Source organism: Pseudomonas sp. LABIM340 (assembly GCF_040017195.2).
GTDB lineage: Bacteria > Pseudomonadota > Gammaproteobacteria > Pseudomonadales > Pseudomonadaceae > Pseudomonas.
Genome location: NZ_CM200227.1, coordinates 4738782 through 4851331 on the forward strand (window position 1 = coordinate 4738782; position 112550 = coordinate 4851331).

Below are 112550 nucleotides of genomic sequence, written 5' to 3' on the forward strand. Positions count from 1 at the left end.
TGTTCTCCAGCATGCTGCCTTCGCTCATCCAGCGCGGCGGCAAGCTCAAGTACGAAGTGGAAACCCGCCTGGTCCCCCTGCTCCAGCGCAGCTTCCCCGACGTCGAACTGATCCAGCGCAGCCGCGTTCCGGTACAGGAGGACGGCCGCGAGGTCATCAAGCTCGGCTGGCCGGCGACCGATTTCCAGATCCCCATGGGCAGCCTGGGCCTGCAGCTGCGCCCGTCCATCGCGCACTTCCCCGACCAGCTCAGTTTCCTGCGGGCCGACCCGCAACGCAGCGAGCAGCTGCGCGCGGAATATCAACGACTGTTCCCCGGCAAGCGCCTGGTTGGCGTTTCCTGGCGCGGCGGCAACAGCATCGGCAACCAGAAACAGAACCGGCGTATCCGCATGACTGAACTGGCGGTGCTGAAGGACCTGACTGGCATTCAGCTGATCAACCTGCAATATGGCGATACCGCCAGAGACCGCGAGGAGGCCGCTTCGCTCGGCCTGCACATCCATGACGATGCCAGCATCGACCCGCTGATCGATCTCGACGCCCAGGCGGCGCAGATCGCCGCGATGGACCTGGTGATCAGCGTCGACAACACCACTGTCCACCTGGCCGGCGCACTGGGCACGCCCACCGTCGTCCTGCTGCAGATTAACCCGAACTGGCGCTGGGGTCTGAATGAAGGACCCAGCTACTGGTATCCCAGTGTCCACCTGATTCGCAACCGTGAAGTCGGCCAGTGGAGCGGCGCCCTCGAACGCGCCATACAACACCTGCAGACCAACGGCATGGTCTGAGCGACCGCCCCTCACTCTTTCTCGAACTGCCCGATACCGCGCCTGCGGAGGAACTCATGTCCACTAGCTACGAACAACGCTTTGCCCATGCCCAGCAACTGCAGAGCAGCGGGCAAGCCGCGGCCAGCATCGATGCCTACCGCGACCTGCTCCAGGAGCACCCCGACGAGCTGCCACTGCGCCTGACCCTGGCTGTGGCTCTGACTGAGCAGCGCGGCAGCGGTGACGAAGCCGCCGAGCACTTGCGCCTGGTGCTGCAGGCGGTTCCGGACAATGCTGCGGTGAACAGCCTGCTGGGCCGCCTGCTGGTACGCGACGGCAAGCACGACGAGGCCCATGAGTTCCTGCTCCAGGCCATCCAGCTGCAGCCGGAGGATCATGACGTACGCAATACCCTGGCGACGCTGGCGCTCTACCAGGGCCACCTCGAAGAGGCCTACCACTGGCTGGCCAGCCTTTCCACCTACCAGGCCAACGCCGATACCGCCGACCTGCTCACGCAGCTCGAGCTGCTGCAGGGCAAGCGCGCGCCGCAGTCCACCAGCCTGTTCGGCCGGGCTCGTGTTTTCGCCCGTTCCAGCCGCTCGGCAGACGGCCCGCCCGGCGCCAAGGCGATCATGGAGCAGAACCCGAGCCAGCGCGAAAGCCTGCTCAACGTCACCGGCTGGCAGACCATCGAGGCCGGCACCCTGAACCTGCAGGCGCTGTTCAACCCGCTGGAGATGGTGCGCAAGGTCGCTCCGCTGTTCTTCGAGTCGGGCAGCGGCATCGTCTACGCCCCGCCCTATCAGCAGGTGCCCTACATCCGCATGGGTTACTGGTACTACCAGGGCTACCTGCAGTATCAGGGTCGCCACGCACCAGTGCTGATTCGGCGTGCGGCCGTGCCGTCGCAAGCGGACGTACTCGAAGTCTTCGCCGAGCAGAACCTGCGCCAGCAACTGCAACTGGAAGATGGCGCCGAAGTACTGTGCTACCTGCGCAGCCCCGGCAGCGAAGCGGAAGATGACACCTGGCGCGACTGCAAGCTGGGGGTCTATGAAGACTTCTTCTCGCAGTCGCAGGTCTTTGGCGCCAACAAGGAACTGTACCAGGGCCATGAAGGCTGGGACCTGCCGGGCGTACGCCCTACCCTCCTGCGCATGGAGCGCTACGCGCTGGAAAAATGGCTCTCGCCCACCGACCGCGTGCTGGATATCGGCTGCAACATCGGCTGCTTCGGCATCGAGGTGGCGCAGCAGGTCGACAGCTATCTGGGCTTCGACAACAACGACTCGCTGATCCGTATCGCCGACCGCCTGGCGCAACATCACAAGGTGGAGAACTGCGAGTTCCGCACCTGCACCTATGAGGACCTGCGCGCCAGCGAGCCAGGTCTGTTCAATGTGATCTTCTCCTTCGCCGTGCATGTGTGGATCGGCAAGCCGATGCCCGACTACGTTGCCGACCTCAAGAACCTTCTGACCCCGGGCGGCATCGTGGTCATCGAAAGCAACGACATGCGGATGAACGACACTCGTTTCTTCGCCAACATGCGCCACTTCTACGAGCAGGGGTTCTTCCTGCTGTACCAGGGCCAGCTGATCGACGACGGCATTCACCAGCGCGGCTTCTGCGTATTCAAGCGCCTGGACTGACAGATCGCGGCAACGAAAAAAGCCCGGCGTTTGCCGGGCTTTTTCTTGGGCTCTTCGCAGGAGCGAGCTCATTCGCAGCTACGCCAATCTGCAGGAGCGCGCCATGCGCGCGATCGCGGGCATGGCCCGCTCCTACAGGGAAAGCGCTTCGGCTGGCTGGGCAGCTCTGCTCCTGCCCATTGCGCACGAACAAAAAAGCCTCCACTCGGGAGGCTTTTCGGTCGACTGTGCGAGCGGCTCAGTTGGCGATGACGAAGGTCTCGCTGGCCTGCCATTGGTCACCGCTCCACTGCGGGAAGGCGGTAGCCTGGCGCCAGCCCGTGGAGCAGATCAGGCAGGTCGTGATACCGGGGAACTCCGGGGTGATGCAGTCGACCATGCCTTTCCACCACATCGGCTGACGCACGGTGATGTGGGCGTTCTCGCCATTGGGAAGCAGCGCCGCCGCCGAATAGCAGGCAACGTTGAGGATCACCAGTTTGGTCGCGCAGGAGTACAGGTCGCGCAGCACGCTCGGCACATCGGCAACGAAGATGTGCTCCATCACGTCGAAGGACACCACGCAGTCGACCTTCTGGCGCTCGTCGATGCTGCGCGCCGGCTCATAACGATAGGCCGCGTCGAGATTGAAGTACTGCACCGCGGACTGGCCGTTGTCATCGAATCCGGCAAGATTCCAGTCAGACCCGCCGCAACCGTAGTCGAGGACGCTGCGCACGCCATGGCTCTGCATGATCTCGCGAATCTGCGGACGGAACGGGCGCAATTCGAAATCGCTGAAGGCGACTTCCACGTGCTGCTCGTCGCTGCGCTGGTAGCCCTCACGGGCCATCTGCCCGTACAGCTCGATCAGTTGGCGGCCCTTGGAACTGAAATTGATATCGCCCATGTACGTTTCTTCCGAGGTGGGGCCCGCCGTCGAGCGGCGAGCCGGATGAATCAGAGTTTGTTGAACAGGCTCAGCTGACTGATCCGCGCGAACGCCGCCTGGGCAGCCTCGAGCATGGTCTGCTGCAGGACCAGCTGCGAGGTCGCGGCGGCCATGTCGGTGTCGCGGATCGACGATTGCGTGGTGGTATTGGTCAGCGCCAGGCTCTGGTTTTCCTGGTCGAGCACATCGATGGTATTGAGCCGCGCACCAACCGACGACTGGGTCGCCAGCACCTGGTCGCTGGCCTTGTCGAGGTTGGTGATCGCGCTGGCCACCATGTTACGGATGGTCAGCTGCGCCTGCGGGTTGTTGGCGGTGGAGGTGTCCAGCGCCTTGCGCAGGTCGCCGATGGTATTGAGGATGTTCTGCCGTTCCGGAGAGCTGGCGGTGACGGAGAACTGGTCACCGGTCGCCGGGGCGGCGCTGATGGTCATGTCCACGCCGGCCACGGTCACCGTCTGCGGGAAGGTCGCGCCCACCGTCCCGGTGGACAGCGGCGTCGCGCTCTGGCTGGTAGGCAGCGCGTAGACCTCGTAGGCGGTGGCGCTGGTGAACTTGAGCTGCACGCCACTGCTGGGGAACTGCGTGGTGTAGTTGGTGCTATTGCTCACTGTCGCGGAGGTGATCTGTGCCGTCGACGTGTTGGTGGCGCTGCGCTTGACCGACAGGGTGTCGGTCGCCGCTCCGAAGCTGAAGCTGTAGCCGCCTACCAGGCTGTCCATGGTGCTGGCGTCATCGGTCTTCTGCAGCGAGACATCGAGCTGGAACTGCGCGCCGCGGAAGTTGATGGCGTTGCTGTCGGTGGAGGTCGCGTCATAGGTGCCATTGGTGGTGGCGTCGCTGGTGACGTCGTTGCCGTCCTTGTCGAGGATCTGGTACTGCGTGCCGCTGAGCACGTTCAGGGTGTACGGCGCACCGTCGCGGAAGCTCGCGCTGTAGCTGCTGTCACTGGTCACCGTGCCCTGGGACAGGAACGCACGCTGCACACCATCGGCATTGGGGTTGCTGGCCAGGGAACTGGTGGTCCGGCTGGCATTGGCCGCCATCTCGAAGATGCTCCAGCCGTTGTCGTTGGTCGACATCGTCAGGTTGTCGGAGATCTGCAGCTTGAGGGTGCTCTGGTCACCCTGGTAGCTGAAGCTGCCATCGGCGTTCTGCACGAAGGGCTGCACGGTGCTCTTGCTGCCGGAGAACAGATAGTTGCCGCTGGCGTCCTTGCTGTTCATCAGGGTCAGCAGCTGGTTCTGGATCTCGCCCAGTTCATCGCTGACGGCGCCACGGTCTTCGTCGCTCAGAGAGCCATCGCCGGCGCGCAGCGTCAGTTCGCGGGCGCGCTGCAGGGCGGTGGTGATGGAGTCGAGGACGCTCTGTTCCTGGTTCAGGCTGTTGGTCGCGGAGGTCATGTTGCCGCTGTACTGGGTCAGCAGCGCCTGCTGCTGTTCCAGTTGCAACAGGCGCGCGGCACCGACGGGGTCGTCCGCCGGGGTCTGGATGCGCGTGCCGCTGGAGATCTGCTCCTGCAGCTTGGCCAGGCTGGCATAGCCGCGGTTGTAGTTGTCGATGTTCGAATTGAAGATCTGCGGGGTGGAAATTCGCACAACCATTTCAGCCTCCTCAGATGTTGTTGATCAGGGTGTCGAAGAGCGTCTGCGCAGTCTTGATGATCTGCGCGGAGGCCGTGTAGTACTGCTGGAACTTCACCAGGTTGGCCGCCTCTTCATCGAGGTTCACCGCCGACAGCGAGTCGCGGCTGCCTTGCGCCTGGGTCAGCACCGCCTCGGTGGCGGTGGCGTCGAGCTTGGCCTGGTTGGCCGTGGCGCCGACGGTCTCGGTCAGGCTGCTGTACGCGCCGGTCAGGCTCATGCCGCTGCCGCTGCCCGTGCCGCTGCCGACGGTCTTGGTGGTCTGCAGGTCGATGAGCTTCTGCGCGTTGGTGTTGTCGGCATCGCCGTTGCTGTTGAAGGCCACGCCGAAGCTGTCGCCGTCCTCTGGATAACCGGCGATGGTGGTCTGGAAGCTGAACGACGGCGAGCCCGGCACGGTGATGCTGATGTCGTTGCTCTGGCCCGGCACGATGTTGCCGGTGCCCAGCGAGTTACCCGCCGAGTCGTAGATGGTGTAGCCCTGGGTGCCGCCGCTGGCGGCATCGAACACCAGCTTCACCGGCAGGCCGGCCTTGATCGAGGCGGCCAGCGCGGTGCTGTTGCTGCTATCCAGCTCGGTGGTCAGGGTGGTGCCGCTGATGGTGCCGCTGCCTTTGTTGCCAGTGGTGGTGCTGGCGACTACCGGCGAGGCGAACGCCAGGCGGTTGGAGTCGGTCATGGTGACCGAGATGTCCGAGGCCGCGGTGCGGGTCGGGATCACCGTGAAACGGTCGCCCGCCTGCACGGTGCCAACGCTCTGCTGGCTGATGCTGAAGCCGTCGAACTCCTTGGGCGGGTTGTCGGTCAGGTCGCCGCTGCCCAGCACCGTGCCATCGGAAGAGCGCTTGATGGTGTAGCCGGTGGCGGAGGTGAAAGTCACCTCGTAGTCACTGGTGGTCAGCGCGCTGCTGTCGGTGATGTTGACGTTGAGGTTGCCGGTGCCGGTGTTGTGGGTGTTGGCCAGGCTGCGATTGCCGATGACGCTGGCGTCGTTGATGTCCTTGAACAGTTCCGCGCCGAAGTTGCCGTTCAGGTCCAGGCCCTGGGCGAGCTGGCTGTTGAAGGTGTCGGCGAGGACGATGGCCATGCGCCCCAGTTCGTTCTGGGTGGTATCCAGCACGTCGCTGCGGTAGCGCAGCAGGCCGCCCATCTGGCCACCGGTGACCACCGAGGTGACGTCCATGGTCGAGCTGCCGGAGCTCAGGCTCAGGCTGAATTGCGACGGGTTGTTGGCGCTCGGGCCGGCGGTCAGGGTGGAGGAATTGGCGCCCACCACCAGCGGCTGGCCGGAGCCCAGGTAGAGGTTGAGGCTGCTGCCCTGCTTGACCACGCTCACGCCGATCATGTCGGAGAGTTGCAGTACCGCCTGGTCGCGCTTGTCCTGCAGGTCGTTGGCGCTGGCGCCGCCGGCCTCGGCCGCGATGATCGCCTGGTTGTACTGGGCGATGGTCTTGGCCAGGTCGGTAACCTGTCCGGCCAGGCTGTCCATCTGAGTGTTGACGTAGCTGTTCTGGGTGCCCAGCTGGGTCGAGATCGAATTGAAGCGCTGCGCCAGGTTCGCGGCCTGGGTCAGTACCAGCTGGCGCGAGGCGGCGTCGGTCGGCGTCGCCGCGGCGGTCTGCAGCGAGGCGAAGAAGTTCTGCATGACCTTGGACAGACCGGTGGTGCTGTCGGACAGCAGCGAATCGATCTGGTTGACCTGGGACAGGTAGGTCTGCGCATCGCTGTCCACCGAGGTGGCGCCGCGCAGCTGGTTGGCCAGGAACTCGCTGTACATCCGGCGGACGTCCTGCACCGTGGTACCGGTGCCGACGTAGTACTGCCCCGCGAACTGCTCCGCGGAGGTCACCTGCGACGTCGTCTGGCGGGTATAGCCGGCCGTGTTGACGTTGGTGATGTTGTTGCCGGTGGTGCTCAGCGCCGCTTGCGAGGCGTTGAGGCCGGACAGTCCGATGGATAAGAGGCTCATGGTCTTTCCTTAGCGCAGTCCTTTGTACAGGGCTTCACAGTGTGCGAGTCGGGGTGTCGGCCATCGCGACGGTCTGGTACACCTGCATCTGCTTGGCGATCTGGTTCACCTTGCGCGCGTACTGCGGGTCGGTGGCGTAGCCGGCGCGCTGCAGTTCCTTCATGAACTGATCCGGACGCGCGGCGGAATCCAGCGCGCCCTGGTAGCGATCGTTGTTCTGCAGGAAGCTGACGTAGTCCTGGAAGCTCTGCTCGAAGGAGTTGTAGGCACGGAACGAAGCCACTTCCTTCACTTCCTTGCCTTTCTCGAATTCGGTGGTGGTGGCGCGGGCGGAGTCGCCCTTCCAGCTCGAGCCGGTCTTGATGCCGAACAGGTTGTGACTGCTGCTGCCGTCACGCTGGGCGATCATCTTCTTGCCCCAGCCGGTTTCCAGCGCGGCCTGGGCCACCAGGTAACGCGGGTCGACACCGATGCGCTTGGCCGCGCGTTCGGCCATGGGCAGCATGGTGCTGATGAAGTCGTCGGCCGAGGCGAACATCGACTTGCCCGGTTTGGTGGAGATCGCCGAGGTATCGATATCGGCCACCGGCACGGTGGTGTCGATCTGCTTCGTATAAGCCTGGCTGCCGCGCCAGTCGTTGCTGGCCAGCTGCGCCGGCTGGTTGGCAGTGGATGCCACGGAGCTGTCGGCGCCGGGCACCAGGCCTGCCGCGATACGCTGGGCGAGCTTGCCCGGCAGCGCGAGACGGCGGGCGTTCAGGGCCTGGCGGTCATCACGGCCGGCTTCGGGTTGCGGCAAGGCCTTGCCGTTGGCGGCAAACACGCTCGGGGTCTTCTGCCGGTCGGACGCCGCGGCGGTGGCCGCAGCGCTCTGGGTGCCGTCGGTAGCCGCCTGAACGCCGGTCTGGGCAAAGGGGTTGTTGCCGGTGTGGCGGACGCCCTGCATCTTCTCCATCTGCTTGACCAGCACGTCGGCCAGGCCGATGCCATGCCCCTGGGTGGCCAGGGACACGGACAGCTGATGGTCGTACATGTCCTGGTACTGCTTGGCCGCTTCGCTGTTCATCGGGTTGTCCTTGGCGAACACCTCGTTGGCCGAGCGCATGGATTTCAGCATCTCGTTCATGAACAGCGATTCGAACTCCTGGGCGACCTTGCGGATGTTCCCCGCGCTGTCGCGGTTCGCGCCGGTCTTCATCGCCGACAGGCGATTGAGGTCGGAGTAGGAACCGGAGTCGGTAGTGGAGGTACCAGCAGAAAGCAGTCGGGCGTCCACGGCGGCGTCCTCAGATCACGATCAGGTCGGCTTGCAGCGCGCCGGCCTGTTTCAGGGCTTCGAGGATCGCCATCAGGTCGCTGGGCGCGGCGCCCACCTGGTTAACGGCGCGTACGATTTCATCCAGCGTGGTGCCGGGGCCGAACTTGAACATCGGCTTGGCTTCCTGGTTGGCGCTCACGTTCGAGCGCGGCACCACGGCGGTCTGGCCGTTGGAGAACGGACCGGGCTGGCTGACGATGGGGTCTTCGGTGATGGTCACGGTCAGGCTGCCGTGGGTCACGGCGGCCGGCGACACGCGCACGTTCTGGCCGATCACGATGGTGCCGGTGCGCGAATTGATGATGACCTTGGCCACGGCTTCGCCGGACTGCACTTCGAGGTTTTCCAGCACGGACATGTAGTCCACGCGCTGGCTCGGATCCAGCGGCGCGCTGACGCGCACCGAGCCGCCGTCCACGGCCTGGGCGACGCCCGGGCCAAGCAGTTCGTTGATGCGGTCGACGATGTGCTTGGCGGTGGTGAAGTCCGGGCGGTTGAGGTTCAGGGTCAGGGTGTTGCCCTGGTCGAAGCCACTCGGCACCGCGCGCTCGACGGTGGCGCCACCGGGGATGCGACCGGCCGACGGTACGTTGACGGTGATCTTGGAGCCGTCGCGACCTTCGGCGTCGAAGCCGCCGACCACCAGATTGCCCTGGGCAATGGCGTAGGTCTGGCCGTCGATACCCTTGAGCTGGGTCATCAGCAGGCTGCCGCCGCGCAGGCTCTTGGAGTTGCCGATGGAGGACACGGTGATATCGATGACCTGACCTGGCTTGGAGAACGGCGGCAGGTCGGCATGGATGGACACCGCCGCGACGTTTTTCAGCTGCACGTTGCCCGTGCCGGCCGGCACCTTGATGCCGAACTGCGCCAGCATGTTGTTGAAGGTCTGCACGGTGAACGGCGTCTGGGTGGTCTGGTCGCCCGTACCGTTGAGGCCGACGACCAGGCCGTAGCCGATCAGCTGGTTGTTGCGCACACCCTGGATGCTGGCGATGTCCTTGAGCCGCTCGGCATGGGCGGCCGGCACGGCGAACAGCGCGCAGAGCAGCAGCGCGCCGCCGAGGCGGAGCGTGCTGAGCAGGCCATGGGATACCTTGCGAACGGCAGTCATCGTCATCAACCTCAGAACGGGAACAGCGGGCTGAGGAAGAAGCGATCGAACCAGCCCGGCTGGCTCGCATCGGCGAACGCACCGGTGCCCGAGTAGGTGATGCGCGCATCGGCCACGCGGGTGGAAGCGACGGTGTTGTCGGTGGCGATGTCGTCGGCGCGGATCAGGCCGGCGATGCGCACCAGCTCGTTGCCGGTGTTCAGGGTCATCCACTTTTCGCCACGCACGGCGAGGATGCCGTTGGGCATGACGTCGGCCACGGTGACGGTGATCGAACCGGTCAGACTGTTGCTCTGCCCGGCCTGGCTGTCGCCCTTGGCATCGCGCGAGCCGCCGTACTCGGCAGAGAGGCTGAGGTCACCGCCACCCACCGGGTTGTTGGTGGTCAGGCCGCTGCCGAACATCGAGGTCAGCCCCATCTTGGTGTTGCTGTCCTTGGAGATGTCCGAACTGGCCTTCTTGCTGGCCTGGGTCTTCTCGTTGAGGGTGATGGTGATGATGTCACCCACGCGGAAGGCCTTGCGGTCGCCGTAGAGGTTGTTCTCGAACCCGGCCTGGTAAATCGACCCGTTGTTCTGGGCGGCCGGCGCGGGAGTGCGCGGCAGCACCGGAGCGTAATAGGGATCGTCCGGCTTGGGCGGAGGGCTCACGCACCCTGCCAACGCGGCGATGGCCAGCAGCGGAAGGAGGTGGGAACGGTTCATCTACAGCTACCTCTCGGGGAGAGCGACTACGGGATCAGGACTTACAGGTTCTGGGTGACGAAGGAGAGCATCTGGTCGGCGGTGGAGATCACCTTGGAGTTCATCTCGTAGGCGCGCTGGGTGGTGATCATGTTCACCATCTCCTCCACCACGCTGACGTTGGAGTTCTCCAGGGTGTTCTGCAGGGTGGTGCCCAGACCGTTCAGGCCAGGGGTGCCGACCTGGGGCGCGCCGCTGGCGGCGGTTTCCAGGAACAGGTTGTTGCCGGTGGCCTGCAGGCCGGCCGGGTTGATGAAGTCGGCGGTCTGGATGTTGCCGATGATCTGCGGCGTGGCATTGCCGGCAACGGTGACCGAGACGGTACCGTCGTTGCCAACGGTGAAGGTCTGGGTTTCCGGCGGCACGATGATGGCCGGCTCCAGGGCATTGCCGTTGGAGGTGACGATCTGGCCGTCGGAGTTCAGGTGGAAGCTGCCGTCACGGGTGTAGGCAACAGTGCCGTCCGGGGTCAGCACCTGGAAGAAGCCACGACCGTTGACCGCCATGTCCAGCGGGTTGTCGGTGGTCTGCAGGCTGCCGGCGGTGAAGTTCTTCTGGGTGCCGACGATGCGCACACCGGTACCCAGTTGCAGGCCCGAAGGCAGCTGCGTGTCCTGGGTCGAGTTGGCGCCGGGCTGACGCTTGATCTGGTAGAGCAGGTCCTGGAACTCCGCGCGGTCGCGCTTGAAGCCCGTGGTGGACACGTTCGCCAGGTTGTTCGAGATGGTGGTCAGGTTCATGTCCTGGGCGGACAGACCGGTCTTGCTGACCCAAAGTGCCGGAAGCATGTCGTTCTCCTCGGGCGCCGGATTCGTGGCGCCTCGAACGGTTAATCAGGTTCTATTCAGCTGAATTGCAAAACGCGCGCCATGGACTGGGAATCTTCTTCGGCGGTTTTCATCATCTTCACGTGCAATTCGAACTGGCGAGACAGCGCCAGGATCGAGGTCATCTCGTCGACAGCATTGACGTTGCTGGCTTCCAGTACGCCGGACTGCACGCTGGCATTGGCATCGACCTGGGGTGCGGGCTGGCCCGACTTCATTCGGATGAGGCCGTCGCTGCCCTTCTCCAGCTGCTTGGCATCGGGAGTCACGAGCTTGATGCGGTCGACGGTAGCCAGCGCATTGGGGTTGTTGCCCTGACCGCGGATGGTGATGGTGCCGTCCTCGCCGATGTCGATCTTTTCTTCCGGAGGAATCGCGATCGGCCCGCCGTTGCCCATCACCGGCATACCGTCGCTGGTGCGCAGCTGGCCGAGGGCGTCGATCTCCAGGCTGCCAGTGCGCACGTAGGCTTCGCCGCCATCCGGCGCCTGCACGGCAATCCAGGCATCGCCCTTGGCAGCCACGTCCAGGTCACGGCCGGTTTCCTGCAGGGAGCCGGTAGTGAAGTCGGTCGCCGGGCGCTCGCTCATGGCGAAGACACGCGCCGGAAAGCTGTCGCCGAACACGGGCATGGCGCGAGCTTGCTCGAAGTCGCGGCGGAAGCCGGTCGTGGAGATGTTCGCCAGGTTGTTGGCGTGAGCCTGCATGGCTTTGGTGTTCTGGCTCGCGCCACTCATGGCGACATACAGCATTCTGTCCAAGGCATTCCTCCAGTGCCGAGTCGGATTCCCGGCGGTGTTGGAGTGACTTCAGCAAAGGCTGTGCCAGAACTGCAGAACAAATCTCAAGATATTGATATCCAAGGGAATATCAAAAAATAAAGGCTCCCGAAGGAGCCTCGATGGCCGTCAGGCGGCGAAGGACTGCCGCCTGCGGCAAGGGGACGTCATCAACGCAGGTTGATGATGGTGTCGGAGATGGTGCTTTCGGTCTGGACGGTCTTGGCGTTCGCCTGGTAGTTGCGCTGCGCCACGATCAGGTTCACTAGCTGCGCGGTGAGGTCGACGTTGGAGTCTTCCAGGGTGCCCGAGCCAACCGAACCGAGGGTGCCGGAGGTGGGCGTGCCGATCACCGCCTCACCCGAGGCCAGCGACTGCTTCCAGCCGGTGTTGCCCACCGGGGTCAGGCCCTGGGTATTGGCGAAGTTGGCCAGGATCACCTGACCGATCACCTTGGACTGACCGTTGGTGTAGGTGGCGTACATCTGGCCGTCTTCGGCGAACGACAGGCCGGACATCTGGCCGGTGGCATAGCCGTCCTGGGTCACCGCGGTGACGGCAAAGGAGCCGTTGGTCTGGGTGGTCTTGGTCAGGTCGATGCTGATGCCGCCAGTAGTGCCTGCCGCGCCGTTGGCCCCCCAGGTCACCGGGTTGGTGGTGGAGTCGGTGACGGCCGCCGGCGTCCAGCCGGTCAGGGTCATGGTGTTGTCGGCGTTGACGGTCATGCCGGTGGAAGTTATGCCCGTCAGCTGGCCGGCGCTGTTGAAGGTGATGTCACTGCTCAGCGGCGTGGTGCTGGTCGGAGTCTGCGGGTTACGCCCGTCCACCAGGGTGTACATGCTCCAGTTGTTGGCACTGTCCTTGACGAAGTAGTTCGTCATGGTGTGCGAGTTACCCTGGGAGTCGTAGATGTCCACGGAGGTCGACCAGTTGTAGCTGTCCGAATCGGTGGCATCGAACGGCGTGGTAGTCGGCGTGGTGGCGTTGGAGTTCAGGCTCAGGGTCGAAGTGATCTTCGAGGTCGGGCTCGGCGGCTGGTTGGCGGTGTCGACCTTCAGGTCGGTGATCACACCGTTGACGATGTTGCCGTTGCCATTGACGCCATAACCCTGCAGGCGGTTGCCCGAGCCATCGACGATGTAGCCGCTGGCGTCGGTGTTGAAGGTGCCGTTGCGGGTGTAGACGCGGCTGCCGTTGTCGCTGGTCATGAAGAAACCGTTGCCGCTCACCGCCAGGTCCAGGCTGCGACCGGTGGTGCTCAGGTTGCCCTGGGTGAACTGCTGCGAGACGGCCTGGGTGACCACGCCGTTACCCACGGCGATGCGGCCGGTGCCGAGCATCGAGGAGGCGTAGAGGTCGGCGAACTCGGTACGCGAGGATTTGAAGCCGGTGGTGCCGACGTTGGCAATGTTGTTGCCGGTGACGTTCAGGTCCATCGACGCGGCGTTGAGTCCACTCAGGGCGGTATTGAAAGACATGTGTTGCTCCTGTGCCGAAACGCGGCGTTATTTTCCGATGGTCTGAATGCTGGAGGCGGAAACGGCGCCGATGCCAGCCAGGTTCAGGGACATTTCCCCGCCGTTCTGGCCCAGCGTGACGCTGTTGACCGTGGCTGGCAGGTAGGTGGTCAGGGCGGTACTGGTACCGTCCAGGCTGGCGCTGGCCTTGACGGTGTAGGTGCCGGCAGCCACCAGCTCCCCGCTGTCGTCCTTGCCGTCCCACTTGAAGTCGATGTTGCCGGCCTTCTGGCTGCCCATGTCGACGGTACGTACCAGGTCGCCCGAGTCGTCGTAGATCTTCAGGGTCACGCCATCGCCGCCGGACGGCATCACCAGGGTGCCGTTGACGCCGGCGCTCGGGTCATCGACCTGCACCTTGCTGGAGTTGACGATCACCGAGCGGCCGACCAGCGAGGAAGCCTGCAGGGCCTGCGACGACTGGAACGACGAATAGAAGGTGCCCAGGGTGGTGTCCAGGTTCTGCATGCTCTCCAGGCTGCTGAACTGCGCCAGCTGGGAGACGAACTCGGTGTTGTCCTGCGGGTCCAGCGGGTTCTGGTTATTCAGCTGGGTGACCAGCAGCTGCAGGAAGGAATCCTTGCCCAGCGCGCTGGTGCCCGTCTCGGTCGTCGACGACGAGCTCTTGGACCCGGCGTTCAGTGACGACAGGATCGAACTCGAAGCGCTGTTATCGGTATTGATGCTCATGCGGCGTCCTCTGCGCTTACTGACCCAGGGTCAGGACCTTCTGCATCATCTGCTTGGCGGTGTTCATCATTTCCGCGTTGCTCTGGAAAGAACGGCTGGCTGAGATCATGTCGGCCATCTCCTCCACCACGTTGACGTTGGGGTAGTAGACGTAGCCGTCCTTGTCGGCGGCCGGGTGGTTCGGCTCGTAGCGCGGCACCAGCGGGCTCTGGTCCTCGACCACGCCCAGCACCTGCACGCCGGAACCGGCCTGGTCGGTCTCGCCGAACAGCGAACCCTGGTCGCCGCCCTGGGCGTTCTGCAGCATGGTGGAGAACACCGGGTGACGGGCGCGGTAGGTCTGGTCGATGCTCGAGGAGACGCTCTCGGCGTTGGCGATGTTCGACGCGGTGGTGTTCAGACGGGTGGTCTGGGCACTCATGCCGGTACCGGCGATGTTGAAGACACTGGCGAGCGACATGGCGATTACTCCCCGCGCAGGGCGTTCATCAGCCCTTTGAATTTGCTGTTGAGGAAGGTGAACGAGGCCTGGAACTGCACGGAGTTTTCCGCGTAGTTGGCTTGCTCGATCTGTTCGTCGACGGTGTTCTGGTCAACCGAAGGCTGGTTCGGGATGCGGTACTTCACCGACTCGTCACCCATGCCGAAACCATCGGCGGCAATGTGATGCGAATTGGTCAGGGTCGCGCTGAAGGTGCCGTTCTTCATCTTGTCCGACTGGGCCGCCAGCACCGAGGCGAAATCCAGGTCGCGCGCCTTGTAGTTGGGCGTGTCGGCGTTGGCCAGGTTATTGGCCAGGACTTCAGCGCGCTGGGAGCGGAAGTTCAGCGCTTGCTGGTGGATGCCGAGGGCTTTGTCGAAGCTGATGCTCATGGTCACGAACCTGTTTGCCGGTGTGGGCTTGCCAACACTTCAGCAAGGTGCGTGCCATATTTGCATTCCCTTGATAATCAAGGGCTTGATGGAATCCAGAGAGCGGCAAGGGGCGGCAAACAGCGGCAAAGCGGCAACCCTTTTCCTTGCCGCCCAGGGCAAGGCGGCAAGCTTGCCGCTGCGCTTTGCCGCCCTCTTGCGCCGTTGCCATTGCCGTTTACGTTGCCGCGCTCAGCCTGCTCGCGAACGAACTGGCAACGTCGGCCCTGCCGACGGATCGCGGGCATGGACCGCTCCTACAGGGAGTCGATTTCTACGATTGGGCAAGTGCCAGAAACGCACTCGGCAAGCGCGCCTGTCGCCGATCCTTCAGGCAATACAGGTACTCGTCGATCAGGCTCGCGCCCTTGATCTCCAGCACGCACAACTGCGGGTTATCCGGCACTTCCTGGCGGGCGATGATGCTCACGCCCAGGTTACGGATCACCGCCTCGCGGATCGATTCGCGGCTGCCGATTTCCAGCATCGAAGCCGGCGTCACTCCCGCCTGCTGCAACATCGCCTCGGTCAGTTGGCGGGTAGTCGAGCCCGCCTCGCGCATCAGCAGGCAATGGTTGCGCAAGTCGCCCAGGCTCACCGACTGCAGGCCCGCCAGCGGATGGCTGCGGTGCACCGCCAGCACCAGCGGATCGCTGCCCAGCACCACGCGGGTCAGGCGCGCGTCGTCCACCTGCTGCGAGGAGGCCGCCAGGTCGACCCGGCATTCGATCAGCGATTCGAGCACCTGCTGGGAGTTGCCGATTTCCACCGACACCTCGATCTGCGGGAAGCGCTCGCGGAAGGTCTTGATCAGCCCAAGCACGTAATAAGGAGAGGTGGCGCCGATGCGCAACGCACCCTGCATCTGCCCGCAGTTGCGCAGGTAGAACTCGATGTCGGCTTCCTGCTGCAGCAGCGCCTCGACCATCGGCAGCAGGCGCGCGCCCTCGTCGCTCAGGGTCAGCCGACGGCCGCCGCGATAGAACAGCTCCACTGCGTACTGGCTTTCCAGGTTGCGGACCTGCGTGGTCACGGTCGGCTGACTGAGGCCGAGTTTCTTCGCCGCCTGGGTGATGCTGCCCAGCTTCGCCACCCGGTAGAACGCCTTCAATTCCGCGCTCAGCATCGACCGATCCGCCTTTTCGAAAAATTCATCAACATTTTTCCTCGGCGCTGCCGACAAACCGGCGCCAGCCCACTGACGACGCGGCCTGCAGCCAGGCGACAAAACATCTAAAAAGGTCAATGTACCTGACCTGTATCACTGGCAACACCAGTTGTCGCTGGACAGCCCGGACTTGAGCGACTTTCATTGCCCTTGGAAAAAATCCCACACGGAAAACCGAAGGCGGCCCCACAAGGGTGCGCCCAAGGAGCAATTGATGAAGTACAAAGTCACCATGGTTTTCGGAACCCGTCCGGAAGCCATCAAGATGGCCCCCCTCGCCCGCGTCCTCCGCCGTACCCCGGAAATCGAGCTGCGCATCTGCTCCACCGGCCAGCATCGCGAGATGCTACAGCAAGTGCTGGACTCCTTCGAACTCGAGGTGGACGAAGACCTCGACGTCATGACCCAGGGCCAGACGCTGAACAGCCTGTCCCTGCAGATGATGGGCAAGCTGGACGACAGCTACGACCGCCACCGCCCGGACATTGTGCTGGTCCACGGTGATACCACCACCAGTTTCATCGCCGCCCTCACCGCCTTTCACCGGCAGATCCCGGTGGGCCACGTCGAGGCCGGCCTGCGTACCGGCAACATCCACCAGCCGTGGCCAGAAGAGGCCAATCGCCGCCTCACCGCAGTGATCGCCGACCTGCACTTCCCGCCGACCAAGGCCTCGCGCGACAACCTGCTGCGCGAAGGGGTGAACATCGACCAGATCGAGGTCACCGGCAACACGGTGATCGACGCCCTGCTGTGGATGCGCGAGCACCTGCACGAGACCGGCTGGAAACCCGCCATCGACTCGCCCCTGGCCAGGTTCACCGGGGAACGTCGCGTGGTACTGATCACCGGCCACCGCCGGGAGAACTTTGGCAAGGGCTTCGAGCGCATCTGCCAGGCCCTGGCGGAGCTGGCCCAGCGCTTCCCCGACGTGGACTTCGTCTACCCGGTGCACCTCAACCCGCAGGTGCAGAAAGCCGTCTACGGCCTGCTCTCGGACAAGCCCAACATCCACCTGATCGCCCCGCAGGACTACCAGCACTTCGTCTGGCTGATGGACCGCGCGCACATCATCCTCACCGACTCGGGCGGTATCCAGGAGGAAGCCCCGGCGCTGGGCAAACCGCTGCTGGTGCTGCGCCGCGTCACCGAGCGCCCCGCCGTGCTGGAGGGCGGCACCGTAGTGCTGGTAGGCACCAACACCAGCCGCATCGTCAGCGAAGCCAGCCACCTGCTGCGCGACGAGGAAGTCTACGAGCAGATGAGCCGGGTATTCAGCCCCTACGGTGACGGCCATGCCAGCGAGAAGATCGTCGCCCGGCTGCTGTCCTGGTTCGGTGAATCACGTACGCCAAGCGAGTTCGAATGAGCCTCGAACTGGTCGATATCCTCACCTACGTTCTCTATGCCCTGAAGTACCTGGCGATCATCCTCGCCGCGCTGATGTTCCTGCTCGGCCTGGATGACCTGTTCATCGACCTGGTGTACTGGGGCCGGGTACTGGTGCGCCGCTTCCGCATCTACAACCGCTTCGACCGGGCCGACGAGGAACGCCTCTTCGCCGCCCCGGAGAAGCCGCTGGCGATCATGGTGCCGGCCTGGAACGAGGTCGGCGTGGTGGGCGAAATGGCCCGCCTGGCGGCCTCCACCCTGGACTACGAGAACTACCAGATCTTCGTCGGCACCTACCCGAACGATCCGCAGACCCAGGCGGACGTGGACGCGGTGTGCCTGCACTACCCCAACGTGCACAAGGTGGTCTGCGCGCGCCCCGGCCCCACCAGCAAGGCCGACTGCCTGAACAACATCATCGACGCCATCCTGCGCTTCGAGGCCGACGCGCGCATCGAATTCTCCGGCTTCATCCTGCATGACGCCGAAGACGTCATCTCGCCGCTGGAACTGCGCCTGTTCAACTACCTGCTGCCGGCCAAGGACCTGATCCAGATCCCGGTCTACCCCTACGCCCCGGAATGGACCGGCTTCACCGCCGGCCACTACGTCGACGAGTTCGCCGAGAACCACGGCAAGGATGTGCCGGTGCGCGAGGCGCTGACCGGCCAGGTGCCCAGCGCCGGCGTCGGCACCTGCTTCAGCCGTCGCGCCATCGCCGCGCTGCTGGAAGACGGCGACGGCATCGCCTTCGATGTGCAGAGCCTCACCGAGGACTACGACATCGGCTTCCGCCTCAAGCAGAAAGGCATGAAGTGCATCTTCGCCCGCTACTCCATCACCGACCCACAGCTGGCGCTGAAGAACGAGTGGGTGCCGGGCATGGACCGGCGCTTCTCCCAGGTCATCTGCGTGCGCGAACACTTCCCGCGCACCTGGCAGCACGCCATCCGGCAGAAGTCCCGGTGGATCACCGGGATCGTCTTCCAGGGCACGCGCAACCTGGGCTGGAGCAGCAAGGGCATGCTCAACTACTTCCTCTGGCGTGACCGCCGGGGGCTGATCGCCTACCTGCTGAGCTTCCTGGTCAATCTGCTGTTCCTGGTACTGATCACCATGTGGCTGATCACCAGCCTGTCACCCAACGCCTGGCGCTTCCCATCGATCCTCGAAGGCAGCCAACTGCTGGTGGCACTGCTGTTCCTCAACGGCCTGATGCTGTTCAACCGGTTGTTCCAGCGCTTCTGGTTCGTCACCCGCTTCTACGGCATCTTCGAGGGACTGCTGTCGGCGCCGAGGATGATGTGGAGCAACTTCGTCAACTTCTTCGCCAACCTGCGCGCACTCAAGCAGGTGATGGAGATGGGCGATTCGCGCCGGGTCGCCTGGGACAAGACCACCCATGAATTCCCCGCCCTCGCCGGCCCGCAGCGCACGCCGCTGGGCCAGCGCCTGGTCGCGCAAGGCCTGATCAGCGAAGAGCAGCTGCAATCGGCATTGACCAGCCCGGTCCGTCGCCGCCTGGGTCGCGAGCTGCTGCTGCGCGAGCTGATCACCAGCACCCAGTTGGTCGAAACCCTGGCCGAGGAGCTGGGCGAGGAATGGGCGCCGCTCAACCCCTTCACCCTCGACGAGAAGCTCATCGAAGCGCTGCCGCGCAAGCTCGCGCTGCGCTATGCGGTGCTGCCGGTGGCCATCGAGGGCGACAGCCTGATCCTGGCCAGCGAGCAGCAGATCAGCCAGGTTTCCCTCGGCGCCATCAGCCGTCAGCTCAAGCGCCCGGTGCGCGGTCGCCTGGCTCCCCAGGGCCGCGTCACCCTGGGTTTGCGCCACTGGTACGGGAGCCGTAACCAGACCGACGAAACCCGCGCCATCGTCGATGCGCTCCGCCAGCGCCAGGGCGACGAGTCACTGATGGAACGCCTGTGCGGGCACGTGGTGATGTTCGGCACCCTGCTGCAGGTGCGCGGGATGGTTCCGCCGAGTCTGTTCAACCAGGCCCTGATCGACTTCGACCCGGAGCAGGACTCCCTCGGAGAGCACCTGATCAAGCGCGGTATGATCACCCAGCAGGTGCTCGAGGAAGCGCTCAAGGAACAAGCCAGCGAACAGCACGAGGCCTATCGCATCGCCCGGGAGGCCGTGTGAAACCGCAACAACCCCTGCTTTACGGCCTGATCCTGGCGAGCTTCGCCGCCCCGCTGGCGCAGGCCGCCGATGACCAGCTCACGGAGTTCCAGCGCTTTCGCAGCTTCCCCTATCTCGACAAGGGCTACAAGGAAGCGAAGAAGAGCAACTGGGCGGAAGTCGAACGCCTGATGCGCCACCTGCTCGACCGCGTGCCGAACAACACCGAGGCGCGCTCTCTGCTGATCCAGTCCCTGGCCAAGCAGCAGCGTTTCGACGACGCCGAGAAGGAGGCCCAGGCACTGGCCGGCACCGATGCCGGCGTGCAGGCCCTGACCGAACTGCGCCTGGACCTGATCGAAAACGGCCCACCACCCGAAGTCCAGATCAACCAGTGGCTGGCCCACACCAGCAACGCCAACGAGCGTGTGCGCCTGTGGCAGGCCTACAGCCTCAAGCTCGGCCAGACCCAGGGCGCCGCCAAGGCGCTGGACTGGCTCGGCACCCTGCCGCCGGGGAACGACGGCCGCGTGCTGCGCGAGGCCCGCGCCAACTGGGCCGAGCAATTGCGCGACTGGGACACCACCATCGCTCAGCTGGCGCCGCTGGCCGCCGCTCACCAGCTCTCCGCCGATGACTGGCGCCGCCTGGCCAACGCCTACGCCCAGCGCCTGGAAGAGAAGCCGCTGGAGCAGTTGATCCAGCAGGCGCCCGACGCCAACGCCGCGCGCCAGGCAAGACTGGCGATCATCGACCGCGCCATCGCCGTCGAGCAGACCGAAGTGGCCAAGCGCTGGTTGCTCACCCTGCCGGAACAGGACCGCAACGACCCGACTCGCCAGGCGCAACTGCTGGAGGTCGCCCGCGACAGCGCCGACACCTCGCTGGTGACCAAGCTCAGCGACCAGCAGAACCGGCCATGCCTGGAAACCACCGAATGGCTGTCACGCCACGACCAGGCGGCAGCGCTGGCGAAGCTGCAGCAGTGCAAGCCGGCAGACGATCCGAAGACCTGGCTGGTGCTGGTCCAGCGCCTGGACGCCACCGACTTGCTGGAGAACACCCGGCTGCCCGAACCCTGGGACAGCGCCCGGCGCGACCAACTGGTGGACTCCTGGCGGCGCCAGGGGCGCACCGATCTGGCGCTGGCCTGGCTATCGCGCCAACCACAGACGCCCGACACCGTGCGCCAGCGCGCCGAGCTACTGCAGGCCCGCGGCCGCACCGGCGAAGCGGCGGCACTGTGGGAGCAGCGCTATCGCCAGACCGGTGACCTCAAGGCGCTGGATCAGGCCAGCTACCTCGCCCTCAACGCCGGGCGCACCGAGCGCGCCAAGCAACTGCTGGAGAGCGCCTACGACCGCCGCGGGGGCAACCTGCCTCCTGCGCTGCTGCAGCGCCTGGCCGGCATTCACGCGCGCAGCGACACGCCTCTGGATGTCGCGCGCATAGAAGCCCTGCTGCCCAAGGCCGACCCGGTCTCGCGCGGCTATCTGCTCGGCCGCCTGGCCGAAGCCGGGCGTTGCGACGCCCTGCAGCGCTACCTGAGCCCGGACTCCAACACCCCCGGCGAACTGCGCGCCCTCGGCCGCTGCTCCATGCCCGAGCGGCCCGGCGAAGCGGTGGTCTACTACCAGGCCGCGATCGCCCACGGCGACAAGCAAAGCCAGCTGCCACTGGCCTATGCGCTGGAAGCTGCCGGCGACCCCGCCGGTGCGCTGCGCATCTTCAACGCTCTGCCCGCCAGCGAACTCAACGACAACGCCCGCCTCACCGCCAGCCGCGCCGCACTGCTCACCAACGACAATGCCGGCGCCGAGCGCTACTGGCAGCAGGCGAAGAAAGGCAGCGCCGACGACTGGGCACTGGGCGCCAACATCGCCGACGCCCGCGGCGATTACCCCGAAGCCCTTTCGCGGCACCGCGAGGCCCTGCAGCATCAGCCCAATGGCCAGCACTTCTACAACGCCGCCGGCAGTGCACAGAAAGCCGGGGACACGCAGCAGAGCAAACTCTGGCTGGCCGAGGCGGTACGCCGCGAACCGAACAATCCGCGCTTCCGCGCCGACTACGGCATGCGCCTGGCCGGCACCGACACCCCGGAAGAACGCCGCACCGCGATCCCCTACCTGGAGCGCGCCACCCGCGATTACCCCGAGGACTTCCGCCTGGGCGAAACCCTCGCCTGGCGCTATGACGAAGCCGAAGACAGCTTCGCCGCCCGCCGCGAGCTGCGCCGCGTGATCGATCTGGAACAGGACCCGGTCGCCGCCGATGACGAGTACGGCAGCCTCGAAGCCCGCCGCTTCCGCCAGCGCCGCGCGCACCAGGTCATGTCCCAGCGCGACAACCTGACCATCGCCAGCACCTGGTCGCCTGCCGGCGTCACCACGGTGCCGATCCTCAATGGCGACAACCAGACCGGCAACCGCCGCCGCGCGCAATCGCAGAACCTGCAGACCTTCATCTGGGACCACGCTCTGGGCGAGGAACCGACCCGCAACGGCAGCACGCTCTCGGTCTATGGCCGGGCGATCGCCGGCAACGAAGGGCGCAAGCAATACACCCAGACCCTCGCCGCCGGTTTCGGCCTGCGCTACAAGCCCTTCGGCGACTACAACCTCAACCTCTACAGCGAGCTGTACAAGCAGAATACGGTGAACGACGACGGCGACTCCGACTACGCCTTCGACGGCATCCGCCTGCACGAGATCGGCACCCCCGAGAAGTTCGAGCGCTACGTGCGCCAGCGCGACAAGTACGGCCAGACCTCCACCGACTTCCTGCTGCGCGCCACCGCCTCCTTCCTCGACCAGGGCGAGTACCGCAACGACTGGCGCGTGGACGAGAGTGACTGGGACGAGCGCTTCCTCTACACCGACTTCGCCTGGTGGACCCACGCTGGCGACCATCAGTGGGTCTCGCGCTACCAGCAGGGCCACACCTGGAAGCTGCCGGTGGACTCGCCGCAGACGATCATGCCGTACGGCTTTGCCGAGTTCTCCGCGCAGGACCCGAGCAACGACTGGCGCCAGGACCTGCGCAGCGGCGTCGGCCTGCGCTGGCAGTACTGGTATGGCGAGGACCGCTACAACGCGTACCGCGCCCACGTCACCGTGCGCACGGAGTACCAACTGGGCATGGCGGGCAATCTCTATGAACAGGCCAACGGCTGGCTGGTGGGACTCGAGGTGAACTTCTGATGCGACGTCTGATTTTCGCCCTGGCCCTGCTGTGCTCCGCCGCCGCCGCGCACGCCGATGAGCGCCTGTTCTACCAGCCGCTGAATGTCGATGCAGCGCTGAGCGACGCGCAGTGGCAGCAGATCTGGCGCGCCAGTGCGGCCCAGGGTGCGAAGACCCTGATCGTGCAATGGACCGCCTATGGCGACTCCGACTTCGGCGGCGCCAACGGCTGGCTCGCGCGCTCCCTGAAAAGCGCCCACGACCAGGGCCTGCAACTGGTCCTCGGGCTGTACATGGACCCGGCCTACTACCAGCGCCAGAGCGAGCTGGACACGCCCGGCCTGGAAGCCTACTGGCAGCATCAGCTGGGCCGCTCCCTGGCGCAGCAACGGCAGGTGAGCGAGCAGTGGAAACTGCCCGTCGCCGCCTGGTACCTGCCGATGGAACTGGACGACTGGCACTTCCAGGCCGTCGAGCGCCGCCAGGCCCTGCAGCATCAGCTCAAGCACTTTGCCGGGCAGCTGAAGGCACCCCTGCAACTGAGCGCCTTCTCTGGCGGCAAGCTGGCGCCGCAAGTGTACGGCGACTGGCTGGGGCAGATCGCCGGGCTCGGCGTGCAGGTCTGGTGGCAGGACGGCGCCGGCACTGGCGCGCTGCCCGAGCGCGTGCGCCAGGCTTACGCTGCCGCCCTGCCCTGCCCGGTCGGCATCGTCCGCGAAGCCTTCCGCCAGACCAGTGCCGCCGGCCAGCCTTTCCATGCCGAGCCTGCCTCGCCTTCCAGCACGTCCACCGGCTGCCACGCCAGCGCCGTGTTCGAGGTGCGCTACCGGCCCTGGGGCAAGGCGCTGCTGGACAACCAGCGCGCGCATCCCAGCACCTCCGCAACGCCCTGAAACATCCCCCACCCGATGCCTGCCGCACGCTAGCGCGGTGGGCATCGGGTTCGGCTATTCTCGCGCGAGCGATCCCACACGCGCACAGGGCGGTTCATGTTCAAGACCATCGAGTCCGAGATACTCAAGCAAAGCGTCCCGGCCGGGATCAGGGCCGAATTCCTCCAGCACGATTTCGAGCGACTCCACGGGCTCAGCCTGCTGATCTTTGCCGTGAGCGCCGCCATGTGGCTGCTCTTCGACCTCATCGTCAGCTTCCAGGCCGGCCAGGGTTTCACCTATGTCTCGGTGCTCTTCCTCGGTGTGTTCTTCCTCATCACCGTGGTGGCCAGCTTCGTACGCAAGGCGGTGCACTTCTACTGGCTCAACCTGGCCTTCGTCATCACCTTCAGCCTCGGCGCACGCCTGGTGATCGACGGCTTGCCGGAGCCACTGCGCCCTGCCTGGCTGGTGATCGCGGCCGCCACGGTGCTCTACAGTGCCACCGCGATGCCGCTGAACAATCTCGCCTTCTATTCCGTGCTGGTAGTGACCTGGACCTTCCTCAACCCGCTGCTGGGCGATGTGCCGGCCCTGGAGGCGCGGCGCAGCATGCTGGTCTGCTACCCGCTGTTCATCAGCGCGCTCTCGGTCTACATCTTCCACCACCTGAGCAAGGCCAAGCTGTACAACTACGCCATGGCCCGGCTGCTGCTGGACCAGGCCTACCTCGACGTGCTCACCGGCATCCCCAATCGCCGCTCCTTCATGACCCGCGTCGGCCAGCGCCTGGGAGGCGACGGCGAGCAGCGCTACCTGGTGATGATCGACATCGATCACTTCAAGCGGGTCAACGACACCTACGGGCATGACATCGGCGACGAAGTGCTGACCCGCGTCGCGCGCGCCATCCAGCATGAAATGCAGGACTTCGAATTCGCCCGCCTGGGCGGCGAGGAGTTCGGCCTGTACCTGTGGGGGATCAGCGTGGAGGATGCTCAGTCGCGGGTCGAGCAGTTACGCCGCGTGACCGCCGAGCTGCCCGGCACACCCAGCGTCACCATCAGCCTGGGCCTGGCCCATCTCTCCGCCGAGGGCACCCTCAGCCAGGCGCTGATCAAGGCCGACCAGGCGCTGTACGACGCCAAGCACAATGGGCGCAACCGGGTGACCTATTCGCCGTGATGGCCACCCCGGCCAGAAACGAAAAAGGCCCGCAGATGCGGGCCTTGGCGTGCTGGTGTCCCGGAGAGGGGTCGAACCTCCAACCTTCCCCTTAGGAGGGGGACGCTCTATCCAATTGAGCTACCGGGACAATCGGGTCGGCATGTTAACCACCGACGGGCGATTTGTCATGCCGCCGCCACCAGCGCGGTCCATAATTTCGCCGTCAGCCGGAGAAACGCCATGACCACAGACGACGGCGCCCTGCCCGATTCCCCTTTCGCTACCTTCGATGTCCGCGTCGCCACGGCCGGTGATGCGGCGGCTCTTGCTCCGCTGCTGCAGCAACTGGGTGCGCGTGACCCGCTGCCCGACACCGCTTTGCTCGCCCTCGCCCTGAGCAACCAGCAGCCCTCGCGGGTGACGTTGATCGCCGAGCGCGATGGCGTCTTGCTCGGCACCTGCACGCTGCACCTGATCGAGCACATCGCGCACGGCTTCGCCCGCTCGGCAATCCTCGAGGACATGGTGGTGGACAGCCGCGCACGCGGCCAGGGCATCGGCCAGGCGCTGATCGGTCGTGCCGTGGAATGGGCGCGGGACTGGAAGTGCTACAAGCTGGCGCTCTCCAGCCACCAGGACCGGGAAATGGCGCACCGTTTCTATGCGGCGATGGGCTTCGCGCCCCACGGCGTCAGCCTGTCGCTGAACCTGGACTGACTTCAGCTGGCCTGGGCATCAGGCGGTGCAAGCAGGCCCAGCAGGTGGCCGACCGTCACATCCAGGGACACCGAGTTGTCCAACTCCACCAGCGGCCCGGGCAGACCATCGGCAAAATGCGCATTGCGCGCCAGGCGCTCCTCGATTTCCGCCAGCGTCTCCCGCCCGCGCTTGAGCAGGCGCTGACGCAGCACCTCAGCATCGACCTTCAGCAGCACCGCGATCAGCTGCGGATAACGACGACGGGCCTCAGGCAGGTACTTGCGCGAACCATTGACCAGCACGTCGTGACCGGCAGCAAGCCAGTCATTTATCTCGCGGGGAATGCCGTAGTGCAGGCCATTGGCGCGCCAGCTCATGGCGAAGGCGCCGGAGCGCTCCAGCTCGGTGAATTCGTCGACGCTCACCGAATGCGCCTCTTCACCGCGCGCCTCGGCGGAACGGGTGATGACGCGCCGGACGATCCGGCAATCCATCGCGGCCAGCGGAGCGCTGGCGGCCTGCAACACGCTGTCCTTGCCGGAGCCCGAAGGGCCCATCAGGAAAATCAGTCTGCCTGGGGTCATGAGACTCTCGGTGCGCCGGCGGCTCGGCGCTACTTCAATTCTGATCCGCGGGGCGGATAATACTCCGAGCCTTGTGCGATATCAGTGAAATCCCGATATCGACGCCCGCATGCCGCCACCGCTCCTGACTCTCCACCCAGCGCTGTGCCATCATGGCAATCCGCGACGAAGTGCCCTCATCAGGCTGCCCAACGGCAGGCAGGCGCACGGTACACATCGACTACGCTGACTGGAACGGGCACTTCGCCAGCTTTCCCTTCAATTCCCATCCAAAGAAGGGTCTGCCTAGGCGGTCTCATTTCGGACGATTGGTGCTGGCATTTAGCCTTCACCCGAGACACAATATGCCGAAGGTTTGACGTCAAGTTATTGGATATTTTTTCAAAAGCTTTGACGACGCGCTGAACGGCCACTGGAAATCGCTGTCAAAGGGCCTGAACGAACGCTGACCCATGGCATCGGCCTCCCTGACTTACAGGTTTAAAGTATGCGCCCATTGAAACAGGCAACCCCCACCTACTCCAGCCGTACCGCTGACAAGTTCGTCGTACGTCTGCCCGAAGGCATGCGTGAGCGTATCGCCGACGTCGCTCGCAGCCACCACCGCAGCATGAACTCCGAGATCATCGCGCGTCTCGAACAGAGCCTGCTGCAGGAAGGTGCGCTGCAGGACAACCTGGGCATCCGCCTGGACAGCCCGGAACTCAGCCTGCACGAACGCGAACTGCTGCAGCGCTTCCGCCAACTGACCCATCGTCAGCAGAACGCCCTGATCGCCCTGATCGCGCACGATGCCGAGATGGCACAGAACGACGCCTGATTCGTTCGCGATACCCGAAACAGCCGGCCTCGAGCCGGCTTTTTCATGCCCGTGATTTACGGGTGCCGCATAACACAGGCACAAAAAAGCCGCCTCGCGGGCGGCCTTTTCGGCGGAGCTGGCGTTACATCAGGAACAGCGTGGCCAGTCCGAGGAAGATGAAGAATCCGCCGCTGTCGGTCATGGCGGTGATCATCACGCTGGAGCCCATGGCCGGGTCGCGGCCCAGGCGCAGCAGCGTCATCGGAATCAGCACGCCCATCATCGCGGCGAGCAGCAGGTTGAGCGTCATGGCGCCGGTCATGACCGCGCCCAGCTCCCAGTTGCCGTACAGGTAGAAGGCGACCAGACCGATCACTCCACCCCATACCAGGCCGTTCACCAGCGCTACGCCCAGCTCCTTGCGCAGCAGGCGGTTGGCACTGCTGGTCTGGATCTGATCCAGTGCCATGGCGCGGACGATCATGGTAATGGTCTGGTTGCCGGAGTTGCCACCGATGCCGGCCACGATGGGCATCAGAGCGGCGAGCGCCACCAGCTTCTCGATGGAGCCTTCGAACAGGCCGATCACCCGCGAGGCGATGAAGGCGGTGACCAGGTTGGTGGCCAGCCACGCCCAGCGGTTGCCGACCGACTTCCAGACCGAGGCGAAGATGTCTTCTTCCTCGCGCAGACCGGCCATGTTCAGGACTTCGCTTTCACTTTCCTCACGGATCAGGTCAACCATTTCGTCGATGGTGAGACGACCGATGAGCTTGCCGTTCTTGTCCACCACAGGGGCGGAAATCAGGTCGTAACGTTCGAACGCCTGGGCGGCGTCGTAGCCGTCCTCGTCGGGGGTGAAAGTCACCGGGTCGGTGGCCATGACTTCGGCTACGTCCTTGTCCGGATCGTTCACCAGCAGGCGCTTGATCGGCAGCACGCCCTTGAGCACGCCATCGTAGTCGACCACGAAGAGCTTGTCGGTATGGCCCGGCAGCTCCTTCAGGCGACGCAGGTAGCGCAGCACCACTTCCAGGCTGACGTCGTCGCGGATGGTGACCATCTCGAAGTCCATCAGCGCGCCGACCTGGTCTTCCTCGTAGGACAGCGCAGAACGCACACGCTCGCGCTGCTGCTGATCGAGGCTTTCCATCAGCTCGTGGACAACATCGCGCGGCAGTTCCGGCGCGAGGTCCGCGAGTTCGTCGGCGTCCATGTCCCTAGCCGCGGCGAGGATCTCGTGATCGTCCATGTCGGCGATCAGGGTTTCCCGCACGGAGTCGGACACTTCGAGGAGGATGTCGCCGTCGCGCTCGGCCTTGACCAGCTGCCAGACCGTCAGGCGGTCATCCAGCGGAAGGGATTCGAGGATGTGGGCGATGTCGGCCGGGTGCAGCTCTTCCAGCTTGCGCTGAAGTTCCGCCAGGTTCTGGCGGTGCACGAGGTTTTCGACGAGGTCTTGATGCTGGCCTTCCTGACGGTGCGTCAGGTCTTCCATCAGCTTGTGCTTGTGCAGCAGGTCGACCACCTGATTGAGGCGGTCCTGCAGGCTTTCCTGCGGCTTCTTGGCTTCTACTTCGGTCATAGCACGCTCCACCCCCAGTGGCAGAACGGGCCAGAGGGGATCAATACATCAGGTCGTGTGTACGCAATCGGGGTTCTGAGTAACTACTGGGTAAGTCCATGGTGGTGTCCCATGCGCCCATCGAGGGCAGATGCGGGAAATGATAACACTCCGGGGTGTATTAGGCGTTACAAAATGGCGGCCAGAACAATCGCTTGCGGGCGAAAGTTCACTGGCGAATCACTGCCCGGTTCGACGCCCGAAAGCTCCCACAGGACACCCGGCTCCGGCTGACAATTTTCACTCCTAGGCTGCAGGCAGGCCCGCCATCCAGGAGGATTCAATGCGCCTGCCCGCCCTGCTCTATTCACTCCTGATTCCACTGGTTCCGACCTGCGAGGCGGCCTCGGTGTTCCGCTGCACTGCGGCCGACGGCAGCGTGCTGTTCAGTCAGTATGGCTGCCCCGTGGAAAGGCAGCAGGAAATCCAGGAAGCGAACAATCCCACGCCCGGCAGCGGTGAGCCGGTGCCGCTGGCGATACCGCAGGAATCCGCCCCGCAGAAGCCTGTGGTGGGCAGCAAAGGTCAGGGCAAGAAGGACGCCGAGCGAGAGTCCGTCGTGGTCGTTGGCGAACAGCAGAATGGCTGCGGCAATCGCGTCACGGGCAGCGCGCGGCGCAAGGCGATCATCGAAGGGCGAGTGAGGACAGGAATGACCCGCAGCGACGTGGAGAGCACGCTGGGGAGGCCCGACAGGACCAGCCAGCACAACGAGACGTTGCGCTATCACTACGAGGCGGACAAGAAGCACGGCGCACGTACCGTGACCTTTGACGAGGATGGTTGCGTGATGGGCAAGGCGAAGCGCTGATTACGCTGCCCATGTTTTTCGAATGGAAAGTTTTTTGAAGGCAAAGAAAAAGGGCCTGCATTTCTGCAGGCCCTTTTGTATGTGGCGCACTCAGGAGGATTCGAACCTCCGACCGCTCGGTTCGTAGCCGAGTACTCTATCCAGCTGAGCTATGAGTGCGTCGTTGGCAAAGTTTAACCAGATTCACCAACTGGTTGCAGCTAGTGGCTTTTCAGCCTTTTCGCCACTGAAGCCCCGCTTTCGCGTTGCCTCTTATATGGCGCACTCAGGAGGATTCGAACCTCCGACCGCTCGGTTCGTAGCCGAGTACTCTATCCAGCTGAGCTATGAGTGCGCTGATGAGGGCGCAAATTCTAGGGCGATTTTTCTGACCTGTCAACAAGATTTTTCAATCTTTTCAGTCACTTACGTAACCGGACAACTCATCGCACCAGAGGATGCAATGGCGGAGAGGGGGGGATTCGAACCCCCGACACCCTTTTGAGGTGTACTCCCTTAGCAGGGGAGCGCCTTCGGCCACTCGGCCACCTCTCCGCAACACGGGGCGCATGATATCCATGTTTTCCCCGTTTGCAAAGAAAAATTTTAGAAAAATTAATGGTTTGGTTCTTGGTCTTTCTCTTTCTGGATGCGCTGGTAGATTTCCTCACGGTGCACAGCAACTTCCTTCGGCGCATTCACACCGATACGCACCTGATTACCTTTGACGCCCAGTACAGTCACGGTGACGTCATCACCGACCATCAGGGTCTCTCCGACCCGGCGTGTCAGAATCAGCATTCCTTTCTCCTTACGTGTTACGGGATAAGCAGTCTGCAAAAAAAGAAATGGTGGCAGATTCGTATAGATCAAGTGCGCGAATCCTTCACCCAAGTATTGACCAGTCCTGCCGGAAAGAAAGTTCCTGTCAGACAGTCAAAAACGACAAAAGGCGCGGGGTAGCCGCGCCTTTCGGTATATCCCGCCTTACTCGCCCTGTCGGGCCGGGGCGTCGAGTTCGAAAGCGGTGTGCAGGGCACGGACCGCCAACTCGAGGTACTTCTCTTCGATAACCACGGAAACCTTGATTTCCGAGGTGGAGATCATCTGGATATTGATGGTCTCCTTGGCCAGGGCTTCGAACATGCGGCTGGCGACGCCAGCGTGGGAACGCATGCCGACGCCGACGATGGAAACCTTGGCGATGTTGGTGTCGCCGGTAGCTTCACGCGCGCCGATGGTGACGGCGGTCTGCTTGAGGATTTCCAGGGCGGCCTGGTAGTCGTTGCGGTGCACGGTGAAGGTGAAGTCGGTGGTGTTATCGTGCGCGACGTTCTGCACGATCATGTCGACTTCTACATTGGCGGCACTGATCGGGCCGAGAATTTTGAAAGCAACGCCGGGGGTATCCGGTACGCCACGGATGGTCAGCTTGGCTTCGTCGCGGTTAAAGGCGATGCCGGAGATGATCGGCTGTTCCATGGATTCCTCTTCATCAAGGGTAATGAGGGTGCCCGGACCCTCCTGGAAGCTGTGCAGCACGCGCAGCGGGACGTTGTACTTGCCGGCGAATTCCACCGAGCGGATCTGCAGCACCTTGGAACCGAGGCTGGCCATTTCCAGCATCTCTTCGAAGGTGATCTTGTCCAGGCGACGCGCCTGCGGCACGACGCGCGGGTCGGTGGTGTAGACGCCATCGACGTCGGTGTAGATCTGGCACTCGTCGGCCTTCAGTGCCGCCGCCAGGGCTACGCCAGTGGTGTCGGAGCCGCCACGGCCGAGGGTAGTGATGTTGCCCTGCTCGTCCACACCCTGGAAGCCAGCGACTACGACTACACGGCCGGCTTTCAGATCTGCGCGAATGTTCGCATCGTCGATGCTCAGGATACGCGCCTTGGTGTGGGAACTGTCGGTCAGGATACGGACCTGGTTACCGGTGTAGGAAACCGCCGGCACGCCGCGCTTCATCAGCGCCATGCTCAGCAGGGCGATGGTCACCTGCTCGCCGGTGGAGACCATCACATCCAGCTCGCGCGGAATCGGCTGGTCCATGATCTGTTTCGCCAGACCAATCAGGCGGTTGGTCTCGCCGCTCATGGCGGACACCACCACGACGATGTCGTCGCCCGCTTCACGGAATTTCTTCACCTTCTCGGCTACCTGCTCGATTCTCTCGACGGTGCCGACGGAGGTCCCTCCAAACTTCTGTACGATCAAAGCCATTTCAAAAGCCGCCTGATTCCTGAAGGGCGCCCATTAAACATGCATCACCGCATGCTGCCAAGGCCCGCCGGACGCGCTGCGGGCCCCGTATTTCAGGGCCTTTAGAGGCCCTGTTCGACAAACTTCACTGCCAGCGCCAGAGCTTCGTCCAGCTTGCCGGCATCGACGCCACCGCCCTGGGCCATGTCCGGGCGACCACCGCCCTTCCCGCCCACGGCCGCAGCGGCCTGCCTCATCAGATCGCCCGCTTTCAGCTTGGCGGTCAGGTCCTGGGTCACGCCGGCAACCAGCACGACCTTCTCTTCGAACACGCCGCCCAGCAGGATCACGCCGCTGCCCAGCTTGTTCTTCAGCTGGTCGACCAGCGCCAGCAGCGCCTTGCCGTCGAGGCCGTCGAGACGCGAGGACAGCACCTGCACACCACCGACATCCACGGCGGAACCCGCCAGGTCGTCGCCGGCTGCGCTGGCAGCCTTGGCCTTGAGCTGCTCCAGCTCTTTTTCCAGCTGACGGTTGCGCTCGATCAGGCCGGAGAGCTTGTCCAGCAGGTTGTCACGGCTGCCCTTGACCAGGCCGGCCGCTTCCTTGAGCTGCTCTTCGGCACCATTGAGGTAGGCCAGTGCAGCGCTGCCAGTGACCGCTTCGATACGGCGTACGCCGGAAGCCACACCGCCTTCGCTGGTGATCTTGAACAGGCCGATGTCGCCGGTGCGGGACACGTGGGTGCCGCCACACAGTTCGACGGAGAACTTGCCGCCCATGCTCAGCACGCGCACCTGATCACCGTACTTCTCGCCGAACAGCGCCATGGCGCCGTTGTTCTTGGCGGATTCGATGTCAGTCTCTTCGGTCTCGACCTCGGAGTTCTTGCGGATTTCGCGGTTGACGATGTCTTCAAGCTGCTTCAGCTGCTCGGGCTTGATCGCCTCGAAGTGGCTGAAGTCGAAGCGCAGGCGCTGGCTATCGACCAGCGAGCCCTTCTGCTGGACGTGATCGCCCAGTACCTGGCGCAGCGCAGCGTGCAGCAGGTGGGTAGCAGAGTGGTTCAGCGCGGTGGCCTGGCGCACGGAAGCGTCGACCTCGGCCTTCACGGCAGCGCCAACGGTCAGGCTGCCCTGGGCAACCACACCGTGGTGCAGGTGAGCGCCGCCAGCCTTGGTGGTGTCGCGCACGTCGAAGCGCACGCCCGCAGCTTCAAGGTAACCGCTGTCGCCAACCTGGCCGCCGGATTCGGCATAGAACGGAGTCTGGTCGAGGACGACCACGCCCTCCTCGCCTTCGCCCAGCTGCTCGATGGCCTTGCCGTCCTTGAACAGGGCGATGATCTGGCCAGCGCCGGAAACGCCCTGGTAGCCGAGGAAGCGGGTGTCGCCATCCACTTTCACCAGGCTGTTGTAGTCCATGCCGAAGGCGCTGGCGGAGCGGGCACGCTCGCGCTGGGCCTCCATCTCGCGTTCGAAGCCTTCCTCGTCGAGAGTCAGGCTGCGCTCGCGGGCGATGTCGTTGGTCAGGTCCACCGGGAAGCCGTAGGTGTCGTACAGCTTGAACACCACGTTGCCGGGAATGACGCTGCCCTTGAGCTCGGACAGGTCCTGCTCGAGAATCTTCAGGCCCTGCTCCAGGGTCTTGGCGAACTGCTCTTCCTCGGTCTTCAGCACGCGCTCGATGTGCGCCTGCTGCTGCTTGAGCTCGACGAAGGCTTCGCCCATCTCGCCGACCAGGGCGGAAACGATCTTGTGGAAGAAGGTGCCCTTGGCGCCCAGCTTGTTACCGTGGCGGCAGGCGCGACGGATGATGCGGCGCAGCACGTAGCCGCGGCCTTCGTTGGACGGCAGCACGCCGTCGGCGATCAGGAAGCCGCAGGAACGGATGTGGTCGGCAACCACTTTCAGCGACGGTGCGTCGTCGTTGGCGCAGCCGATGGCGTCGGCCGAAGCCTTCAGCAGGCTCTGGAACAGGTCGATCTCGTAGTTCGAGTGGACGTGCTGCAGCACGGCGCTGATGCGCTCAAGGCCCATGCCGGTGTCCACGCTCGGCGCCGGCAGCGGGTGCATGACGCCGTCCGCGGTGCGGTTGAACTGCATGAAGACGTTGTTCCAGATCTCGATGTAGCGGTCGCCGTCTTCTTCCGGCGAGCCGGGCGGGCCACCCCAGATGTCGGCGCCGTGGTCGAAGAAGATCTCGGTGCACGGGCCGCACGGACCGGTGTCGCCCATCGCCCAGAAGTTGTCCGATGCGTAGGGAGCGCCCTTGTTGTCGCCGATGCGGACCATGCGCTCGGCGGGGATGCCGACTTCCTGGGTCCAGATGTCGTACGCCTCGTCATCGCTGGCGTAGACGGTGACCCAGAGCTTTTCCTTGGGCAGATTCAGCCACTTGTCCGAGGTGAGGAATTCCCAGGCGTAGGTGATGGCATCGCGCTTGAAATAGTCGCCGAAGCTGAAGTTGCCCAGCATTTCGAAGAAGGTGTGGTGGCGCGCGGTGTAACCGACGTTTTCCAGGTCGTTGTGCTTGCCGCCGGCACGCACGCACTTCTGGCTGGTGGTGGCGCGGGTATAGGCGCGCTTTTCCAGGCCCAGGAAGCAATCCTTGAACTGGTTCATGCCTGCGTTGGTGAACAGCAGGGTCGGGTCGTTCGCGGGGATCAGCGAACTGGACGCTACGCGGGTGTGCCCCTTCTCTTCGAAGAAGCGGAGGAAGGCTTCACGGATTTCAGCGCTTTTCATAGGTTCTTCCACGGAAAAATGCGGCCACGAATCGCCGGCAAAGGGCCGCATTATATCGGCCCCGCATCAAGGTTGTAGTGTCTTTGCGCGATAGTTAACCCCTATCGCGCAATAATTTCTGTCAGGAACGACGAAAGGCGGCAAAAGCTTCGACGATACGCGGGATATCGGCGCTTTTCACATCGAGGTGGGTGACCAGCCGCAGTCGCGCCGCCGGGCTGACGCGAATGCCATGTTCGGCCAAGTGCTCACCCAGTGCGCCGGCCTGCTCGCCGATGCCGACGTAGACCATGTTGGTCTGCACCGGCTCGATGGCGTAGCCCAGTTCGGCCAGGCCACGGCCCAGCGTTTCGGCGTTGGCGTGGTCCTCGGCCAAGCGCCCGACTTGATGGTCCAGCGCATACAGTGCCGCCGCCGCGAGGCCACCAGCCTGGCGCATGCCGCCGCCGACCATCTTGCGCAGGCGACGTGCGCGGCCGATCAGCTCGGCATCGCCGCAGAGCACCGACCCCACCGGCGCACCAAGTCCCTTGGACAGGCACACCGAAACGGAGTCGAAGTGGCGGGTGATCTCGCGGGCGTCCACGCCCAGCTTCACTGCCGCGTTGTACAGGCGCGCGCCGTCCAGGTGCAGCGCCAGGCCACGGCGGCAGGTCATTTCCCGTGCAGCGGCCAGGTAGGTCAGCGGCAGGACCTTGCCCTGCATGGTGTTTTCCAGCGCCAGCAGGCGGGTGCGGGCGAAGTGGAAATCGTCCTGCTTGATCGCCGCCTCGACCTTGGCCAGGTCCAGCGAGCCATCCGCTTCGCCATCGATGGGCTGAGGCTGGATCGAGCCCAATACCGCGGCGCCGCCGCCTTCATATTTATAGGTGTGCGCCTGCTGGCCGACGATGTACTCGTCGCCCCGGCTGCAGTGGGCCATCAGGCCGAGCAGGTTGCTCATGGTGCCGGTGGGCACGAACAGCGCGGCGGCGAAGCCCAGGCGCTCGGCGAGGGTTGCTTCCAGGCGGTTCACCGTCGGGTCTTCGCCGTAGACGTCATCGCCCAGTTCGGCCTGCGCCATCGCCTCGCGCATGCCGGCGGTGGGCAGGGTCACGGTGTCGCTGCGAAGGTCGATGATGGACATGGCAAGGCTCCTCGGGCATCAGGCGGAAAGGGCCGATGCTAAGCGCTCGCCAGAGGGGAAACAAGGCGCGCGATGGGCGCGCGCCGGGGAGATCACAGCTCGGTGGGAATGACCAGGATGCCGGCGCGCAGGCCATTCTTCACCCGTGGGTTGGGGAAGATGATCCGTGCGCCCTGCTCTTCCACGATCCAGCGCGTGCCGCCGATGTCCTCGGCGAGCAGGAAGCCGTGGTCCAGCTCGGTGAAGTTGTCCACCGCATCGTCCAGGTGCAGGCGGAAGTGGTCGCTGTGCTTGATCACTTCGCGGGAGACCGCGAACAGCTGCAGGCCGTCGATCTGTGCGCCGTCCGCCTCCTGGCCGCTGATCACGCCCTGCAGCATGGTTTCGAGACGATCCAGGTTCACCGCCTGGTTCTGCCCGAACGGCCGGGCCTTGCCCAGTTCCAGGGTGAACGCCTCGGCGCCCAGCTGGCTGTAGGTGTAGGCGCTGAAAGTGATGCCCGGCTTGCTTTGCAGCAGCACCGCATCGATGCCGGCACTGCGCAGGCGCGCCAGCTCGTCGCGGGAGTGCTCGCGGCCGCTGGCCCAGGGGTAGAGCGCGAACTGCTCGATCTTCGAGCCCCGGATGGCCGTGTGCAGGTCGTAGTGCAGACGCGGGCGGCCCTCGCGGGCGAAGAACGCGGCAGCCAGACGCTCCAGCTCCGACGCACGCAGTGCCTCGTTGCCGCTGCCCTCCTCGTGGCGACCGCAGAACAGACGGTTGATGTCCTGTTCCAGGTAACGCTCGCCACGGCGCATGGCCTCGGGATTGCCGAGCAGGAACAGCACCCGCGACGCCGGCTTCAGCTCGCCACGGGCGATGCGGTGTACCAGGCGGTCGAGCAGTTCGATGGGGGCCGTCTCGTTGCCGTGGATACCCGCCGAGAGCAGCAGGTCGCGGCCATTGTCGCGCGCCACCGGCGGAGTGACTTCGAGGGCGCCTTCAGCCAGCCAGTGCAGACGGGTACCGTCCGCGGTGAGCTGAATCTTTTCCGTCGGCTCACGGCCGGCGAGGGTCAGTTCGAGCAGTTTGCCCAGAGCTAGCATGCGGACGCCTCCATCATTCCCCGCGGCCGGAGCGGCCGCGGACTCCGCGATCAGTGGTGATGGTCACATCCACAGTCTGGACCATGTTCGTGGACTTCGGCGGCTTCCAGCTCAAGGCTCAGGCCCAACTGGTTCACCGCCTGCGGGCGCACCACCAGCAGCGGGATCTCGGCGTCGTCCTCATGGGAGTCGGCGTAGATCACCAGGCCGCCCTTGCCGTCGGCTTCCAGCCACAGCTCGCGCCCTTCCAGGCGGATGGCCAGGCGCGCAGTGTGGGTCTCGCGGCGCTCGCCCTTGTTGTCTTCGAGAATCAGCGGGAGGCTTTCGGTCATGTCAGTTACTCAAATCTGCTGGAAGGGATAAACCGAGCCCAGTTTAAGGATCTGGCTCAATTCATCCAACGCCGTCCGGCACTCGACGAGCAGTTGCGGATCGGCCAGGTCGGTTTCGGCCAGGCGATCGCGGTAATGCTTGTCGACCCAGGTGACCAGGGTGTCGTGCAGGGTCGGCGTCATGATCACGCCCGGATTGACCGCAGCCAGCTCGGCGTCGCTGAGCGCCACGCGCAGGCGCAGGCAGGCGGGGCCGCCGCCGTTCTGCATGCTCTGCTTGAGGTCGAACACCTTCACCTCGCGGATCGGGCCGTCCTCAGCGGTCAGGCGCGAAAGGTATTGCCAGACGTGCTCGTTCTTGCGGCACTCCTCCGGGACGATCAGCAGCATGTTGCCGTCGGCACGGGTGAGCAGCTGGCTGTTGAACAGGTAGGACTTCACCGCGTCCTCGACGGTGACCTGGTCGCGCGGCACGCACACGGCGCGGAACCGGCCACCACGGCGGCCGAGCTTGTCGTGCAACTCGGCGAGCACGCGCTCGGTGTCGAGGAAGGCGTCCTCATGATGGAACAGCACTTCGCCGTTACCCACCGCAATCACGTCATTGTGGAACACGCCCTGGTCGATCACCGCTGGGTTCTGCTGGGCATAGACCACGCCGTCATCGCTCAGGCCGTGCAGACGGGCGACCGCCTGGCAGGCTTCCAGGGTCTGCCGCGCCGGGTAGCGCTGCGGTGCCGGGAAGCGGCTGTCGAAGGCGCTGCGACCGAACACGAAGAACTCGACACCGGCTTCGCCATAGGACTTGCAGAAGCGCGTGTGGTTGGCCGCGCCCTCGTCGCCGAACTGGGCGACTGCCGGCAGAGCGGCGTGGTGGGCGAAGTGTTTCTCGTCGTTGAACATCGCCGCGAGGATGCGGCTGGTCTGCGGATGTTCGATGGAACGGTGGAACTTGCAGTTCAGGTTGGCGGCGGTGAAGTGCACGCGGCCATCGGCCGTGTCGGCACCGGGGCTGACGGTGGCGGCGTTGGCGGTCCACATGCAGGACGCCGAGCTGACCGCAGCGAGCAGCGGCATGGCGTCTTTCGCTGCCTTGGCGATCACCTCGGCGTCGGTGCCGGAGAAGCCCAGGGCGCGCAGCGAGGCGACGGCAGGGCGTTCCTGCGGGGCGAACACGCCCTGCTTGAAGCCCATTTCCATCAGCGCCTTCATCTTCGACAGGCCCTGCTTCGCCGCTTCGCGCGGGTTGGAGGCCGCCTGGCTGTTGCTCTGCGAAGCCACGTTGCCGTAGGACAAGCCGCCGTAGTTGTGCGTCGGCCCGACCAGACCGTCGAAGTTCATCTCATAGGCGGTCATCACAGGCTCACTCCCGGAGTCAGGGTTGCAGGCAGGCTCAGGCTGTCGCTTTCCAGCGAGGCGACCGGGTACGCGCAGTAGTCGGCCGCGTAGTACGCGCTCGGGCGGTGGTTACCGGAGGCGCCGATACCGCCGAACGGCGCGATGCTGGCGGCGCCGGTCAGCTGCTTGTTCCAGTTGACGATGCCGGCGCGGCTTTCGATGAGGAAGTCCTCGTAGCGCTCGCGTGAGTCCGACAGCAGGCCGGCAGCGAGGCCGTACTGGGTGGCATTGGCTTCACGCACGGCGGCGTCGAAGTCGGCGTAGCGGATCACCTGCAGCAAGGGGCCGAAGAACTCTTCGTCCGGGCGCTCGCTGACGGCGGTCACGTCGAGGATGCCGGGAGTCAGCAGCGCGGCAGTGGCCAGCGGCTGGGTCATCGCCAGCAGCGGCCTGGCGCCCTTGGCCAGCAGTTGTTCCTGAGCCTTGATCAGATGCTCGGCGGCGGCCAGCGAGATCACCGAGCCCATGAAGGGCGCCGGTTGCTCATCGAAGGCGCCGACCTTGATGGTCGCGGCCACGGCCACCAGGCGCTCGATCAGCGCGTCGCCCCAGGCGCCCTGCGGCACCAGCAGGCGGCGGGCGCAGGTGCAGCGCTGGCCGGCGGAAATGAAGGCGGACTGGATGATGGTGTAGACAGCAGCATCCACGTCCTTCACTTCGTCGACGATCAGCGGGTTATTGCCGCCCATTTCCAGTGCCAGGATTTTCTGCGGGCGACCGCCGAACTGGCTGTGCAGCAGGTTACCGGTGCGGCTGGAGCCGGTGAAGAACAGGCCGTCGATGTCGTCGTTGCCAGCCAAGGCCACCCCAGTATCGCGGGCGCCCTGCACCAGGTTGATCACACCAGCGGGAATGCCCGACTCGATCCAGGCCTGCAGGGTCAGCTCGGCGACCTTCGGGGTCAGCTCGCTGGGTTTGAACACCACGGCATTGCCCGCCAGCAGGGCCGGCACGATGTGGCCGTTGGGCAGGTGGCCGGGGAAGTTGTACGGACCGAACACGGCGACCACGCCATGGGGCTTGTGGCGCAGCACGGCGGTGGCGTCGGCCAGCGGGCCACTCTTCTCACCCGTGCGTTCACGGAAGGCCTGGACCGAGATGGCGACCTTGTTGACCATGCTGGTCACTTCGGTGGCGGCTTCCCACAGCGGCTTGCCGGTCTCCTCGCCAATGGCACGGGCCATTTCCTCGGAGCGGCCCTTGAGGGCGGCGGCGAAGCGCTCCAGCACGGCGATGCGCTCTTCCACAGGGCGACGGGCCCAGGCCGGGAAGGCATTGCGCGCGGCGGCGACGGCGGCGGCAACCTGCTGCGGCGAAGCGGCACGGCCGGACCAGACCACGGCCTGGCTGACCGGGCACAGCGATTGCTGAGGCTCGCCTTCGCCCGCCAGCCACTGGCCGGCAATGTAGTGGGTATTCATCATCAGGCTCCCCTGACGCCGGGCGGCGTCAGTTGCGTTTTCCGGAGAGGGGCACCGCGCGGACCGAAGCGCCGGCGGACAGGCGCAGGCGCTTGGCGGTCTGCGCATCGACCACCAGCGAGCCGGCGGCCACGCGCGCCGGGGCCGCGGTGATACGGCACTCCTCGCGCTTGCGGTTGTGGATCAGGTAGGGCTCGGCGTCGTCGCCGGGCGTGCCGATCGCCAGCACCAGGTTCTGGCTGTCGGCGATGGCGCGGACCTTCTCGGTCGGCGCCTCGATGGCGGGGCCGGCGTCGAAGATGTCGACGTAGCCCTGGTAGCTGAAGCCCTCGGCCTTGAGCATGGCCAGCGCCGGCTCGGTATCGGAGTGCACGCGACCGATCACCGAGCGCGCCTCTTCCGAAAGGAAGCAGCTGTAGAGCGGGAACTTGGGCATCAGCTCGGCGATGAAGGCCTTGTTGCCCACACCGGTCAGGTAGTCCGCCTGGCTGAACTCCATCTTGAAGAAGTGCCGGCCCAGGCTTTCCCAGAACGGCGAGCGCCCGGCGGCATCGGACATGCCACGCATCTCGGCGATCACCTTGTCACCGAACAGCTCGCGGAACTCGGCGATGAACAGGAAGCGCGCCTTGGACAGCAGGCGACCGTTCAGGCCGGCGCGGTGATCCGCATGCAGGAACAGCGAGCACAGCTCGGACTGCCCGGTGAGGTCGTTGGCCAGGAACAGCGTGGGAATCTCGCGGTGGATGCCCAATTCCTGGGAGGCGCTGACGGTCAGGCCGACGCGGTAGTTGTACCAGGGCTCGCGCAGGCCGACGGCGCCGGCCACGGCGGAGATGCCGACGACCTTGCCTTCGTCGTTTTCCAGCACGAACAGGTAGTCGGCGTCGGCGCGTTCGGCTTCGCCACGGAAGGCCTTCTCGGCCCAGTTCACCCGGTGCTGCAGGCGCTGCTCGTTGGCCGGCAGCGTGGTCAGGCCGGTGCCGGTGCTGCGCGCCAGGTCAAACAGAGCCGGCAGGTCGGCGCTGGTTACGGGACGGACGATCATGCTCTCTCCCCTCAGATCGCAACCAGGCGCACGCTGGCGCCCTCGCCGATGCCCAGGGCATCGGCGGTTTCCTGGTTCAGGGTGACGGGCTTGCCCGGCACCCAGTCGAGTTCGGCGACAATGGCGCGGAAATCCTGCAGCTGGCCGTTGGTGACCAGGTAGCTGCGGCTGCCATGACCCGACGCGCCGATGCGCACCGGCACCTGGCGACTCTGGGCGATGGAACGGATGTTCGAGGTGCGCGCATGCAGCGCCGGACCGCCGTCGAAGATATCCACGTAGTTCTCGGACTCGAAGCCGTCGCGCATCAGGATGTCGAAGGTGATCTGCGCACGCGGATGCACCTGGCCCATCGCTTCCTGCGCCTCGTCCGGCAGCAGCGGCACATAGATCGGGTAATGCGGCATCAGCTCGGCGAGGAAGGTGCGGCTCTTCAGACCGGACAGTTTCTCGGCCTCGGTGTAGTCGAGATCGAAGAAGTTGCGCCCGATGGCGTTCCAGAACGGCGACTGGCCCTGGTCGTCGCTGTAGCCGACGATCTCCACCACCACCGCATCGGCAAAGCGCTCCGGATGGCTGGCCATGAACAGCAGGCGGCCACGGGAGTTGAGCTCGGCGATCGGCGTGTTCACCAGGTCGCGCTCGACGTAGAAGCTGGTCAGCAGGCTGTTGCCGGTAAGGTCATGGCACAGCGAGAGGACGTGAATCTTGTTGTGGATCTTCAGCTCGCGGGAAGCATGCACGAAGGTCTCGTTGCGGAAGCTGTAGAACGGCTCGGAGAAGCCGGCGGAAGCAACGATGGCCGAGCAGCCGACCAGGCGGCCAGTCTCGCTGTCCTCGAGCACGAAGAAGTAGCTCTCTTCACCGTTGAAGCTCACTTCGGCGGCGAACGAGGCCTCCGAGGCGAGGATCTTCTCGCGCAGGCGTTCCGCGTCGTCCGGCAGCGACGTGACGCCGACCGGGCTGTCCGCGGCGAGACGCTGCACTTGCTGCAGGTCGGCCACTTGGGCGGGGCGCATCACCAGCATGGCGTCACTCCTCTAACCAGACAAAAATTGTGATTCTTGGTTGATGAATCATGGGCGCGACACGACCCGTGCCGCGCTCATTGGGCATTCGAAGAACCGGCCGGGACGATCCGGCCGGTTGAGCGGCGAGGCGGACCTCGCCGGTTCAGCGTAGCCGGGGGATCAGCCGCGGGTCAGCTTGGCGATGGCGCGCTCGAGGCGATCCAGGCCTTCGTCGATGTCCGCGTCCGGGATCACCAGGCTGGGCGCGAAACGCACCACGTCCGGACCAGCCTGCAGGACCATCACGCCTTCCTTCTCGGCGGCGTTGAGCACGTCCTTGGCCTTGCCCTTGAAGGCATCGTTGAGCACCGCGCCGATCAGCATGCCCATGCCGCGGACCTGGGTGAAGATGCCGTACTCGGCGGCGATCTTCTCCAGGCGGACCTTGAAGCGCTCGTGCTTGGCTTTCACGCCTGCGAGCACTTCCGGGGTGTTGATCACGTCGAAGGCCGCACCGGCGACGGCGCACGCCAGCGGGTTGCCGCCGTAGGTGGTGCCGTGGGTACCGACGACCAGGTGTTCGGCGATCTTCGCGGTGGTCAGCATGGCGCCGATCGGGAAGCCGCCGCCCAGGCCCTTGGCGCTGGAGAGGATGTCGGGGTTCACACCGTAGTACTGGTGGGCGTAGAGGTAGCCGATACGACCGAAGCCGCTCTGCACTTCATCGAAGATCAGCAGCGCGTTGTTCTCGTCGCACAGCTTGCGCACGCCTTCCAGGTAGGCCTGGTCGGCCGGCAGTACGCCGCTCTCGCCTTGCACCGGTTCGATGATCACGGCACAGGTCTTGTCGGAAATGGCTGCCTTCAGGGCTTCCAGGTCGTTGAACGGGATGTGCGTGATGCCTTCGACCTTCGGGCCGAAACCATCGGAGTACTTGGCCTGGCCACCGACGTTGACGGTGAACAGGGTACGGCCGTGGAAGCTGTTGACCATCGAGATGATCTCGTACTTTTCGGGGCCGTAGACGTCGTGGGCGTAGCGACGCGCCAGCTTCAGCGCGGCCTCGTTGGCCTCGGCGCCGGAGTTGGCGAAGAACACGCGCTCGGCGAAGGTGGCGTCGATCAGCTTCTTCGCCAGGCGCAGGGCCGGCTCGTTGGTGAAGACGTTGGAGACGTGCCAGATCTTGCCGGCCTGCTCAATCAGCGCCTGCATCAGCGCCGGATGGCCATGGCCCAGGGAACTGACCGCGATGCCGCCGGCGAAGTCCACCAGCTCTCGGCCGCTCTGATCCCAGACTCGGGAACCCTCGCCACGCACCGGAATGAAGGCAGCCGGCGAATAGTTGGGAACCATGACCTGGTCGAAGTCGGAGCGTTGGACCTGAGCTTGCGGAGCGGACATCGGTGTTCTCCTGCCTGGTTGAGGCGGCTATCGATGAATGGATTGTAGGGACGAACAGCGGGCCGTCATTGCCGCCATGCGACAACTTGTTATAGCGCCAACCCGCGAATTGCCGAGGCTTACGGAAATGCGACAGAAAGCGTCGGGAAGGCGCAGTGTAAGGCCTGCGGCCTGCTGCGGGTACAAGCGACCGTGGAATTTGTTCGCTGCGCGAACGGGGGGAAAAGGAATAAGGCAGGAAGGGGCTTTTAGGTAGGAGCAAGCCGGCTCGCGAACCGCTTTGCACCGACGCACCCAGCAAGCTTGCTCCTACAATAGGCCGCTCAGACTCGTAGGGCGGATAACGCGCCAGCGTTATCCGCCGTGACCACAGCGGCGGATAACCTGTTCCAGGTTATTCGCCCTACGGCATTGCGCTGACAAACGACAGGAAGTTGAGCAGAGGGGGCTTTTCGTAGGAGCGGTCAGCCGCGCTCGGTGGCGACCGGTGCAGCTTCGGCGGCGCTCTGGCCGCGGCGCTGGTTGCGGTCTTCGCGCGGGGTCACGCCGAAGAAGTTGCGGTAGGCACTGGAGAAGTGCGGGCCGCTGGAGAAGCCACAGGACAGGCCGATCTGGATGATCGACTTGCTGGTCTGCATGAGCATCTGCCGTGCGCGGTTCAGGCGCAGCTCCAGGTAGTACTGGCTGGGCACGCGGGTCAGGTACTGCTTGAAGATGCGCTCCAGCTGGCGGCGCGACACGCACACGTGCTGGGCGATCTCGTCGGTGGTCAGCGGCTCCTCGATATTCGCCTCCATCAGCAGCACCGCCTGGGTGAGCTTCGGGTGGCTGGAGCCAAGGCGGTTCTTCAGCGGGATGCGCTGGCGTTCGGAGCCTTCGCGGATGCGCTCCACCACCAGCTCTTCGGAGACAGCGCCCGCCAGCTCCGCGCCATGGTCGCGGGACAGCACGGCCAGCAGCAGGTCGAGCACCGCCATGCCGCCGCAGGCACTCAGGCGATCACGGTCCCACTCGAACAGATGGTTGGTGGCGATGACCTTGGGGTAACGCTCGGTGAAGTCGTCGTGCCAGCGCCAGTGCACGGCGGCGCGGTAACCGTCGAGCAGGCCCAGCTGCGCCAGCGGGTAGATGCCGGCGGACAGCGCGCCGATGCTCACGCCGCTGCGCGACAGTTGCTTGAGTACGGCAGCTAGTGGCGCGGGGACCGTCTGCGGAATCTCGTCGGCGACCAGGAAGATGCGCTGGCACTGCTCCAGCACCCCATTCCAGGCCTGCCCCGGCAGGCGCCAGCCATCGGCCTCGGCCACCGGCTCGGCGCTCATGAACACCGGTTCGTAGAGCGCTTCGGGGTGCAGCCGGCGGGCGACCCGCAGGGCCTCCTCGGCCAGACCGAGGGTCAGCGCCCGCGTGTGCGGCCAGAGGAGGAATCCGATGCGTTGTGCGGTCATGCGATCAGGTCACCAGGCGACTGTAACGGACAGCTTACTTCAAGCTGCCGGAAAGGAACTGCTTGAGGCGTTCGGATTGCGGATTGGCCAGGACTTCCTTCGGGCAGCCCGCCTCTTCCACCAGGCCCTTGTGCAGGAACACCAGCTGGTTGGAGACCTCGCGGGCGAAGCCCATCTCGTGGGTCACCACCACCATGGTGCGGCCTTCCTGGGCCAGGTCCTGCATCACGCGCAGGACTTCGCCGACCAGTTCGGGGTCGAGCGCCGAGGTCGGTTCGTCGAACAGCATGACTTCCGGCTCGACCGCCAGGGCACGGGCGATGGCCACGCGCTGCTGCTCGCCGCCGGACATGTGGGCCGGGTAGGCATCCTTGCGGTGCGCCACGCCGACTTTCGCCAGGTAGTGCTCGGCCTTTTCCAGCGCTTCCTTCTTCGACACGCCCAACACGTGGACCGGCGCTTCGATGACGTTTTCCAGGGCGCTCATGTGCGACCACAGGTTGAAGTGCTGGAACACCATCGACAGGCGCGAACGCATGCGCTGCAGCTGCTTGGCGTCAGCGGCCTTGAGCGCGCCGTCCTTGTTCGGCACGAGCTTGAGCTCTTCGCCATTGAGCAGGATCTTGCCGGCGTGGGGCTGCTCCAGCAGGTTGATGCAGCGCAGGAAGGTACTCTTGCCCGAGCCGGAGGAGCCGATGATGCTGATCACGTCGCCCGCTTTCGCCGCCAGGGAGACGCCCTTGAGCACCTCATGGGTGCCGTAGCGCTTGTGCAGGTCCTGGATTTCCAGTTTGTACATGGTGTCGGTTCTCGAATTCAGTCGTTGATCAGCCGGCCCTTGCGGAACGGCTCACGCCCGGCCACCTTGGCCAGCCAAAGCCCCGGCTGGGCGTAGCGCCCACGCTCGATGGCGAACAGCACGCCGGAAGTCCCGGCGCGAACGGTGCTGACCTGGTCGTTCAGCGGGTCGACCACTTCGAACAGCGCGTCGCCCTTCTCTACCCACTCCCCCGCCTTGCGCAGGTAACTCACCACGCCAACGTGGGGCGCATAGAGGTACTCGGTGCCTTCGAAGGGCATGCCTTCGCAGCAGTCGGCCGGTGCCGCCGGCCAATCGCCGGCGATCAGGCCCTGCTCGGCGAGGAAGCCGAGGATGGCCTCGGCATTGGCCTGCCCCTGGTCGACGCGGGTATCGCCCACGCCGCCCAGTTCGACAGTGGTCGCCAGGCACGCGAGCGGAATCGCCGCCTGCGGGAAGGCCTGCGCCAGGCGCAGCCAGGGCAGCGAGCAGGATTCGTCGAAGGAACTGCCGCCGGAATCTTCGGCAAGCAGAGCGACACCCGCTTTCAGGCGTGCGGCCAAGGATTTCCAGCGCGGCCAGTGCTGCGGAATCGCGTAGATATGGATGGCGGCGTCGAAGTCGCAGTGCAGATCGAGCACCACTTCGGCATCACAGGCATGGCGCAACAGGATGCGCTGCATGCCCTGCAGCTCGGACGAGGCCGGCGGCAGCGCGTCGAGACCATCACGCATGGCCTGGCGGATCAGCTCGACGTTGGCGGCTTCATCGGTGCCCAATTGGTCGCCGACACGTTCGGCGACCAGCGCGCTCAGCTCGACGAAATCGCGGTTGAAATTCTTCCCGCTGCCGAACTCGAAACGGCCCAGATGGCTGGCCTGCAGGGTCTGACCCAGGCCGATGGGGTTGGCCACCGGCACCAGTTCGACGACGCAGTTCAGTTGCCCGCGCGACTCGAGGTCGGCCAGGCGCTGCTTGAGTTCCCAGGCAGTGCGCATGCCCGGCAGCTCGTCGGCGTGCAGGCTGGACTGGATGTATACCTTGCGCGAACCCTTGCCGTAGCGGAATACGCTCAGGCGGCGCTCGCTACCCAGGCTGCTCCACGGCAGCAGATGATCGATACGTTCCACGGTGTATTCCTCAGTGCTTGCGCGGCGCGAGATAGGCCAGCCAGCGGCGCTCAGCCAGCTTGAACAGGCGCACCAGGGTGAAGGTCATGATCAGGTAGAAGATGCCGGCGGTGATGAACGCCTCGAACGGCAGGTAGTACTGCGAGTACACGGTGCGCGCGGCGCCGGTGATGTCCACCAGGGTCACGATGGACGCAAGGCTCGTAGTCTGCAGCATCATGATCACTTCGTTGCTGTACTGCGGCAGCGCGCGGCGCAGGGCCGAGGGCAGGAGGATGCGGCGGTACAGCTTGATCCGCGACATGCCCATAGCCTTGGCGGCCTCGATCTCGCCGTGCGGGGTCGCGCGGATGCTGCCGGCGAGGATCTCCGCGGTGTAGGCGCTGGTGTTGATGGCAAAGGCTGCGCAGGCACAGAAAGTGGCATTGGACAGCAGCGGCCACATCGCGCTCTCGCGCACTGCCTCGAACTGCGCCAGGCCGTAATAGATGAGGAACAGCTGCACCAGCATCGGGGTGCCGCGGATCACATAGGTGTAGAGCCAGGCCGGCAGGTTCACCGCCGGGTTCTTCGAACAGCGCATCAGCGCCAGCGGCACCGCCGCCAGCAGACCGAAGAACAGCGAGATCGCCAGCAGCTTGAGGGTCACCAGCAGGCCGCTGAAGTAGAGCGGCAGGCTGTCCCAGATGACGGAGAAGTCGAAAATCATGATCAGGCTCCCGGTCTCAAAGCTCGGCGACTTTCACGCCGACCGAATAGCGGCGTTCGAGCATGCGCAGCAGCACCAGGGAAACGCTGGTGACTACCAGGTACAGCGCCGCCACGGCGAGGAAATAGGTGAAGGGTTCGCGGGTGGCGTCCGAGGCCTGCTTGGCCTTGAACATCATGTCCTGCAGGCCGACCACGGAGATCAGCGCCGTGGCCTTGACCAGCACCAGCCAGTTGTTGGTGAAGCCGGGGATGGCCAGGCGGATCATTTGCGGCACCTGGATGCGGAAGAACACCTGAAGCGGGCTCATGCCGTAGGCGAAGCCGGCCTCGCCCTGCCCTTTCGGGATGGCCATGAAGGCGCCACGGAAGGTCTCGGACAGGTAGGCGCCGAAGATGAAGCCCAGGGTGCCGACGCCGGAGGCGAAGGGGTTGAGGTCGATGTAGTCGTCATAGCCGACCATGGGCGCGACCCAGTTCACCGCAGCCTGGCCGCCGTAGAAGATCAGCAGGATCAGCACGAGGTCCGGTACGCCGCGGATCACGGTGGAATAGAGGTCGCCACACCAGGCCAGCCACTTCACCGGCGACAGGCGGATGGCCGCGCCGAGCAGACCCAATGCGATCGCCAGGGCCATCGACAGCAGGGACAGCTGAAGCGTCAGCCAGGCACCATCGACGATGGTGGCTCCGTAGCCATTGAGCATAATTTGGTACCTCGTGAAACCGGACGCCGCCCGCAACGACACGGACGCTCAGGGCGAGCGCGATTGCAGGCTCACCCCCAATAAAAAAGTGGCACAAACTTCAGGACCGGGCCTGGGTCTGTGCCACTTCTGGACGTGGATCAGTTCTCGCCGTAGACGTCGAACTTGAAGTACTTGTCCTGTACTTCCTTGTACTTGCCGTTGGCACGGATGCCGGCGATGGCCGCGTTGAATTTCTCGGTCAGGGCGGTATCGCCCTTGCGCACGGCGATGCCGGCGCCACCACCGAAGTACTTCGGATCGTTGTATTCGGGACCTACGAAGGCGTAGCCCTTGCCAGCGTCGGTTTTCAGGAAGCCGTCGTCGAGGTTGACCGAGTCGGCCATGGTCGCGTCGATGCGGCCGGAGACCAGGTCCATGTTGGCTTCGTTCTGCGAGTTGTAGCGCACGACTTCGATGCCGGCCGGGGCCAGGACATCGGTGGCGTAGCGGTCATGGGTGGAGGCGCGCAGCACACCGACCTTCTTGCCCTTCAGGTCCGCCAGCGGATCGTTCAGGGTCACGCCTTCCTTCATCACGAAGCGCGCGGGGGTGTGGTAGTACTTGTTGGTGAAGTCCACGGACTTCTTGCGCTCGTCGGTGATGGTCATGGACGAGAGGATGGCGTCGATCTTGCGAACCTTCAGTGCCGGGATCAGGCCGTCGAACTCCTGCTCGACCCAGGTACATTTGACCTTCATCTCTTCGCACAGGGCGTTGCCGATATCCACGTCGAAACCGGCGAGCTTGCCGTCGGGAGTCTTGAAGGAGAAAGGCGGATAGCCGGCTTCGATGCCGATGCGGACCGGCTTGTCGTCAGCGTGGGCAACCAGGGAAAGCGCGGACAGGGCCAGCGCACCGAGAAGTGCAAACTTCTTCATCAGTAACTCCTTCGAGGGTAGGTCTTCGATTGGCAGGAGAAAGGGGTTGGCCCAGGCTGCCCGTGCAGAAGTGAAGGTTATTGTTCGTCTGCGCATTGCCGGCGCGATTCTTGTGAAAAGCGCGCCTACCGGGGTGAGCGGCATTCTAGCGACAGCCCCGGAGCGGTTATTTCTTCAATGCGACAAGTAATTATAGAAGCGCTGGAGACAGAGCCCCGGCGGCTTGACGGCGCGGATTTTACGTGATCTGAAAGCGAGTAGTAAAACCCAATTTACTTGCAGTTATCGGGCCACAAACACCAGACCTCAGTCTCTGCGCGGGGTGCGCGATATTGACTCATTCCGCACGGACAGAAAAGACGCACCGAAGCTGTGCGAAATGTTTCCTGGCGCCTCATTTTGTCGCAGGGAAATGTTACCGGTGGGAGGGAAGCACACTGTAGGAGCTAGCTTGCTCGCGAACCGCATCCGGTCGGTGCCGGAATTGATGGATATCGCTGCGCTCCACACCATCCTACGTTGATGCTCCAGAAAGGCTTCGGCGCGGGCGGGCCGGCACACAAGCGCAGAAATGAAAAACGCCCCGGCAAGCGGGGCGTTTTTCATCGGGCGGCGGGTCAGGCCGCGCGCATGGCCTGGTGCGTGTCGATCAGGTGCTGCACCACACCCGGATCAGCCAGGGTGGAGATGTCACCCAGAGTGTCGTACTCGGCCGTGGCGATCTTGCGCAGGATGCGGCGCATGATCTTGCCCGAGCGGGTTTTCGGCAGGCCGGGCGCCCACTGGATCACGTCCGGGGTGGCGATCGGGCCGATTTCCTTGCGTACCCAGGCACGCAGTTCCTGGCGCAGTTGCTCGTTGGATTCCTCGCCGGCATTCAGGGTGACGTAGACATAGATGCCCTGCCCCTTGATGTCGTGCGGCACGCCAACCACCGCGGCCTCGGCCACTTTCGGGTGGGCGACCAGGGCGCTTTCGATCTCGGCGGTGCCCATGCGGTGGCCGGAGACGTTGAGCACGTCATCGACGCGGCCGGTGATCCAGTAGTAGCCGTCCTCGTCGCGACGGGCGCCGTCGCCGGTGAAGTACATGCCCTTGAAGGTTTTGAAGTAGGTGTCCACGTAACGGTCGTGGTCGCCGTACAGGGTGCGCGCCTGGCCCGGCCAGGAATCCAGGATCACCAGGTTGCCCTCGGTGGCCCCTTCCAGGATGTTGCCCAGGTTGTCCACCAGCGCCGGCACCACGCCGAAGAACGGCTTGGCGGCGGAGCCCGGCTTCAGGCCGTGGGCGCCCGGCAGCGGGGTCATCAGGCAGGCGCCGGTTTCGGTCTGCCACCAGGTGTCGACGATCGGGCAGCGCGACTGGCCGACGGTTTCGTAGTACCACTGCCAGGCTTCCGGGTTGATCGGCTCGCCGACCGAACCCAGCAGACGCAGGCTGGAGCCATCGGCGCCTTCGACCGCCGCCTTGCCCTCGGCCATCATCGCGCGGATGGCGGTCGGGGCGGTGTAGAGGATGTTGACCTTGTGCTTGTCGACGATCTTGGCGACACGGGAGATGTCCGGGTAGTTCGGAACGCCCTCGAACAGCACGGTGGTCGCGCCGTTGGCCAGCGGGCCGTAGACGACGTAGGTGTGGCCGGTGACCCAGCCGATGTCGGCGGTGCACCAGAAGACTTCGCCCGGGCGGTAGTCGAACACGCGCTCATGGGTCAGCGAGGCGTAGACCAGGTAGCCCCCGGTGGTGTGCAGCACGCCCTTGGGTTTGCCGGTGGAGCCGGAGGTGTAAAGGATGAACAGCGGGTCCTCGGCGCCCATTTCCTTCGGTGCGCAGGTGGAGCCGGCGACCTTCATCAGGTCCTCGAACCACACGTCGCGGTGCTGGTTCCACTTGATGTCCGAACCGGTGCGCTTGCAGACGATGATCTTCTGTACGCTGTTGGTTTCCGGGTTGGTCAGGGCGTCGTCGACGTTGGCCTTGAGCGGGGTCTTCTTGCCGCCGCGCAGACCTTCGTCGGCGGTGATCACCACCTTGGAACGGCAGTCGATGATACGGCCGGCCAGGGCTTCGGGGGAGAAGCCGCCGAACACCACGGAGTGGATCGCACCGATGCGGGCGCAGGCCAGCATGGCGACCACGGCTTCCGGGATCATCGGCATGTAGATGGTCACCACGTCGCCACGGTGCACGTCCTGGCCGCGCAGGGCGTTGGCGAACTTGCAGACCTGCTCGTGCAGCTCGCGGTAGGTGATTTCCCGGTGTTCGGAAGGATCGTCGCCTTCCCAGATGATGGCGAGCTGGTCACCGCGCTCGGCCAGGTGGCGGTCGAGGCAGTTGTAGGAGAGGTTCAGGGTGCCATCGGCGAACCACTTGATGTCCACGTGGTGATCGTCGAAGGAGGTCTGCTTGACCTTGGTGAACGGCTTGATCCAGTCGATGCGCTGGGCCTGTTCGCGCCAGAAGCCGTCGGGGTTGACCACCGACTGCTGGTACAGCTTCTTGTAGGTGGCCTCGTCGGTCAGAGTGGTCGCGGCCACTTCGGGACGCACGGGGTACACGGATGCCGCTGTCATGGCGTTTTACCTCGGTGAAGAGTGTTGTTTTTGTTGCCCTAAGTTGTAACGGCGACACCCTCCCCCGAACCATACGACCATGGTCTTACCAATCCTTAGTCTTAGTGATGAGCCCCATAAGCCGTTGTTCTGGCAACGGACTCACGGGACCGCGACAACCTGTCACATGCCAAGGGCGTGGGGCAGCGCCAGCGAAATGAAGGGCACGTAGGTCACCAGGATCAGGAACAGCAGCAGGATCATCAGCCACGGCAGTGCCGCGCGGATGGTCGCTCCCAGCGGCAGACCGGTGACCGCCGAGGTGACGAACAGATTGAGCCCTACCGGCGGGTGTACCAGGCCGATCTCCATGTTCACCACCATGACTATCCCTAAGTGGATCGGATCGATCCCCAGGCGCATGGCGATGGGGAAGAAGATCGGCGCCAGGATCAGCACGATGGCCGAGGGCTCCATGAAGCTGCCGGCCACCAGCAGCACCACGTTGACCATCAGCAGGAAGCCGATCGGCGTCAGCCCCTCCTGCATCACCCACTCGGTGATCTGCTGGGGAATCTGCTCGGTGGTCAGCACGTGGGCGAAGAGCATGGCGTTGGCGATGATGAACATCAGCATGATGCTCAGCCGCCCCGACTCCACCAGCACCTTGGGGCAGTCGCGCAGGCGCATATCCTTGTAGACGAACAGCGCGACGAAGGCCGAGTAGACCGCCGCCACCGCCGCCGCCTCGGTAGGCGTGAACAGCCCGGAGTAAATGCCGCCAAGGATGATCACCAGCAGCAACAGGCCCCAGATCGCCCGGCGTGCGGCGGACAACCATTCGCGCAGGCTGGCGCGCGGTTGCGCCGGCAGCTTCTTCACCCGCGCGACGATGTAGATCACCACCATCAGGATCACGCCCAGCAGCAGGCCCGGCACCACGCCGGCGACGAACAGCTTGCCCACCGAAGTCTCGGTGGCAGCCGAGTACACCACCATGACGATCGACGGCGGAATCAGGATGCCCAGGGTGCCGGCGTTGCAGATGATCCCGGCGCCAAACTCACGCGGGTAGCCCGAACGCACCATGCCGGCCACGGCAATCGAGCCCACCGCCGCCACGGTCGCCGGCGACGAACCGGACAGCGCGGCGAACAGCATGCACGCCAGCACCGCCGCGATCGCCAGGCCGCCACGGATGTGGCCGACGCAGGCGTTGGCGAAGTCGATCAGCCGGCGGGCCACGCCGCCGGTAGTCATGAAGGCGCCGGAAAGCAGGAAGAACGGGATCGCCAGCAGCGTGTAGGCCTCGGAGGTCTCGAACAGCTTGATCGCCAGCGAGCGCACCGAATCCGGACTGAACAGCAGGATCGTCAGCGCACCGGACAGGCCCAGGGAAATGGCAATGGGCACGCCGATGAACATGAAGACGAAGAGCAGCAGGAACAGGATCATCACGGTCATGGACGGCTCTCCGCGGCTTCTTCACCGGCCAGCTTCGAGGCTTCCGCGGCCTCGTCGGCGAGGCCCAGGCCGAGCTGGCGGCCGCGCAACAGGTTGACGAGGATTTCCAGGTAGCGCAGGACCACCAGGCCGAAGCCGATGGGCACGATCACCGCGATGTAGGCCTGGAGGATGCCGAAATGGTCGAGGTCTTCCGCGCCGATGCCGGCGACGAACAGGGTCTTCACCCAGTCGAAACTGGCGACCATGAACAGCCCGGCGTAGCCCAGGCAGCAGAGGCAGGCGAGCACACCGATGCCGCGCTGCACCGGGAGCGGCGCCAGCCGCACCAGCGCGTCCACGCCCAGGTGGCCGGCGGTGCGCACGCCATAGGCGATGCCGAAGAAGATCAGCCAGCCGAACAGCGCCTTGGTCAGTGCGTTGCTCCAGGACATGTCCTGGGCGACGCCGAGGATCGCATCGCCGATGGCGTAGAGCGGCCCCTGCAACGATGGCAGGCGGTCGCCCAGGTCATAGAACAGGGTGAAGACGTTGGTCATCACCACGTAGACGAAGGTCACCAGCGTCATGGCTGCCAGCAGGAAAGCAATGGCGCCTTCCTCGAAGTGGTTCCAGACGCGCACGAGTCGGTTCATGGAAAAGTCTCCAGAAGGCCCCGCCAGCCGGCGGGGCCGGGTGGATCAATGGGGACGGTTGGAGGCTTCGGCGGCCTGGAGGAAATCGGCGCCGACGTTGTCGCGGAATTTCTGCCACACCGGCTGCATCGCCTCGCGCCAGTCGGCGCGCTGCTGCGCGGTGAGCGGGTGGATCTCGCTGGTGCCGCTGGCGAGGATGCTCTGACGGGCGTCGCGGTTCAGGCGCTCGGCTTCGGCGTTCACCTTCACGGTGACCTCGGCCATGATCCTTTCCAGCTCGGCGCGCAGGTCCGGCGGCAGGCCGTTCCAGAACTTCGCATTGGTGATCACCATGTAGTCCACCAGGCCGTGGTTGGACTCGGTGAAGTACTTCTGCACCTCGTTGACCTTCTGGCTCTCGTAGTTCGACCAGGTGTTCTCGGTGCCATTCACCACGCCGGTCTGCAGGCCCTGGTAGACCTCGGCGAAGGACATCTTGCGGGAGATCGCGCGCAGTTCGCGGAACTGCTCGTTGAGCACGTCGGAGGCCTGCACGCGGAACTTCAGTCCGCGAGCGTCGCCCGGCTCAAGCAGCAGGCGATTGGCCGACAGCTGCTTCATCCCGTTGTGCCAGTAGGCGAGGCCGAGGATGCCCTTGCCCTGCATGCTGGTCAGCAGGCTCTGGCCCTGCGGGCTGCGCTGGAAGTTGTCGACGGCGTCGATATCGTCGAAGAGGAACGGCAGGTCGAAGATCTGCACCTTGCGGGTGTACTGCTCGAACTTGGCCAGAGACGGCGCGAGCATCTGCACGTCACCCAGCAGCAGCGCTTCCATTTCCTTGCCGTCGCCGTACAACGAGGAGTTCGGGTAGACCTCAACGCGCACCCGGCCGGGCAGGCGCTCTTCGGCCAGGCGCTTGAACATCAGCGCGCCCTGCCCCTTGGGCGTGTTCTCCGCAACCACGTGAGCGAACTTGATCACTATCGGTTCGCTGGGAGGCCGGGGTTCATCGGCAGCCTGAATGGCAGAAGCGCAGGCCAACGCCAGGACGGCGAGCAACGCCCGCCCCATGGTTGTAAACATCGCGTCACCCTCAATTTGTTCTTGTGCTTGCGAGGTGAGCCTGGCGACAGGCTCGCAACGAGACTGACGCAAATAGTCGCGTTCGGAGAATTCGTCTTTTCCCAAAGCGGCGTTCGACACAGCGGAACGCAAGGTACGAAAAAACGCGCCCGGCAGATGCCGGGCGCGGTGAGGTTCAGAGGCTCAAGACAGAGGAATGGCGCGTTAGCCGGGCACTTGGGTGCGATGCTCGAGCATCATCCGTTCGTGCTCCTCGAGCATGCCGGGCACGCAATCACGGAGGAATTCCACCCAGGTGCGGATCTTCGCGTCGAGGTACTGGCGCGACGGATACAGCGCATAGACGTTAAGGTGGAACAGGCTGTAGTCAGGCAGCACGCGCACCAGGCTGCCGTCCTTCAAGCCCTGCACGGCGGAGTACACCGGCAGCGCGCCGATACCCATGCCGGCGCGTACCGCCTCGGTCATGGCGTCAGCGGTGTTGACCTGGAAATGGGTCTGGTTGATGCCGACCATTTCCTGGCCGTCGGGGCCGTCGAACAGCCACTTGTCCAGCGACATCACCGAGTTCACCAAACGCAGACAACGGTGGTCCGTCAGTTCGCCGAGCTGCTTGGGCAGGCCATGGCGCGCCACGTAGTCGGGCGATGCGCAGAGCACGCTGTAGGTCTTGCCGATGCGCTTGGAGACGAAGCCCGAATCCGGCAACTCCTGGGCGATGACCACGGAGATGTCGTAGCCCTCGTCGAGGATGTCGGTGATGCGGTTGGCCAGGGTCAGGTCGAAGGTGACCTCCGGGTAGATCTCGCAGTACTGCGAGATCGCGCGGATCAGGTAGTGCTGACCGATGCCGGTCATGGCATGCACCTTCACTTTGCCGTGGGGCCGGGCGTGGGCGTCGCCTGCCTCGGCTTCGGCTTCCTCGATGTAGCCGAGGATCTGCTGGCAGCGCTGCAGGTAGCGCTGGCCGGCTTCGGTCAGGGCGATGCGGCGGGTGGTGCGGTGCAGCAAGCGGGTACGCAGGTGAGCTTCGAGCTTCGCCACCGTCCGCGAGACGTAGGCGGTGGTGAGGTCCATGCGCTGGGCGGCGGCGGTGAAGCTGCCGGTCTCGGCGACACAGACAAAGGCACGCATGTTGTGCAGCAGGTCCATCATTTCTCCTGAGAGCCTGTCCACGCCACGGCGGGCGGCCTCTGCAACGGCGCTCGGACGAGCAACGCCTTGTTACAGATTCATGACAGGCGGCGAATTGTCGCATACCTGTCGCGACGGGATTATTGTCCTTTCAGGCAACAATAATTCATCCAACCGTCAGCTTATCCTGCCCCCCGGCGCACTTCTAGAATCGCCCTCCCCAACGCGGCCCGCCGCGACACCCCAGGATTCGCACCCGTGCTCCGCCTTTCGTGCAACGTGCTGCCACCCCTTCGCTCGGCCTCAGAACCACAGGGTTGTCCATACCCGTCCGCCGCCTGCCAAGAAAAGCCCGACCACCGCCTGCCGAGATAAGCCCGATGAGCAGTCTGTCCGTGCGCCTGCCCAAGGCCGCCGCGGTGCGCTTCGCCCTGTCCGACTGGGCGCACACCGACGGCGTCACCTGGATGTTCATCCTCAAGACGCTGATCACCGCCTTCACGGCATTGTGGCTGGCCTATCGCCTGGAGCTGCCGCAGCCCAATACCGTGCTGGTAAGCGCCTTCATCGTGCTGCAGCCGCAGAGCGGCCAGGTGCTGGCGAAGAGCTTCTACCGCATTCTCGGCACGCTGGCCGGGCTCACGGTGATGGTTACCTTCATTGCCCTGTTCGCCCAGGAGCGCGTGCTGTTCCTCCTCTGCGTGGCGATCTGGGTCGGCCTGTGTACTGCGGGCGCGGCGCGCTACCGCGACTTCCGCGCCTATGCCTGCCTGCTCGCCGGCTACACCGCGGTGATGATCGGCATCCCCGCCACCCTGCACCCCGAAGGCGCCTTCATGCAGGCGCTGTGGCGGGTGATCGAGATCACCCTGGGAATTCTCTGCACCGGCGTGGTCAGCGCCGTAGTCCTGCCGCAGACCAGCACCGCCGCCCTGCGCAACGCACTGAACACCCGCTTCGGCGACTTCGCCGGTCTCGCCAGCGCGGGCCTCAACGGCACGCTGGAGCGCGAGCGCTTCGAGCAGGCCAGTGCGCGCATCGCCGCCGAGGTGGTCGGCCTGGAAAGCCTGCGCAACGTCACCGCCTTCGAAGACCCGCACATGCGCCTGCGCAGCGGCCGCCTGGCGCGCCTGAACAGCGAGTTCATGCAACTGACCACACGCTTCCACGCCCTGCAGCGCCTGCTCGACCGCCTGCGCGAACGCCAGGCCAGCAACGTGCTGGAAGTGCTGATGCCGTGCCTGATCGACGTCAGCGAGCTGCTCGCCAGCTGGCACGGCCGGCCGCTCGGCGAGGCGGATGCCGAGCGCCTGAGCGTGCAGCTGGAACTCTGCAAGCACCACCTGATGCCCCGCATCCGCGAAGCCCGCGCCAACCTCGGCCACACCTGCCCGCGGGAAGCCGACCAGCTGGATTTCGAGACGGCCGCCGAGCTGCTCTACCGCTTTGCCGACGATATGCACAACTACGCCCAGACCCACGCCTCGCTGGCCGCGCACAAGCACGAACGCGAGCAGTGGAAGGAGCGCTTCACGCCCAAGGCCAACGCCCTCGCCGCCGCCGTCGCGGGGTTCCGTTGTGCGCTGCTGGTGATAGTCGGCGGGGTGTTCTGGATCGAGACTTCCTGGCTGAGCGGTGCCACCTTCGCGCTGACTTCGGTGCTGATCGCCGCGCTCTCCTCCGCCTCGCCGAATCCCAAGCGCCTGTCGTTGCAGCTGACCCTCGGCACGCTGCTCGGCGCCACCCTGGGCTTCATCCTGACCTTCCGCGTGCTGCCGCACATCGATGGCTTCCCGCTGCTGTGCTTCGTGCTCTCGCCGGTGTTCGCCCTCGGTGCCTTCCTGATCACCCGGCCCAAGTGGAGCGGCTACGGCGTCGGCTTGCTGGTGTGGTTCTGCATCGCCTCGCTGCCGGCCAACGTGGCGCGCTACGACGCCTACACCTTCATCAACGAATACCTGGCGATGCTGCTGTCGATGGGCATGGCGGTGGTCGCGGCCATCGTCATCCTGCCGCCGAACCGGCCGTGGCTGTGGGAGCGCCTGGAAGCCGAACTGCGCCTGCGCGTGGTGCGGGTGATCAGCGATCCGCTGAAGGGCCTGTCATCGAACTTCGAAAGCGGCACCCGCGACCTGTTGAACCAGGCCTATGGGTTATCCACAGGCCGCCCGGACGTGCAGCGCCGGTTGCTGCGCTGGACCTTCCAGGTGCAGGAGATCGGCTTGTCGATCATCGAGCTGCGCCGTGAGCAGGCAGCCCTGCCGAAGGAGCCCTGGTACGCCGAGCGCATGCCCTGGCGCCGGGCGATCCGCGCCCTGGGGCGGGCGCTGATCCGGCTGTTCATCCAGCCCAGCGAGAGTAACCGCCAGCGCGCGCTGGCGGCGGTGGAGCACGCCATCCATGCGACACGCACCACGGATGATCGCAGGCCACCGCACTTCGATTCCTCGCCGCTGCGCCGGGTGTGCAGCTACCTGCACTTCATCCGCACTTCGCTGCTCGATCCGCAGTCGCCGCTGCGCGATTGAGGTCGACGGGTTCGCGAGCAAGAACTGGGCGCCCCCCTCGCTCCTACAGCTCCGGCATAGGCCGGACCGCTCTTCGTAGGAACGAGCTTGCTCGCGAACCGCACGGAACAGTGCGGCACTCCCCTGTAGGAGCGCGCCATGCGCGCGATCGCGGGCATGGCCCGCTCCTACAACAGCGTCATGTCTCGCATCCCGCTCCCTGACGTCCTGCAACCCCGTCACGAATCCGCCAAACCTGCGACAGCCCGCCGCAAGACCACCTCTGAAACCCGCGCCACACCTGGATTGTTGCCTCTGAGTACGAAGTCTTGTTGGCGCCTGGATATATGACTCAGGTCAGGCAAATCCTATTATTTCCGTGCTGTTACAGCGCGCGCCGCAACACCACCCAAGACCCGTAAATCATTCCCCAACGCTTCCCGATGCAGCCATCAGCTGAACGTCACGGACCCGTCACGTCCGGACTCCGGGAACAAGGCAGGTAAATTCATGAAAGCTGTAGTCATCCTGGCCATGCTGGGCTTCTCTTCGCTCGCCCTCGCCGAGCAGGTGAACGCCGCCGACCAGGCGCCAAGCGCGGCCGTGGAGCAGTACACCTACGACATGAAACTGGACGTCGCCCACGTCATCTCGACCACCGACGTATCCAACGAATGCGGCATCGTGCCGGCACGCATGACCTACGACGACTCCAACGGTCAGCGCCACACCGTCGAATACCAGGTGTGGGGCAACGGCTGCTCCGGCGGCTAAGCGATTTGCGCACTCCCGCCGCGGCCCACGCAGCCCCGGCGGGAATGCCAACCCTCTTTACGGCTGCAGGGCCGCCTTCGCGATGTTGCGACTGTGCGCGCCGAAGTGCCGGATCAATTGCAGAATCTGCTCATCCAACGCCTCATCGTGGCGGAACGGCTCCGGTGAGTTCCCCGCGCTGAAATCACCCGCCGGCGCCTTCTCGTTTTCCAGCCAATGGCCGATCGCCGCATCGAACGCCGCCGCATGGGCATGGGACTCGCTCGCCACCACCTCGCGCAGGTACTGAGTCGAATACGGCGGATAAGTGCCATCGGTGCTGACATCCGCATAGGCCGCCAACAACGGCGACTGCCCGCCCAGGCGCAGCGTCTCGCACAGCCAGTCCACCTGATAACGCTCAACACCCGTATGCCGGTCCGCCACGCGCTGGATCGCCGCCTGCTTGTCGGCGTCGAAACCGGCGATGGACTTGCCCGCCGTCCACAGCATGCTGGTGGTGGTCTCACCCGGCAGCGGCGTCGAGTGGTAGGGCTGAGTCATGTCCTGGATGTAGTGCATCGCCCAGCCGAGGAAACGGTAGCCCCAGTACGGATGACCCTTCTCGAAGGCGAAGCGCGCCAGGCCGTAGAACTGGTAGGCGCGCCACTCCGGCCAGTTGCGCTCCAGGTACGGGGCGCCGGTGTAGATGATCGCGTCCTCGTGGTAGAAGCCCATGTGGAACGGCGCCTGGGAGCTGAACTCATAACGCGGATCGCCGAACGGCTGGGTGCCGAATCCGTAGCGCTGGCCGGCTTCGCCGGGGTTGTCGCTGAACAGGTTGATGTCGTGGCCGAAGTCCGGCTCGTCGGCAGCACTGGCCAGTACGTCCAGCGCAGGAATCTTCTCCCCCGCCTGCAACTGCACGAAGCGCCACTGGTTCCAGCCGGAGAGATTGCGGAACACCAGCACGTCCGCCGGCTGCAGGGCCGCATGTTTCTGCAACAAATCGCTCGGCAGCTCACCGCCGGGCGGCGGCTGCACGGCGGTGGCCAGCTTGATCTCGGGGTTCAGGCGCAGCGCCATGAGGAAGGCCTTGCGCAGGTCGTCGCGGCCGTCCTCGGTCAGGCGCAGATCGTCCGGGCGCGGCGGGTACTGGCGGAAGTGCTCGCGGGCATAGGCCTCCTGCTCGTCCAGCAGCTGCACCAGGCCGGCGCGCTGCTGGCTGACGAAGCTTTCCAGTGGCTCGACCTCGACTTCCGGCGCCTGGGCGACCGCCGGCAACTGTTGCAGGGCGATGTAGCTGCCCAGGGTGTGATTGGACCAGGCCCAGAGGCTTTGCGGCAGCGCCAGCAGGCTCGCCAGCAGGCAGGTGGGCAGGCAGATGGAAAGTCGCTTCATCGGCTCTTCGCTCTTGTTCGGCAGTGCAAATCGGAAAATTCCGACGCAGCCTAACAATCCAAAGCCACTCCGGCACTGTCGAAGCTTGCCAGCGCGTGTCACCGATAACGCCATCGCTGACCATCATCAATGGCACGAACCGTCCCAGCCACTACACTTGCCCGGCATGGAAAGGCACCGGTTGTGCGCGCGTGCCGGCCACTCGAAATAAGGGCGTCCCCATGCTGCAGTCCGTTTCACCCAAGCAAGACCTTCCCCTCAAGCCCGACCCAGCCGAACCCCGCAGCGGCGTCCTCGCCCCCTTCAGCATCGCCGCGTTCCGCATCATCTGGATCTGCAACCTGTTCGCCAACCTGGGCACCTGGGCACAATCGGTCGCCGCCGCCTGGGTGGTCACCGAGGCCCATGCCAGCCCGTTGATGGTGGCGATGATCCAGGTCGCCTCGGCGCTGCCGCTGGTGCTGCTGTCGATCATGTCCGGCGTGCTGGCCGACAACCACGACCGACGCAAGATCATGCTGGTCGGCCTGACAGTGGAGCTCTCCGGCGCCGCGCTGGTGACGGTGCTGGCGTTCATGGGCTACCTCGATCCGCTGATGCTGATCGTGTCGATCCTCTGGCTGTCGCTGGGCAGCTCGATCACCATCCCCGCCTGGCAGGCGGCAGTGAACGAGCAGGTGCCGCCGCGCATGCTCGGCGATGCGGTGCTGCTCAACAGCGTCAACTACAACGTCGCCCGTGCCGTCGGCCCGGCCATCGGCGGCCTGCTACTGTCGGCCACCGGGGCCTCCTGGGTATTCCTGTTCAACTGCATCTGCTACGCCGCGCTGATCTGGGCGATCTGGCAGTGGCGCCGCGACGTGCCCAAGCGCACCCTGCCGCCCGAGCACATCTTCGAAGGCGTGATCGCTGCGCTGCGCTTCACCCAGTACTCCAGCGTCACCCGTCTGGTGATGCTGCGTTCGGCGGTGTTCGGCCTATCGGCCAGCGCCGTCTGGGCGTTGCTGCCGCTGCTGGCGCACCGCAACCCGGACGGCAGCGCCTCGGTGTACGGCTACATGCTCGGCGCCCTGGGCCTGGGCGCCATCGTCGCCAGCACCATGGTGAGCAAGGCGCGGCAGTGGCTGGGCAGCAGCCGGCTGATCAGTTTCGCCGCCGCCACGCTCGCCGTGGTCATGCTCATCCTCGGCTGGGTCGACAACCTCTGGGTGATCTTCCCCGCGCTGGTGCTGGGCGGCGCCTGCTGGATCGCGGCGGTGGCCACCTACAACTCCGCCGTGCAGATCCTCGTGCCCGACTGGGTCAAGGCCCGCGCCCTGGCGCTGTACCAGACCGCGATCTACGGCGGCCTGGCCGCAGGTTCTTTCCTCTGGGGGCATTTCGCCGAAACCATGGGTGTGCAGGGCGCGCTGATCGCCGCCGGCTGCCTGCTGCTGGTCTCGGTGGCGCTGCTGTACAACTCCCGGCTGCCGGAGCTGGATTCAACCAGCATTGCCCGCGCACCGGGCGGCGTGCCGGGACAGCCGACCTTCGTGTTCAACCCCGAGCGCGGCTCGGTGCTGGTCTCCATCGAGTACCGGATTCCCGCCGAGCGCACCCGTGACTTCGTCCGCTCCGCCAAACCCCTGCGTCGTCTGCGCCTGCGCAACGGCGCGGAGCGCTGGGCGCTGTACCGCGATGTGAGCAACCCGGAGGTCTGGCAGGAACTGTTCCTGGTGGACAACTGGATCGGCCACCTGCGCATGCTCGATCGCCTGACCCTGGAGGACAAGACCATCATCGACAACGTCACCAGCCTGCACGTGGGCGACGCGCCGCCGGTGATCCGCCACGGGGTGAGCTACGAGTCGGGCAGCTACGAGGCGCCGCCGGAGACACTGGGCTAGCGGCCCACAAACAAAAACGCCTCCCGGTCAGGGGAGGCGTTTGGGGTGACGCGAAAGACTTATTCCGCAGCAGGCTTCTTGCGCTTGAGCGGCGCCAGGCCGTCCTGGCTCACGACCTTGGACGGGCCAGTCTTGCGCTTGGCAGCGGGCTTCTTCTTCGCCGCCGCCTTGCCACCGGTCTTCTTCGCATCGTCCTTTTTCTTCTTGGTACCGGCGGCCTTGCCGGAAGCCTTGACCTTCTTCGGCCCCTTGTAGGTGGCCTTCAGCTCGTTGATGACACGCAGCTCGAAGCGCAGCTTGAGGTAGCGCTCGATACTCGACATCAGGTTCCAGTCGCCGTGGCCCACCAGCGAGATCGCCGCACCCGCAGCTCCTGCGCGACCGGTACGACCGATGCGGTGCACGTACTCATCGCCGCGACGCGGGATGTCGAAGTTGATCACCAGGTCCAGGCCGTCGACGTCCAGGCCGCGTGCGGCCACGTCGGTGGCGACGAGGATCTTCACCGCGCCCTGCTTCAGGCGCTCGATGGCCAGCTTGCGATCCTTCTGGTCCTTCTCGCCATGCAGCACGAAGACCTTGTGGCCAGCGGCAATCAGGCGACCGGTCAGGCGGTCGGCGGCAACGCGGGTGTTGGTGAAGACGATGGCCTTCTCGTAGGTCTCGTTGGTCAGCAGCCACTGCAGCAGCTGTTCCTTGTGGCCAACGTGGTCGGTCAGGATCACCTGCTGGCTGACGTCCTCGTTCAGCTCGCTGACGCGGTTGAGCTGCAGGACCTCAGGCTCGCGCAGGACCTTCTCGACCATCTCGTGCAGGCCGCTGCCGCTGGTGGCGGAGAACAGCAGGGTCTGACGCTCGGCCGGGCACTGTGCGGCGAGCTTGAGCACGTCCTCGGAGAAGCCCATGTCGAGCATGCGGTCGGCTTCGTCGAGGATCAGCACTTCAACGTCGCCCAGCGGCAGGTTGCCGGCGTTGAACTGCTCGTTCAGGCGACCCGGGGTACCGATGATGATCTCCGGGTTCTTGCGCAGACGCGCACCCTGCACCTTGAAGTCTTCGCCGCCGGTGATCAGGCAGGCCTTGATGTAGGTGAACTGGGCGAAGCGCTCGACTTCCTTGAGGGTCTGCTGGGCCAGCTCGCGGGTCGGCAGCAGGATCAGCGCGCGGGCGCCGCTCTTGGGCTTCTCCTCGGTGAGCAGGCGATGCAGCAGCGGCAGCAGGAAGGCGGCGGTCTTGCCGCTGCCGGTCTGCGCCGTCACCCGCAGGTCGCGTCCCTCCAGGGCCTTCGGAATGGCCGCAGCCTGGACCGGGGTCGGCTCGGTGAAGGACAACGAATCGAGCGCCTTGAGCAGGCGTTCGTGGAGGGCGAATTGGGAGAACAAGGCAGACCTCGATATCACGTAAAGACCAAATAGCTGCATAGCTTAATGTTTGCCGAGCCGGCGCGCTGGAATTATTGCCGAAGGCGCCTGTGCGCACCCCGCAGCGTCAATAACCCGACAAACGTACCGGCGCCGGACCAAAGGCGATGCCATGCTCTGATGGGCCTGACAAAAAGGAGAATACAGGTGCCATCGACTCTCATTTATTACGTGGCGGCCAGCCTCGACGGCTACATCGCCCGCCCCGACGGCAGCGTGGACTGGCTCGAAGGCTACGGCAGCGAAGCCGACGACCACGGCTACAACGCCTTCTATGCCAGCATCGACGGGCTGCTGATGGGCCGCGCGACCTACCTGTTCTGCCTGAAGCAGGACGAATGGCCCTACCCGGACAAGCCCGCGCTGGTCATGACCCGCTCCAACCATCTGCCCAAGGCCGCGCCGCAGGTGGAACTGGAGCACTACACGCCCGTGGACGCGCTCGCCTCGCTGGAGGCCCGCGGCTGCGAGCGCATCTGGCTGGTGGGCGGCGGCAGCCTGGCGGGCAATTTCCTCGCCGGAGGCTTGCTCGACGAGGTGATCGTCAGCATCATTCCGCACCTGCTCGGCGCTGGCATTCCCCTGTTCAGCATCGGCCTCGAGCAACGCCTGCAGCTGCTGGAGCAGCGCAGCTTCCCCAGCGGCATCGTGCAGATGCGCTACCAGGTTCTGAAGGAAACGCCCTCGCCATGACCATTCATATCGCCGCCGCCTGCCTGCTGGATAAAGCCGGACGCCTGCTGCTGGTACGAAAGCGTGGCACCCAGGCCTTCATGCTGCCCGGCGGCAAGCACGAGCCCGGTGAGACATCGGTCCAGGCCCTGCTGCGCGAACTGGGCGAAGAACTCGACCTGCACCTGGCGACCTCCGCGCTGACCCCGCTCGGCCACTTCCAGGCCAACGCCGCCAACGAGCCGGACATGCGCGTCGATGCGCAGGTCTACGTCGCCGCCCTGCCCCACATCGTCCAGCCCGCCGCCGAGCTAGAAGAGCTGGCCTGGCTGGACCCGGCCGGTGACTACCCGCACAACCTCGCCCCGCTGCTGCGCGAGCAGGTGCTTCCCGCTCTGCTTGCCCATCTGGGCTGATTCGTTCAGCTCAAATACCTGCATTTCGTCGGGTTTTTCCTTAAGAAGCCTTAAGCGACTGGCTTCTGGCTAGTACCCCGTCAGTTTTCTGCCGCCAGGCGGAAAGCCCCGTTTTATAGGGCTTCCGGCTATAAGGTCAGGCCGTGACTGATGCGTCGGAGCACATGTCACGCAGCGCCCTGCAAGTCACAAGGGAAAAGTCAGAATCGACAGACGGTACGAACTGTCATGAAAAGTCGTTCAGAATGCGTGGAATTTTTGAGCGGACCAAAGGAAACCACGCCGACAACAATGGCGATCCAGCGGAGTCTGGGCGATATCAACCAGCAAGAAGACATGCCGAATGCGAAGTACCCTTTTGACATGCCTTTCCATAGGCTTGGCGACCTTTTTGGTCGCTACCGAGGCTACCGCCTCCTACAAGATCACGCGCACCTATCAACCCGCCCCGGTTGATCTCCGCGTCCCGGTCCAGGGCAGCGCCCTGCTGACCTTCAACGCCAAGCAGCCGGTCCAGCAGACCAAGAGCGAGGCGCACCAGGTTACCCAGCGTGCCTACAGCATGATCGGTACGCCTTACCGCTGGGGCGGCACTTCGCCCAAGCGCGGCTTCGATTGCAGCGGCCTGGTGAACTACGTGTTCCAGAACGTCGACGAAGTCGACCTGCCGCGTACCGCGCAGCAGATGTTCAGCATGCGCGGCAACTCGAAAGTGGCGCGTGATGACCTGCAGCCCGGCGACCTGGTGTTCTTCCGCATCCACAACCGCCGCAATGTCGACCACGTTGGCATCTACGTCGGCGACAACCAGTTCGTCCACGCGCCGCGCCGCGGCCAGAAGGTCCGAGTCTCCGACCTCAGCGGCGACTACTGGAAGAAGCACTACACCGCTGCCCGCCGCATCCTGCCGGAGACCCTGGCCAAGGCTGACGTCGGCGGTCGCTTCGACTGACGCCGAGCGCTCCCCCCTTGCGGGAGAGCGCTTGCTCCTCACCTCTCTCTTCGCTTACAGCCCGCGACGCGCCTGTCGGCGCAGCAGTCGCGCACTATCCCAACCGGTCAGCAGCACGGCGATCCAGATCGGCCCATAGGTCCAGATCTGCGCCGGGTTGAACGCCTCGCCCAGGAACAGCACGGCGATGGCGAACAGCAGCACCGGCTCGACGTAGCTCAGAATCCCGAACAGCCCCATGGGCAGCAGTCGGCTGGCGGCCATCATCGCGCCGAACGCCAGCGCACTGATCAGGCCCAGCAGAGGCAGCAGCGCCCACAGGCGCGGCACCTCCTCCAGCACCTGGCCGCTATCGGTTATCCACAGGGTCGCCAGGGCGAACGGCAGCAGCACGATCATCTCGAAGACGAAGCCAGACAGCGAATCCACCGCCATCTTGCGGCGCAGCATGAAGTACGGCGGATAGCCCAGCGCAGTGATCAGGGTGAACCAGGAGAATGCGCGAGTCAGCCAGAGTTCGTGCAGCACGCCCGCCAGCGCGAAGGCAACGGCGATGGCCTGCAGCGTGGTCAGGCGCTCGCCGTAGAACACCCGGCCGCACAGCACCATGGTCAGCGGCAGCAAGAAGTAGCCCAGCGACAGCTCCAGTGTGCGCCCGACCATGGGCGCCCAGATGAACACGCCCCACTGGATCAGCATCATCGCCGCCGTCAGCGGGAAGCACGCCAGCAGCCACGGCTCGCGCAGCAGGCGCCGGCCCGCGTCGCGCAGCACGCCGCCCTGGCGGGTGAACAGCACCAGCAACAGAACCATGGGAATCGACCAGACCACTCGGTGCGCAATCACCTGGATGCTGGTCAGCGGCTCCAGCGAGTGGATGTAACCCGGCAGGGTCACGAACAGCACGGAAGACGCCAGGGACAGCGCTACGCCACGTCCGGAGATATTCATGCGAAGCGCTCCTTCTGACGGCGCAGACCGAAACGGTTGACGCCCAGCGACGCCACGATCACCGCACCACCCAACGCCAGGCGCGGCAGGTCGGCGGCCTCGTTCCAGATCAGCAGGTTGATCAGCAGGCCCACCGGTACGTGCAGGTTGTTCATCACTGCCAGGGTGCCGGCATCCACCATCGTGCCGCCCTTGTTCCACCAGAACTGCCCCAGCGCGGTGGCCAGCAGGCCCATCCACACCAGCACACCCCATTGCAGGTCGGTCGTTGGCAGCTTCTGCGGGTTGCCGAACAGCAGCCAGCCCGGCAGCGCGATCAGCAGCGCGCCGACGAAGAAGTAGCCGAAGCGACGGTATTGCGGGATATCCGAGGGATAGCGCTGCACCAGGTGCTTGTAGAACACCTGCCCCGCCGCGAAGGTCGCATTGGCCAGTTGCAGCAGCAGGAAACCCTGGATGTAGTCGCCGCTGACGCCGTCGTAGCGAATGATCCCGGCGCCGAGCACCGCCACGGCGGCTGCCAGCAGCGCCCAGGCGTTGAAGCGGCGATTCAGCGCGTCATCGATCAGCGCCACATGCAGCGGCGTCAGCACGGTGAACAACAGCACTTCCGGCACCGTCAGCACGCGGAAGCTCTGGTACAGGCAGACGTAGGTAATGCCGAATTGCAGCGCGCCCGCCAACATCACGCCGGCAATGAAGCGCGGCTCGACGCCGCGCCAGCGGGTCAGCGGCAGGAACACCAGGCCGGCCAGCACCACACGAGTCAGCACGGCGAAATAGCTGTCGACCTGCCCGGCGAGGTATTCGCCGATCAGGCTGAAGGAGAACGCCCAGAGGACGGTGACGAAAAGCAGATAAGGCATGGAAAAGGCGACCGGAACGGGGCAGGCAACATAGCGCCAGTCTCAGCTTAGAGAAAGCACTGCGCGCCCGCGCCCTGCGAAAGGCAGAAACGAAAAAGGGCGACCGAAGTCGCCCTTTTCCTTGGATGGTGAATCAGGGATTAGCCCTGGTTCTCCATCTGAGCACGGATCAGATCACCGATGGTGGTCGGACCAGTGTTTTCTACGTCTTGCTTGGTGCGCAGTTCTTTCATCGCATCTTTCTCGTCATCAACGTCTTTCGACTTGATGGAGAGGGAGATGACGCGGCTCTTACGGTCGATGCTGATGATCTTGGCTTCGACTTCTTCGCCTTCTTTCAGAACGTTGCGAGCGTCTTCAACGCGGTCACGGCTGATTTCGGAGGCTTTCAGAACGCCTTCGATTTCGCCGCCCAGGCTGATGACGGCGCCTTTGGCGTCGACTTCTTTCACGGTGCCGCGAACGATGGTGCCTTTCTCGTTGAGCGAGGCGTAGTTGGAGAACGGATCGTCTTCCAGCTGCTTGATGCCCAGGGAGATGCGCTCACGCTCCGGATCAACGGAGAGGATGACGGTTTCCAGCTCGTCGCCCTTCTTGAAGCGGCGAACGGCTTCTTCGCCAACTTCGTTCCAGGAGATGTCGGACAGGTGAACCAGACCGTCGATGCCGCCTTCCAGGCCGATGAAGATACCGAAATCGGTGATCGACTTGATGGTGCCGGAGATCTTGTCGCCCTTGTTGAAGCGGCCAGAGAAGTCTTCCCACGGGTTGGACTTGCACTGCTTGATGCCCAGGGAGATACGACGACGCTCTTCGTCGATGTCCAGAACCTGAACTTCCACTTCGTCGCCAACCTGAACGACTTTCGACGGGTGGATGTTCTTGTTGGTCCAGTCCATTTCGGAGACGTGTACCAGGCCTTCCACGCCCTCTTCCAGCTCGGCGAAGCAGCCGTAGTCGGTGAGGTTGGTGACGCGCGCGGTAACGCGGGTGCCTTCCGGGTAACGGGCTTTGATGGCAACCCATGGGTCTTCGCCCAGTTGCTTCAGGCCCAGGGATACGCGGTTGCGCTCGCGGTCGAACTTCAGAACCTTGACATCGATCTCGTCGCCAACGTTGACGATTTCCGACGGATGCTTGATACGCTTCCAGGCCATGTCGGTGATGTGCAGCAGACCATCGACGCCGCCCAGGTCAACGAACGCACCGTAGTCGGTGAGGTTCTTGACGATACCTTTGACCTGCTGGCCTTCCTGCAGCGATTCCAGCAGAGCTTCGCGCTCGGCGCTGTTTTCGGCTTCCAGGACGCTGCGACGGGAAACGACAACGTTATTGCGCTTCTGGTCCAGCTTGATGACCTTGAACTCGAGCTCTTTGCCTTCCAGGTGAGTGGTGTCACGCACCGGACGCACGTCGACCAGCGAACCCGGCAGGAACGCGCGGATGCCGTTGACGTCGACGGTGAAGCCACCCTTGACCTTGCCGTTGATGACGCCTTTGACCACTTCGTCGGCAGAGAAAGCAGCTTCCAGAACGATCCAGCTCTCGGCACGCTTGGCTTTTTCGCGGGACAGCTTGGTTTCACCAAAGCCATCTTCTACCGCGTCCAGCGCAACGTGGACTTCGTCACCCACATTGATGGTCAGCTCGCCCTGTTCGTTGTAGAACTGCTCGACCGGGATGACGCCCTCGGATTTCAGACCGGCATGGACGGTGACCCAGTCACCATCGATGTCGACCACGATGCCGGTGATGATTGCACCCGGCTGCATGTCGAGGGATTTAAGACTTTCTTCAAAGAGTTCTGCGAAGCTTTCGCTCATGTCTATACCTGTAGTCAAAGGCTTGTAAGCCCGATTCCGCGCCACCAGCAGACACGGTCAAGTGATGAAAAAGAAGCCAGCGGGATCAAGACTGGTATCCCGCCGGCCCCCTGTTGCACCCGCCGAAACGGGTGCTCCACATTCAGATTTTAAGGGAACGTTTCGCTCGATATGAACGAAACCCTCCCGATATAAGGTCTGGAATGGTAGCAACGGATCTCGATTGCGTCAATCGGCGCTCCCGGTTTCCAACGCTCTTCGCGACTCCAGCTGCATTCCTTTATTTTCGCCCAGCCTCGGAAATTGGGAGAACCGCCCGTCAGATCCCTACTCCGAGCATCCTCATCCGAAAAGAAAAATCCCCGGCATGGCCGGGGACTTTCGTTTTCCGGTCGACTAGTCGGCCAGACCCAGCCGCGAAACCTCGGCGAGGATACTGTCCACCACGTCGTCGATGCTCATCGAGGTGGAGTCCACCAGGATGGCGCCTTCGGCGGGCTTGAGCGGAGCGACGGCACGCTGGCTGTCGCGCTCGTCGCGGGCGCTGATTTCCTCGGCCAGTTGCGCCTGGTCGCTGTCGATGCCCTTGCCCTTGAGCTGCAGGTAGCGGCGACGGGCGCGCTCCTCGGCGGAAGCGGTGAGGAAGATCTTCAGCGGGGCACTGGGGAAGACCACGGTGCCCATGTCACGGCCGTCAGCCACCAGGCCCGGCGCTTCGAGGAAGGCGCGCTGGCGTTGCAGCAGCGCATCGCGGACCGCCGGCAGTGCGGCAACCTGCGAGGCACCGGCGCCGACCTGTTCGGTACGGATCACGTCCGTGACGTCTTCACCTTCGAGGATGATGTGCTGGCCCTGACCGCCCTTGGCGTGGGTGAACTGCACGTCCAGGTGAGCAGCCAGGACCTTGAGGGCTTCCTCGTTGGTCAGGTCGATGCCGTGGTTACCGGCGGCGAACGCCAGCAGGCGATACAGCGCGCCGGAGTCCAGCAGATTCCAGCCCAGGCGCTTGGCCAGCAGACCGGCGACGGTGCCCTTGCCCGAGCCGCTGGGGCCGTCGATGGCGAGGACCGGCCATTCGCCGTTCATCAGTTCTTCTCCTCGGCGACGCGGATGCCCGCGCCGGAAGCTAGCCCGAGGAAATTCGGGAAGGAAGTCGCAACGTTCGCGCAGTCGTGGATGCGGATCGGCGCACCAGCCCGCAGGGAGGCCACGCTGAAGGACATGGCGATGCGGTGGTCACCATGGCTCCAGACTTCGCCGCCGCCGTAGCTGCCGCCGTCGATGATGATGCCGTCCGGGGTCGGCTCGCACTTCACGCCCAGGGCCAGCAGGCCGTCGGCCATGACCTGGATGCGGTCGGATTCCTTCACCCGCAGTTCTTCCGCGCCGCGCAGGACGGTACGGCCCTCGGCGTTGGCCGCAGCGACGAAGAGCACCGGGAACTCGTCGATCGCCAGCGGCACCAGGTCTTCGGGGATGTCGATGCCTTTCAGCTGGGCCGAACGCACGCGGATGTCGGCAACCGGCTCGCCGCCCACTTCACGCTGGTTTTCCAGGGTGATGTCGGCGCCCATGAGCTTGAGGATGTCGATGACGCCGGTACGGGTCGGGTTGATGCCGACGTGCTCCAGGGTCAGGTCGGAACCTTCCGCAATGCTCGCGGCGACCAGGAAGAAGGCTGCCGAGGAGATATCGGCGGGAACTTCGATGGAGGTGGCAGTGAGCTTGTGGCCGGACTCGACGCGGGCGGTGGCGCCTTCGACGTCGACCGGGTAGCCAAAGCCGCGCAGCATGCGTTCGGTGTGGTCGCGGGTCGGGGCCGGCTCGGTGGTGGAGGTTTCGCCAGCGGCATAGAGGCCGGCGAGCAACAGGCAGGATTTCACCTGGGCGCTGGCCATCGGCATGTCGTAGTGCATGCCGGTGAGTTTCTGGCCGCCACGAATGGTCAGCGGCGGACGGCCTTCGGGGCCGGTCTCGATCACTGCACCCATCTCGCGCAGCGGCTTGGCGACGCGGTTCATCGGGCGCTTGGACAGCGAGGCGTCGCCAGTCAGGGTGGTGTCGAACGGCTGGGCGGCGAGCAGGCCGCTGAGCAGGCGCATCGAAGTGCCGGAGTTGCCCAGGTAGATCGGGCCTGGCGGGGTCTTCAGACCGTGCAGGCCAACGCCGTGAACGGTCACGCGGCCGTGGTGCGGGCCTTCGATGACCACCCCCATGTCGCGGAACGCCTGGATGGTGGCGAGGGCGTCTTCACCCTCGAGGAAACCTTGCACCTCGGTCGTGCCTTCGGCGAGGGAGCCGAGCATGATCGAGCGATGGGAAATGGACTTGTCGCCCGGTACGCGAACACGTCCGGAAAGGCGGCCACCCGGCTGGGCCAGGAAAATCAGGTCATTGTTGTGCATGGCGTCCACATAGGCCCGACGGGCCAGGATTTTGCTGAAATGCTCGCGGGCAACGCGGGCGCGAGTGAAGACGCCCATCAGTTGTTGCCCGTCCCCTTTATCGACGGCCTCGCGCAGATCATCGAGGTCGTCACGGAATACGTCGAGGATGCGCAGTACCGCCTCGCGGTTGGCGAGGAAGATGTCGTGCCACATCACCGGGTCGCTGCCGGCAATCCGCGTGAAGTCGCGGAAGCCGCCAGCGGCGTAGCGGAAGATTTCCAGATTCTCGCTGCGTTTGGCCAGCGAGTCGACCAGCGTGAAGGCCAGCAGGTGCGGCAGGTGGCTGGTGGCGGCGAGGACTTCGTCGTGGTGTTCGACGGCCATCTGCTCGACATCCGCACCCAGCTCGCGCCAGAGGCTCTCGACGCACTGGATCGCATCCGCGTCGGCATTATCCAGCGGCGTGAGGATGACTTTATGACGGCGGAACAGTTTCGCGTTGGCCGCTTCCACCCCGCTCTGCTCGGAGCCGGCGATGGGATGGCCGGGCACGAAGCGCGCCGGCATGCCGCCGAATACCGCTTTCGCGGCGCGCACCACGTTGCCCTTGGCGCTGCCCACATCAGTGAGGATCGCGTTGCCGATGTCGAGGGTGGCGAGCTCGCCAAGGACCTTCTCCATGGCCAGGATCGGCACGGCGAGCTGGATCACGTCGGCGTCACGGCAACCGGCGGCGAGGCTTTCTTCGCAGCGATCGACGACGCCCAGCTCCACCGCCAGACGGCGGGTTTCCGGGTCACGGTCGACACCAACCACTTCCTCGAACAGCCCCTTCTCGCGGATACCTTTGGCGAAGGAGCCGCCGATCAGGCCGAGCCCCACCACCACCAGGCGGCGCAGCTTGTGCGGCTGGACATCAGGCACGGGCAAGCACCTTGGCCAGCGCTTCGAGGAAGCGGGCGTTCTCGGCCGGCAGGCCGATGGAGATGCGCAGGTGCTGAGGCATGCCGTAGCCGCCCACCGGACGGACGATAACGCCCTCGGCGAGCAGGGCCTGGTAGACCGGGCCGGCATCGCGCTTGAGGTCCACGGCAATGAAGTTGCCCTTGGAGGGAATCCATTGCAGGCCCAGGGCGCGCAGGCCGCTTTCCAGCTGGGCCATGCCGTCGTCATTGATGCGTTTGCCTTCGGCCAGGTACTGGGCGTCATCCAGCGCGGCGCAGGCGGCGGCCAGGGCCAGGCTGTTGACGTTGAACGGCTGGCGTACGCGATTGAGCACGTCGGCAACCTGCGCCGACGAGATCGCGTAGCCAACGCGCAGCGACGCCAGGCCATAGGCCTTGGAGAAGGTGCGCGAGACCAGCAGGTTCGGGTAGCGGGCCAGGTACTTCAGGCCGTCCGGCAGCTCCTCGCCTTCGGCGTACTCGATGTACGCCTCGTCGAGCACCACCAGGACGCTCTCCGGAACCTGCGACAGGAAGCGCTCCAGCGCGTCCGGGCCGAACCAGGTACCGGTGGGGTTGTTCGGGTTGGCGATAAAGACCACACGGGTATTGGCGTCGATGGCCGCCAGCATGGCTTCCAGATCATGGCCCCAGTCTTTCGCCGGCACGACCTTGCCCTGAGCGCCGACGGCCTGGGTGGATATCGGGTAGACGGCGAAGGCGTACTGGCTGAACACGGCGTTCAGGCCGGGAGCCAGGTAGGCACGGGCAACTAGATCGAGAATATCGTTGGAGCCATTGCCCAGGGTGACCTGCGCGGTGTCGACGGCGCAACGGGCGGCCAGTCGGCTCTTCAGCTCGAAGCCGTTGCCGTCGGGATAGCGGGTCAGTTCGGCCAGTTCGGCACGAATGGCATCGAGGACCTTCGGGCTCGGGCCCAGCGGGTTCTCGTTGCTGGCCAGCTTGACGATGCCGGCGGGGTCGAGCTTCAGCTCGCGGGCCAGTTCATCGACCGGCTTGCCGGGCACATAGGGGGAAAGTTTCTGCACGCCCGGCTGGGCCAGGGCAAGGAAATCACAGCTCATGGAGGCATCTCTCTCGAGTGAGGCCGCTCAGAAGGCGTCGATATAGCCGGCGGCCACCATGTAATTGCAGATGCGGTCGACGGCTACCTCGACCGATAGCTTGGAAGTGTCGATGGTCAGTTCGGCGGCCACGGGCGCTTCGAACGGCGAGTCGATACCGGTGAACTGCTTGAGCTCACCGGCGCGCGCCTTGCGATAAAGCCCCTTGGGATCGCGGTCTTCGCACACGCTCAAAGGCGTGGAGACATGGACCTCGACGAAACGACCAGGCAGCAACGCGCGCACAAGATCGCGATCGGCACGGAACGGTGAGATGAACGCGGCAATGGCGATCAGCCCCGCATCCACCATGAGCGCACCAACTTCCCCGACCCGACGGATATTCTCGCTGCGATCAGCAGCACCGAAGCCCAAGTCCCGATTCAGTCCGTGGCGCAAATTATCGCCGTCGAGCAGATACGTATGCCGCTGCGCTGCATGCAGTCGATGATCCAGGGCATCGGCCAGCGTCGACTTTCCCGAACCGCTGAGGCCCGTCAGCCATATCAGGCAGGAACGCTGCCCCTTGATGCGGGAGCGGTCATCACAATTGATCGCCAGCGACTGCCAACGAATATTGCGGTGCTTAGGCATCAAAGCACGGCCTTCGGGTAAGAGCCCAGCACCTTCAGGGCAACGGCTTCGCTGTTGATCTTTTCCAGGACGTCCTTGATCAAGGGGTCCTTGTGGTGGCCGACGAAGTCGATGAAGAACACGTAGGTCCACTTGCCGCTGCGCGACGGACGGGTCTCGATGCGGGTCAGGTCGATGCCGTTGTTGTGGAACGGCACCAGCAGCTCGTGCAGCGCGCCCGGCTTGTTGCGCATGGAGACGATGATGGAGGTCTTGTCGTCGCCAGTGGGCGGCACTTCCTGGTTGCCGATCATGAGGAAGCGCGTGGAGTTGTCCGGGCGGTCCTCGATCTTTTCGTGCAGCTTGTCCAGACCGTACAGGCTGGCCGCCATGTCACCGGCGATCGCCGCGCTGTTCCACTCGCTCTTCACCCGCTTGGCGGCGTCGGCGTTGCTCGAAACCGCTACGCGCTCGACGTTCGGGTAGTGTGCGTCCAGCCACTTGCGGCACTGGGCCAGGGACTGGGCGTGGGAATAGATGCGGGTGATGTTGCTGGTCTTGGTGTTCTCGCCCACCAGCAGGTGGTGGTGGATGCGCAGCTCGACCTCGCCGCAGATCACCATGTCGTGCTCGAGGAAGCTGTCGAGGGTGTGGTTGACCGCGCCCTCGGTGGAGTTTTCCACCGGCACCACGCCGAAGTTCACCGCACCGGCGGCGACTTCGCGGAACACTTCGTCAATAGCCGCCATCGGCGTGCTGATCACCGCATGGCCGAAGTGCTTGAGCGCCGCGGCCTGGGTGAAGGTGCCTTCCGGACCGAGGTAGGCCACTTTCAGCGGCTGCTCCAGGGCCAGGCAGGAGGACATGATCTCGCGGAACAGACGCGCGACTTCCTCGTTGTCCAGCGGGCCCTTGTTCAGCTCCATGATGTGCTTGAGCACCCACGCCTCGCGTTCGGGCCGGTAGAACACCGGCTTCTCGCCTTCGGGCAGGGCAGCCATCTTCACGCGCGCCACATCGGTGGCGCAGCGGGCGCGTTCGCTGATCAGCTCGAGGATCTTCTCGTCGAGGCTGTCGATGCGTACGCGCAAAGCCTTGAGCTGGTCAGCGTCGCTCATCAGCCGTGCTCCTTCTCGAACTCGGCCATGTAGCCGACCAGGGCTTCGATGGCGTCCAGGCCCAGGGCGTTATAGATGGAGGCACGCATGCCACCCACCGAACGGTGGCCTTTCAGGTTGAGCAGGCCGCGCGCATCGGCGCCTTCGAGGAAGGCCTTGTCGAGCTTCTCGTCGGCCAGGCGGAACGGCACGTTCATCCAGGAGCGGGCGCTGGGCTGGATCGGGTTGGTGTAGAAGTCGCTGTTGTCGATGAAGCCGTACAGCATGTCCTTCTTGGCGCGGTTGCGCTGCTCCATGGCGTCGACCCCGCCCTGCTCCTTCAGCCATTCGAAGACCAGGCCGGAGAGGTACCAGGAGTAGGTAGCCGGGGTGTTGTACATGGAGCCGTTATCGGCGGCGACCTTGTAGTTGAGCATGGTCGGGCAGATGCTGCGGGCGCGGCCCAGCAGGTCTTCGCGGACGATGACAACCACCAGGCCGGAAGGGCCGATGTTCTTCTGCGCGCCGGCGTAGATCAGGCCGAACTTCGACACGTCGGTCGGGCGGGAGAGGATGTCCGAGGACATGTCCACCACCAGCGGGACGTCACCGACTTCCGGAATCCAGTCGAATTCCAGGCCGCCGATGGTCTCGTTGGACGCGTAGTGCAGGTAGGCGGCGTCCTTGGACAGGTTCCACTCGTTCTGCCCGGGAATGGCGAAGTAGTCGTACTTGGATGCACTGGCAGCCACGTTGACGTTGCCGTAGCGGCGAGCCTCTTCGATGGCCTTCTTCGACCAGATGCCGGTTTCCACGTAGTCCGCCACGCCGTCTTCGGGCAGCAGGTTCAGCGGGATCTCGGCGAACTGCTGGCTGGCGCCGCCCTGCAGGAACAGCACCTTGTAGTTCGACGGCACGCCCATCAGGTCGCGCAGGTCCTGTTCGGCCTTCTCGGCGATGGCCACGTAGTCGTCGCTACGGTGGCTCATCTCCATGACCGACAGGCCCTTGCCCTGCCAATCCAGCAGTTCGGCGCGGGCGCGCTCCAGCACCTCGGTGGGAAGCGCCGCAGGACCGGCGCAGAAGTTAAAGGCTCGCTTGCTCACATCCACTCTCGCTATCAGTCTTCGCTGGCCTGCGGGGCTTCTTCAGCCGCAGCTTCGCCTGCTTCTGGGTTCTCTTCCGACACTTCGCCCTCGACGATCTCGCCGTCGATGACGTCGTCTTCGTCTTCCACCACGGTCGGCTCCTGCACCCGCTCCAGGCCCACGACGGTCTCGTCGGCGGCCAGCTTGATGAGGATCACGCCCTGGGTGTTACGGCCAGCGCCGCGGACTTCGTCGACACGGGTACGCACCAGGGTGCCCTGGTCGGAAATCAGCATGATCTCCTCGCCGTCCAGCACCTGCACGGCGCCTACCAGGTTGCCGTTACGCTCGTTGATCACCATGGCGATCACGCCCTGGCCACCACGACCGCGACGCGGGTAGTCAGCCAGCGGGGTGCGCTTGCCGTAGCCACGCTCGGAGGCGCTGAGGATCTGCGCTTCGCGGCACTCGGGGATCAGCATGGAAATGATGCGCTGGCCTTCGGCCAGGCGCATGCCGCGCACGCCACGGGCGTTACGGCCCATGATGCGCACCTTGCTTTCCTTGAAGCGGATGACCTTGCCGGCGTCGGAGAACATCATCACGTCCTTTGAACCGTCGGTGATGGCGGCGGCGATCAGCGAGTCGCCCTCTTCCAGCTTCAGGGCGATCAGGCCGTTGGAGCGCGGCTTGGTGAACTGGATCAGCGGGGTCTTCTTCACGGTGCCTTTCATGGTGGCCATGAAGATGTACGCGCCGGTCGGCTCGTCCTGGCTGAAGTCGGCGTCATCGCCCTCTTCGCCCTCTTCGGCTTCCACCACTTCGGCAACCTGCTCGGCAACCACGTCATCGTCATCGCCATCGTCACCGGCGAACTGGGCGCGCACGGCTTCCAGGTCGATCTGCAGCATCGCGGTGATGCGCTCGCCTTCGTCCAGCGGCAGCAGGTTCACCAGCGGACGGCCACGGGCGGTACGCGAGGCTTCCGGGATCTCGAAGGTGCGCAGCCAGTAGACCTTGCCCTTGCTGGAGAACAGCAGCAGGGTGGCGTGGCTGTTGGCGACCAGCAGGTGCTCGATGTAGTCCTCGTCCTTCACGCCACTGGCGGACTTGCCCTTGCCACCACGACGCTGCGCCTCGTAGGCGGCCAGCGGCTGGGACTTGGCGTAGCCGCCGTGGGAGATGGTCACCACGCGCTCTTCTTCAGTGATCAGGTCGGCGATGGTCAGGTCCATCTGCGAGGCGACGATCTCGGTGCGGCGGGCGTCGCCGAACTCGGCCTTGACCTTCTCCAGTTCCTCGCGGATGACTTCCATCAGGCGCTCGGGGTTGGTCAGGATGCGGATCAGCTCGCCGATCAGGGTGAGGATTTCCTGGTACTCGGACAGGAGCTTCTCGTGCTCCAGGCCGGTCAGGCGGTGCAGGCGCAATTCCAGGATGGCCTGGGCCTGTTCCGGCGACAGGAAGTACTTGCCGTCACGCAGGCCGTACTGCGGGTCCAGGTCTTCCGGACGGCAGGCATCGGCGCCGGCGCGCTCGACCATCGCTTCCACGGCGCTGGACTCCCAGCCGGTGGAAATCAGGCGTTCCTTGGCCTCGGCCGGGGTCGGCGAGGTCTTGATCAGCTCGATCACCGGGTCGATGTTCGACAGGGCGACGGCCTGGCCTTCGAGGATGTGGCCGCGTTCGCGAGCCTTGCGCAGCTCGTAGACGGTCCGACGGGTCACCACTTCACGGCGGTGGCGGACGAAGACCTCGAGCATGTCCTTGAGGTTCATCGTGCGCGGCTGGCCATCGACCAGGGCCACCACGTTGATGCCGAAGACGCTCTGCAGCTGGGTCTGGGCGTAAAGGTTGTTCAGCACGACCTCGCCCACTTCGCCGCGGCGCAGCTCGATGACCACGCGCATGCCGTCCTTGTCGGACTCGTCGCGCAGCTCGGTGATGCCTTCGATCTTCTTCTCTTTCACCAGCTCGGCGATCTTCTCGATCAGACGGGCCTTGTTCAGCTGGTAGGGCAGCTCGGTGATGATGATCTGCTGGCGGTTGCCGCCCTTCTCCATGTCCTCGATGGTCGCGCGGGCACGGATATAGACGCGGCCACGACCGGTGCGATAGGCCTCGATAATGCCCGCACGGCCGTTGATGATGCCTGCGGTCGGGAAGTCCGGACCGGGGATGTACTGCATCAGGTCATCGATGGACAGCTCGGGGTTGTCCATCAGCGCCAGACAGCCGTCGATCACCTCGGTGAGGTTGTGCGGCGGAATGTTGGTCGCCATGCCCACGGCGATACCGCTGGAGCCGTTGACCAGCAGGTTCGGGATCTTGGTCGGCATGACCGCCGGGATCTGCTCGGTGCCGTCGTAGTTGGGCACCCAGTCGACGGTTTCCTTGTCCAGGTCCGCCAGCAGCTCATGGGCGAGCTTGGACATGCGCACTTCGGTGTATCGCATGGCCGCGGCGTTGTCGCCGTCCACCGAACCGAAGTTGCCCTGGCCGTCGACCAGCATGTAGCGCAGCGAGAAAGGCTGGGCCATGCGGACGATGGTGTCGTACACCGCGGTGTCGCCGTGCGGGTGGTACTTACCGATCACGTCGCCGACCACACGGGCGGACTTCTTGTAGGGCTTGTTCCAGTCGTTGCCCAGTTCGCTCATGGCGTACAGGACGCGGCGATGCACGGGCTTCAAGCCGTCGCGCGCATCGGGCAGGGCACGACCGACGATCACGCTCATGGCGTAATCGAGGTAGGACTGTCGGAGTTCGTCTTCGATGTTGACCGGGAGGATTTCTTTGGCCAGTTCGCCCATGAGAAGCCTGGTTCCTTTTTCAAATGGGACTCCGCCAAGCCCGTCCTGAGCCCGGCGGAGCGCGGTGCGCCATCAAAGCGCCACCGACTCTCTACAAATCAACGACTTGGCCGTTGATCCGCGATGCTGTGGGGGCCGAAAAAATGCCCCATCAAGAACCGTCGGAGCTTACCACAAGCCAGGGTCAAACCCTACCCTCGGCCAAGCCCCTCGATGAATTGCCGCAGGCCCCGTCAGTGCAGGCGCTTGCGGCTCATCAGCTGGGCCATCCGCTCGGTGTCCGGACGCTCGACGACGCCGCGCTCGGTCACGATGGCATCGATCAGGTCGGCCGGGGTCACATCGAACACGGGATTGAAGGCTTCGACGTCAGCGGCGACACGTTTGCCGCCAATTTCCAGGAGTTCGCGACCGTCACGCTCCTCGATCGGGATGTCCTCACCGCTTTCCAGGCCCATGTCGATGGTCGAACTGGGCGCCACCACCATGAAGCGCACGCCGTGGTGCATGGCGGTGACCGCCAGCTGATAAGTGCCGATCTTGTTGGCGACGTCGCCGTTGGCGGTGATGCGGTCGGCGCCGACGATGACCCAGGTGATGCTTTCGGTCTTCATCAGGTGCGCGGCAGCAGCATCAACGTTCAGCGTGACCGGCACGCCCTCGTTGGCCAGCTCCCAGGCGGTGAGGCGAGCGCCCTGCAGCCAGGGGCGGGTCTCGTCGGCGTAGACACGCTCGATCAGCCCTTCCAGATGCGCCGCGCGCAGCACACCCAGCGCAGTGCCGAAGCCGCCGGTGGCCAGGGCGCCGGTGTTGCAGTGGGTGAGGATCTTCTGCGGGCCGCCGTGGTGCTTGCGGATCAGGTCCACGCCCAGCTGAGCCATGGTCAGGTTCGCCTCGCGGTCGCTTTCGTGGATGGCTACGGCCTCGGCTTCCAGCAGCGGCAGCGGGTCTTCGCCCGGCTTCAGGCGCTCCAGGCGGTCGCGCATGCGGTTCAGCGCCCAGAACAGGTTGACCGCAGTCGGACGCGACTCTGCCAGCACGGTGAAGTCGTCTTCCAGCGCCGCGCGCCAGTCGCCACCAGCGGCCACACGGGCACGCAGGCCCAGCACCAGGCCATAGGCGGCAGCGATGCCAATCGCCGGTGCGCCGCGCACGACCATCTGGCGAATAGCGTCGGCTACGCCTTCGGCGGTCTCGTACGACAGCCAGGTTTCCTCCAGCGGCAGCAGGCGCTGGTCCAGCAGACGGAGTGTGCCCTTGCGCCAATCAATGGCCGTGACCCGTTCGGCCGCCAACAGTCGCTCACGCATGGAACACCTCTTCATTTCAATGGAATCGCGGGCCGCTCCGGCACCACGGAAATCACCCCGGAAACACCGGGAAACGGCCGAGTATACCGAGCCTGAAGCCCCGCTGCTCGGCTATACTCGGCGCCTTTATCCACGCGCCCAGGATGCGCTTCATGCCGACCGAAAAAGTCCCGCTCGACCTGCTGCTCTTCCCCACCTGGATCGTCCCCGTGGAGCCCGCCGGCGTCGTCCTGCGCGATCACGGCCTGGGTATCCGCGACGGCCGCATCGCCCTGCTCGCCCCGCGCGCCGAAGCGCTGCGCCATCCGGCCACGGAAACCCGCGAGCTGCCGGGCATGCTGCTCTCCCCCGGTCTGATTAACGCCCACGGCCACGCGGCGATGAGCCTGTTCCGCGGCCTGGCGGACGACCTGGCGCTGATGACCTGGTTGCAGGAACACATCTGGCCGGCGGAATCCAAGTGGGTCAGCGAGGACTTCGTCCGTGACGGCACCGAACTGGCCATCGCCGAGCAGCTCAAAGGCGGCACCACCTGTTTCTCGGACATGTACTTCTTCCCGCAGGTCGCCTGCGAAGTGGTACACAAGGCCGGCGTGCGCGCGCAGATCAGCGTGCCGGTGCTGGACTTCCCGATCCCCGGCGCCCGCGACGCCGATGAGGCAATCCGCCAGGGCCTGGCGCTGCGCGACGACCTCAAGCACCACCCGCGGATCAAGGTCGCCTTCGGCCCGCATGCGCCCTACACGGTCAGCGACGACAAGCTGGAAACCATCCTGATGCTCGCCGAGGAGCTGGACGCTGGCATCCACATGCACGTCCACGAGACTGCCTTCGAGGTCCAGCAGGCGCTGGAGAAGCACGGCGAACGGCCCCTGGCCCGACTGCATCGCCTCGGCCTGCTCGGCCCGCGCTTCCAGGCGGTGCACATGACCCAGGTGAGCGAGGAGGACCTGGTCATGCTGGTGGAAACCAACAGCTCGGTGGTGCATTGCCCGGAATCCAACCTCAAGCTGGCCAGCGGCTTCTGCCCGGTGGAGCGGCTGTGGCAGGCCGGCGTCAACGTCGCCATCGGCACCGATGGCGCGGCCAGCAACAATGACCTGGACCTGCTCGGCGAAACCCGCACCGCCGCCCTGTTGGCCAAGGCCGTGGCCGGCCAGGCCACCGCACTGGACGCACACCGCGCGCTGCGCATGGCCACCCTGAACGGCGCCCGCGCGCTGGGCATGGAGCAAGAGACTGGCAGCCTGGAGCTGGGCAAGTCCGCCGACATCACCGCCTTCGACCTCTCCGGGCTGGCCCAGCAACCGGTGTACGAGCCGGTCTCGCAGGTCATCTACGCCAGCGGCCGCGACTGCGTGCGCCACGTGTGGGTCGGCGGCAAACAACTGCTGGATAACGGCAAGCTCACCCGCCTGGACGAAGAGCGCCTGATCGCCGTCGCCGGCGAGTGGGGCCGCAAGATCGCTGGCGCCTGAGCTTCCTGTCGCAGCGGCGGCTCGGGCTGGCGCTGCGACAATCTGACATGCCGCGCCCCATCCAGTGAACGAAGCTGGCATCATAGTCAGCCTTCGTTTCCAGCTTTTTGATCAATAGGGACACCATGAGCAACGTCGACCACGCCGAGATCGCCAAATTCGAGGCCCTCGCCCACCGCTGGTGGGACCGCGAAAGCGAGTTCAAGCCCCTGCACGACATCAACCCGCTGCGGGTCAACTGGATCGACGAGCGCGTCAGCCTCGCCGGCAAGAAGGTGCTCGACGTCGGCTGCGGCGGCGGCATCCTCAGCGAAGCCATGGCCCAGCGCGGCGCCACCGTCACCGGCATTGACATGGGCGAAGCCCCCCTGGCGGTCGCCCGCCTGCACCAGCTGGAATCCGGCGTGCCGGTGGAATACCGCCGCATCACCGCCGAAGAACTGGCCGAAGAGATGCCCGAGCAGTTCGACGTGGTGACCTGCCTGGAAATGCTCGAGCACGTGCCGGACCCGGCGTCGGTCATCCGCGCCTGCTACCGGATGGTCAAGCCCGGCGGCCAGGTGTTCTTCTCCACCATCAACCGCAACCCGAAGGCCTACCTGTTCGCCATCGTTGGTGCGGAATACGTGATGCGCCTGCTGCCACGCGGTACCCACGACTTCAAGAAGTTCATCCGCCCCTCCGAGCTGGGCGCCTGGTCGCGTGACGCGGGCCTGGCCGTCAAGGACATCATCGGCCTGACCTACAACCCGCTGACCAAGCACTACAAGCTGGCCAACGACGTCGACGTCAACTACATGATCCAGACCCTGCGCGAGGAGTGAGTCGCATGCTCAGAGCGGTTCTCTTCGACATGGACGGCACGCTGCTGGATACCGCGCCGGACTTCATCGCCGTGTGCCAGGCGATGCTCGCCGCCCATGGCCGCGCGCCGATCGATGACCAGCGCATCCAGGACGTCGTCTCCGGCGGCGCCCGCGCCATGGTTGCCGCGACCTTCGACATGGACCCGGAAGCCCCTGGCTTCGAGGCCCTGCGCCAGGAGTTCCTCGACCGCTACCAGGAGCATTGCGCCGTCTTCACACGCCCCTACGACGGCATGGCCGAACTGCTGGAGAGCATCGAGCAGTCGCGCCTGATCTGGGGGGTAGTGACCAACAAGCCGGTGCGCTTCGCCGCGCCGATCATGGAGCAGCTGGGCCTGGCCGAGCGCTCGGCCGTGCTGGTCTGCCCGGACCACGTGACCAGGAGCAAGCCGGACCCGGAAATGCTCCTGCTGGCCTGCAGCCAGCTGAAGGTCGACCCGTCCGAAGTGCTGTTCATCGGTGACGACCTGCGCGACATCGAGTCGGGCCGCGCCGCCGGGACCAAGACCGCCGCCGTCCGCTACGGCTATATCCACCCGGACGACAACCCCGCGCACTGGGGCGCCGACGTCATCGTCGACGCACCCCGCGACCTGCTCGCCGTCCTCGATCGCGCCCTCTGCTCCTGCTGAGCCGTATCCCCGCGAGCCCGTCGCGCTGACGGGCTCCGCCAAGGAGAAACCATGTTCGACTATTCCGCCCGCCCCGACCTGCTCAAGGGCCGCGTGATCCTGGTGACCGGCGCCGGCCGCGGTATCGGCCGGGCCGCCTCGCTCGCCTTCGCCGCCCACGGCGCCACCGTGCTGTTGCTGGGCAAGACCGAGGACTACCTCAACGAGGTCTACGACCTGATCGTCGCCGCGGGCCATCCGGAACCGGTGGTGATCCCGCTGAACCTGGAAACCACCCTGCCGCACCAGTACGACGAACTGGCGGCGATGATCGAGAAAGAGTTCGGCAAGCTCGACGGTCTGCTGCACAACGCCTCGATCCTCGGCCTGCGTTCACCCATCGAGCAGATTTCCACCGACAACTTCACCCGCGTCATGCAGGTGAACGTCAACGCCATGTTCAGCCTCACCCACACCCTGCTGCCGCTGCTCAAGCTCTCCGAGGACGCCTCGGTGGTCTTCACCTCCAGCAGCGTCGGCCGCAAGGGTCGGGCCTACTGGGGCGCCTACGCGGTGTCGAAGTTCGCCACCGAAGGTCTGATGCAGGTGCTGGCGGACGAGTGCGAGGACATCACCCGCGTGCGCGCCAACAGCGTCAACCCCGGCGCCACCCGGACCGCCATGCGCGCCCACGCCTACCCGGGCGAGAATGCGTACAACAACCCGGCGCCGGAAGAGATCATGCCGGTCTACCTGTACCTCATGGGCCCGGACAGCCAGGGTGTGAACGGGCAGGCCTTCAACGCCCAGGACTGATTCCGCCCCTGAAGACTCGGTACTGACGTACCAGCGGCGTCGACCTGCAGCCCAGCAACCACGCCGCTTTCCGCCAATTTTCCGGCTCCACCGCCCGCTACGCTCCGGCAAAGTGCCACCATTTCGCCAGACTTCTGGCGAAACCTTCCGCCCCTCGGGAACCCTGACCGCCATCGGTCGGTCAATACGGCGTCTTTTCAGGCCTTTCCGCGCCCTGGCACGGAAATCGCTCTGTCCCTGCAAACGCCGTAAAAATGGTCACCGCCATGGTTCCTCCCAAGCAGTCCAACACCATCGATTTCGATGCTGCCAAGCTCCAGCGCGCAGCCAGCCAGGACACCCGCACCCTCTCGCGGCGTCCGCTGGACCTGCTGGAATTGCGCCAGCAGCTGAACCTGCAATTGCAGGTGAGCCTGGAGGCCGAGCGCATCCTGGCGGTGTTCTTCCGCGAGATCCAGCAGATGCTGCCGGTGGAATACATGGCCTATTACCACGCCGGCGCCGACCTGCGCCTGGAGTTTGGCGAAGTCGCCCGGCACTGCGCCGACTACCGCCTGACCCATGGCAGCGAATACCTCGGCGAGATCAGCTTCCGCCGCACCCGGCGCTTCTCCGAGGCCGAGCTGTCGCAGCTGGAATCGCTGATGGCGTGCCTGCTCTACCCGCTGCGCAACGCCCTGCTCTACCGTGCCGCTGTGCAGTCGGCGCTGCGTGACGCGCTGACCGGCACCGGCAACCGCATCGCCATGGACCAGACCCTGGGCCGCGAGGTCGAGGTGGCGCGGCGGCACCTGCTGCCGCTGTCGATCCTCATGCTCGACCTGGACCACTTCAAGCAGATCAACGACGAGCACGGCCACAGCGTCGGCGACGACGCCCTGCGCGCCGTGGCCACGGCGCTGAAGAACAGCCTGCGCAACGTCGACATGGTGTTCCGCTTCGGCGGCGAAGAGTTCCTCGTGCTGCTCTCCAACACCCCCGGCATCTCCGCCGTGCAGGTGGGCGAACGGCTGCGCGCTGCCGTGGAGGAGCTGAACCTGGCCGCCGACGGCAAGCGCTTGCCGCTGTCCATCAGCCTGGGCTGCGCGACACTCAATGGTGGCGAGTCGGTGGACGACCTGCTGCGCCGCGCCGACAGCGCCCTCTACGAAGCCAAGCGCGACGGTCGCAACCGGTTGGCCTGCGCCAGCTGACGCCTGCCTCGACTGCAGGAGCGCTGCCGGGTCAACAGCGCAATGCTTTCCCACCCAATCGCAGGCAATAAAAAAGGGCTCCCAGGAGCCCTTCTTCATTTTCCGCTATCGCTTAGCGCTTGAAGCCCGGACGCATGCCGTCACCGGCAGCCTGCGGGCGACGCTTGACCAGCGGCTTGCGGGCGACCGGCTTGCCGGGACGCTCGGCCAGCGGAGCGCCCTTCTCGCGAGCCGGACGGTCGCTCGGTGCCTTGCGCGGAGCACGGCCTTCGCCGGCATCGCTGCGCGGGCCACGGGCCGGACGATCAGCGCCGTCACGCGGAGCGCGAGCAGGACGATCACCACCGGCGTCACGCGGTTTGCGCGGAGCGCGGCCTTCGCCAGCGTCGCTGCGCGGGCCACGGGCCGGACGATCACCCGCGTCGCGCGGAGCACGAGCAGGACGATCACCACCGGCGTCACGCGGTTTGCGCGGGGCGCGGCTGTCGGCGGAGTCACCGCGCGGGGCGCGCGCCGGACGGTCGCCTGCATCACGCGGAGCGCGAGCCGGGCGCTCGTCGGAATCGCGCGGAGCACGGGCCGGACGCTCACCAGCAGCCGGACGCGGAGCACGCTGCGGACGCTCGCCTTCGGCGCGCTCGGTGCGGGTACGCGAGCCACGACCCGGACGCTCGCTGGGCGCCAGCTTCTTGCCGAGCTTGCGCTCCTGGCGCTCGACCTTTTCCTTGGTCTTGGTGGAGACCGCCGGCAGGGCGATCGGCGTCAGGCCGACTTCCTCGCTGAGGATGTCCAGCTCGCGCTGGCCCATCTCGCGGTAGCGACCCATGGTCAGCTCGGAGGTCAGGAAGACCGGTCCGAAGCGCACGCGCTTCAGGCGGCTGACCACCACGCCCTGGGATTCCCACAGGCGGCGGACTTCGCGGTTACGGCCTTCCATCACCACCACGTGGTACCAGTGGTTGAAGCCTTCGCCACCCGGCGCTTCCTGGATGTCGCTGAACTTGGCCGGGCCGTCTTCGAGCATCACGCCGGCTTTCAGGCGTTCGATCATCTCTTCGTCGACTTCGCCACGCACGCGCACGGCGTACTCGCGGTCCATCTCGTAGGACGGGTGCATCAGGCGGTTGGCCAGCTCACCGTCGGTGGTGAACATCAGCAGGCCGGTGGTGTTGATGTCCAGGCGGCCGACGTTGATCCAGCGGCCGCTGCGCAGGCGCGGCAGGCGGTCGAACACGGTCGGGCGGCCTTCGGGATCATCGCGGGTGCAGACTTCGCCTTCGGGCTTGTTGTAGATCAGCACGCGACGGACGTGCTCTTCGATCTTCTCGCGCTTGAGCAGGCGGTCGTCGACGGCGATGGCATCGCGGTCGCCCACGCGCTGGCCGAGGGTAGCTACGGCGCCATTGACCTTGACGCGACCTTCGTCGATCCAGGCTTCTACGTCACGGCGCGAGCCGACGCCCATGCGTGCGAGGACTTTCTGCAGTTTCTCGCCGGCTGGGGCTGGGGTAAGTTCTTCGAGGTTTTCGTGCGTGTCGGTCATCTGGGCACCTCCCGGTGTGGCATGCAGCGAATAAAAAAGGTCGCGCATCATACGCGCTTGCGGGCGGCAAAGCACCGTCCGCAGTCGGGAAAGACTAGTCGACTTACAGAAGGAATGAAGCCATGCACCACGAAGACGACTTCACCGGCGCCAAGCTAGCGCTGTTCCATGCCGGCCAACTGGTGGTCTACAAGCGCGACGACAAGCCCGGCATCCCCTACCCCGGCTGCTGGGACTTCCCCGGCGGCGGCCGAGAAGGCGGCGAAACGCCAGCACAATGCGCCCTGCGCGAACTGGAGGAAGAGTTCGCCCTGCGCCTGGACGAACAGCGTATCGAATGGCAGCGCCGCTACCCCGCGACCCACGGTCCGGCGCCCTGGGCGTGGTTCCTGGTGGCGCGGCTGGAACAGGCCGAGTTCGAGGCCATCCGTTTCGGCGATGAAGGCCAGTACTGGCGCCTGATGCGCGTCAGCGAATATCTCGCCCACGACCAGGCGGTGGATTACCTGCAGGAACGCCTGCGGCATTTCCTCGCAGGGCGGCTGGACATCGCCTGATTCCGCACCGCAGGCCGCTGATCCGTATTTGCGCGGCCTATCTGAATCTGTTTCCTGCCCGCGCATTTTCCTAGATTGCCCGCTCACCGAAGCGCGCCGGATTTGCAGTCCATGGCGCGCCCGGACGTTCTGTCACAAGCGGGAATCAAGCATGAACACGAAAAGCACGGAGCAGGCGTACAACTACAAGGTGGTCCGCCAGTTCGCCATCATGACGGTGGTCTGGGGCGTGGTCGGCATGGCCATGGGGGTTCTGATCGCCTCCCAGCTGGTCTGGCCGCAACTGAACCTGGACCTGCCCTGGACCAGTTTCGGGCGCCTGCGCCCGCTGCATACCAGCCTGGTGATCTTCGCCTTCGGCGGCTGTGCGCTGTTCGCCACCAGCTACTACACGGTGCAGCGCACCTGCCAGACCCGGCTGTTCTCCGACAGCCTCGCCGCCTTCACCTTCTGGGGCTGGCAGGCGCTGATCGTGACCATGATGATTACCCTGCCGCTGGGCTACACCACCACCAAGGAATACGCCGAGATCGAATTCACCGGCGCGGTGTGGATGGCCATCGTCTGGGTCGCCTACGCAGTGGTGTTCTTCGGCACGCTGATGAAGCGCAAGACCTCGCACATCTATGTGGGTAACTGGTTCTTCGCCGCCTTCATCCTGGTGACGGCGATGCTGCACATCGTCAACCACCTGGCCATTCCGGTGGACTGGTTCAAGTCCTACCCGGTGTACTCCGGCGCCACCGACGCCATGGTGCAGTGGTGGTACGGGCACAACGCGGTGGGTTTCTTCCTCACCACCGGCTTCCTCGGAATGATGTACTACTTCGTGCCCAAGCAGGCCGGGCGCCCGGTGTATTCCTACCGGCTGTCCATCGTGCACTTCTGGGCGCTGATCACCCTGTACATCTGGGCCGGCCCGCACCACCTGCACTACACCGCGCTGCCCGACTGGGCGCAGTCCCTCGGCATGGTGATGTCGCTGATCCTCCTGGCGCCCAGCTGGGGCGGCATGATCAACGGCATGATGACCCTCTCGGGTGCCTGGCATAAGCTGCGCACCGACCCGATCCTGCGCTTCCTGGTGGTCTCCCTGGCGTTCTACGGCATGTCGACCTTCGAAGGTCCGATGATGGCGATCAAGACTGTCAACGCCCTGTCTCACTACACTGACTGGACCATCGGCCACGTCCATGCCGGCGCGCTGGGCTGGGTGGCGATGATTTCCATCGGCTCGCTCTATCACCTGATTCCCAAGGTCTTCGGTCGCGAACAGATGCACAGCATCGGTCTGATCAACGCCCACTTCTGGCTGGCCACCATCGGCACAGTCCTCTACATCGCCTCGATGTGGGTCAACGGCATCACCCAGGGCCTGATGTGGCGCGCGGTGAACGCCGACGGCACGCTCACCTACTCCTTCGTCGAAGCACTGCAGGCCAGCCACCCCGGCTTCGTGGTACGCATGAGCGGCGGCATGATGTTCCTCGGCGGCATGCTGCTGATGGCCTGGAACACCTGGATGACCGTGCGCCAGGCGCGCCCGGAAGCCCTGCGCATCGCCGAGCGGATGGCCTGAGATGACACTCTGGCTGGGGCTGGTCGGCCTGCTGGCGCTGTACTTCGGCGTCGGCTGGTGCCTGCGGGCGCACCGCGAGCGCGGCATCGAGGAGGCCAGCATGCTGCCCTTCGCCGATGACGAGGAGGCCGCCCAGCGCATGGAGAAAGCCACGGGGCGCAGCCGCACCGGCTGCGCCTGCCCCGGACGCTGCAAGGGCGACTGCGAGCACTGGCGCGACTGGCAGCCCTAGCGCGCCACCTCGGGCGCGCACCTGCGACAGAGCGCCGCATCACCTCCATCAATTTTCATTAGCAAGCACATCAATTTCCCGGCGGGCAGCCCGAGGAGGAATATCACTCCCGTGCCCCGCCACCTGATGGACGCCTGAAGCATCGTCCCCTGTCCTGTCTGGACCCCAGGACAGACATCATCGATGCCAGTGCTCCCCGGTGGGGCTTTCAAACCCATTCAGGGCCCCAGCGGGCCCTCACCGAGCGTTTTATCGAGGGAATAAAGAATGAAGCTTGCCTCTGTCGTGTCGGCTGTCATCTCCAGCCTCGCCCCAATGGCTTTTGCCCAGGACGCAATCAAGAACCCCGGCGCCGAATTGCCGGTTACCGAATACCACTACGGCATGTCCCTGGACGTCGACAAGGTGCTGCACCGCACCGACAACTCCGGCAAGGTCGGCATCGTGCCGGCATTCATGGTCTACCAGGATCACAACGGCGAGACCCACAAGGTCCGCTTCCTCGAATGGGGCGGCAGCACCAGCCAGGGCTGAGCCTTTCGCGAACATCGTCCTCCGGCCGTCTTGGCCAGACCCCGCGAGCCTGTGGTGGCGGTCGGGGGGCGATCCTGAGTGCTTTGTCGACCTGTCGGAGCGCGCCATGAGCGCAATCGCGCCCACAACACCTTTCTGAAAAGCGGCCCGTTCCTACAGGTGGATACTCAGTTCCAGTGCCGCCGCGAAGCGCGACGGTTGTCTCCCAGCCCCACCAAGGCAGCCAGCGAAGCCATCAGCACCTCGGCGACCCACGCCAGCAGCAGGCCACCGGCCAGCGCCCAGCCGATGGCCTCGGGGTCCAGCACCACCTGGTAGCGGTAGTTCTCGTAGGTTTCCTGCAGCAGTTCGTGGTTCGGCGCCGTCACCATGTGCAGCGCACGCTGGTACCAGGTGCCCTGCAGGGCCTGCCATTCGTTCTCGAACAGCTGGGCACGGCGCATCAGGCGCTCGATGTTGTCGGCATCACGCTGGAATACCGGGTCGGCACTACCGCGGTAATGCGCCACCAGGGCACTCAGGTCACCCTTGAAGAACTGCCCCGATGTGTCCTTGAAGCCTTGCAGCGCCTGAGTAGCCTCGATGCGATGGGCGTCGACGCGTTGCGCGTAGTCCTTGATGAATCCCGGCACCTGGACCGCGACCATCAGTCCCAGTGCAAACAGCACCATGCGTACGTAGCTGCGCAGCATTCTTTTCCCCTTCGTTCTTATGGATGTGCAAGGCGACGCCGGATTCTCCCGTTTGCCGCACCGGCATTCCGGGAATGCTTCACGTCCCGATCAGATGCGGCCCTGGGTGACGATCTCGCCACGCCACCAGAGCATCCATTCGCCACCTTGCATCAGGGTCCAGTTTTCGTTGTCGGTCAGCGGCTCGGTGGCGATCACTGTCACCACATCGTTGGGTGTGGTTTCCGACTGGAAGTCCACAGTCACGTCGGCATCACGCAGGCGTGCCGGGCCAAATGGCGCGCGGCGGGTGATCCAGGCCAGCTTGGTGCTGCAGAAGGTGAACAGCCAGTCGCCGTCGCTGAGCAGGCAATTGAACACGCCCTTCTCGCGGTAGGAGGCGCAGGCGGTGACCAGGGTGGGTAGCAGCACTTCCACCGGCACGGGTTCGGGGAAGGCACGGCGCACGCGGTTGAGCAGGTCGCAGAAGGCTGCTTCGCTGTCAGTGTCGCCCACCGCGCGGTAGAGACCTGGCTCGGGATGGAAGTCGGCGAGCTGGCCATTGTGGGCGAAGGTCCAGTAGCGCCCGCCCATTTCGCGCACGAACGGGTGGGTGTTGGACAGGCAGACCTTGCCGACGTTGGCCTGGCGGATGTGGCCGATCACCGCCTCGCTCTTGATCGGATAGCGCTGCACCAGCCGCGCGACTTCCGAATCGACGCTTGCGGACGGGTCCTGGAACAGCCGCACACCGCGCCCTTCATAGAAGGCGATGCCCCAGCCGTCGCGGTGCGGGCCGGTGCCGCCGCCGCGCTGCATCAGCCCGGTGAAGCTGAAGACGATGTCCGTCGGGACGTTGGCGCTCATGCCGAGCAACTCGCACATGAATCAGTTCTCCTCCATCAGTGCCTCGCGCAGCTGATGCAGCTCGCGTTCCAGGCGATTCTGCATCCTTTTCCGCCCCAGCGGCAGGAACCGCGTGAGCAGGCGCAGCAGCAGGGCCGGCAGGTCGTTCAGCTCACGCGGGATAAGGTGCAGATGAAAATGTTCGACGTGCTGGTTGGCCGCGGGGCCGTCGTTGACCAGCAGATTGATACCGACCCGCCCGTAGCCGGCACGGCGCAACACGCGTTCCATGCGCTCGGCCAGCGGGATCAGGTCCTGCTGCGCCGCTTCGGATAGCTGGTGCAGGAAGGTCGCGTGCTCGCGGGCCACCAGCAGCAGGTGCGCCGGGCGCAGCGGGTAGATGTCCAGCAGCACGATGAAATGGTCGTCTTCGTAGAGGGTACGGGCCGGCACGCGACCGGCCGCGATGGCACAGAACACGCAGTCCATGGGAACTCCTCGAAAGGCCGTTCAGTTCATGCTGGACGCGTGCGGTGCAGGACGCAAGGCCGGTCTACAGGCGCGGTTCGATCCGCGCGCGGTTGTCGCGCCGCTCGCTCGGGTGGGAGTCCACACCCTCGACCAGCTCAGGCTGCATCAGCTGGCGCAGGGTCGGTTCGTCTTCCGCTTCCTTGTCCTGGCGGCGCTTCTTCAGCGAACGCTCCAGCGGCCAGCGGATCAGCACGAACAGCAGGTACAGGCCGAACGCGGCGAGCAGCACCAGGGCGAGGTCGGAGACGGCGCGCCAGGCGTTGTTGCCGACCTTGAACACCACGTCCAGCGCGGTGATGGCGATCGCCGGAGCGTACAAGTTGTTCGCCGGGTCCACCGGGGTCGGGGTGAACAGCAGGACGATGACGATCACCCGCAAGGGTTCGCGCAGCCAGCGCCACATCCAGCCGGTCATCAGGAACCAGACCAGGGTCAGGCCAAGGCCGGCGGCGATATAGGCGCCCCAGGCAAGCGTGTAATCGTGTTCGTTCATGCGCGTGCGTACGTGCGGTGTCGACAGAGGGGTGCGTATGATAGCTGCTTTTCCCCATGGGTGCGCAGCCGGGCGTCATCCATGCCGTCCCCGAGGAGCCGCCATGACTGACCGTCAGCCCCCCATCGCCCGCCGCGAAGCCGCCGCCGATCCCTATGCCTGGCTGGAAAACCGCGATGCCGAGGACGTGCTCGACTACCTGAAAGCAGAAAATGCCTACCTGGAAGATCGACTTCTTCCTCAGACAAAACTGCGCGAAACCCTGTTCCAGGAGATCAAGGGCCGCATCCGCGAGACCGACCTGTCGCTGCCCACACCCTGGGGCCCCTGGCTCTACTACCAGCGCACCACCGCCGGCGACGAGTACCCTCGCCATTACCGCAGCCCGCGCCCGGCTGATGGCTCGCTGACCGTCGAGGAAAGCGCCGAGCAGTTGCTGCTGGACCCGAACGAGCTGGCTGGCGATGGCTTCCTGTCGGTCGGCGCGTTCAGCATCAGCCCCGATCATTCGAAGCTGGCCTACAGCCTGGATACCAGCGGCGACGAGATCTATACCCTCTACGTGAAGGAACTGGCTGACGGCAGCGTCACCACCCTGCCCTTCGATGACTGCGATGGCAGCCTCACCTGGGCCAACGACAACCGCACCCTGTTCTTCGGCGAACTGGACGACACCCACCGCCCGCACAAGCTCTATCGCCACCGCCTGGGCGACAGCGGTGCGCAGCTGATCTTCGAAGAGCCCGACGGGCGCTTCTTCCTCAATTGCTACCGCGCCAGCTCCGAGCGCCAACTGGTGCTGCTGCTGAACAGCAAGACCACCAGCGAAGCCTGGGTGCTGGACGCCAGTACGCCGGAAGGCGAGTTCGTCTGCCTGGCGCCGCGCGAGGAAGGCCACGAGTACTACCCGGACCACGGCCGTCTTGAGGGTGACTGGGCCTGGCTGATCCGCAGCAACCAGACCGGCATCAACTTCGCCCTCTACCATGCCAGTGAAGCGCAGCCGACCCGCGCGCACTGGATCGAGCTGGTGGCGCACCGCGACGACGTGATGCTCGAAGGCCTGACCCTGAGCGCCAGCGCCCTGACCCTGAGCCTGCGCGAAGGCGGCCTGCCGATCGTCGAAGTCCACCCGCACGGCCAGCCGGCGCACCGCGTCGATTTGCCGGACGCCGCCTACAACCTCTACGTGCAGGACAGCCTGGAGTTCGACAGCGCGGTGATCCGCCTGCGCTACGAGGCGCTCAACCGCCCGGCGCAGATTCGCCAGCTGGACCTCGCCAGCGGTGAACAGAAAGTCCTCAAGCAGACCCCGGTGGAAGGCCCGTTCGACGCCGACGCCTACGAGAGCCGCCGCCTCTGGGCCGACGCCGCCGACGGCGTGCAGGTACCGATCAGCCTGGTCGGCCGCCGCGAGGTGCTGGAAGACATCGCCCGCGGCAAGCCGGCGCCGCTCTACCTCTATGGCTACGGCGCCTACGGCGAGAGCCTCGACCCCTGGTTCTCCCATGCCCGCCTGAGCCTGCTGGAACGCGGCTTCGTCTTCGCCATCGCCCACGTGCGTGGCGGCGGCGAACTGGGCGAAGCCTGGTACCGCGCCGGCAAGCTGGAGCACAAGCAGAATACCTTCAGCGACTTCATCGCCTGTGCCGAACACCTGCTCAGCCACGGCTACAGCACTCCGGCACAGCTGGCGATCAGCGGCGGCAGCGCCGGCGGCCTGCTGATCGGCGCGGTGCTCAACCAGCGCCCGCAGCTGTTCGCCGCGGCCATCGCCGAAGTGCCCTTCGTCGACGTCCTCAACAGCATGCTCAACCCTGACCTGCCGCTGACCGTCACCGAGTACGACGAGTGGGGCAACCCGCAGGAGCCTGAGGTCTACGCACGTATCCGCGCCTACGCGCCCTACGAGAACGTCAGCGCGCAGGACTACCCCGCCCTGCTGGTGGTCGCCGGCTACAACGACAGCCGCGTGCAGTACTGGGAAGCCGCCAAGTGGGTGGCCAAGCTGCGCGTCAGCAAGACCGACGAGCACCTGCTGCTGCTCAAGACCGACCTGGGCGCCGGCCACGGCGGCATGAGCGGCCGCTACCAGGGCCTGAAGGACGTGGCGCTGGAATACGCCTTCCTGTTCAAGGTGCTGGGTATCGAAGGTAACGCCTGATGCTCTACACCTGCCCCTGCTGCGGCTACTTCAGTTTCGGCGACCCTCCGGGGTCGTACGAAATCTGCGAGATCTGCTTCTGGGAAGACGATCACCTGCAGCTGTGCTTCCCCGATGCACGCGGTGGCGCCAATGCGGTGAGCCTGATCGAAGCGCAGGTCAACTTCGTGCAATGGGGCGCCTGCGAACGGCGCTTCCGCGCCAAGGTGCGCCCGGCCACTATCGATGACGTGAAGGACGACCGCTGGTTCCCGCTGTGGGAAAAGCGCGTGGAGCTACCGGATGACGAGGCGCCGCTGACCGGCGAGGAGGCCTGCTACTGGCTGCGCACGCCGACCTGAATGCCCTCAGCGTCGGCTGCTGACAGCCAGGCCGACGCCCATGGCCACGATCAGCCCGCCCGAGGCCGTCTGCTGCCAGCGCCGCCAGGTCGGGTTGCTGCCCACGCGATTGCCGACCCGCCCGGCGACCACCGAGACCACGGCGTTCACCAGGCAACCACCGAGGTTGAACAGCAGGCCGAGGCAGAGAATCTGCAGTACGAAGTTCGGGCTGCCAGCGGGCACGAACTGCGGCAGGAAGGCGAGGAAGAACAGCGCCACCTTGGGGTTGAACACGTTGACCATCATGCCCTGCAGGAACACCCGGCTCAGGCGCGCGGGCTCGAGCTCTGTGCGTTTCTGCTCGCGCCAGGCGCCACGGATCAGCTGCACGCCGAGCCAGACCAGGTAGAGCGCGCCCAACCACTTGAGCACACCGAAGGCCACGCTGGACATCATCAGCAGCGCCGACAGGCCGAACGCCGCCGCCAGCATGTGCACCACGCAACCGGCACCGATCCCGAGGGTCGACATCAGGCCCGCCGGCGTGCCCTGGGCGGCCGAACGCGAGGCGACGTAGAGCATGTCCGGCCCGGGCGTGAGGTTGAGCGCGAGGGTGGCGATGAAGAACAGGCTGAGGCTTTCGAGGCTGGGCATGGCGCGGCTCCGGGACGGCAGACGCGCAGCATGCCACGGGGGCCGCTGCTGACGGAAGGATCAGCCAGCGCGGAAGATCAGGTGCTCTTCCCAGTCGTCTTCGGGCACCGAGCCCTCGGCGAGCATGCGCCCGGACTGGGAGATGCGCTCATGGTGCACCGCATCCGGATCGCCGCAGACGAGGTGGTGCCACAGCGGCAGGTCCTTGCCCTCGGACACCAGACGGTAGCCGCAGGTCGGCGGCAGCCACTGGAACTCGTCGGCCTGGGCCGGAGTGAGCTGGATGCAGTCCGGGACGCTGGCGCGGCGGTTGGCGTAGTCGGTGCAGCGGCAGGTCTTCAGGTCCAGCAGCTTGCAGGCGATGCGCGTGTAGTAGACGGTGCCGTCGTCCTCGTCTTCCAGCTTCTGCAGGCAGCACAGGCCGCAGCCGTCGCACAGCGACTCCCACTCGTCCTGATCGAGCTGGTCGAGGGTCTTGCGTTTCCAGAAGGGTTCGACTTTGGCGGCCATTTTTTGTACAGGGGCAATTTCACGGGGCGCAAAGTCTAAGCCTGTCGCGCCCGCAGGCCAAGCGCAGGCGACCATTGACCGCGCAGCGCTTGCCAGAGCTTGCGGCGCTGGTTAGTTTGATCGCCCCACGGGTGCCTGCTATCAGTGCACGAGACCCGCCAGCCGCCCGATCCCACCGCGATGCCCGGCCGACCACGGCACCATCGGCAGATTCCACGCCCTTCAAGGAGCCACCATGAGCGCCAACCCTCGCGTTTCCGAGCACCCGATCGACCCGCAGTTCATCAATCGCTGGTCGCCCCGCGCCTTCAGCGGCGAAGCCATTCCCCAAGCCACCCTGCTGAGCTTCATCGAAGCCGCGCGCTGGGCGCCGTCCTCCTTCAACTCGCAGCCCTGGCGCTTTCTCTTCGCCCTGCGCGACACGCCGAACTGGCAGCGCTACCTGAACCTGCTGGGCGAGTTCAACCGCGGCTGGGCGCAGCACGCCTCGGCTCTGGTGGTGGTGCTATCCAAGACCACCTTCGCCCCGCCCGGCTCCAGCGAAGAGAAACCCGCCCTGTGGCACAGCTTCGACACCGGCTCGGCCTGGGGCTTCCTCGCCTTGCAGGCGAGCCTGGCGGGCTGGCACACCCACGGCATGGCCGGCTTCGACCGCGAACTGGCGCGCACCGAGCTGAAGGTCCCGGCGGACCATGAAATCCACGCGGTGATCGCCATCGGCAAGCTGGGGGACAAGTCGATCCTCTCCGAGAGCCTGCAGGCCCGCGAAGTGCCCAATGCCCGCCGTCCGCTGGCGGAAATCGTGGCCGAGGGTGATTTCTCGCTCTGACGGGCAATACCCCTTGTAGGAGCGCTCCATGCGCGTGATCGCGGGCATGGCCCGCTCCTACAGAAAATCCAAAAGAAAAAGGCCCCGAATGGGGCCTTTTTCATGTCCGCAGCGGTCAGTAACCGCGGGAGAAATCCACTTCGCCGCGCATGGCCTGCCCCGCCCAGAAGCGAGTGAGGTTGTCGCGGAACAGGTCGATCAGCAGGCTTGGCAGCGTCGGCGCGGCAGTATGACCGGTGAGCAGCAGACGCGGCGTGTGCCAGAAGGGGTGCGAAGTCGGCAGCGGCTCCTGGCGGCAGACATCGATCACCGCACCGGCCAGTTGGTTGGCTTCCAGCGCCGCGACCAGGTCCTCGTCCACTACCGAAGTGCCACGCCCGGCGTTGAGGAACAGCGCGGTGGGCTTCATCCGCTGGAACAGCGCGAGGTTGAAGATATCCGCGGTTTCCGGCGTGTCGGGCAGCAGGTTGATCACGTAGTCGGCGGTCTCGGCCAGGCGCGGCAGGTCATCCAGCCCGCCCATGCGCCCGAAGGGCACCAGCGAACGCGGGTTCTTCGCCACGCCAACCAGTTCCACACCGAAGGGCGCCAGCATGTGTGCCACGGCCTGGCCGATCTCGCCGGTGCCAACGATGAGGATCTGCCGGCCACTCAGGCTGCCGGGCGCGCGGTCGTCCCACTGCACACCAACCTGGCTGGCCAGGCGGCCGAGGAACTGGCGTTCGTGGGCGAGCATGTAGGTAAGCAGGTATTCGGTCATGACCTGGCCGAAGATGCCGACGGCGCGGGTCAGGGCGTAATCCTTGGGGAGGTCGTCGGCCAGCAGCGGGGTGATGCCCGCCCAGCTGGACTGGATCCATACCGGGTGCACGCCCTGGCGCAGCAGTTGCGCAGCCAGGGTCGGCTCGCCGAGCCACACGGGGCATTCGGCCGCCGCTTCCACCAGGGTGTCGGGGTTGTTGCCGGAGATCACCGTCAACCGGGGCTCGGCCGCCATCAGCAGGGCGGCGTAGAGGGCGTGTTCGCGATCGAGTACGAGCAGGCGCATGGTCAGGCCTTTCGCTTCGAACGGTGGAGCATTTCCGGCTGGCGCATCTGGACTCGCTTCAAGGGAGCTTCCCTGGGGAAATCGTCGTCAGTTCTAGGGAAGTCAGGCGGCTATAGACACAGCCAGAGACCAAGCGTTCCGCTCCGTTGAACCCTTTTTACTCCCGCATAATGCGCTCAAGCCGCGCACTTGCACAGTGCCAGTACTGGGCAAATACGCGGCCTGAACAGGATGACGAGGCGGTCTGGATCAGACCGGATCGTTCCGCCGCAGCAATTCCTCGGGGAGATGCTCGATGTACTCCTCCTCCGCCGGCGGCATCTGCAGGTGGAAACCTTGTTTCTCGATGTTTTCCAGCACCACGTTGATGTCCTCCCGGGCCAACTGCCGCTCGGGGCTCAGCACCAGGTCGAAGGTGTGCTGCGGCGCGCCGAACGCAACCAGCAGCGCCTCGGGCACACGGCTGAGGGCTTCGCGCTTGTCGACGTACAGGTACATCTCGTTCTTGCGCGGACTCTTGTAGATGGAGCAGATGCGTTTCATGTCGGTACTTTCCGCGTTGGGAGTGGGCCGCGTTTGGTAATGGGCCGTGTTATTCGGGGGTCTGGGCAGCCAGGCTGTCCAGCAGGGCCTGCCCCATCAGCTCGCGGCGCCAGCCTTGCAGCGAATCGGGCAGCTGGTAGGGGCCGTTGGGCCAGCCGGTCTTGAGCAGGGCTTCGAGAATCTTCTTGCGCAGCATCAGCTCCGGCGCCATCTCCAGGCGCTCAGCTTCCTTCTGGCCGACTTCACGCAGCTTCTTCAGCACCGGGGTGATCTCGCGCGGCAGCGGCTCGGGCAGGGTCTGCGGCCAGACGGCTTCGGGCAGCTTCGCCGCGTGGGCCATCAACGCGATCAGGGTGTCGCCGTCCTGGCGCACGGTGCGCGGGTGCATGTCGTCGATGCGCGCCAGGGCGACCTTGTCGGCCGGCTGGAAGCGCGCCAGCGGCCACAGGGTGTGTTCACGCAGAATGTGGTTGCGCGGTTTGTTGCGCAACCGCGCCTGCTCCTCGCGCCAGACGCACAGCTCGCGCAGCACGGCCAGTTGCGGGCGATTGAGCTTCCACGCCAGCTTGACGTCGAGGTAAGCCTCCTGCGGGTCGCTGACGCGGCTCTGGTTGTTGGTCAGGTCGGTGCCGTCGGCCAGCAGCCACTGCAGCTTCTCGTCGCTCAGGCGCGGCGCGAGCTTCACATAGACCTCGGCCAGGTGCTGAACGTCCTCGGCGGCGTAGCGCACCTGCATGTCGGTCAACGGGCGCTGCAGCCAGTCGGAGCGGGTTTCGTCCTTGGGCAGGTCGAGGCCGAGGATTTCCAGTACCAGCTTGGAGTAGCCCATGGAATGCGGCATGCCCAGGTAGGCGGCGGCCAACTGGGTGTCGAACAGCGGCTGCGGCAGACTGCCGGTCAGGCGCTGGAAGACTTCCAGGTCCTCGCCGCAGGCGTGGAACACCTTGACCACCACCGGCGACTCCAGCAGGGCTGCGAACGGCGACCAGTCGCGGATCAGCAGCGGGTCGATCAGCCACACGCCGCTGCCGTCGCCCACCTGCACCAGCCCGGCGGCCGGGTAGAAGGTATCGACACGCATGAACTCGGTATCGAGCGCGAGGTACGGCAGTTCTTTCCAGTCCTGGCACTTGCGCTCCAGGGTGGCATCGTCGCGAATCCACTGTATGTCGAGGACGGTCACGAACATCTCCTTCGTTTCGGTGCGCGCAGTATATAGAGATGCATGATGTGCGAGCATTCCACTCGGCCATCGGTCTGTGACAACTGCATGGCAATCTCTACGCTTTGCCCCGCCCACAACAACAAGAAGGCAGCTTGCGCATGAAAAAGCTTCTCGGACTGGTCGTCCTGCTGGCCGTAGCCGTCGCGGTCTACCTGGCGCTCACGCCCAGCCCCATCGACCCGCTGGCCTGGACGCCGCCCAAGGCGCCACCGATGACCGGCGTGATGGAACCCAACGACACACTGATGAAAGCCGAACTGCTCGCCCAGGGCCAGATCGTCGGCCCCGAAGACACCGCAGTGGACAGCCAGGGCCGGGTTTTCGCCGGGCTGGATGACGGGCGCATCGTGCGCATCGGCGCCGACGGCAAGGCCGAAACCTTCGTCGAAACCGGCGGCCGCCCGCTGGGCCTGGCGTTCGACAAGAGCGGCAACCTGATCGTTGCCGATGCCTGGAAGGGCCTGCTGGAGGTCGACCCGCAGGGCAAGATCCGTGTGCTGACCGATTCGGCTGACGGCGTTCCCTTCGCCTTCACCGACGACCTGGACATCGCCGGCGACGGGCGCATCTATTTCAGCGACGCTTCCAGCCGCTTCCACCAGCCCGACTACATCCTCGACCTGCTCGAAGCCCGCCCCCACGGCCGCCTGTTGCGCTACGACCCGGCCACCGGCAAGACCGAAACGCTGCTCAAGGACCTGTACTTCGCCAATGGCGTGGCGCTGTCGCAGAACGAGGACTTCGTGCTGGTCAACGAAACCTACCGCTACCGCATCACCCGCTACTGGCTCAAGGGCGAGAAGGCCGGGCAACACGAGGTCTTCATCGACAACCTGCCGGGCCTGCCGGACAACCTCGCCAGCGACCGCAGCGGCACCTTCTGGGTGGCCCTGCCCTCGCCGCGCAAGGCCGACGCCGACATGATCCAGCAGATGCCCTGGCTGAAACGCCAGCTCACCAAGCTGCCGCGCGCCGTGCTACCCAAGCCGGTGCCCTACGGCCTGGTGATCCAGGTGAACGAGAAAGGCGAGATCGTGCGCAGCCTGCATGACACCAGCGGCCAGCACCTGCGCATGGTGACCTCGGCCAAACCGGTGAACGGCGTGCTCTACCTGGGCAGCCTGGAGAACGACCGCATCGGCCGGCTGCCGATCCACTGAAAGGCGCCGGTCCCCAGGACGCTTCAGGCCGGCGTCTGCTCCTTCAGGGCAGGCGCCGGTGCGGGCGCGGCGGCGGGTTCCAGCAGCTCCAGCATGCGCTCGCGCACCTCCCCCATCAGCGCATCGACGCCGTGTTCAGTGAACTGGGTGGAGTCGATCGGCGCGCCGACATGCACCTCCACCGGCATGCCGAGGTTCAGCTTTAGGCCACCCGCCGGCAGCAGTTGCTGGATGCCACGGATAGCCACCGGAACAATGATCGCGTCGGTCTGCTGGGCCAGGCGGAAGCAGCCTTTCTTGAACGGCTGCAGCTTGCCATCCTTGGAGCGCGTGCCCTCGGGCGCGGCCCAGAGCACGATGCCGCTCTCCATCATTTCCCGCGCCTTGGCCAGGTCCGCCATGGCCTGGTGACGGTTGTGCCGGTCGATGGACGGAAACTCCGCCGCGCGCATGGCGGCGCCCCACACCGGCACAGCGAACAGCTCGCGCTTGGCCAGCATGCGGATCGAACCGGGCAGGGTCACGAAGATTGCCGGGATGTCGTAGAAGCTGGAATGGGTGCAGAGGATCATGTAGCGACGGCCATCGCCAAAGTCCGGCACCTCACCATGGCGACTCATGCGCGCGCCGGTCAGGCGCAGCAGGCTGCCGGACCAGTCGCGGGTGAAACCGTCGACCCTGGCGCGGCGCAACCGGCCGATGGCGCCCAGCGCCAGGACCCGGACGCTATAGCCCAGGGTGATCAGAACGGTCGCCAGTCCCACCAGGGCGACGCGCAGCGGGCCCGCCTTGCGCGGTGCCGATTGCTGGTCGTGCATGTTCGCCAACTCCCACCAACTTTTCATCGTACAAGCCTTATGATGCGCCCAAGCCCCGTCACGACACAGGAACGCGCCCATGACCCAAGCCCGCCTGCTCACGCCCGAGCAACTGGCCGCCCGCCTCGATGACCCGAATCTCGTCCTGCTCGACTGCCGTTTCGCCCTCGAAGACCCGGCGTACGGCGCGCGCAGCTACCACGAGAACCACATCCCCGGCGCGCACTTCGCCGACCTCAACCGGGACCTTTCCTCCCCGGTGATTCCGGGCGTCACCGGTCGTCATCCGCTGCCCGATCCGCAGCATCTGCAGGAACACCTGCGTGCCTGGGGGCTGAGCGCCGACAGTGAAGTGGTGCTGTATGACGACGGCCCCGGTGCCTTCGCCGCCCGCGCCTGGTGGCTGCTGCTGTGGCTGAGCAAGAGCGAGGGCGTGTACCTGCTCGACGGAGGCCTGACCGCCTGGCGCAACGCCGGTCTGCGCCTGACGACCGCCGAAACGCCGCTGCGCCCCGGCGACTTCAAGGGCGAGCCGGACAACCGCCTGCTGATCAGCGCCAGCGAACTGGCCGCGAAACTCGGCAAAGCCGAACTCCCGCTGATCGACGCCCGCGGCCTGCCGCGCTTCCGTGGCGAGGTCGAACCCATCGACCCGGTCGCCGGGCACATTCCCGGCGCCCAGTGCGCGGCCTTCACCGACAATCTCGGCAACGACGGCCGCTTCCTCCGCCCGGAGCACCTGCACCAGCGCTTCGCCGGCCTGCTGCGCGGACGCCCGGCCGAAGACCTGGTGGCCTACTGTGGCTCCGGCGTCACCGCCTGCCACAACCTGTTCGCCCTGAGCCTGGCGGGCTACCCGCTGGGTCGCCTGTATGCCGGCTCCTGGAGCGAATGGATCACCGATGCTCGCCGCCCGGTGGCAACGGGCGACTGATCTCCCCGCTCTGGCGGAAAAAACGGAAGGCGCTTCACACCGGCGCCTTCCGTTCCTATGGATAGGTGTCAGGGCATCGGTCAGACTCGTGCCCATTCTTCAAAGGAGTGATCCCATGCCTTCGCGCATCCGCCAGACCCTGCTCGCCAGCCTGCTGTTCGGCCTGTGCAGCGCCACCCCGCTCTACGCCGCCGCGCTGGAAGCAACGCCCTGCGCCATCCAGGACCAGTGGTCCGACCTCTACGGCGAAGACCTGGTGAAAGCCGCCAAGGCCGGCCACGCCAGCGCCCAGTACAGCCTCGGCCTGGAGTACGACTCCGGCAGCGACGAATACGACCAGGACTATGAGAAAGCCGCCTACTGGTACGAGAAGGCCGCCAAGCAGGGCCACGCCTGCGCCCAGTACAACCTCGGCAACGCTTACGACAATGGCGACGGCGTGGAGCAGGACTCGACCAAGGCGGTGTACTGGTACCAGAAGGCCGTCGACCAGGGCGACAAGGATGCCCAGTACAACCTCGCAATCATGTACGAGAACGGCACCGGCGTGACCCGCAGCTACAAGAAGGCCTTCGCGCTCTATCTGCTGTCCGCCGAACAGGGTGATGTGGACGCCGAGTACGAGGTGGGCGAAAGCTACGCCAAGGGGCGCGGCGTGGCGAAGAACCCCGCGCAGGCGCGTGCCTGGTACCAGAAGGCGGCAGACCAGGGCCACGAAGAGGCCGAGGAAAAGCTCTCTGCAATGCCGGAGTTACCGGCAAGCATCTAATCGCCAGAAGGAATATGAACGAAAGCTGCGCCGACGAAACAGTTTAAAAACAGGCCTTTACATCATCTTCATCGCACTACACTTCAAATCGAGCGGCTAAGTCCGCTTCCGGCGGGGCCGAGGATAATCATCAGAAGCTGCCAAGACGCCCAGCCCCGCCGGTCATTGATGACGAGGATGTCATGGGAATCGCCGCGAACGATCTTTGCCAGTATGTGATTCGCCCCACCCTGCACTACCTGGGGCGTCACAGCGTCGCGGCCGAATCGCTGCTGCTGGGGGCAGCGGCCTGTCAGTCGGCGCTGGGGAGCGCCCTCGATGACAGCCATGGCCACGGGCTGTATCGCATTGGTGAACAACGGCACCAGACGCTCTGGGATGGATTCCTGGCACTGGACCCCGAGCTGGCCAGCCGCGTGCGAGGGCTGGCCAGCCAGCATGCCTTCCTCGACGCGCCGCACCTCGAACTCACGGTCAATCTGCGCTACAGCACTGCCATCGCCTGGATGCTGGTGGAGGCGGAGCACCTGCCCCTGCCACTGACGGACGACCCCATGGAACTGGCCCGTATCTGGCGCCAGGTTTTCCACCCTCATGGCCGCCTCCACGACTTCGTCGACGCCTGGCACAGCTACGTCGGAAATTACAGTCGAGTCGCCTGAATATCTCTCATTCAAATGGTGACCAATCGGTCAGAAATTATTTACATACAGCGACGAACGGACATCATTCAGATGGAACGCTCGTTTGAGCCCCGAAGCCCAAGGTAGAGCGCCTGCCGACCACTACCCAAGACCCGGGAATCTTGGTAGCTTGCGCGCCGATAAACACAGGAGTTGCTCTTACAATGAAAACAACATGGCTTAAGACCACCCTCGCACTGACCATCAGCGCTGCCTCCGCTCAGGTGCTTGCCAACGGCATCGCCATCAACGAGCAGAGCGCCAGCGGCGCCGGTACCGCCTACGCGGGCCGCGCTTCCTCGGCATTGGACGCCAGCACCATCTACGGCAACCCTGCCGGCATGTCCAAGCTCAAGCGTACTGAAGTCAGCGGCGGTCTGGCCGTTGTCTCTGCCAAGGACGATATCAGCGACGCGAACAGCACTGCCTCCGGCTCCAACAAAGGCGACTCCGTTCCGCTGGCCGCCGTTCCGTTCGGCTACTTCGTCACCCCGCTGGATGACAAGGTCAGCGTCGGCCTGGGCATCTACGTGCCGTACGGCATCATCAACGACTACGAAAGTGGCTTCCAGGGCCGTTCCCACGGATCCTACAGCAAGGTCCAGGTGATCACCGTCCAGCCGACCATCAGCTACAAGTTCAACGACGTGGTGTCCGTCGGCTTCGGTCCGACCATCAACCGTATCGACGGCAAGCTGGAGAACTACCTGAACACCGGCGGCCTGAACAGCGCCCTGGGTGGTAACGGCGGCGACACCAAGATCAGCATCAAGGGCGACGACACTGCCACCGGCTTCAACGTCGGCCTGCTGATCACCCCGACCGACAGCACTTCCATCGGCGCCACCTACCACTCCAAGGTGAAGTACGAGCTCGAAGGTCACACCACCGTGTCCAACTCGCCAGCCGGCCTGTTCGACTCGCGCATGGACGCCAGCCTGGACATCACCCTGCCCGAGTCCCTGGACCTGTCGATCACCCAGAAGCTGGATGACCGCTGGACCGTCTACGGTGGCACCACCTGGACGCGCTGGAGCCGTCTGAAGTCCATCGAGGTGCAGAACACCGGCGCCCCGCTGGCCGCGTTCGACACCATCGGCGAAGACCTGAGCTGGCACGACACCTGGTCCGCCGCGATCGGTACCTCCTACCAGTTCAACGACCAGTGGGTCCTGCGTACCGGCTTCGCCTACGATCCGTCGCCGACCACCAACGAGCACCGCACCGTGCGTATCCCGGTGGGCGATCGCAAGATCTTCACCCTGGGCGCCGGCTACTCGCCGAACGCCGACATGACCTTCGACGTGGCCTACGCCTACCTGTGGGAATCCACCGCCGGCGTAAACCAGCCGGACGGTCAGGAACTGGCAGGCCTGCAACTGCAGCCGGCCTACAGCGCCAAGTACGACAACAGCGCCCACGGCCTGACCGCGCAGATGACCTATCGCTTCTGATAGCTTCTGCGGCATGAAAAAGCCGGGCAGATATGCCCGGCTTTTTCATGCCCGTGATTTGTGCTGTGGCCTTTCTGTAAGAGCGAGCCGGCTCAGGCCGCCTCGTCAGTCGCTGCGTGCTCGCGGCAGATCAGCTCGCCCTCGCGCGCTTCCAGTCTTTCCCCCGTCAGCCCGCAAAGCGCGCCGTCGTCCAGCTTCTGGTGGAAGCGACAGGTGCGGCACAGGCCGAACCCCGGCACGTTTTCCTGGCGTTGCACCGTCGTCAGCAGCTCCCGCAGCAGCTCGACCAGCAACTCGCTGCGCTCCCCCAGCGCCTCTTCGGCGCGGCGCAGGAAAGCCGGCGGCACCAACGCATCGATCAGCCCCCTGCCCTCCTGCGTCAGCTCCAGGTGCACACTGCGGCGGTCCTGGGCATCCGGGCGCTTCTCGATCAGCCCCTTGGCCTCCAGCGCCTTGAGCGACTGGGAAACCGTGCCCTTGGTCAGCCCGAGAAAGTCCGTCACGCCCAGCGGCGTGTTCGAATAGCGATTGCAACGCGCCAGGTAGTTCAGCGCGCTCAGCTGGATCGGCTGCAGATCGGCCATCAGCGGCTGCTCGCGCGCCCAGGCGCGCATCAGGCTGGCGATGCGTTCGAGGTGGTCGTACAGGGTCGTCTCGGTCATGGGCTGATCCCTCCGATAGATAGTATCGATCAAAAACCAGTTTGACAGAAGGTGATTTTCGACTGCAGACTGAACTGGTATCGAATCGATACCTAATCAATCAGGAGAAGAATCATGAGCAAAGCCGTTTACTACCACGCTGGTTGCCCCGTCTGCGTCGAAGCCGAGCGTGCACTGCTGCCGTTGTTGAACCGCGAAGTCGAAGTAGTGCACCTGGGCGAGCAGTCGCCGCGCGTGGCCGAAGCCGAGGCGGCCGGGGTGAAATCCGTACCGGCGCTGGTGGTCGATGGGCAGGTGCTGCACCTGAACTTCGGCGCCTCCTTGGCCGACCTGAAGTAAGGCCGGGCGGTATGAGCGACTACCAGCCGTTGCACTGCGATCTTCATGACTATCTGGAGATCGCCTGCCTCTACCGCTACTGGCTGCGTATCGAGCTGCGTGACGGTCTGGCGTTCGACGCCCAGGCCTTCACCACCCACACGCGGAAAGGCGCGGACGGGGCAGCCGAGGAGTATTTGGAGGTACGGGTGGACGACGCCAGCCGGGAGCTCCGGCTGGACCGCCTGCACGCCATCACGCCTTTGTCGGCGCAGGCGCTGTTCGGAAGGGTGGAGCTGGATGCGGCCGGCTGAGCGGCCACAACGACCTCACCACATGAGGTCGTCGGGCACCACGTAATCCTTGTACGGATCGTCCTCGTCCGGCTCGCCGGTGGGCTCGCTGAGGACGATGATGCGGCGCTCGTCGCGCTCCTGGATGCGCAGCGCGGCATCGCGCGGCACGATCTCGTAGCGGCCGTCGTAGCTGACGATGGCTAGGCTGCCACGGCTGAGCTTGTCGCGGACCATGTCGTTGACCGCGATGCGCTTGACCTTCTTGTTGTCGACGAAGTTGTAGTAGTCGTCCGACTCCAGTTTCGGCAGGCGCGTACCTTCGATCAATTGCTTGATCTGTGCGGTCTTGGCCTTCTTGTCGGCCTTTTCCTGCTGCTGGCGGTTCAGCTCGGTGTCGCGGGCCTGCTTCTCGGCCTGGGCCTGCAGGGCCGCCTGACGCTGGCTGTCGTCCTTCGCCACCTGGTTCTTGTGCTCCAGGCGCTGCTGCTTCTGTTTCTGCTTGCCGGCCTGCTTGGCCTGCTTCTCGTTGACCAGGCCGGCTTTCAGCAACTGGTCACGCAATGACATGCTCATGAATCAAGGCTCTCCAACAGCCCATAGTGATGCAGGACAAATCCCAGACCAACGCATAGGTGCGGCGGGATCGTCCTCAGGGGGTATAATCCTCGGGCCTGTGCCAGCGCAGCGCAAGTGCCTGGCTCGAAATCACTCATCTGGAGCGGACTCGTAACCTCCATGCTGAAGCTCATCGTTCTCGTGGTACTGGCCATCTTTCTCGTCGCCATTCTCTACGTGCATCTGCGCGGCAAGGTGCGGCTGCCCTTCCTGCGCCAGGTCGTGAACCACTCCGCCTGGTTCGCGCCCTACAACTCGCTGATGTACCTGAACTCCAGCGTGCCGTCCAAACCCTACCTGGACCGCGAGCGCTTCCCCGAACTCGACAAGCTGCGCGACAACTGGCAGATGATCCGCGAGGAAGCCGAGCAACTGTTCGACGAGGGCTACATCCGCGACGCCCTGAACAACAACGAGGCCGGCTTCGGTTCCTTCTTCAAGAAGGGCTGGACCCGTTTCTACCTGACCTGGTACGACGGCCCCCTGCCCTCGGCGCAGCAGCTGTGCCCCAAGACCGTGGAGCTGGTGAGCAGCATCCCCAACGTCAAGGGCGCGATGTTCACCCGCCTGCCGCCGCGCAGCCACCTGAACAAGCACCGCGACCCTTACGGCGGCTCGCTGCGCTATCACTTGGGCCTGGCCACGCCGAACTCCGACGAGTGCCGCATCTTCGTCGATGGCCAGCCCTATGCCTGGCGCGACGGCCAGGATGTGATGTTCGACGAGACCTTCGTCCACTGGGTGAAGAACGAGACGGACGAATCGCGCCTGATCCTCTTCTGCGATATCGAACGGCCGCTCAAGTCGCCGCTGCTGACCCGCATCAACCGCCGCGTCAGCGCTTTCCTCGGGCGCGCCACGGCGCCGCAGAACGTCGAGGGCGAGCGCGTCGGCGGGATCAACCAGGCCTACTCGGTGCTGATCCGCCTGGGCGATGCCGTGGGCAGCAAGGTGAAGGTGTTCAAGCGCGCCTATCCCAAGGCCTACCGCATCGGCCGCCCGGTGCTGGCGGTGCTGGTGCTGGTACTGGTGCTGCGCTGGCTGTTTGGCTGATTCCCGGCTCGCTCCGACCCAAAGCAAAAAGCCCCGCAATCGCGGGGCTTTTTTATGGGCAAAAGAACTTATCCACAGCTGAGCGGGTTCTTCTCGTCGCGCTTGGCAGCGCCCCACAGTTCGTCCATCTCTTCCAGGTTGCTGTCTTCCAGGGTGCGCCCCTGGTCGCGCAGGGCTGTCTCGATGTAGCGGAAGCGGCGCTCGAACTTGGCGTTGGCGGCGCGCAGGGCGGTTTCCGGGTCGACCTTGAGCTTGCGCGCCAGGTTGACCACCACGAACAGCAGGTCGCCCACTTCCTCCGCCTGGCCCTCGGTATCGCCGCCGGCCATGGCCTCGAGCACCTCGTCCAGTTCCTCACGGACCTTGTCCACCACCGGCAGGGCGTCGGCCCAGTCAAAGCCGACCTGGGAAGCGCGCTTCTGCAGCTTGGCGGCGCGGCTCAGCGCCGGCAGGGCGGTGGGTACGTCGTCCAGCAGGGACAGTTGCACCGGCTCGGCGGCTTTGGCGGCGCGCTCTTCAGCCTTGAGCTCTTCCCAGCGCTGCTTGACCGCCGCTTCCGCCAGCTTCGCCGGGTCAGACTCGCCATACAGGTCGCCGTCGGGGAACACATGGGGGTGGCGGCGGATCAGCTTGGTGGTGATGCCATCCACCACCGCGTCGAACTCGAAGCGCCCCTCTTCCCGCGCCAGCTGCGCGTAGTAGACGACCTGGAAGAGCAGGTCGCCCAGCTCCTCGCGCAGGTGGTCGAAGTCGCCGCGCTCAATGGCATCGGCGACCTCGTAGGCTTCCTCGAGGGTGTACGGAACGATCGTCGCGTAGCTCTGCTTCAGGTCCCATGGACAGCCGTGCTGCGGGTCACGCAGCCGGGCCATCAGGTACAGCAGGTCATCGAGCTTATGCATCCTTGGCACCCGCACCGCGGTCACGCCGCGCCTCGATGATGTTGGGCAGCTGCGAGATGCGCGCCAGCAGGCGACCCAGCGAATCGAGACCGGGGATCTCGATGGTCAGGCGCATGATCGCGGTGTTGTCTTCCTTGTCCGAACGGGTGTTCACCGCCAGCACGTTGATGCGCTCGTTGAGCAGCATCTGCGAGACGTCGCGCAACAGGCCGGAACGGTCGTAGGCACGGATGACGATATCCACCGGATAGGTGCTGACCGGCACCGGGCCCCAGCTGACCTGGATGATCCGCTCCGGCTCGCGCCCGGCCAGTTGCAGCGCGGTGGCGCAGTCCTGGCGGTGAATGGTGACGCCGCGGCCGAGGGTGATGTAGCCGACGATCGGGTCGCCCGGCAGCGGCTGGCAGCAGCCGGCCATCTGCGTGAGCAGGTTGCCGACACCCTGGATCTGGATGTCGCCGCGCTTGCCGTGGCCGATCTTGCTCGGCTTGCGCGGGATGAGTTCGAGCTGCTCGGTGCCTCGCTCGGGCTCGACCAGCTGCTGCGCGTAGTTGACCACATGGGCAAGGCGCAGGTCGCCGGCGCCCAGGGCCGCGAAGAGGTCTTCGCCGGTCTTGTAGTTGGCCTTCTCGGCGAGCTTCTCGAAGTCCACCGGCGGCAGCGCCAGGCGGCCCAGCTCGCGTTCGAGCATGGCCTTGCCGGCGGCGACGTTCTGGTCGCGCGCCTGCAGCTTGAACCAGTGGACGATCTTCGCCCGCGCTCGCGAGGTGGAGACGTAGCCCAGGTTCTGGTTCAGCCAGTCACGGCTCGGCCCGCTCTGCTTGCCGGTGATGATTTCCACCTGCTCGCCGGTCTGCAGGCTGTAGTTCAGCGGCACGATACGGCCGTTGATCTTCGCGCCACGGCAGTTGTGCCCGACCTCGGTATGCACGCGGTAGGCGAAGTCCAGCGGCGTGGAGCCCTTGGGCAGGTCGATGGCGTGGCCGTCGGGGGTGAACACGTAGACCCGGTCGGGCTCGATATCCACTCGCAACTGTTCGGCCAGGCCGCCGATGTCGCCCAGTTCCTCGTGCCACTCGAGTACCTGGCGCAGCCAGGAAATCTTCTCTTCGTAGTGGTTGGAGCTGGCCTTGACGTCGGTGCCCTTGTAGCGCCAGTGCGCGCAGACGCCGAGCTCGGCTTCCTCGTGCATGGCGTGGGTACGGATCTGCACTTCCAGCACCTTGCCCTCGGGGCCGATCACCGCGGTGTGCAGCGAGCGGTAGCCGTTTTCCTTGGGGTTGGCGATGTAGTCGTCGAATTCCTTGGGGATGTGCCGCCACAGGGTGTGCACGATGCCCAGCGCGGTGTAGCAGTCGCGCATTTCCGGCACCAGCACGCGCACGGCACGCACGTCGTAGATCTGGCTGAAGTCCAGGCCCTTGCGCTGCATCTTCCGCCAGATGGAATAGATGTGCTTGGCGCGGCCGGACAGGTCCGCCTTGATGCCGGTGGCGGCCAGGGCGTCCTTGAGCTGCTGCATCACGGTGGCGATGTACTGCTCGCGGTCCAGCCGGCGCTCGTGCAGCAGCTTGGCGATCTGCTTGTACTGGTCGGGCTCGAGGTAGCGGAAGGACAGGTCCTCCAGCTCCCACTTGATGTGGCCGATGCCCAGACGGTGGGCCAGCGGGGCGTAGATGTCGAAGACTTCGCGGGCGACGCGCATGCGCTTTTCTTCGTCGGCGTTCTTCACCGCGCGAATGGCACAGGTCCGCTCGGCCAGCTTGATCAGCGCGACGCGCACGTCGTCGACCATGGCCACCAGCATCTTGCGCAGGTTCTCGATCTGCGCCTGGGTGCCGAGCACCAGGGACTGCCGCGGGCTGAGGCTGGTACTGATCGCCGCCATGCGCAGCACGCCTTCGATCAGCTTGGCGACAACAGGGCCGAAGCGCTGCGCCACGTCCTCGAGCTTGACCTTGCCCTCGCGCACGCCACGGTAGATCACCGCGGCGACCAGCGATTCCTGGTCGAGCTTCAGGTCCGCCAGGATTTCGGCGATCTCGAGCCCCGTCTGGAAGCTGGAGGTACCGTCCGCCCAGGAGTTGTCCGTCGTGCTGACCGCCTTGTGCTCCACCTCGCGGGCGAATTCACAAGCTTCCAGCAGGACCTTGCGATCCAGTCCCGGGACCAGGGTCTGGACATGGTCCAGCCAGGCCTCGAGATTGATGCTGCCGTCAGTGTTGACCGGCTGGTGCGCTCTCACCTGTACCATCGTGTCTACCCTTCCCCACGGTGCGCCACAACACACCGCTCACTGCGCCGGCCTTTCTTGCTTGAGCCGGTCGGATTGCGCAGGCCGTCCTAGCCTGCCTCGAACAAAGCCATGGCCTCGACATGGGCCGTCTGCGGGAACATGTCGAGAATGCCGGCGCGCTTCAGACGATAGCCCTGTCGGGCCAGCTCGCCAGCGTCACGCGCCAGGGTCGCCGGGTTGCAGGACACATAGAGTACCCGCTCCGCGCCCAGTGAACGCATCTGCCGTGCCGGCTCGAAGGCTCCGTCACGCGGAGGGTCGAGCAGCACGGCGGTGAAATCCTCCGCCGCCCAGGGGGCGTCGGCAAGCGGTTTCGTCAGGTCCGCCTGATGGAACCGGGTATTGACCAGGCCGTTGGCCCGGGCGTTGGCGGCGGCACGCTCGACCATGGTCTGCACACCTTCCACGCCCACCACCTCGCGCACCTGGCGCGCCAGCGGCAGGGCGAAGTTGCCCAGGCCACAGAACAGGTCCAGCACGCGCTCGTCGCTGCCCGGCTTCAGCCAGTCCAGCGCCTGGGCGACCATCGCCTCGTTCACCGGCTCGTTCACCTGAACGAAGTCGCCGGGACGGTAGGCCAGGGTCAGATTCCAGGCTTCGAGCCGGAAGCCGAGCTCGCGGTTCCCACTGTTTTCTGCAGCATCGGAGCAAAGCGTCGGTTCGCCGTCGCCCTGCAACCAAAGCTGCACATCCCGTGCCGAACAGAATTCCAGCAGTCGCGCACGGTCGCTATCGGACAAAGGTTCG

Annotated in this window: 102 protein-coding genes and 4 tRNA genes (2 of these 106 cut by a window edge); 36 read left to right on the forward strand and 70 right to left on the reverse strand. The window is 65.0% G+C overall.

Annotation, left to right across the window (positions count from 1 at the left end):
• Together ABKS89_RS21665 and ABKS89_RS21670 are read left to right on the forward strand one after the other, a co-directional pair.
• A protein-coding gene (locus tag ABKS89_RS21665) for a tetratricopeptide repeat protein (protein ID WP_348587028.1) crosses the window boundary here: on the forward strand, positions 1-794 show its end. The gene continues 838 nt to the left of window position 1, outside the view; 794 of the gene's 1632 nt are visible here — the last part of the coding sequence; its start codon lies beyond the left edge, outside the window; it ends in the stop codon at positions 792-794.
• Between the two features lie 56 nt (positions 795-850).
• Positions 851-2431: a class I SAM-dependent methyltransferase gene (locus ABKS89_RS21670; RefSeq protein WP_348587030.1), complete on the forward strand. Its 1581-nt coding sequence runs from the start codon at positions 851-853 to the stop codon at positions 2429-2431.
• A 238-nt stretch (positions 2432-2669) separates the two neighbouring features.
• On the opposite strand, the gene ABKS89_RS21675 is transcribed toward ABKS89_RS21670, so the two are convergent.
• The 13 genes from ABKS89_RS21675 to ABKS89_RS21735 form a co-directional block, all read right to left on the reverse strand.
• Entirely contained in the window at positions 2670-3320 is a 651-nt protein-coding gene (locus ABKS89_RS21675) for a class I SAM-dependent methyltransferase (RefSeq protein ID WP_138215102.1), read from the reverse strand.
• 50 nt (positions 3321-3370) lie between these two features.
• Complete coding sequence (locus ABKS89_RS21680; protein WP_348587031.1) at positions 3371-4966, reverse strand: flagellar hook-associated protein 3; 1596 nt, start codon at positions 4964-4966, stop codon at positions 3371-3373.
• A gap of 10 nt (positions 4967-4976) precedes the next feature.
• Positions 4977-6974 (reverse strand): flagellar hook-associated protein FlgK, encoded by a 1998-nt coding sequence (flgK, locus tag ABKS89_RS21685; protein ID WP_348587032.1) that lies wholly within the window; start codon positions 6972-6974, stop codon positions 4977-4979.
• Positions 6975-7008: 34 nt separating this feature from the next.
• The gene (gene flgJ, locus ABKS89_RS21690) at positions 7009-8250 is read right to left on the reverse strand and encodes a flagellar assembly peptidoglycan hydrolase FlgJ (protein ID WP_348587033.1); all 1242 of its coding nucleotides are present in this window, start codon (positions 8248-8250) and stop codon (positions 7009-7011) included.
• A 10-nt stretch (positions 8251-8260) separates the two neighbouring features.
• Positions 8261-9412 (reverse strand): flagellar basal body P-ring protein FlgI, encoded by a 1152-nt coding sequence (locus ABKS89_RS21695; protein ID WP_225601594.1) that lies wholly within the window; start codon positions 9410-9412, stop codon positions 8261-8263.
• A gap of 5 nt (positions 9413-9417) precedes the next feature.
• The gene (gene flgH / locus ABKS89_RS21700; protein ID WP_138215105.1) at positions 9418-10110 is read right to left on the reverse strand and encodes a flagellar basal body L-ring protein FlgH; all 693 of its coding nucleotides are present in this window, start codon (positions 10108-10110) and stop codon (positions 9418-9420) included.
• Positions 10111-10151: 41 nt separating this feature from the next.
• Complete coding sequence (flgG, locus tag ABKS89_RS21705) at positions 10152-10937, reverse strand: flagellar basal-body rod protein FlgG (RefSeq protein WP_138215106.1); 786 nt, start codon at positions 10935-10937, stop codon at positions 10152-10154.
• A 56-nt stretch (positions 10938-10993) separates the two neighbouring features.
• Positions 10994-11737: a flagellar basal-body rod protein FlgF gene (gene flgF, locus ABKS89_RS21710; RefSeq protein WP_045212145.1), complete on the reverse strand. Its 744-nt coding sequence runs from the start codon at positions 11735-11737 to the stop codon at positions 10994-10996.
• Between the two features lie 188 nt (positions 11738-11925).
• Positions 11926-13233, reverse strand: a complete 1308-nt coding sequence (gene flgE, locus ABKS89_RS21715) for a flagellar hook protein FlgE (RefSeq protein ID WP_081519257.1) — start codon at positions 13231-13233, stop codon at positions 11926-11928.
• A 27-nt stretch (positions 13234-13260) separates the two neighbouring features.
• Entirely contained in the window at positions 13261-13962 is a 702-nt protein-coding gene (gene flgD / locus ABKS89_RS21720; RefSeq protein ID WP_138215108.1) for a flagellar hook assembly protein FlgD, read from the reverse strand.
• 16 nt (positions 13963-13978) lie between these two features.
• Positions 13979-14422: a flagellar basal body rod protein FlgC gene (flgC, locus tag ABKS89_RS21725; protein WP_045212156.1), complete on the reverse strand. Its 444-nt coding sequence runs from the start codon at positions 14420-14422 to the stop codon at positions 13979-13981.
• 5 nt (positions 14423-14427) lie between these two features.
• Positions 14428-14835 (reverse strand): flagellar basal body rod protein FlgB, encoded by a 408-nt coding sequence (gene flgB, locus ABKS89_RS21730; protein ID WP_045212157.1) that lies wholly within the window; start codon positions 14833-14835, stop codon positions 14428-14430.
• Between the two features lie 313 nt (positions 14836-15148).
• The gene (locus ABKS89_RS21735; protein WP_138215109.1) at positions 15149-16000 is read right to left on the reverse strand and encodes a LysR family transcriptional regulator; all 852 of its coding nucleotides are present in this window, start codon (positions 15998-16000) and stop codon (positions 15149-15151) included.
• 256 nt (positions 16001-16256) lie between these two features.
• On the opposite strand from ABKS89_RS21735, the gene wecB reads away from it, so the two are divergent.
• From wecB to ABKS89_RS21760, 5 genes are all read left to right on the forward strand, one after another.
• Positions 16257-17411, forward strand: a complete 1155-nt coding sequence (gene wecB / locus ABKS89_RS21740) for a non-hydrolyzing UDP-N-acetylglucosamine 2-epimerase (RefSeq protein ID WP_348587035.1) — start codon at positions 16257-16259, stop codon at positions 17409-17411.
• Positions 17408-19582: a cyclic di-3',5'-guanylate-activated glycosyltransferase NfrB gene (nfrB, locus tag ABKS89_RS21745; protein ID WP_348587037.1), complete on the forward strand. Its 2175-nt coding sequence runs from the start codon at positions 17408-17410 to the stop codon at positions 19580-19582. Before wecB ends, nfrB begins: the two co-directional genes overlap by 4 nt.
• Positions 19579-22764 carry an NfrA family protein gene (locus ABKS89_RS21750; RefSeq protein WP_348587039.1) on the forward strand — a complete coding sequence of 1062 codons (3186 nt, stop codon included), beginning with the start codon at positions 19579-19581 and terminating at the stop codon, positions 22762-22764. The genes nfrB and ABKS89_RS21750 overlap by 4 nt, the downstream gene beginning before the upstream one ends.
• Positions 22764-23639: a DUF4434 family protein gene (locus ABKS89_RS21755; protein WP_348587040.1), complete on the forward strand. Its 876-nt coding sequence runs from the start codon at positions 22764-22766 to the stop codon at positions 23637-23639. The genes ABKS89_RS21750 and ABKS89_RS21755 overlap by 1 nt, the downstream gene beginning before the upstream one ends.
• Positions 23640-23735: 96 nt before the next feature.
• Positions 23736-24803, forward strand: coding sequence for a GGDEF domain-containing protein (locus tag ABKS89_RS21760; RefSeq protein ID WP_348587042.1), 1068 nt, complete (start codon positions 23736-23738; stop codon positions 24801-24803).
• A 53-nt stretch (positions 24804-24856) separates the two neighbouring features.
• Here ABKS89_RS21760 and ABKS89_RS21765 read toward each other — a convergent pair.
• Positions 24857-24933: transfer RNA gene (locus ABKS89_RS21765), tRNA-Arg, on the reverse strand.
• Positions 24934-25025: 92 nt separating this feature from the next.
• Here ABKS89_RS21765 and ABKS89_RS21770 point away from each other — a divergent pair.
• Entirely contained in the window at positions 25026-25502 is a 477-nt protein-coding gene (locus tag ABKS89_RS21770; RefSeq protein ID WP_348587044.1) for a GNAT family N-acetyltransferase, read from the forward strand.
• Between the two features lie 2 nt (positions 25503-25504).
• On the opposite strand, the gene phnN is transcribed toward ABKS89_RS21770, so the two are convergent.
• Entirely contained in the window at positions 25505-26068 is a 564-nt protein-coding gene (gene phnN, locus ABKS89_RS21775; protein ID WP_348587046.1) for a phosphonate metabolism protein/1,5-bisphosphokinase (PRPP-forming) PhnN, read from the reverse strand.
• A 487-nt stretch (positions 26069-26555) separates the two neighbouring features.
• On the opposite strand from phnN, the gene amrZ reads away from it, so the two are divergent.
• On the forward strand, positions 26556-26888 hold the full coding sequence (gene amrZ / locus ABKS89_RS21780) for a transcriptional regulator AmrZ (protein ID WP_017517196.1): 333 nt from the start codon (positions 26556-26558) through the stop codon (positions 26886-26888).
• A gap of 124 nt (positions 26889-27012) precedes the next feature.
• Here amrZ and mgtE read toward each other — a convergent pair whose 3' ends face one another.
• A complete protein-coding gene (gene mgtE / locus ABKS89_RS21785) occupies positions 27013-28455 on the reverse strand; it encodes a magnesium transporter (RefSeq protein WP_138215117.1) in 1443 nt (480 codons plus the stop codon).
• 322 nt (positions 28456-28777) lie between these two features.
• Between mgtE and bamE the strand changes: the two genes are divergently transcribed.
• Positions 28778-29305, forward strand: coding sequence for an outer membrane protein assembly factor BamE domain-containing protein (gene bamE / locus ABKS89_RS21790; RefSeq protein WP_138215118.1), 528 nt, complete (start codon positions 28778-28780; stop codon positions 29303-29305).
• 82 nt (positions 29306-29387) lie between these two features.
• Here bamE and ABKS89_RS21795 read toward each other — a convergent pair.
• The 25 genes from ABKS89_RS21795 to ABKS89_RS21915 form a co-directional block, all read right to left on the reverse strand.
• Positions 29388-29464, reverse strand: a tRNA-Arg gene (locus ABKS89_RS21795).
• 98 nt (positions 29465-29562) lie between these two features.
• Positions 29563-29639 (reverse strand) — tRNA-Arg (locus ABKS89_RS21800).
• A gap of 109 nt (positions 29640-29748) precedes the next feature.
• A tRNA-Ser gene (locus ABKS89_RS21805) sits at positions 29749-29839 on the reverse strand.
• Between the two features lie 60 nt (positions 29840-29899).
• The gene (gene csrA / locus ABKS89_RS21810; RefSeq protein ID WP_003085981.1) at positions 29900-30085 is read right to left on the reverse strand and encodes a carbon storage regulator CsrA; all 186 of its coding nucleotides are present in this window, start codon (positions 30083-30085) and stop codon (positions 29900-29902) included.
• 186 nt (positions 30086-30271) lie between these two features.
• A complete protein-coding gene (locus ABKS89_RS21815; protein WP_045210116.1) occupies positions 30272-31507 on the reverse strand; it encodes an aspartate kinase in 1236 nt (411 codons plus the stop codon).
• Positions 31508-31608: 101 nt separating this feature from the next.
• The gene (gene alaS, locus ABKS89_RS21820; RefSeq protein WP_348587047.1) at positions 31609-34233 is read right to left on the reverse strand and encodes an alanine--tRNA ligase; all 2625 of its coding nucleotides are present in this window, start codon (positions 34231-34233) and stop codon (positions 31609-31611) included.
• Between the two features lie 121 nt (positions 34234-34354).
• Entirely contained in the window at positions 34355-35359 is a 1005-nt protein-coding gene (gene ltaE, locus ABKS89_RS21825; RefSeq protein WP_348587048.1) for a low-specificity L-threonine aldolase, read from the reverse strand.
• Between the two features lie 92 nt (positions 35360-35451).
• A complete protein-coding gene (astE, locus tag ABKS89_RS21830; RefSeq protein WP_138215121.1) occupies positions 35452-36444 on the reverse strand; it encodes a succinylglutamate desuccinylase in 993 nt (330 codons plus the stop codon).
• Positions 36445-36494: 50 nt separating this feature from the next.
• Positions 36495-36776: a hypothetical protein gene (locus ABKS89_RS21835; RefSeq protein WP_054907334.1), complete on the reverse strand. Its 282-nt coding sequence runs from the start codon at positions 36774-36776 to the stop codon at positions 36495-36497.
• A gap of 9 nt (positions 36777-36785) precedes the next feature.
• Positions 36786-38132 (reverse strand): N-succinylarginine dihydrolase, encoded by a 1347-nt coding sequence (gene astB, locus ABKS89_RS21840; protein ID WP_348587049.1) that lies wholly within the window; start codon positions 38130-38132, stop codon positions 36786-36788.
• Positions 38132-39598: a succinylglutamate-semialdehyde dehydrogenase gene (astD, locus tag ABKS89_RS21845; RefSeq protein WP_348587051.1), complete on the reverse strand. Its 1467-nt coding sequence runs from the start codon at positions 39596-39598 to the stop codon at positions 38132-38134. Before astD ends, astB begins: the two co-directional genes overlap by 1 nt.
• 25 nt (positions 39599-39623) lie before the next feature.
• Positions 39624-40643: an arginine N-succinyltransferase subunit beta gene (aruG, locus tag ABKS89_RS21850; RefSeq protein ID WP_138215124.1), complete on the reverse strand. Its 1020-nt coding sequence runs from the start codon at positions 40641-40643 to the stop codon at positions 39624-39626.
• Positions 40644-40654: 11 nt separating this feature from the next.
• Complete coding sequence (aruF, locus tag ABKS89_RS21855; protein WP_138215125.1) at positions 40655-41671, reverse strand: arginine/ornithine succinyltransferase subunit alpha; 1017 nt, start codon at positions 41669-41671, stop codon at positions 40655-40657.
• A gap of 162 nt (positions 41672-41833) precedes the next feature.
• Positions 41834-43054 carry an aspartate aminotransferase family protein gene (locus ABKS89_RS21860; RefSeq protein WP_348587052.1) on the reverse strand — a complete coding sequence of 407 codons (1221 nt, stop codon included), beginning with the start codon at positions 43052-43054 and terminating at the stop codon, positions 41834-41836.
• A gap of 464 nt (positions 43055-43518) precedes the next feature.
• A complete protein-coding gene (gene argR, locus ABKS89_RS21865) occupies positions 43519-44502 on the reverse strand; it encodes a transcriptional regulator ArgR (protein WP_348587054.1) in 984 nt (327 codons plus the stop codon).
• Between the two features lie 34 nt (positions 44503-44536).
• Complete coding sequence (aotP, locus tag ABKS89_RS21870) at positions 44537-45301, reverse strand: arginine/ornithine transport ATP-binding protein AotP (protein ID WP_015476463.1); 765 nt, start codon at positions 45299-45301, stop codon at positions 44537-44539.
• A gap of 17 nt (positions 45302-45318) precedes the next feature.
• The gene (locus tag ABKS89_RS21875) at positions 45319-46431 is read right to left on the reverse strand and encodes a succinylglutamate desuccinylase/aspartoacylase family protein (RefSeq protein WP_348587056.1); all 1113 of its coding nucleotides are present in this window, start codon (positions 46429-46431) and stop codon (positions 45319-45321) included.
• A 10-nt stretch (positions 46432-46441) separates the two neighbouring features.
• Entirely contained in the window at positions 46442-47140 is a 699-nt protein-coding gene (locus tag ABKS89_RS21880; RefSeq protein WP_138215129.1) for an ABC transporter permease, read from the reverse strand.
• A gap of 16 nt (positions 47141-47156) precedes the next feature.
• Complete coding sequence (locus ABKS89_RS21885; RefSeq protein WP_348587058.1) at positions 47157-47846, reverse strand: ABC transporter permease; 690 nt, start codon at positions 47844-47846, stop codon at positions 47157-47159.
• A gap of 140 nt (positions 47847-47986) precedes the next feature.
• Complete coding sequence (gene aotJ, locus ABKS89_RS21890) at positions 47987-48766, reverse strand: L-arginine-binding protein AotJ (protein WP_192224958.1); 780 nt, start codon at positions 48764-48766, stop codon at positions 47987-47989.
• 617 nt (positions 48767-49383) lie between these two features.
• The gene (acs, locus tag ABKS89_RS21895) at positions 49384-51339 is read right to left on the reverse strand and encodes an acetate--CoA ligase (RefSeq protein WP_138215132.1); all 1956 of its coding nucleotides are present in this window, start codon (positions 51337-51339) and stop codon (positions 49384-49386) included.
• Between the two features lie 162 nt (positions 51340-51501).
• Positions 51502-52782 (reverse strand): C4-dicarboxylate TRAP transporter large permease protein DctM, encoded by a 1281-nt coding sequence (dctM, locus tag ABKS89_RS21900; protein WP_348587060.1) that lies wholly within the window; start codon positions 52780-52782, stop codon positions 51502-51504.
• Positions 52779-53417, reverse strand: a complete 639-nt coding sequence (locus tag ABKS89_RS21905) for a TRAP transporter small permease (RefSeq protein WP_348587061.1) — start codon at positions 53415-53417, stop codon at positions 52779-52781. The genes dctM and ABKS89_RS21905 overlap by 4 nt, the downstream gene beginning before the upstream one ends.
• Positions 53418-53462: 45 nt before the next feature.
• Positions 53463-54479 carry a TRAP transporter substrate-binding protein gene (locus ABKS89_RS21910; RefSeq protein ID WP_348587062.1) on the reverse strand — a complete coding sequence of 339 codons (1017 nt, stop codon included), beginning with the start codon at positions 54477-54479 and terminating at the stop codon, positions 53463-53465.
• 204 nt (positions 54480-54683) lie between these two features.
• The gene (locus ABKS89_RS21915) at positions 54684-55631 is read right to left on the reverse strand and encodes a LysR family transcriptional regulator (RefSeq protein ID WP_081517961.1); all 948 of its coding nucleotides are present in this window, start codon (positions 55629-55631) and stop codon (positions 54684-54686) included.
• Between the two features lie 362 nt (positions 55632-55993).
• Here ABKS89_RS21915 and ABKS89_RS21920 point away from each other — a divergent pair, with 362 nt between their 5' ends.
• Positions 55994-58141: an FUSC family protein gene (locus ABKS89_RS21920; protein ID WP_138215137.1), complete on the forward strand. Its 2148-nt coding sequence runs from the start codon at positions 55994-55996 to the stop codon at positions 58139-58141.
• Positions 58142-58630: 489 nt separating this feature from the next.
• Positions 58631-58894 (forward strand): DUF2790 domain-containing protein, encoded by a 264-nt coding sequence (locus ABKS89_RS21925; protein ID WP_081517959.1) that lies wholly within the window; start codon positions 58631-58633, stop codon positions 58892-58894.
• A 57-nt stretch (positions 58895-58951) separates the two neighbouring features.
• On the opposite strand, the gene ABKS89_RS21930 is transcribed toward ABKS89_RS21925, so the two are convergent.
• Positions 58952-60274, reverse strand: coding sequence for a phospholipase C/P1 nuclease family protein (locus ABKS89_RS21930; protein WP_348587063.1), 1323 nt, complete (start codon positions 60272-60274; stop codon positions 58952-58954).
• Positions 60275-60495: 221 nt separating this feature from the next.
• Between ABKS89_RS21930 and ABKS89_RS21935 the strand changes: the two genes are divergently transcribed.
• Positions 60496-62160 (forward strand): MFS transporter, encoded by a 1665-nt coding sequence (locus tag ABKS89_RS21935; protein ID WP_138215139.1) that lies wholly within the window; start codon positions 60496-60498, stop codon positions 62158-62160.
• Positions 62161-62219: 59 nt separating this feature from the next.
• On the opposite strand, the gene ABKS89_RS21940 is transcribed toward ABKS89_RS21935, so the two are convergent.
• The gene (locus ABKS89_RS21940; RefSeq protein ID WP_348587612.1) at positions 62220-63557 is read right to left on the reverse strand and encodes a DEAD/DEAH box helicase; all 1338 of its coding nucleotides are present in this window, start codon (positions 63555-63557) and stop codon (positions 62220-62222) included.
• A 144-nt stretch (positions 63558-63701) separates the two neighbouring features.
• On the opposite strand from ABKS89_RS21940, the gene ABKS89_RS21945 reads away from it, so the two are divergent.
• The 3 genes from ABKS89_RS21945 (at position 63702) to ABKS89_RS21955 (ending at position 65621) form a co-directional block, all read left to right on the forward strand.
• Positions 63702-64274, forward strand: a complete 573-nt coding sequence (locus ABKS89_RS21945; RefSeq protein WP_518300960.1) for a dihydrofolate reductase family protein — start codon at positions 63702-63704, stop codon at positions 64272-64274.
• The gene (locus tag ABKS89_RS21950; protein ID WP_348587065.1) at positions 64271-64669 is read left to right on the forward strand and encodes an NUDIX hydrolase; all 399 of its coding nucleotides are present in this window, start codon (positions 64271-64273) and stop codon (positions 64667-64669) included. Before ABKS89_RS21945 ends, ABKS89_RS21950 begins: the two co-directional genes overlap by 4 nt.
• Before the next feature lie 343 nt (positions 64670-65012).
• Positions 65013-65621 carry a C40 family peptidase gene (locus tag ABKS89_RS21955; protein WP_348587066.1) on the forward strand — a complete coding sequence of 203 codons (609 nt, stop codon included), beginning with the start codon at positions 65013-65015 and terminating at the stop codon, positions 65619-65621.
• A 54-nt stretch (positions 65622-65675) separates the two neighbouring features.
• On the opposite strand, the gene rarD is transcribed toward ABKS89_RS21955, so the two are convergent.
• The 11 genes from rarD to mtnA all read right to left on the reverse strand — a co-directional run bounded on the left by rarD (position 65676) and on the right by mtnA (position 80597).
• Positions 65676-66572: an EamA family transporter RarD gene (gene rarD, locus ABKS89_RS21960; protein WP_192431905.1), complete on the reverse strand. Its 897-nt coding sequence runs from the start codon at positions 66570-66572 to the stop codon at positions 65676-65678.
• Positions 66569-67438, reverse strand: a complete 870-nt coding sequence (locus ABKS89_RS21965; protein WP_138215144.1) for a carboxylate/amino acid/amine transporter — start codon at positions 67436-67438, stop codon at positions 66569-66571. Before ABKS89_RS21965 ends, rarD begins: the two co-directional genes overlap by 4 nt.
• 140 nt (positions 67439-67578) lie before the next feature.
• Positions 67579-69261, reverse strand: a complete 1683-nt coding sequence (rpsA, locus tag ABKS89_RS21970; RefSeq protein WP_017517968.1) for a 30S ribosomal protein S1 — start codon at positions 69259-69261, stop codon at positions 67579-67581.
• 396 nt (positions 69262-69657) lie between these two features.
• The gene (gene cmk / locus ABKS89_RS21975; RefSeq protein ID WP_348587067.1) at positions 69658-70347 is read right to left on the reverse strand and encodes a (d)CMP kinase; all 690 of its coding nucleotides are present in this window, start codon (positions 70345-70347) and stop codon (positions 69658-69660) included.
• A complete protein-coding gene (locus tag ABKS89_RS21980; RefSeq protein ID WP_348587068.1) occupies positions 70347-72572 on the reverse strand; it encodes a bifunctional prephenate dehydrogenase/3-phosphoshikimate 1-carboxyvinyltransferase in 2226 nt (741 codons plus the stop codon). The genes cmk and ABKS89_RS21980 overlap by 1 nt, the downstream gene beginning before the upstream one ends.
• Positions 72565-73677, reverse strand: coding sequence for a histidinol-phosphate transaminase (hisC, locus tag ABKS89_RS21985; RefSeq protein ID WP_348587069.1), 1113 nt, complete (start codon positions 73675-73677; stop codon positions 72565-72567). The genes ABKS89_RS21980 and hisC overlap by 8 nt, the downstream gene beginning before the upstream one ends.
• Positions 73678-73704: 27 nt before the next feature.
• The gene (gene cysC, locus ABKS89_RS21990; protein WP_348587070.1) at positions 73705-74310 is read right to left on the reverse strand and encodes an adenylyl-sulfate kinase; all 606 of its coding nucleotides are present in this window, start codon (positions 74308-74310) and stop codon (positions 73705-73707) included.
• Entirely contained in the window at positions 74310-75407 is a 1098-nt protein-coding gene (gene pheA / locus ABKS89_RS21995) for a prephenate dehydratase (protein ID WP_015478144.1), read from the reverse strand. Before pheA ends, cysC begins: the two co-directional genes overlap by 1 nt.
• Positions 75407-76492 (reverse strand): 3-phosphoserine/phosphohydroxythreonine transaminase, encoded by a 1086-nt coding sequence (gene serC, locus ABKS89_RS22000; RefSeq protein WP_045210075.1) that lies wholly within the window; start codon positions 76490-76492, stop codon positions 75407-75409. The genes pheA and serC overlap by 1 nt, the downstream gene beginning before the upstream one ends.
• A 14-nt stretch (positions 76493-76506) precedes the next feature.
• A complete protein-coding gene (gene gyrA / locus ABKS89_RS22005) occupies positions 76507-79287 on the reverse strand; it encodes a DNA gyrase subunit A (RefSeq protein WP_138215149.1) in 2781 nt (926 codons plus the stop codon).
• Between the two features lie 233 nt (positions 79288-79520).
• A complete protein-coding gene (mtnA, locus tag ABKS89_RS22010) occupies positions 79521-80597 on the reverse strand; it encodes an S-methyl-5-thioribose-1-phosphate isomerase (protein ID WP_081517944.1) in 1077 nt (358 codons plus the stop codon).
• Between the two features lie 152 nt (positions 80598-80749).
• On the opposite strand from mtnA, the gene ABKS89_RS22015 reads away from it, so the two are divergent.
• The 5 genes from ABKS89_RS22015 (at position 80750) to ABKS89_RS22035 (ending at position 85561) form a co-directional block, all read left to right on the forward strand.
• Positions 80750-82075 (forward strand): TRZ/ATZ family hydrolase, encoded by a 1326-nt coding sequence (locus ABKS89_RS22015; RefSeq protein WP_348587071.1) that lies wholly within the window; start codon positions 80750-80752, stop codon positions 82073-82075.
• Positions 82076-82200: 125 nt separating this feature from the next.
• A complete protein-coding gene (gene ubiG / locus ABKS89_RS22020; protein WP_138215152.1) occupies positions 82201-82899 on the forward strand; it encodes a bifunctional 2-polyprenyl-6-hydroxyphenol methylase/3-demethylubiquinol 3-O-methyltransferase UbiG in 699 nt (232 codons plus the stop codon).
• Positions 82896-83573, forward strand: coding sequence for an N-acetylmuramic acid 6-phosphate phosphatase MupP (mupP, locus tag ABKS89_RS22025; protein ID WP_151186361.1), 678 nt, complete (start codon positions 82896-82898; stop codon positions 83571-83573). The genes ubiG and mupP overlap by 4 nt, the downstream gene beginning before the upstream one ends.
• A gap of 51 nt (positions 83574-83624) precedes the next feature.
• The gene (locus ABKS89_RS22030; RefSeq protein ID WP_138215154.1) at positions 83625-84368 is read left to right on the forward strand and encodes a YciK family oxidoreductase; all 744 of its coding nucleotides are present in this window, start codon (positions 83625-83627) and stop codon (positions 84366-84368) included.
• A gap of 266 nt (positions 84369-84634) precedes the next feature.
• On the forward strand, positions 84635-85561 hold the full coding sequence (locus ABKS89_RS22035) for a GGDEF domain-containing protein (RefSeq protein ID WP_138215155.1): 927 nt from the start codon (positions 84635-84637) through the stop codon (positions 85559-85561).
• A 112-nt stretch (positions 85562-85673) separates the two neighbouring features.
• Here ABKS89_RS22035 and rluB read toward each other — a convergent pair whose 3' ends face one another.
• Entirely contained in the window at positions 85674-87104 is a 1431-nt protein-coding gene (rluB, locus tag ABKS89_RS22040; protein ID WP_138215156.1) for a 23S rRNA pseudouridine(2605) synthase RluB, read from the reverse strand.
• A gap of 122 nt (positions 87105-87226) precedes the next feature.
• On the opposite strand from rluB, the gene ABKS89_RS22045 reads away from it, so the two are divergent.
• From ABKS89_RS22045 to ABKS89_RS22060, 4 genes are all read left to right on the forward strand, one after another.
• Entirely contained in the window at positions 87227-87661 is a 435-nt protein-coding gene (locus ABKS89_RS22045; RefSeq protein ID WP_138215157.1) for an NUDIX hydrolase, read from the forward strand.
• Between the two features lie 151 nt (positions 87662-87812).
• Entirely contained in the window at positions 87813-89240 is a 1428-nt protein-coding gene (gene ccoN / locus ABKS89_RS22050; protein ID WP_348587072.1) for a cytochrome-c oxidase, cbb3-type subunit I, read from the forward strand.
• Between the two features lies 1 nt (position 89241).
• Complete coding sequence (locus ABKS89_RS22055) at positions 89242-89472, forward strand: cbb3-type cytochrome c oxidase subunit 3 (protein ID WP_348587073.1); 231 nt, start codon at positions 89242-89244, stop codon at positions 89470-89472.
• A 267-nt stretch (positions 89473-89739) separates the two neighbouring features.
• Complete coding sequence (locus ABKS89_RS22060) at positions 89740-90006, forward strand: DUF2790 domain-containing protein (protein ID WP_138215160.1); 267 nt, start codon at positions 89740-89742, stop codon at positions 90004-90006.
• Positions 90007-90173: 167 nt separating this feature from the next.
• Here ABKS89_RS22060 and ABKS89_RS22065 read toward each other — a convergent pair whose 3' ends face one another.
• From ABKS89_RS22065 to ABKS89_RS22080, 4 genes are all read right to left on the reverse strand, one after another.
• Positions 90174-90698: a DUF2937 family protein gene (locus tag ABKS89_RS22065; RefSeq protein WP_348587074.1), complete on the reverse strand. Its 525-nt coding sequence runs from the start codon at positions 90696-90698 to the stop codon at positions 90174-90176.
• 90 nt (positions 90699-90788) lie between these two features.
• The gene (locus tag ABKS89_RS22070; RefSeq protein ID WP_045212370.1) at positions 90789-91562 is read right to left on the reverse strand and encodes a class II glutamine amidotransferase; all 774 of its coding nucleotides are present in this window, start codon (positions 91560-91562) and stop codon (positions 90789-90791) included.
• A 3-nt stretch (positions 91563-91565) separates the two neighbouring features.
• Positions 91566-92012, reverse strand: a complete 447-nt coding sequence (locus ABKS89_RS22075; RefSeq protein WP_138215162.1) for an HIT family protein — start codon at positions 92010-92012, stop codon at positions 91566-91568.
• Between the two features lie 64 nt (positions 92013-92076).
• Complete coding sequence (locus ABKS89_RS22080) at positions 92077-92547, reverse strand: MFS transporter (protein ID WP_138215163.1); 471 nt, start codon at positions 92545-92547, stop codon at positions 92077-92079.
• Positions 92548-92650: 103 nt separating this feature from the next.
• Here ABKS89_RS22080 and ABKS89_RS22085 point away from each other — a divergent pair, with 103 nt between their 5' ends.
• The gene (locus ABKS89_RS22085) at positions 92651-94711 is read left to right on the forward strand and encodes a S9 family peptidase (protein WP_138215164.1); all 2061 of its coding nucleotides are present in this window, start codon (positions 92651-92653) and stop codon (positions 94709-94711) included.
• The gene (locus tag ABKS89_RS22090; RefSeq protein WP_348587075.1) at positions 94711-95052 is read left to right on the forward strand and encodes a CPCC family cysteine-rich protein; all 342 of its coding nucleotides are present in this window, start codon (positions 94711-94713) and stop codon (positions 95050-95052) included. Before ABKS89_RS22085 ends, ABKS89_RS22090 begins: the two co-directional genes overlap by 1 nt.
• 6 nt (positions 95053-95058) lie before the next feature.
• Here the strand turns inward: ABKS89_RS22090 and ABKS89_RS22095 are convergent, their stop codons facing one another.
• Together ABKS89_RS22095 and ABKS89_RS22100 are read right to left on the reverse strand one after the other, a co-directional pair.
• The gene (locus ABKS89_RS22095; protein WP_348587076.1) at positions 95059-95688 is read right to left on the reverse strand and encodes a LysE family translocator; all 630 of its coding nucleotides are present in this window, start codon (positions 95686-95688) and stop codon (positions 95059-95061) included.
• Between the two features lie 60 nt (positions 95689-95748).
• A complete protein-coding gene (locus ABKS89_RS22100; protein ID WP_138215167.1) occupies positions 95749-96198 on the reverse strand; it encodes a YcgN family cysteine cluster protein in 450 nt (149 codons plus the stop codon).
• A gap of 235 nt (positions 96199-96433) precedes the next feature.
• Between ABKS89_RS22100 and ABKS89_RS22105 the strand changes: the two genes are divergently transcribed.
• Complete coding sequence (locus tag ABKS89_RS22105; protein WP_045212383.1) at positions 96434-97027, forward strand: nitroreductase family protein; 594 nt, start codon at positions 96434-96436, stop codon at positions 97025-97027.
• A 115-nt stretch (positions 97028-97142) separates the two neighbouring features.
• Here ABKS89_RS22105 and ABKS89_RS22110 read toward each other — a convergent pair whose 3' ends face one another.
• The 3 genes from ABKS89_RS22110 to rnd form a co-directional block, all read right to left on the reverse strand.
• Positions 97143-98075, reverse strand: coding sequence for a D-2-hydroxyacid dehydrogenase (locus tag ABKS89_RS22110; protein WP_081520306.1), 933 nt, complete (start codon positions 98073-98075; stop codon positions 97143-97145).
• Between the two features lie 249 nt (positions 98076-98324).
• Positions 98325-98618 carry a YcgL domain-containing protein gene (locus tag ABKS89_RS22115; protein ID WP_138215168.1) on the reverse strand — a complete coding sequence of 98 codons (294 nt, stop codon included), beginning with the start codon at positions 98616-98618 and terminating at the stop codon, positions 98325-98327.
• 49 nt (positions 98619-98667) lie between these two features.
• On the reverse strand, positions 98668-99807 hold the full coding sequence (gene rnd / locus ABKS89_RS22120) for a ribonuclease D (RefSeq protein WP_138215169.1): 1140 nt from the start codon (positions 99805-99807) through the stop codon (positions 98668-98670).
• Positions 99808-99941: 134 nt separating this feature from the next.
• Between rnd and ABKS89_RS22125 the strand changes: the two genes are divergently transcribed.
• Positions 99942-101003: an SMP-30/gluconolactonase/LRE family protein gene (locus tag ABKS89_RS22125; RefSeq protein WP_138215170.1), complete on the forward strand. Its 1062-nt coding sequence runs from the start codon at positions 99942-99944 to the stop codon at positions 101001-101003.
• Positions 101004-101026: 23 nt separating this feature from the next.
• Here ABKS89_RS22125 and ABKS89_RS22130 read toward each other — a convergent pair whose 3' ends face one another.
• Positions 101027-101821, reverse strand: coding sequence for a lysophospholipid acyltransferase family protein (locus ABKS89_RS22130; protein ID WP_348587077.1), 795 nt, complete (start codon positions 101819-101821; stop codon positions 101027-101029).
• Between the two features lie 79 nt (positions 101822-101900).
• Here ABKS89_RS22130 and ABKS89_RS22135 point away from each other — a divergent pair, with 79 nt between their 5' ends.
• From ABKS89_RS22135 to ABKS89_RS22150, 4 genes are all read left to right on the forward strand, one after another.
• Positions 101901-102755 carry a sulfurtransferase gene (locus ABKS89_RS22135; RefSeq protein ID WP_348587078.1) on the forward strand — a complete coding sequence of 285 codons (855 nt, stop codon included), beginning with the start codon at positions 101901-101903 and terminating at the stop codon, positions 102753-102755.
• 115 nt (positions 102756-102870) lie between these two features.
• Complete coding sequence (locus ABKS89_RS22140; protein ID WP_348587081.1) at positions 102871-103524, forward strand: tetratricopeptide repeat protein; 654 nt, start codon at positions 102871-102873, stop codon at positions 103522-103524.
• Positions 103525-103706: 182 nt separating this feature from the next.
• A complete protein-coding gene (locus tag ABKS89_RS22145; protein WP_348587083.1) occupies positions 103707-104186 on the forward strand; it encodes a hypothetical protein in 480 nt (159 codons plus the stop codon).
• Positions 104187-104371: 185 nt separating this feature from the next.
• On the forward strand, positions 104372-105661 hold the full coding sequence (locus ABKS89_RS22150) for an outer membrane protein transport protein (RefSeq protein WP_138215175.1): 1290 nt from the start codon (positions 104372-104374) through the stop codon (positions 105659-105661).
• 92 nt (positions 105662-105753) lie between these two features.
• Here the strand turns inward: ABKS89_RS22150 and ABKS89_RS22155 are convergent, their stop codons facing one another.
• Positions 105754-106323, reverse strand: coding sequence for a MarR family winged helix-turn-helix transcriptional regulator (locus ABKS89_RS22155; protein ID WP_348587085.1), 570 nt, complete (start codon positions 106321-106323; stop codon positions 105754-105756).
• A gap of 114 nt (positions 106324-106437) precedes the next feature.
• Between ABKS89_RS22155 and ABKS89_RS22160 the strand changes: the two genes are divergently transcribed.
• Positions 106438-106662, forward strand: coding sequence for a thioredoxin domain-containing protein (locus ABKS89_RS22160; protein ID WP_081520298.1), 225 nt, complete (start codon positions 106438-106440; stop codon positions 106660-106662).
• Positions 106663-106673: 11 nt separating this feature from the next.
• A complete protein-coding gene (locus ABKS89_RS22165) occupies positions 106674-106955 on the forward strand; it encodes a Rho-binding antiterminator (protein ID WP_138215178.1) in 282 nt (93 codons plus the stop codon).
• A 15-nt stretch (positions 106956-106970) separates the two neighbouring features.
• Here the strand turns inward: ABKS89_RS22165 and ABKS89_RS22170 are convergent, their stop codons facing one another.
• The gene (locus ABKS89_RS22170; protein ID WP_138215179.1) at positions 106971-107510 is read right to left on the reverse strand and encodes a DUF2058 domain-containing protein; all 540 of its coding nucleotides are present in this window, start codon (positions 107508-107510) and stop codon (positions 106971-106973) included.
• 162 nt (positions 107511-107672) lie between these two features.
• On the opposite strand from ABKS89_RS22170, the gene ABKS89_RS22175 reads away from it, so the two are divergent.
• A complete protein-coding gene (locus ABKS89_RS22175; protein ID WP_138215180.1) occupies positions 107673-108605 on the forward strand; it encodes an aspartyl/asparaginyl beta-hydroxylase domain-containing protein in 933 nt (310 codons plus the stop codon).
• 68 nt (positions 108606-108673) lie between these two features.
• On the opposite strand, the gene mazG is transcribed toward ABKS89_RS22175, so the two are convergent.
• The 3 genes from mazG to rlmD form a co-directional block, all read right to left on the reverse strand.
• On the reverse strand, positions 108674-109507 hold the full coding sequence (gene mazG / locus ABKS89_RS22180) for a nucleoside triphosphate pyrophosphohydrolase (protein ID WP_138215181.1): 834 nt from the start codon (positions 109505-109507) through the stop codon (positions 108674-108676).
• Complete coding sequence (relA, locus tag ABKS89_RS22185; RefSeq protein ID WP_138215182.1) at positions 109500-111761, reverse strand: GTP diphosphokinase; 2262 nt, start codon at positions 111759-111761, stop codon at positions 109500-109502. Before relA ends, mazG begins: the two co-directional genes overlap by 8 nt.
• An 89-nt stretch (positions 111762-111850) precedes the next feature.
• A protein-coding gene (gene rlmD / locus ABKS89_RS22190; RefSeq protein WP_348587086.1) for a 23S rRNA (uracil(1939)-C(5))-methyltransferase RlmD crosses the window boundary here: on the reverse strand, positions 111851-112550 show its 3' portion. 671 nt of this gene lie beyond the right edge of the window; only the last 700 of its 1371 coding nucleotides appear in the window; its start codon lies beyond the right edge, outside the window; its stop codon occupies positions 111851-111853.

What these genes read in the sequence shown, in the direction of transcription:
- ABKS89_RS21670 (WP_348587030.1), top strand. Translation starts at nt 851, where the DNA reads ATGTCCACTAGCTACGAACAACGCTTTGCCCATGCCCAGCAACTGCAG.
- ABKS89_RS21675 (WP_138215102.1), bottom strand. Translation starts at nt 3,320, where the DNA reads ATGGGCGATATCAATTTCAGTTCCAAGGGCCGCCAACTGATCGAGCTG.
- ABKS89_RS21680 (WP_348587031.1), bottom strand. Translation starts at nt 4,966, where the DNA reads ATGGTTGTGCGAATTTCCACCCCGCAGATCTTCAATTCGAACATCGAC.
- flgK (WP_348587032.1), bottom strand. Translation starts at nt 6,974, where the DNA reads ATGAGCCTCTTATCCATCGGACTGTCCGGCCTCAACGCCTCGCAAGCG.
- ABKS89_RS21695 (WP_225601594.1), bottom strand. Translation starts at nt 9,412, where the DNA reads ATGACGATGACTGCCGTTCGCAAGGTATCCCATGGCCTGCTCAGCACG.
- flgH (WP_138215105.1), bottom strand. Translation starts at nt 10,110, where the DNA reads ATGAACCGTTCCCACCTCCTTCCGCTGCTGGCCATCGCCGCGTTGGCA.
- flgG (WP_138215106.1), bottom strand. Translation starts at nt 10,937, where the DNA reads ATGCTTCCGGCACTTTGGGTCAGCAAGACCGGTCTGTCCGCCCAGGAC.
- flgE (WP_081519257.1), bottom strand. Translation starts at nt 13,233, where the DNA reads ATGTCTTTCAATACCGCCCTGAGTGGACTCAACGCCGCGTCGATGGAC.
- flgD (WP_138215108.1), bottom strand. Translation starts at nt 13,962, where the DNA reads ATGAGCATCAATACCGATAACAGCGCTTCGAGTTCGATCCTGTCGTCA.
- flgC (WP_045212156.1), bottom strand. Translation starts at nt 14,422, where the DNA reads ATGTCGCTCGCCAGTGTCTTCAACATCGCCGGTACCGGCATGAGTGCC.
- flgB (WP_045212157.1), bottom strand. Translation starts at nt 14,835, where the DNA reads ATGAGCATCAGCTTCGACAAAGCCCTCGGCATCCACCAGCAAGCGCTG.
- ABKS89_RS21735 (WP_138215109.1), bottom strand. Translation starts at nt 16,000, where the DNA reads ATGCTGAGCGCGGAATTGAAGGCGTTCTACCGGGTGGCGAAGCTGGGC.
- wecB (WP_348587035.1), top strand. Translation starts at nt 16,257, where the DNA reads ATGAAGTACAAAGTCACCATGGTTTTCGGAACCCGTCCGGAAGCCATC.
- nfrB (WP_348587037.1), top strand. Translation starts at nt 17,408, where the DNA reads ATGAGCCTCGAACTGGTCGATATCCTCACCTACGTTCTCTATGCCCTG.
- ABKS89_RS21755 (WP_348587040.1), top strand. Translation starts at nt 22,764, where the DNA reads ATGCGACGTCTGATTTTCGCCCTGGCCCTGCTGTGCTCCGCCGCCGCC.
- ABKS89_RS21760 (WP_348587042.1), top strand. Translation starts at nt 23,736, where the DNA reads ATGTTCAAGACCATCGAGTCCGAGATACTCAAGCAAAGCGTCCCGGCC.
- ABKS89_RS21770 (WP_348587044.1), top strand. Translation starts at nt 25,026, where the DNA reads ATGACCACAGACGACGGCGCCCTGCCCGATTCCCCTTTCGCTACCTTC.
- phnN (WP_348587046.1), bottom strand. Translation starts at nt 26,068, where the DNA reads ATGACCCCAGGCAGACTGATTTTCCTGATGGGCCCTTCGGGCTCCGGC.
- amrZ (WP_017517196.1), top strand. Translation starts at nt 26,556, where the DNA reads ATGCGCCCATTGAAACAGGCAACCCCCACCTACTCCAGCCGTACCGCT.
- mgtE (WP_138215117.1), bottom strand. Translation starts at nt 28,455, where the DNA reads ATGACCGAAGTAGAAGCCAAGAAGCCGCAGGAAAGCCTGCAGGACCGC.
- bamE (WP_138215118.1), top strand. Translation starts at nt 28,778, where the DNA reads ATGCGCCTGCCCGCCCTGCTCTATTCACTCCTGATTCCACTGGTTCCG.
- csrA (WP_003085981.1), bottom strand. Translation starts at nt 30,085, where the DNA reads ATGCTGATTCTGACACGCCGGGTCGGAGAGACCCTGATGGTCGGTGAT.
- ABKS89_RS21815 (WP_045210116.1), bottom strand. Translation starts at nt 31,507, where the DNA reads ATGGCTTTGATCGTACAGAAGTTTGGAGGGACCTCCGTCGGCACCGTC.
- alaS (WP_348587047.1), bottom strand. Translation starts at nt 34,233, where the DNA reads ATGAAAAGCGCTGAAATCCGTGAAGCCTTCCTCCGCTTCTTCGAAGAG.
- ltaE (WP_348587048.1), bottom strand. Translation starts at nt 35,359, where the DNA reads ATGTCCATCATCGACCTTCGCAGCGACACCGTGACCCTGCCCACCGCC.
- astE (WP_138215121.1), bottom strand. Translation starts at nt 36,444, where the DNA reads ATGCTAGCTCTGGGCAAACTGCTCGAACTGACCCTCGCCGGCCGTGAG.
- ABKS89_RS21835 (WP_054907334.1), bottom strand. Translation starts at nt 36,776, where the DNA reads ATGACCGAAAGCCTCCCGCTGATTCTCGAAGACAACAAGGGCGAGCGC.
- astB (WP_348587049.1), bottom strand. Translation starts at nt 38,132, where the DNA reads ATGACCGCCTATGAGATGAACTTCGACGGTCTGGTCGGGCCGACGCAC.
- astD (WP_348587051.1), bottom strand. Translation starts at nt 39,598, where the DNA reads ATGATGAATACCCACTACATTGCCGGCCAGTGGCTGGCGGGCGAAGGC.
- aruG (WP_138215124.1), bottom strand. Translation starts at nt 40,643, where the DNA reads ATGATCGTCCGTCCCGTAACCAGCGCCGACCTGCCGGCTCTGTTTGAC.
- aruF (WP_138215125.1), bottom strand. Translation starts at nt 41,671, where the DNA reads ATGCTGGTGATGCGCCCCGCCCAAGTGGCCGACCTGCAGCAAGTGCAG.
- ABKS89_RS21860 (WP_348587052.1), bottom strand. Translation starts at nt 43,054, where the DNA reads ATGTCCGCTCCGCAAGCTCAGGTCCAACGCTCCGACTTCGACCAGGTC.
- argR (WP_348587054.1), bottom strand. Translation starts at nt 44,502, where the DNA reads ATGACCGCACAACGCATCGGATTCCTCCTCTGGCCGCACACGCGGGCG.
- aotP (WP_015476463.1), bottom strand. Translation starts at nt 45,301, where the DNA reads ATGTACAAACTGGAAATCCAGGACCTGCACAAGCGCTACGGCACCCAT.
- ABKS89_RS21880 (WP_138215129.1), bottom strand. Translation starts at nt 47,140, where the DNA reads ATGATTTTCGACTTCTCCGTCATCTGGGACAGCCTGCCGCTCTACTTC.
- ABKS89_RS21885 (WP_348587058.1), bottom strand. Translation starts at nt 47,846, where the DNA reads ATGCTCAATGGCTACGGAGCCACCATCGTCGATGGTGCCTGGCTGACG.
- aotJ (WP_192224958.1), bottom strand. Translation starts at nt 48,766, where the DNA reads ATGAAGAAGTTTGCACTTCTCGGTGCGCTGGCCCTGTCCGCGCTTTCC.
- acs (WP_138215132.1), bottom strand. Translation starts at nt 51,339, where the DNA reads ATGACAGCGGCATCCGTGTACCCCGTGCGTCCCGAAGTGGCCGCGACC.
- dctM (WP_348587060.1), bottom strand. Translation starts at nt 52,782, where the DNA reads ATGACCGTGATGATCCTGTTCCTGCTGCTCTTCGTCTTCATGTTCATC.
- ABKS89_RS21905 (WP_348587061.1), bottom strand. Translation starts at nt 53,417, where the DNA reads ATGAACCGACTCGTGCGCGTCTGGAACCACTTCGAGGAAGGCGCCATT.
- ABKS89_RS21910 (WP_348587062.1), bottom strand. Translation starts at nt 54,479, where the DNA reads ATGTTTACAACCATGGGGCGGGCGTTGCTCGCCGTCCTGGCGTTGGCC.
- ABKS89_RS21915 (WP_081517961.1), bottom strand. Translation starts at nt 55,631, where the DNA reads ATGGACCTGCTGCACAACATGCGTGCCTTTGTCTGTGTCGCCGAGACC.
- ABKS89_RS21920 (WP_138215137.1), top strand. Translation starts at nt 55,994, where the DNA reads ATGAGCAGTCTGTCCGTGCGCCTGCCCAAGGCCGCCGCGGTGCGCTTC.
- ABKS89_RS21925 (WP_081517959.1), top strand. Translation starts at nt 58,631, where the DNA reads ATGAAAGCTGTAGTCATCCTGGCCATGCTGGGCTTCTCTTCGCTCGCC.
- ABKS89_RS21930 (WP_348587063.1), bottom strand. Translation starts at nt 60,274, where the DNA reads ATGAAGCGACTTTCCATCTGCCTGCCCACCTGCCTGCTGGCGAGCCTG.
- ABKS89_RS21935 (WP_138215139.1), top strand. Translation starts at nt 60,496, where the DNA reads ATGCTGCAGTCCGTTTCACCCAAGCAAGACCTTCCCCTCAAGCCCGAC.
- ABKS89_RS21945 (WP_518300960.1), top strand. Translation starts at nt 63,702, where the DNA reads ATGGGCCTGACAAAAAGGAGAATACAGGTGCCATCGACTCTCATTTAT.
- ABKS89_RS21950 (WP_348587065.1), top strand. Translation starts at nt 64,271, where the DNA reads ATGACCATTCATATCGCCGCCGCCTGCCTGCTGGATAAAGCCGGACGC.
- ABKS89_RS21955 (WP_348587066.1), top strand. Translation starts at nt 65,013, where the DNA reads ATGCGAAGTACCCTTTTGACATGCCTTTCCATAGGCTTGGCGACCTTT.
- rarD (WP_192431905.1), bottom strand. Translation starts at nt 66,572, where the DNA reads ATGAATATCTCCGGACGTGGCGTAGCGCTGTCCCTGGCGTCTTCCGTG.
- ABKS89_RS21965 (WP_138215144.1), bottom strand. Translation starts at nt 67,438, where the DNA reads ATGCCTTATCTGCTTTTCGTCACCGTCCTCTGGGCGTTCTCCTTCAGC.
- rpsA (WP_017517968.1), bottom strand. Translation starts at nt 69,261, where the DNA reads ATGAGCGAAAGCTTCGCAGAACTCTTTGAAGAAAGTCTTAAATCCCTC.
- cmk (WP_348587067.1), bottom strand. Translation starts at nt 70,347, where the DNA reads ATGAACGGCGAATGGCCGGTCCTCGCCATCGACGGCCCCAGCGGCTCG.
- hisC (WP_348587069.1), bottom strand. Translation starts at nt 73,677, where the DNA reads ATGAGCTGTGATTTCCTTGCCCTGGCCCAGCCGGGCGTGCAGAAACTT.
- cysC (WP_348587070.1), bottom strand. Translation starts at nt 74,310, where the DNA reads ATGCCTAAGCACCGCAATATTCGTTGGCAGTCGCTGGCGATCAATTGT.
- pheA (WP_015478144.1), bottom strand. Translation starts at nt 75,407, where the DNA reads ATGAGCGACGCTGACCAGCTCAAGGCTTTGCGCGTACGCATCGACAGC.
- gyrA (WP_138215149.1), bottom strand. Translation starts at nt 79,287, where the DNA reads ATGGGCGAACTGGCCAAAGAAATCCTCCCGGTCAACATCGAAGACGAA.
- mtnA (WP_081517944.1), bottom strand. Translation starts at nt 80,597, where the DNA reads ATGCGTGAGCGACTGTTGGCGGCCGAACGGGTCACGGCCATTGATTGG.
- ABKS89_RS22015 (WP_348587071.1), top strand. Translation starts at nt 80,750, where the DNA reads ATGCCGACCGAAAAAGTCCCGCTCGACCTGCTGCTCTTCCCCACCTGG.
- ubiG (WP_138215152.1), top strand. Translation starts at nt 82,201, where the DNA reads ATGAGCAACGTCGACCACGCCGAGATCGCCAAATTCGAGGCCCTCGCC.
- ABKS89_RS22030 (WP_138215154.1), top strand. Translation starts at nt 83,625, where the DNA reads ATGTTCGACTATTCCGCCCGCCCCGACCTGCTCAAGGGCCGCGTGATC.
- ABKS89_RS22035 (WP_138215155.1), top strand. Translation starts at nt 84,635, where the DNA reads ATGGTTCCTCCCAAGCAGTCCAACACCATCGATTTCGATGCTGCCAAG.
- rluB (WP_138215156.1), bottom strand. Translation starts at nt 87,104, where the DNA reads ATGACCGACACGCACGAAAACCTCGAAGAACTTACCCCAGCCCCAGCC.
- ABKS89_RS22045 (WP_138215157.1), top strand. Translation starts at nt 87,227, where the DNA reads ATGCACCACGAAGACGACTTCACCGGCGCCAAGCTAGCGCTGTTCCAT.
- ccoN (WP_348587072.1), top strand. Translation starts at nt 87,813, where the DNA reads ATGAACACGAAAAGCACGGAGCAGGCGTACAACTACAAGGTGGTCCGC.
- ABKS89_RS22055 (WP_348587073.1), top strand. Translation starts at nt 89,242, where the DNA reads ATGACACTCTGGCTGGGGCTGGTCGGCCTGCTGGCGCTGTACTTCGGC.
- ABKS89_RS22060 (WP_138215160.1), top strand. Translation starts at nt 89,740, where the DNA reads ATGAAGCTTGCCTCTGTCGTGTCGGCTGTCATCTCCAGCCTCGCCCCA.
- ABKS89_RS22065 (WP_348587074.1), bottom strand. Translation starts at nt 90,698, where the DNA reads ATGCTGCGCAGCTACGTACGCATGGTGCTGTTTGCACTGGGACTGATG.
- ABKS89_RS22070 (WP_045212370.1), bottom strand. Translation starts at nt 91,562, where the DNA reads ATGTGCGAGTTGCTCGGCATGAGCGCCAACGTCCCGACGGACATCGTC.
- ABKS89_RS22075 (WP_138215162.1), bottom strand. Translation starts at nt 92,012, where the DNA reads ATGGACTGCGTGTTCTGTGCCATCGCGGCCGGTCGCGTGCCGGCCCGT.
- ABKS89_RS22080 (WP_138215163.1), bottom strand. Translation starts at nt 92,547, where the DNA reads ATGAACGAACACGATTACACGCTTGCCTGGGGCGCCTATATCGCCGCC.
- ABKS89_RS22085 (WP_138215164.1), top strand. Translation starts at nt 92,651, where the DNA reads ATGACTGACCGTCAGCCCCCCATCGCCCGCCGCGAAGCCGCCGCCGAT.
- ABKS89_RS22090 (WP_348587075.1), top strand. Translation starts at nt 94,711, where the DNA reads ATGCTCTACACCTGCCCCTGCTGCGGCTACTTCAGTTTCGGCGACCCT.
- ABKS89_RS22095 (WP_348587076.1), bottom strand. Translation starts at nt 95,688, where the DNA reads ATGCCCAGCCTCGAAAGCCTCAGCCTGTTCTTCATCGCCACCCTCGCG.
- ABKS89_RS22100 (WP_138215167.1), bottom strand. Translation starts at nt 96,198, where the DNA reads ATGGCCGCCAAAGTCGAACCCTTCTGGAAACGCAAGACCCTCGACCAG.
- ABKS89_RS22105 (WP_045212383.1), top strand. Translation starts at nt 96,434, where the DNA reads ATGAGCGCCAACCCTCGCGTTTCCGAGCACCCGATCGACCCGCAGTTC.
- ABKS89_RS22110 (WP_081520306.1), bottom strand. Translation starts at nt 98,075, where the DNA reads ATGCGCCTGCTCGTACTCGATCGCGAACACGCCCTCTACGCCGCCCTG.
- ABKS89_RS22115 (WP_138215168.1), bottom strand. Translation starts at nt 98,618, where the DNA reads ATGAAACGCATCTGCTCCATCTACAAGAGTCCGCGCAAGAACGAGATG.
- rnd (WP_138215169.1), bottom strand. Translation starts at nt 99,807, where the DNA reads ATGTTCGTGACCGTCCTCGACATACAGTGGATTCGCGACGATGCCACC.
- ABKS89_RS22125 (WP_138215170.1), top strand. Translation starts at nt 99,942, where the DNA reads ATGAAAAAGCTTCTCGGACTGGTCGTCCTGCTGGCCGTAGCCGTCGCG.
- ABKS89_RS22130 (WP_348587077.1), bottom strand. Translation starts at nt 101,821, where the DNA reads ATGCACGACCAGCAATCGGCACCGCGCAAGGCGGGCCCGCTGCGCGTC.
- ABKS89_RS22135 (WP_348587078.1), top strand. Translation starts at nt 101,901, where the DNA reads ATGACCCAAGCCCGCCTGCTCACGCCCGAGCAACTGGCCGCCCGCCTC.
- ABKS89_RS22140 (WP_348587081.1), top strand. Translation starts at nt 102,871, where the DNA reads ATGCCTTCGCGCATCCGCCAGACCCTGCTCGCCAGCCTGCTGTTCGGC.
- ABKS89_RS22145 (WP_348587083.1), top strand. Translation starts at nt 103,707, where the DNA reads ATGGGAATCGCCGCGAACGATCTTTGCCAGTATGTGATTCGCCCCACC.
- ABKS89_RS22150 (WP_138215175.1), top strand. Translation starts at nt 104,372, where the DNA reads ATGAAAACAACATGGCTTAAGACCACCCTCGCACTGACCATCAGCGCT.
- ABKS89_RS22155 (WP_348587085.1), bottom strand. Translation starts at nt 106,323, where the DNA reads ATGACCGAGACGACCCTGTACGACCACCTCGAACGCATCGCCAGCCTG.
- ABKS89_RS22160 (WP_081520298.1), top strand. Translation starts at nt 106,438, where the DNA reads ATGAGCAAAGCCGTTTACTACCACGCTGGTTGCCCCGTCTGCGTCGAA.
- ABKS89_RS22165 (WP_138215178.1), top strand. Translation starts at nt 106,674, where the DNA reads ATGAGCGACTACCAGCCGTTGCACTGCGATCTTCATGACTATCTGGAG.
- ABKS89_RS22170 (WP_138215179.1), bottom strand. Translation starts at nt 107,510, where the DNA reads ATGAGCATGTCATTGCGTGACCAGTTGCTGAAAGCCGGCCTGGTCAAC.
- ABKS89_RS22175 (WP_138215180.1), top strand. Translation starts at nt 107,673, where the DNA reads ATGCTGAAGCTCATCGTTCTCGTGGTACTGGCCATCTTTCTCGTCGCC.
- mazG (WP_138215181.1), bottom strand. Translation starts at nt 109,507, where the DNA reads ATGCATAAGCTCGATGACCTGCTGTACCTGATGGCCCGGCTGCGTGAC.
- relA (WP_138215182.1), bottom strand. Translation starts at nt 111,761, where the DNA reads ATGGTACAGGTGAGAGCGCACCAGCCGGTCAACACTGACGGCAGCATC.